Annotated in this window: 109 protein-coding genes and 2 pseudogenes; 91 read left to right on the forward strand and 20 right to left on the reverse strand. The window is 63.4% G+C overall.

Annotated features, from left to right (window positions below; genetic code table 11):
- The first annotated feature begins 175 nt into the window (after window positions 1-175).
- The 30 genes from rpsJ to rplQ all read left to right on the forward strand — a co-directional run bounded on the left by rpsJ (window position 176) and on the right by rplQ (window position 16,136).
- The gene (rpsJ, locus tag EIH27_RS01205) at window positions 176-484 is read left to right on the forward strand and encodes a 30S ribosomal protein S10 (protein ID WP_124039173.1); all 309 of its coding nucleotides are present in this window, start codon (window positions 176-178) and stop codon (window positions 482-484) included.
- An 11-nt stretch (window positions 485-495) separates the two neighbouring features.
- Window positions 496-1,161: a 50S ribosomal protein L3 gene (rplC, locus tag EIH27_RS01210; RefSeq protein ID WP_124039174.1), complete on the forward strand. Its 666-nt coding sequence runs from the start codon at window positions 496-498 to the stop codon at window positions 1,159-1,161.
- A 3-nt stretch (window positions 1,162-1,164) separates the two neighbouring features.
- A complete protein-coding gene (gene rplD, locus EIH27_RS01215; RefSeq protein ID WP_124039175.1) occupies window positions 1,165-1,809 on the forward strand; it encodes a 50S ribosomal protein L4 in 645 nt (214 codons plus the stop codon).
- On the forward strand, window positions 1,806-2,120 hold the full coding sequence (gene rplW, locus EIH27_RS01220; RefSeq protein WP_124039176.1) for a 50S ribosomal protein L23: 315 nt from the start codon (window positions 1,806-1,808) through the stop codon (window positions 2,118-2,120). The genes rplD and rplW overlap by 4 nt, the downstream gene beginning before the upstream one ends.
- Window positions 2,121-2,139: 19 nt before the next feature.
- Window positions 2,140-2,976 carry a 50S ribosomal protein L2 gene (rplB, locus tag EIH27_RS01225; protein ID WP_124039177.1) on the forward strand — a complete coding sequence of 279 codons (837 nt, stop codon included), beginning with the start codon at window positions 2,140-2,142 and terminating at the stop codon, window positions 2,974-2,976.
- A gap of 15 nt (window positions 2,977-2,991) precedes the next feature.
- Entirely contained in the window at window positions 2,992-3,273 is a 282-nt protein-coding gene (gene rpsS, locus EIH27_RS01230; RefSeq protein WP_124039178.1) for a 30S ribosomal protein S19, read from the forward strand.
- A gap of 23 nt (window positions 3,274-3,296) precedes the next feature.
- Complete coding sequence (gene rplV, locus EIH27_RS01235) at window positions 3,297-3,677, forward strand: 50S ribosomal protein L22 (protein WP_124039179.1); 381 nt, start codon at window positions 3,297-3,299, stop codon at window positions 3,675-3,677.
- Window positions 3,677-4,441: a 30S ribosomal protein S3 gene (rpsC, locus tag EIH27_RS01240; RefSeq protein ID WP_124039180.1), complete on the forward strand. Its 765-nt coding sequence runs from the start codon at window positions 3,677-3,679 to the stop codon at window positions 4,439-4,441. Before rplV ends, rpsC begins: the two co-directional genes overlap by 1 nt.
- Window positions 4,441-4,857, forward strand: coding sequence for a 50S ribosomal protein L16 (gene rplP / locus EIH27_RS01245; RefSeq protein WP_124039181.1), 417 nt, complete (start codon window positions 4,441-4,443; stop codon window positions 4,855-4,857). The genes rpsC and rplP overlap by 1 nt, the downstream gene beginning before the upstream one ends.
- Window positions 4,857-5,084: a 50S ribosomal protein L29 gene (gene rpmC, locus EIH27_RS01250; RefSeq protein WP_124039182.1), complete on the forward strand. Its 228-nt coding sequence runs from the start codon at window positions 4,857-4,859 to the stop codon at window positions 5,082-5,084. The genes rplP and rpmC overlap by 1 nt, the downstream gene beginning before the upstream one ends.
- A gap of 8 nt (window positions 5,085-5,092) precedes the next feature.
- A complete protein-coding gene (gene rpsQ, locus EIH27_RS01255; protein WP_124039183.1) occupies window positions 5,093-5,362 on the forward strand; it encodes a 30S ribosomal protein S17 in 270 nt (89 codons plus the stop codon).
- A 75-nt stretch (window positions 5,363-5,437) separates the two neighbouring features.
- Window positions 5,438-5,806, forward strand: coding sequence for a 50S ribosomal protein L14 (gene rplN, locus EIH27_RS01260; protein ID WP_124039184.1), 369 nt, complete (start codon window positions 5,438-5,440; stop codon window positions 5,804-5,806).
- Window positions 5,807-6,151: a 50S ribosomal protein L24 gene (gene rplX, locus EIH27_RS01265; protein WP_124039185.1), complete on the forward strand. Its 345-nt coding sequence runs from the start codon at window positions 5,807-5,809 to the stop codon at window positions 6,149-6,151.
- On the forward strand, window positions 6,148-6,696 hold the full coding sequence (gene rplE / locus EIH27_RS01270) for a 50S ribosomal protein L5 (protein WP_124039186.1): 549 nt from the start codon (window positions 6,148-6,150) through the stop codon (window positions 6,694-6,696). Before rplX ends, rplE begins: the two co-directional genes overlap by 4 nt.
- Before the next feature lie 3 nt (window positions 6,697-6,699).
- Window positions 6,700-6,885 carry a type Z 30S ribosomal protein S14 gene (locus tag EIH27_RS01275; protein ID WP_124039187.1) on the forward strand — a complete coding sequence of 62 codons (186 nt, stop codon included), beginning with the start codon at window positions 6,700-6,702 and terminating at the stop codon, window positions 6,883-6,885.
- Between the two features lie 57 nt (window positions 6,886-6,942).
- On the forward strand, window positions 6,943-7,341 hold the full coding sequence (rpsH, locus tag EIH27_RS01280; RefSeq protein ID WP_124039188.1) for a 30S ribosomal protein S8: 399 nt from the start codon (window positions 6,943-6,945) through the stop codon (window positions 7,339-7,341).
- A gap of 14 nt (window positions 7,342-7,355) precedes the next feature.
- Entirely contained in the window at window positions 7,356-7,892 is a 537-nt protein-coding gene (rplF, locus tag EIH27_RS01285) for a 50S ribosomal protein L6 (RefSeq protein ID WP_124039189.1), read from the forward strand.
- A gap of 2 nt (window positions 7,893-7,894) precedes the next feature.
- Window positions 7,895-8,266 carry a 50S ribosomal protein L18 gene (gene rplR / locus EIH27_RS01290; protein WP_124039190.1) on the forward strand — a complete coding sequence of 124 codons (372 nt, stop codon included), beginning with the start codon at window positions 7,895-7,897 and terminating at the stop codon, window positions 8,264-8,266.
- A 23-nt stretch (window positions 8,267-8,289) separates the two neighbouring features.
- Entirely contained in the window at window positions 8,290-9,039 is a 750-nt protein-coding gene (gene rpsE, locus EIH27_RS01295) for a 30S ribosomal protein S5 (RefSeq protein WP_124039191.1), read from the forward strand.
- Complete coding sequence (gene rpmD / locus EIH27_RS01300; RefSeq protein WP_124039192.1) at window positions 9,039-9,221, forward strand: 50S ribosomal protein L30; 183 nt, start codon at window positions 9,039-9,041, stop codon at window positions 9,219-9,221. The genes rpsE and rpmD overlap by 1 nt, the downstream gene beginning before the upstream one ends.
- The gene (gene rplO / locus EIH27_RS01305; RefSeq protein ID WP_124039193.1) at window positions 9,221-9,688 is read left to right on the forward strand and encodes a 50S ribosomal protein L15; all 468 of its coding nucleotides are present in this window, start codon (window positions 9,221-9,223) and stop codon (window positions 9,686-9,688) included. Before rpmD ends, rplO begins: the two co-directional genes overlap by 1 nt.
- A 210-nt stretch (window positions 9,689-9,898) precedes the next feature.
- Window positions 9,899-11,197, forward strand: coding sequence for a preprotein translocase subunit SecY (gene secY, locus EIH27_RS01310; RefSeq protein WP_124039194.1), 1,299 nt, complete (start codon window positions 9,899-9,901; stop codon window positions 11,195-11,197).
- A gap of 439 nt (window positions 11,198-11,636) precedes the next feature.
- Complete coding sequence (locus tag EIH27_RS01315; protein WP_124039195.1) at window positions 11,637-12,221, forward strand: adenylate kinase; 585 nt, start codon at window positions 11,637-11,639, stop codon at window positions 12,219-12,221.
- A complete protein-coding gene (gene map, locus EIH27_RS01320) occupies window positions 12,193-13,050 on the forward strand; it encodes a type I methionyl aminopeptidase (protein WP_124039196.1) in 858 nt (285 codons plus the stop codon). The genes EIH27_RS01315 and map overlap by 29 nt, the downstream gene beginning before the upstream one ends.
- Window positions 13,051-13,191: 141 nt before the next feature.
- Window positions 13,192-13,413, forward strand: a complete 222-nt coding sequence (gene infA, locus EIH27_RS01325) for a translation initiation factor IF-1 (protein WP_124039197.1) — start codon at window positions 13,192-13,194, stop codon at window positions 13,411-13,413.
- Between the two features lie 49 nt (window positions 13,414-13,462).
- On the forward strand, window positions 13,463-13,579 hold the full coding sequence (gene rpmJ / locus EIH27_RS01330) for a 50S ribosomal protein L36 (RefSeq protein WP_124039198.1): 117 nt from the start codon (window positions 13,463-13,465) through the stop codon (window positions 13,577-13,579).
- A 115-nt stretch (window positions 13,580-13,694) separates the two neighbouring features.
- Complete coding sequence (gene rpsM / locus EIH27_RS01335) at window positions 13,695-14,069, forward strand: 30S ribosomal protein S13 (RefSeq protein ID WP_124039199.1); 375 nt, start codon at window positions 13,695-13,697, stop codon at window positions 14,067-14,069.
- A gap of 34 nt (window positions 14,070-14,103) precedes the next feature.
- Complete coding sequence (gene rpsK / locus EIH27_RS01340; RefSeq protein ID WP_124039200.1) at window positions 14,104-14,508, forward strand: 30S ribosomal protein S11; 405 nt, start codon at window positions 14,104-14,106, stop codon at window positions 14,506-14,508.
- Window positions 14,509-14,612: 104 nt separating this feature from the next.
- Window positions 14,613-15,608: a DNA-directed RNA polymerase subunit alpha gene (locus tag EIH27_RS01345; RefSeq protein WP_124039201.1), complete on the forward strand. Its 996-nt coding sequence runs from the start codon at window positions 14,613-14,615 to the stop codon at window positions 15,606-15,608.
- A gap of 15 nt (window positions 15,609-15,623) precedes the next feature.
- Window positions 15,624-16,136, forward strand: a complete 513-nt coding sequence (rplQ, locus tag EIH27_RS01350) for a 50S ribosomal protein L17 (RefSeq protein ID WP_124039202.1) — start codon at window positions 15,624-15,626, stop codon at window positions 16,134-16,136.
- A 112-nt stretch (window positions 16,137-16,248) separates the two neighbouring features.
- On the opposite strand, the gene EIH27_RS01355 is transcribed toward rplQ, so the two are convergent.
- Complete coding sequence (locus EIH27_RS01355) at window positions 16,249-17,031, reverse strand: ROK family protein (protein ID WP_124039203.1); 783 nt, start codon at window positions 17,029-17,031, stop codon at window positions 16,249-16,251.
- Here EIH27_RS01355 and truA point away from each other — a divergent pair.
- The 4 genes from truA to glmM all read left to right on the forward strand — a co-directional run bounded on the left by truA (window position 17,030) and on the right by glmM (window position 21,165).
- Complete coding sequence (gene truA / locus EIH27_RS01360; RefSeq protein ID WP_124039204.1) at window positions 17,030-17,902, forward strand: tRNA pseudouridine(38-40) synthase TruA; 873 nt, start codon at window positions 17,030-17,032, stop codon at window positions 17,900-17,902. The genes EIH27_RS01355 and truA overlap by 2 nt on opposite strands.
- A 402-nt stretch (window positions 17,903-18,304) precedes the next feature.
- Window positions 18,305-18,748: a 50S ribosomal protein L13 gene (rplM, locus tag EIH27_RS01365; protein ID WP_124040088.1), complete on the forward strand. Its 444-nt coding sequence runs from the start codon at window positions 18,305-18,307 to the stop codon at window positions 18,746-18,748.
- Between the two features lie 25 nt (window positions 18,749-18,773).
- Complete coding sequence (rpsI, locus tag EIH27_RS01370; RefSeq protein WP_124039205.1) at window positions 18,774-19,262, forward strand: 30S ribosomal protein S9; 489 nt, start codon at window positions 18,774-18,776, stop codon at window positions 19,260-19,262.
- 559 nt (window positions 19,263-19,821) lie between these two features.
- A complete protein-coding gene (gene glmM, locus EIH27_RS01375) occupies window positions 19,822-21,165 on the forward strand; it encodes a phosphoglucosamine mutase (RefSeq protein WP_124039206.1) in 1,344 nt (447 codons plus the stop codon).
- 166 nt (window positions 21,166-21,331) lie between these two features.
- Here glmM and EIH27_RS01380 read toward each other — a convergent pair whose 3' ends face one another.
- Window positions 21,332-22,468, reverse strand: coding sequence for a type I pantothenate kinase (locus EIH27_RS01380; protein ID WP_124039207.1), 1,137 nt, complete (start codon window positions 22,466-22,468; stop codon window positions 21,332-21,334).
- Between the two features lie 431 nt (window positions 22,469-22,899).
- Between EIH27_RS01380 and EIH27_RS01385 the strand changes: the two genes are divergently transcribed.
- From EIH27_RS01385 to tsaD, 12 genes are all read left to right on the forward strand, one after another.
- Window positions 22,900-23,466 carry a hypothetical protein gene (locus tag EIH27_RS01385; protein WP_124039208.1) on the forward strand — a complete coding sequence of 189 codons (567 nt, stop codon included), beginning with the start codon at window positions 22,900-22,902 and terminating at the stop codon, window positions 23,464-23,466.
- A 189-nt stretch (window positions 23,467-23,655) separates the two neighbouring features.
- Window positions 23,656-25,779 (forward strand): RHS repeat domain-containing protein, encoded by a 2,124-nt coding sequence (locus EIH27_RS01390; protein ID WP_124039209.1) that lies wholly within the window; start codon window positions 23,656-23,658, stop codon window positions 25,777-25,779.
- 30 nt (window positions 25,780-25,809) lie between these two features.
- Window positions 25,810-26,364, forward strand: coding sequence for a hypothetical protein (locus EIH27_RS01395; protein ID WP_124039210.1), 555 nt, complete (start codon window positions 25,810-25,812; stop codon window positions 26,362-26,364).
- A 9-nt stretch (window positions 26,365-26,373) separates the two neighbouring features.
- A complete protein-coding gene (locus tag EIH27_RS01400; RefSeq protein ID WP_124039211.1) occupies window positions 26,374-26,925 on the forward strand; it encodes a hypothetical protein in 552 nt (183 codons plus the stop codon).
- 251 nt (window positions 26,926-27,176) lie between these two features.
- Complete coding sequence (gene glmS / locus EIH27_RS01405) at window positions 27,177-29,039, forward strand: glutamine--fructose-6-phosphate transaminase (isomerizing) (RefSeq protein WP_124039212.1); 1,863 nt, start codon at window positions 27,177-27,179, stop codon at window positions 29,037-29,039.
- Window positions 29,040-29,125: 86 nt separating this feature from the next.
- Window positions 29,126-30,631, forward strand: coding sequence for an NAD(P)H-hydrate epimerase (locus EIH27_RS01410; protein WP_124039213.1), 1,506 nt, complete (start codon window positions 29,126-29,128; stop codon window positions 30,629-30,631).
- Window positions 30,628-31,779: an alanine racemase gene (gene alr / locus EIH27_RS01415; RefSeq protein ID WP_124039214.1), complete on the forward strand. Its 1,152-nt coding sequence runs from the start codon at window positions 30,628-30,630 to the stop codon at window positions 31,777-31,779. The genes EIH27_RS01410 and alr (EIH27_RS01415) overlap by 4 nt, the downstream gene beginning before the upstream one ends.
- A 134-nt stretch (window positions 31,780-31,913) precedes the next feature.
- The gene (gene alr, locus EIH27_RS01420; protein ID WP_241152927.1) at window positions 31,914-33,047 is read left to right on the forward strand and encodes an alanine racemase; all 1,134 of its coding nucleotides are present in this window, start codon (window positions 31,914-31,916) and stop codon (window positions 33,045-33,047) included.
- Between the two features lie 126 nt (window positions 33,048-33,173).
- A complete protein-coding gene (gene tsaE, locus EIH27_RS01425; protein ID WP_124039216.1) occupies window positions 33,174-33,680 on the forward strand; it encodes a tRNA (adenosine(37)-N6)-threonylcarbamoyltransferase complex ATPase subunit type 1 TsaE in 507 nt (168 codons plus the stop codon).
- The gene (gene tsaB / locus EIH27_RS01430) at window positions 33,677-34,333 is read left to right on the forward strand and encodes a tRNA (adenosine(37)-N6)-threonylcarbamoyltransferase complex dimerization subunit type 1 TsaB (RefSeq protein WP_124039217.1); all 657 of its coding nucleotides are present in this window, start codon (window positions 33,677-33,679) and stop codon (window positions 34,331-34,333) included. Before tsaE ends, tsaB begins: the two co-directional genes overlap by 4 nt.
- Before the next feature lie 9 nt (window positions 34,334-34,342).
- A complete protein-coding gene (locus tag EIH27_RS07940) occupies window positions 34,343-34,846 on the forward strand; it encodes a GNAT family N-acetyltransferase (protein WP_124039218.1) in 504 nt (167 codons plus the stop codon).
- Between the two features lie 4 nt (window positions 34,847-34,850).
- Entirely contained in the window at window positions 34,851-35,894 is a 1,044-nt protein-coding gene (gene tsaD / locus EIH27_RS01440; RefSeq protein ID WP_241152928.1) for a tRNA (adenosine(37)-N6)-threonylcarbamoyltransferase complex transferase subunit TsaD, read from the forward strand.
- 89 nt (window positions 35,895-35,983) lie between these two features.
- On the opposite strand, the gene EIH27_RS01445 is transcribed toward tsaD, so the two are convergent.
- Window positions 35,984-36,490, reverse strand: a complete 507-nt coding sequence (locus EIH27_RS01445; protein WP_124039220.1) for a THUMP-like domain-containing protein — start codon at window positions 36,488-36,490, stop codon at window positions 35,984-35,986.
- A gap of 30 nt (window positions 36,491-36,520) precedes the next feature.
- On the reverse strand, window positions 36,521-37,165 hold the full coding sequence (locus EIH27_RS01450; RefSeq protein WP_124039221.1) for a class I SAM-dependent methyltransferase: 645 nt from the start codon (window positions 37,163-37,165) through the stop codon (window positions 36,521-36,523).
- Between the two features lie 304 nt (window positions 37,166-37,469).
- Between EIH27_RS01450 and groES the strand changes: the two genes are divergently transcribed.
- The 5 genes and pseudogenes from groES (at window position 37,470) to guaB (ending at window position 45,109) form a co-directional block, all read left to right on the forward strand.
- Window positions 37,470-37,766, forward strand: a complete 297-nt coding sequence (groES, locus tag EIH27_RS01455; RefSeq protein ID WP_124039222.1) for a co-chaperone GroES — start codon at window positions 37,470-37,472, stop codon at window positions 37,764-37,766.
- A gap of 277 nt (window positions 37,767-38,043) precedes the next feature.
- Entirely contained in the window at window positions 38,044-39,018 is a 975-nt protein-coding gene (locus tag EIH27_RS01460) for a nucleoside hydrolase (protein ID WP_124039223.1), read from the forward strand.
- An 82-nt stretch (window positions 39,019-39,100) separates the two neighbouring features.
- The gene (locus tag EIH27_RS01465) at window positions 39,101-40,549 is read left to right on the forward strand and encodes an MFS transporter (RefSeq protein ID WP_124039224.1); all 1,449 of its coding nucleotides are present in this window, start codon (window positions 39,101-39,103) and stop codon (window positions 40,547-40,549) included.
- A 241-nt stretch (window positions 40,550-40,790) separates the two neighbouring features.
- Window positions 40,791-43,442 (forward strand): bifunctional metallophosphatase/5'-nucleotidase, encoded by a 2,652-nt coding sequence (locus EIH27_RS01470; RefSeq protein WP_124039225.1) that lies wholly within the window; start codon window positions 40,791-40,793, stop codon window positions 43,440-43,442.
- A 157-nt stretch (window positions 43,443-43,599) separates the two neighbouring features.
- Window positions 43,600-45,109: pseudogene (gene guaB, locus EIH27_RS01475) on the forward strand (IMP dehydrogenase).
- A 105-nt stretch (window positions 45,110-45,214) separates the two neighbouring features.
- Here guaB and EIH27_RS01480 read toward each other — a convergent pair.
- Window positions 45,215-45,898: an exonuclease domain-containing protein gene (locus tag EIH27_RS01480; RefSeq protein ID WP_124039226.1), complete on the reverse strand. Its 684-nt coding sequence runs from the start codon at window positions 45,896-45,898 to the stop codon at window positions 45,215-45,217.
- A 163-nt stretch (window positions 45,899-46,061) separates the two neighbouring features.
- The gene (locus EIH27_RS01485) at window positions 46,062-47,354 is read right to left on the reverse strand and encodes a hypothetical protein (protein WP_206424850.1); all 1,293 of its coding nucleotides are present in this window, start codon (window positions 47,352-47,354) and stop codon (window positions 46,062-46,064) included.
- 221 nt (window positions 47,355-47,575) lie between these two features.
- Here EIH27_RS01485 and EIH27_RS01490 point away from each other — a divergent pair, with 221 nt between their 5' ends.
- Complete coding sequence (locus tag EIH27_RS01490) at window positions 47,576-48,697, forward strand: GuaB3 family IMP dehydrogenase-related protein (RefSeq protein ID WP_124039227.1); 1,122 nt, start codon at window positions 47,576-47,578, stop codon at window positions 48,695-48,697.
- Window positions 48,698-48,740: 43 nt separating this feature from the next.
- Here the strand turns inward: EIH27_RS01490 and EIH27_RS01495 are convergent, their stop codons facing one another.
- The 3 genes from EIH27_RS01495 to EIH27_RS01505 all read right to left on the reverse strand — a co-directional run bounded on the left by EIH27_RS01495 (window position 48,741) and on the right by EIH27_RS01505 (window position 52,444).
- Window positions 48,741-49,640, reverse strand: coding sequence for a polysaccharide deacetylase family protein (locus EIH27_RS01495; RefSeq protein ID WP_124039228.1), 900 nt, complete (start codon window positions 49,638-49,640; stop codon window positions 48,741-48,743).
- Between the two features lie 73 nt (window positions 49,641-49,713).
- A complete protein-coding gene (locus tag EIH27_RS01500) occupies window positions 49,714-50,142 on the reverse strand; it encodes a GNAT family N-acetyltransferase (protein ID WP_124039229.1) in 429 nt (142 codons plus the stop codon).
- A gap of 13 nt (window positions 50,143-50,155) precedes the next feature.
- Window positions 50,156-52,444: an NAD(+) synthase gene (locus EIH27_RS01505; protein ID WP_124039230.1), complete on the reverse strand. Its 2,289-nt coding sequence runs from the start codon at window positions 52,442-52,444 to the stop codon at window positions 50,156-50,158.
- Between the two features lie 151 nt (window positions 52,445-52,595).
- On the opposite strand from EIH27_RS01505, the gene EIH27_RS01510 reads away from it, so the two are divergent.
- Window positions 52,596-53,357, forward strand: coding sequence for an electron transfer flavoprotein subunit beta/FixA family protein (locus tag EIH27_RS01510; protein ID WP_124039231.1), 762 nt, complete (start codon window positions 52,596-52,598; stop codon window positions 53,355-53,357).
- Window positions 53,354-54,352 carry an electron transfer flavoprotein subunit alpha/FixB family protein gene (locus EIH27_RS01515; RefSeq protein WP_124039232.1) on the forward strand — a complete coding sequence of 333 codons (999 nt, stop codon included), beginning with the start codon at window positions 53,354-53,356 and terminating at the stop codon, window positions 54,350-54,352. The genes EIH27_RS01510 and EIH27_RS01515 overlap by 4 nt, the downstream gene beginning before the upstream one ends.
- A gap of 102 nt (window positions 54,353-54,454) precedes the next feature.
- On the opposite strand, the gene EIH27_RS01520 is transcribed toward EIH27_RS01515, so the two are convergent.
- Window positions 54,455-55,633, reverse strand: coding sequence for an acetate/propionate family kinase (locus EIH27_RS01520; RefSeq protein ID WP_124039233.1), 1,179 nt, complete (start codon window positions 55,631-55,633; stop codon window positions 54,455-54,457).
- Between the two features lie 86 nt (window positions 55,634-55,719).
- A complete protein-coding gene (pta, locus tag EIH27_RS01525) occupies window positions 55,720-57,342 on the reverse strand; it encodes a phosphate acetyltransferase (protein WP_241152929.1) in 1,623 nt (540 codons plus the stop codon).
- Between the two features lie 216 nt (window positions 57,343-57,558).
- On the opposite strand from pta, the gene guaA reads away from it, so the two are divergent.
- From guaA to EIH27_RS01570, 9 genes are all read left to right on the forward strand, one after another.
- Window positions 57,559-59,121 (forward strand): glutamine-hydrolyzing GMP synthase, encoded by a 1,563-nt coding sequence (guaA, locus tag EIH27_RS01530; protein ID WP_124039234.1) that lies wholly within the window; start codon window positions 57,559-57,561, stop codon window positions 59,119-59,121.
- 125 nt (window positions 59,122-59,246) lie between these two features.
- Entirely contained in the window at window positions 59,247-61,328 is a 2,082-nt protein-coding gene (locus EIH27_RS01535) for a bifunctional metallophosphatase/5'-nucleotidase (RefSeq protein ID WP_164461571.1), read from the forward strand.
- 225 nt (window positions 61,329-61,553) lie between these two features.
- Complete coding sequence (gene pflB, locus EIH27_RS01540) at window positions 61,554-63,653, forward strand: formate C-acetyltransferase (protein ID WP_124039236.1); 2,100 nt, start codon at window positions 61,554-61,556, stop codon at window positions 63,651-63,653.
- An 86-nt stretch (window positions 63,654-63,739) separates the two neighbouring features.
- Complete coding sequence (grcA2, locus tag EIH27_RS01545) at window positions 63,740-63,988, forward strand: autonomous glycyl radical cofactor GrcA2 (protein ID WP_124039237.1); 249 nt, start codon at window positions 63,740-63,742, stop codon at window positions 63,986-63,988.
- Window positions 63,988-64,866 (forward strand): pyruvate formate-lyase-activating protein, encoded by an 879-nt coding sequence (gene pflA, locus EIH27_RS01550; RefSeq protein ID WP_241152930.1) that lies wholly within the window; start codon window positions 63,988-63,990, stop codon window positions 64,864-64,866. Before grcA2 ends, pflA begins: the two co-directional genes overlap by 1 nt.
- Window positions 64,867-65,017: 151 nt before the next feature.
- Window positions 65,018-67,495: an ATP-dependent helicase gene (locus EIH27_RS01555; protein ID WP_124039238.1), complete on the forward strand. Its 2,478-nt coding sequence runs from the start codon at window positions 65,018-65,020 to the stop codon at window positions 67,493-67,495.
- Entirely contained in the window at window positions 67,496-68,524 is a 1,029-nt protein-coding gene (locus tag EIH27_RS01560; RefSeq protein WP_124039239.1) for a pseudouridine synthase, read from the forward strand.
- Entirely contained in the window at window positions 68,521-69,876 is a 1,356-nt protein-coding gene (locus tag EIH27_RS01565) for a cell division protein PerM (RefSeq protein WP_124039240.1), read from the forward strand. Before EIH27_RS01560 ends, EIH27_RS01565 begins: the two co-directional genes overlap by 4 nt.
- Before the next feature lie 83 nt (window positions 69,877-69,959).
- Window positions 69,960-71,210, forward strand: a complete 1,251-nt coding sequence (locus tag EIH27_RS01570; RefSeq protein ID WP_124039241.1) for an alpha/beta hydrolase — start codon at window positions 69,960-69,962, stop codon at window positions 71,208-71,210.
- On the opposite strand, the gene EIH27_RS01575 is transcribed toward EIH27_RS01570, so the two are convergent.
- Entirely contained in the window at window positions 71,152-72,456 is a 1,305-nt protein-coding gene (locus tag EIH27_RS01575) for an FAD-dependent oxidoreductase (RefSeq protein WP_124039242.1), read from the reverse strand. The genes EIH27_RS01570 and EIH27_RS01575 overlap by 59 nt on opposite strands.
- A gap of 111 nt (window positions 72,457-72,567) precedes the next feature.
- On the opposite strand from EIH27_RS01575, the gene EIH27_RS01580 reads away from it, so the two are divergent.
- From EIH27_RS01580 to EIH27_RS01625, 10 genes are all read left to right on the forward strand, one after another.
- Window positions 72,568-72,837: a hypothetical protein gene (locus EIH27_RS01580; RefSeq protein WP_124039243.1), complete on the forward strand. Its 270-nt coding sequence runs from the start codon at window positions 72,568-72,570 to the stop codon at window positions 72,835-72,837.
- Between the two features lie 84 nt (window positions 72,838-72,921).
- Window positions 72,922-74,571, forward strand: coding sequence for a glucose-6-phosphate isomerase (gene pgi, locus EIH27_RS01585; RefSeq protein ID WP_124039244.1), 1,650 nt, complete (start codon window positions 72,922-72,924; stop codon window positions 74,569-74,571).
- Window positions 74,572-74,916: 345 nt separating this feature from the next.
- Complete coding sequence (locus EIH27_RS01590; protein ID WP_124039245.1) at window positions 74,917-76,407, forward strand: amino acid permease; 1,491 nt, start codon at window positions 74,917-74,919, stop codon at window positions 76,405-76,407.
- Window positions 76,408-76,514: 107 nt separating this feature from the next.
- Window positions 76,515-77,957 (forward strand): amino acid permease, encoded by a 1,443-nt coding sequence (locus EIH27_RS01595; protein WP_124039246.1) that lies wholly within the window; start codon window positions 76,515-76,517, stop codon window positions 77,955-77,957.
- A 231-nt stretch (window positions 77,958-78,188) separates the two neighbouring features.
- Window positions 78,189-79,610, forward strand: coding sequence for a serine hydroxymethyltransferase (gene glyA / locus EIH27_RS01600; RefSeq protein ID WP_420892132.1), 1,422 nt, complete (start codon window positions 78,189-78,191; stop codon window positions 79,608-79,610).
- Window positions 79,611-79,618: 8 nt separating this feature from the next.
- On the forward strand, window positions 79,619-80,488 hold the full coding sequence (locus EIH27_RS01605) for a bifunctional methylenetetrahydrofolate dehydrogenase/methenyltetrahydrofolate cyclohydrolase (RefSeq protein WP_124040092.1): 870 nt from the start codon (window positions 79,619-79,621) through the stop codon (window positions 80,486-80,488).
- A 20-nt stretch (window positions 80,489-80,508) separates the two neighbouring features.
- Complete coding sequence (locus EIH27_RS01610) at window positions 80,509-81,327, forward strand: exodeoxyribonuclease III (protein ID WP_124039248.1); 819 nt, start codon at window positions 80,509-80,511, stop codon at window positions 81,325-81,327.
- 32 nt (window positions 81,328-81,359) lie between these two features.
- Entirely contained in the window at window positions 81,360-82,457 is a 1,098-nt protein-coding gene (locus tag EIH27_RS01615; protein ID WP_124039249.1) for a mannose-1-phosphate guanylyltransferase, read from the forward strand.
- Between the two features lie 26 nt (window positions 82,458-82,483).
- Window positions 82,484-83,248 carry an LOG family protein gene (locus EIH27_RS01620; RefSeq protein ID WP_124039250.1) on the forward strand — a complete coding sequence of 255 codons (765 nt, stop codon included), beginning with the start codon at window positions 82,484-82,486 and terminating at the stop codon, window positions 83,246-83,248.
- Window positions 83,249-83,423: 175 nt separating this feature from the next.
- Window positions 83,424-83,591 carry a DUF3117 domain-containing protein gene (locus tag EIH27_RS01625; RefSeq protein WP_124039251.1) on the forward strand — a complete coding sequence of 56 codons (168 nt, stop codon included), beginning with the start codon at window positions 83,424-83,426 and terminating at the stop codon, window positions 83,589-83,591.
- Between the two features lie 79 nt (window positions 83,592-83,670).
- Here EIH27_RS01625 and EIH27_RS01630 read toward each other — a convergent pair whose 3' ends face one another.
- A complete protein-coding gene (locus EIH27_RS01630) occupies window positions 83,671-84,288 on the reverse strand; it encodes an O-methyltransferase (protein WP_124039252.1) in 618 nt (205 codons plus the stop codon).
- 57 nt (window positions 84,289-84,345) lie between these two features.
- Window positions 84,346-85,431, reverse strand: coding sequence for an Mrp/NBP35 family ATP-binding protein (locus EIH27_RS01635; protein ID WP_124039253.1), 1,086 nt, complete (start codon window positions 85,429-85,431; stop codon window positions 84,346-84,348).
- A gap of 322 nt (window positions 85,432-85,753) precedes the next feature.
- Here EIH27_RS01635 and EIH27_RS01640 point away from each other — a divergent pair, with 322 nt between their 5' ends.
- The gene (locus EIH27_RS01640) at window positions 85,754-87,667 is read left to right on the forward strand and encodes an acyltransferase family protein (RefSeq protein WP_124039254.1); all 1,914 of its coding nucleotides are present in this window, start codon (window positions 85,754-85,756) and stop codon (window positions 87,665-87,667) included.
- 5 nt (window positions 87,668-87,672) lie between these two features.
- Here EIH27_RS01640 and EIH27_RS01645 read toward each other — a convergent pair whose 3' ends face one another.
- The 3 genes from EIH27_RS01645 to EIH27_RS01655 all read right to left on the reverse strand — a co-directional run bounded on the left by EIH27_RS01645 (window position 87,673) and on the right by EIH27_RS01655 (window position 91,184).
- Window positions 87,673-88,248, reverse strand: coding sequence for a DUF1003 domain-containing protein (locus EIH27_RS01645; protein ID WP_124039255.1), 576 nt, complete (start codon window positions 88,246-88,248; stop codon window positions 87,673-87,675).
- Window positions 88,249-89,595 carry a magnesium transporter MgtE N-terminal domain-containing protein gene (locus tag EIH27_RS01650; RefSeq protein ID WP_124039256.1) on the reverse strand — a complete coding sequence of 449 codons (1,347 nt, stop codon included), beginning with the start codon at window positions 89,593-89,595 and terminating at the stop codon, window positions 88,249-88,251.
- Window positions 89,596-89,687: 92 nt separating this feature from the next.
- The gene (locus tag EIH27_RS01655; protein ID WP_124039257.1) at window positions 89,688-91,184 is read right to left on the reverse strand and encodes an aminopeptidase P family protein; all 1,497 of its coding nucleotides are present in this window, start codon (window positions 91,182-91,184) and stop codon (window positions 89,688-89,690) included.
- A gap of 220 nt (window positions 91,185-91,404) precedes the next feature.
- On the opposite strand from EIH27_RS01655, the gene EIH27_RS01660 reads away from it, so the two are divergent.
- The 3 genes and pseudogenes from EIH27_RS01660 (at window position 91,405) to EIH27_RS01670 (ending at window position 94,014) form a co-directional block, all read left to right on the forward strand.
- On the forward strand, window positions 91,405-92,247 hold the full coding sequence (locus EIH27_RS01660; protein ID WP_124039258.1) for a PHP domain-containing protein: 843 nt from the start codon (window positions 91,405-91,407) through the stop codon (window positions 92,245-92,247).
- Complete coding sequence (locus EIH27_RS01665) at window positions 92,244-92,873, forward strand: MarC family protein (RefSeq protein WP_124039259.1); 630 nt, start codon at window positions 92,244-92,246, stop codon at window positions 92,871-92,873. Before EIH27_RS01660 ends, EIH27_RS01665 begins: the two co-directional genes overlap by 4 nt.
- A 398-nt stretch (window positions 92,874-93,271) precedes the next feature.
- Window positions 93,272-94,014 (forward strand): annotated as a pseudogene (locus EIH27_RS01670) (MIP/aquaporin family protein).
- A gap of 54 nt (window positions 94,015-94,068) precedes the next feature.
- On the opposite strand, the gene EIH27_RS08110 reads toward EIH27_RS01670, so the two are convergent.
- Both EIH27_RS08110 and EIH27_RS01680 read right to left on the reverse strand, forming a co-directional pair.
- Window positions 94,069-96,159: a DEAD/DEAH box helicase gene (locus tag EIH27_RS08110; protein WP_124039260.1), complete on the reverse strand. Its 2,091-nt coding sequence runs from the start codon at window positions 96,157-96,159 to the stop codon at window positions 94,069-94,071.
- A 51-nt stretch (window positions 96,160-96,210) separates the two neighbouring features.
- Window positions 96,211-96,432 carry a DUF3107 domain-containing protein gene (locus EIH27_RS01680; RefSeq protein ID WP_124039261.1) on the reverse strand — a complete coding sequence of 74 codons (222 nt, stop codon included), beginning with the start codon at window positions 96,430-96,432 and terminating at the stop codon, window positions 96,211-96,213.
- Between the two features lie 377 nt (window positions 96,433-96,809).
- On the opposite strand from EIH27_RS01680, the gene EIH27_RS01685 reads away from it, so the two are divergent.
- On the forward strand, window positions 96,810-100,103 hold the full coding sequence (locus EIH27_RS01685; RefSeq protein ID WP_124039262.1) for a PD-(D/E)XK nuclease family protein: 3,294 nt from the start codon (window positions 96,810-96,812) through the stop codon (window positions 100,101-100,103).
- Complete coding sequence (locus EIH27_RS01690) at window positions 100,100-103,534, forward strand: ATP-dependent DNA helicase (protein WP_124039263.1); 3,435 nt, start codon at window positions 100,100-100,102, stop codon at window positions 103,532-103,534. Before EIH27_RS01685 ends, EIH27_RS01690 begins: the two co-directional genes overlap by 4 nt.
- 4 nt (window positions 103,535-103,538) lie before the next feature.
- Here EIH27_RS01690 and EIH27_RS01695 read toward each other — a convergent pair whose 3' ends face one another.
- A complete protein-coding gene (locus EIH27_RS01695; protein ID WP_124039264.1) occupies window positions 103,539-104,741 on the reverse strand; it encodes a phosphotransferase in 1,203 nt (400 codons plus the stop codon).
- Window positions 104,742-105,077: 336 nt separating this feature from the next.
- Here EIH27_RS01695 and EIH27_RS01700 point away from each other — a divergent pair, with 336 nt between their 5' ends.
- From EIH27_RS01700 to smpB, 12 genes are all read left to right on the forward strand, one after another.
- Window positions 105,078-106,397, forward strand: a complete 1,320-nt coding sequence (locus tag EIH27_RS01700) for a TadA family conjugal transfer-associated ATPase (RefSeq protein WP_124039265.1) — start codon at window positions 105,078-105,080, stop codon at window positions 106,395-106,397.
- Window positions 106,385-107,578 (forward strand): type II secretion system F family protein, encoded by a 1,194-nt coding sequence (locus EIH27_RS01705; RefSeq protein WP_124039266.1) that lies wholly within the window; start codon window positions 106,385-106,387, stop codon window positions 107,576-107,578. The genes EIH27_RS01700 and EIH27_RS01705 overlap by 13 nt, the downstream gene beginning before the upstream one ends.
- Complete coding sequence (locus tag EIH27_RS01710; protein ID WP_124039267.1) at window positions 107,566-108,423, forward strand: type II secretion system F family protein; 858 nt, start codon at window positions 107,566-107,568, stop codon at window positions 108,421-108,423. Before EIH27_RS01705 ends, EIH27_RS01710 begins: the two co-directional genes overlap by 13 nt.
- Window positions 108,424-108,485: 62 nt before the next feature.
- Window positions 108,486-108,752 carry a hypothetical protein gene (locus EIH27_RS01715; protein ID WP_420892142.1) on the forward strand — a complete coding sequence of 89 codons (267 nt, stop codon included), beginning with the start codon at window positions 108,486-108,488 and terminating at the stop codon, window positions 108,750-108,752.
- Window positions 108,753-108,970: 218 nt separating this feature from the next.
- Window positions 108,971-109,348, forward strand: coding sequence for a TadE/TadG family type IV pilus assembly protein (locus EIH27_RS07820; protein ID WP_164461572.1), 378 nt, complete (start codon window positions 108,971-108,973; stop codon window positions 109,346-109,348).
- Window positions 109,314-109,745, forward strand: coding sequence for a TadE/TadG family type IV pilus assembly protein (locus EIH27_RS01725; RefSeq protein WP_124039270.1), 432 nt, complete (start codon window positions 109,314-109,316; stop codon window positions 109,743-109,745). Before EIH27_RS07820 ends, EIH27_RS01725 begins: the two co-directional genes overlap by 35 nt.
- A complete protein-coding gene (locus EIH27_RS01730) occupies window positions 109,742-110,149 on the forward strand; it encodes a pilus assembly protein TadG-related protein (protein ID WP_124039271.1) in 408 nt (135 codons plus the stop codon). Before EIH27_RS01725 ends, EIH27_RS01730 begins: the two co-directional genes overlap by 4 nt.
- Before the next feature lie 9 nt (window positions 110,150-110,158).
- Window positions 110,159-111,295 carry a peptide chain release factor 2 gene (gene prfB, locus EIH27_RS01735; protein ID WP_124039272.1) on the forward strand — a complete coding sequence of 379 codons (1,137 nt, stop codon included), beginning with the start codon at window positions 110,159-110,161 and terminating at the stop codon, window positions 111,293-111,295.
- 135 nt (window positions 111,296-111,430) lie between these two features.
- The gene (gene ftsE / locus EIH27_RS01740; RefSeq protein ID WP_124039273.1) at window positions 111,431-112,123 is read left to right on the forward strand and encodes a cell division ATP-binding protein FtsE; all 693 of its coding nucleotides are present in this window, start codon (window positions 111,431-111,433) and stop codon (window positions 112,121-112,123) included.
- Complete coding sequence (gene ftsX, locus EIH27_RS01745) at window positions 112,124-113,038, forward strand: permease-like cell division protein FtsX (protein ID WP_124039274.1); 915 nt, start codon at window positions 112,124-112,126, stop codon at window positions 113,036-113,038. It abuts the gene before it with no gap.
- Window positions 113,039-113,121: 83 nt separating this feature from the next.
- A complete protein-coding gene (locus tag EIH27_RS01750) occupies window positions 113,122-114,462 on the forward strand; it encodes a M23 family metallopeptidase (protein ID WP_124039275.1) in 1,341 nt (446 codons plus the stop codon).
- Between the two features lie 176 nt (window positions 114,463-114,638).
- Complete coding sequence (gene smpB / locus EIH27_RS01755; RefSeq protein ID WP_124039276.1) at window positions 114,639-115,166, forward strand: SsrA-binding protein SmpB; 528 nt, start codon at window positions 114,639-114,641, stop codon at window positions 115,164-115,166.
- Window positions 115,167-115,343: the final 177 nt, after the last annotated feature.

Below are 115,343 nucleotides of genomic sequence, written 5' to 3' on the forward strand. Positions count from 1 at the left end.
TGGGAGTACTGGCAGAATAGACGGGTTGCTCGCGGAAGCGAGTGGAAGCTTTCCGGAAATCCGGAACTGAGATAAATGGTTATCCGTAACCTCACATAGGGCTTGATTGCGCGTCGAATCGCGACACGCCCGAGTGCGGGGACCGGGCAACTCCAAGCAGAGAGGTAGGCGCGCCATGGCGGGACAGAAAATCCGCATCCGGCTGAAGTCATATGACCACGAGGTCATTGATAGCGCGGCCAAGAAGCTCGTGGACGAGGTCACTCGTACGGGCGCCTCGGTGGTGGGTCCTGTGCCGCTGCCGACCGAGAAGAACGTGTTCGTGGTTATTCGCTCTCCTCACAAGTACAAGGATTCTCGCGAGCACTTCGAGATGCGCACGCACAAGCGGCTCATCGACATCGTGGATCCCACGCTGAAGACGATCGATAGCCTTCGTCGGCTCGATCTTCCGGCTGAAGTGAACGTCGAAATCAAGCTCTGAGGTAGAACGCAATGAAGAATCAGGCCATCGCGGCGAGGCCGGTTAAGGCGCTCGTCGGAACGAAGCTGGGGATGACCCAGCTGTGGGATGAGGCAGGTGCTCTCCTCCCGATCACCGTGGTGCGTGTGGGCAAGAATGTTGTTACCCAGGTGCGTACGCCGGAAACGGACGGGTACTCCGCCGTTCAGATCGCGTGCGGTGATGAAAAGAAGAAGAACGTCACCAAGCCGATGCAGGGCCACTTCGCCAAGGCTGGTGTGACGCCCCGCGTGAAGCTGGTTGAGGTTCGTACCCCTGATGCCGGCGATTATCAGCTGGGGCAGGAACTCACGGCGGAAACGTTCTCTGCCGGACAGATCGTGGACGTTACGGGAATCTCGCGCGGCAAGGGCTTCGCGGGTGTGATGAAGCGCCATGGTTTCCAGGGTGTCTCCGCCTCCCACGGCGCTCACCGCAACCACCGTAAGCCGGGCTCCATCGGTGCCTGCGCTACGCCGTCGCGCGTTTTCCGCGGCACGCGGATGGCCGGCCGTATGGGCTCGGATCGCGTGACCGTACAGAACCTCTCCGTCCACGCCGTTGACGCGGATAAGGGACTGGTGCTGGTAGTGGGTCCGATTCCGGGTGCCAAGGGCTCCCAGGTAGTGATCCGCACCTCCGTGAAGAAGGGGGCATAACCCATGGCAGATCTCACGATTGATGTTCTGGACGCCAGCGGGAAGGCCACGGGAACGGCAACGCTTCCGGCCTCGCTCTTTGACCTGGAGCCGAACATTTCGCTGCTACACCAGGTTGTTAACGCTCAGCTCGCCGCTGCTCGGCAGGGCACCCACGCCACGAAGACGCGCGGCATGGTAAGCGGCGGCGGCAAGAAGCCGTTCCGCCAGAAGGGCACCGGCCGGGCTCGGCAGGGCTCCATTCGCGAGCCGCAGATGGTCGGTGGCGGTACCGTTCACGGTCCGCAGCCGCGCAGCTACGCGCAGCGCACGCCGAAGAAGATGGTGGCGGCGGCTCTGCTGCAGTCCCTCTCCGATCGCGCGCACGGCGGCCGCATTCACTGCGTCACCGAGTTCGTGGACGGTGCTAAGCCCTCCACGAAGTCCGCTCGGAACCTGCTTGCGGCGATGAACGCGGGTAAGGCTCTCGTGGTGCTGAGCCGCGAGCAGGAAACCTCGCTGCTCTCGGTACGCAACCTGCCGGCGGTTCACCCGCTGTTTGTTGACCAGATCAACACCTATGACGTCCTCAACTCTGACGACGTCGTCTTCACCGAAACGGCTCTGCAGGAGTTCGTGGACGCGAAGTCCAAGAAGGAGGAGAAGTGAGCGACACGGCAAGCTTCTGGAACAAGAATCCGCGTGACGTGATCCTCTCCCCGATTGCGTCTGAGAAGTCCGCGCTGGCTGAGGAACAGAACAAGTACACGTTCCTGGTGGATCCGCGGGCCAATAAGACGGAGATCCGTCAGGCCGTTGAAAAGATCTTCGGCGTCAAGGTGGCCTCCGTGAACACGATGAACCGCAAGGGTAAGACGCGTCGTACGCGTGATGGCATCGGCCGTCGCAAGAACACGAAGCGCGCCATTGTGACCCTTCGTGAGGGCTCCATCGACATCTATGGCGAGAACATCGGCTAGGGCGAAAGGATAGAGAATCATGGCAATTCGTAACCTCAAGCCCACGACGGCGGGCCAGCGTGGCGCCTCGGTTTCCGATTTCGCGGAAATTACGCGCACCACGCCGGAAAAGTCCCTCCTGCGTCCGCTCCACAAGACGGGTGGGCGTAACAACCAGGGCCGCATCACCATGCGTCACAAGGGTGGCGGGCACAAGCGTCGCTACCGCGTGATCGATTTCCGCCGCTGGGATAAGGATGGCGTGCCCGCCAAGGTGGCCACCATCGAATATGATCCCAACCGCACGTCGCGCATCGCGCTGCTGCACTACGCGGATGGCGAGAAGCGCTACATCCTGGCGCCCAAGGGTCTCCAGGTAGGCGACGTCATTGAGAATGGCGCGAACTCGGACATCAAGCCGGGCAACAACCTGCCGCTGCGCAATGTGCCGCTGGGCACCACGCTCCACGCGGTGGAGTTGCGTCCGCTGGGTGGCGCCAAGATTGCGCGTTCGGCCGGCGTCTCCGTTCAGCTGGTGGCGCGCGAGGGCGCATATGCTCAGCTGCGTATGCCCTCCGGCGAGATTCGGAATGTGGATGTTCGCTGCCGCGCAACGGTTGGCGAGGTTGGCAATGCCGAGCAGTCCAACATCAACTGGGGCAAGGCTGGGCGTCTGCGCTGGAAGGGCGTACGTCCGCACGTCCGCGGCGTCGTGATGAACCCGGTTGACCACCCGCACGGTGGTGGTGAAGGCAAGACGTCCGGTGGCCGCCATCCGGTGAGCCCCTGGGGTCAGAAGGAAGGGCGTACGCGCCACCCGAAGAAGGCTAGCGACAAGCTCATCGTGCGCCGTCGCAAGACTGGCAAGAAGCACTAAGGAGGGTTTGCCAAGATGCCACGTAGTATCAAGAAGGGTCCGTTCGTCGATCAGTATCTGCTCAAGAAGGTTGACGAGCAGAACGAGAAGAATCAGAAGAACGTCATCAAGACCTGGTCTCGGCGCTCCATGATTGTGCCGGACTTCATCGGTCACACGTTTGCCGTTCACGACGGCCGTAAGCACGTCCCGGTGTACATCACTGAGGCCATGGTGGGACACAAGCTCGGGGAGTTCGCTCCTACGCGCACGTTCCGCGGTCACAGCAAGGACGATCAGAAGACACGTCGGCGGTAGGCCGCGCGAAGGAGTTAGGCACTATGGAAGCAAAGGCGCAAGCACGGTTCGTGCGTGTGACGCCGATGAAGGCGCGCCGGGTTGTGGACGTGATCCGCGGCCAGCGCGTTATCGACGCCATCGACACGCTGACCTATGCACCGCAGGGGGCCGCCAAGCCGGTTCTCAAGGTTGTCGAGTCCGCTCTCGCCAACGCGCGTTTCGCCGCCGATGAGGCAGGGGAGCGCTTCGAAGAGGGCGATTACTACATTCAGGCCGCGTACGCGGACGAGGGCCCCACGATGAAGCGGATTCAGCCGCGTGCACAGGGGCGTGCCAACCGCATCCTCAAGCGCACCAGCCACATCACGGTTGTTGTGGGCGATACGAAGCCCGCAAAGAAGAGCAAGAGGAGGGCCCGCTAGTGGGACAGAAGGTTAACCCGATCGGGTTCCGTCTGGGAGTCACCACGGAACACCGCTCCAAGTGGTTCGCTGATTCCACGAAGAAGGGTCAGCGCTACTCGGATTATGTTATTGAGGATGTTCACATCCGCGAGATGATCGCCAAGAACCTTGAGAGGGCTGGCATTTCCCGCGTGAACATCGAGCGTCGCACGGAGCGCGTGGTGGTGGATATCCACACGGCGCGTCCCGGCATCGTTATCGGTCGCCGTGGCACCGAGGCGGACCGCCTCCGCGGCGACCTGGAGAAGCTGACGGGCAAGTCCGTGCAGCTCAACATTCTCGAAGTGAAGAACCCGGAAGCCGATGCGCAGCTCATCGCGCAGGGTATTGCTGAACAGCTCGCCTCGCGCGTGTCGTTCCGTCGTGCCATGCGCAAGGGCATCCAGTCCGCCGAGCGGGCCGGTGTCCAGGGCATTCGCGTGCAGGTGTCCGGCCGTCTGGGCGGTGCGGAAATGTCCCGCTCGGAGTTCTACCGCGAAGGCCGCGTGCCGCTGCACACGCTTCGCGCGAACATCGACTACGGCTTCTATGAGGCTCGTACCTCCTTCGGCCGCATCGGCGTGAAGGTGTGGGTGTACCGCGGCAATGTGACCGACGCCGAATACTTCCGTCAGCAGGCGGAGGCGCCGCGGCGTGGTGGTCGCGGTGGACGTGGTGGACGCCGGGGCGGCTCGCGTGGCCGTCAGGGTGCTCCGGAGAACAAGGGATCGGAGGCGAAGTAATGCTTATTCCTCGTCGTACTAAGTGGCGCAAGCAGCATCGCCCGGGTCGCTCGGGCATGTCCAAGGGCGGCACGCAGCTGGCCTTCGGTGAATTCGGTGTACAGGCTCTCGAGCCGGCGTACGTGACGAACCGCCAGATTGAGGCGGCGCGTATCGCCATGACTCGTCACATTAAGCGTGGCGGCAAGATCTGGATCAACATTTTCCCGGATCGACCGCTCACGAAGAAGGCACTGGGTGTTCGTATGGGTTCCGGTAAGGGCCCGGTGGAGACCTGGGTAGCCAATGTCAAGCCCGGCCGTGTTCTCTTTGAGATGGGCGGCGTTGACGAGCAGCTGGCGCGTGAGGCTATGTCTCGTGCACAGAGCAAGCTGCCGATGAAGACCCGTTTTATTTCCCGTGAGGAGGTTGAGTGATGGCAAAGTTGACCACCACTGAACTGGACGCGATGACGGACGCCGAACTCACTGAGAAGCTCGGTGAGAAGAAGCAGGAGCTCTTCAACCTCCGCTTCTCGGCCGTCACCCACCGGCTGGAGGACACCGGTTCCCTGAAGGACGTGCGTCGCGATATCGCCCGCATCTACACCATCAAGCGCGAGCGGGAGCTCGGCATTCGCACCGCTCCGAGCAGCGAGAAGTGAGGCAGACGATGAGTGAAAACGTTCAGGAACGCAATCACCGTAAGACGAACACTGGCTACGTGGTGTCCGACAAGATGGACAAGACGGTTGTCGTGGAACTCCGCGATCGCGTCACCCACGGCGTTTACGGTAAGGTAGTCAATCGCACCAAGCGCGTGAAGGCTCACGACGAAACCAATTCGGTTTACGTCGGCGATCTCGTGCGCATCATGGAAACCCGGCCGCTCAGTGCCTCGAAGCACTTCCGTGTGGTTGAGGTTATCGAAAAGGCCCAGTAAGCCAGCGTACGAAGCCCATTCGTTCGGCAAGGCTCGCTTGAGCGAGAACCAGCACGACATAGGAGAAGAGAAGTAATGATCCAGCAAGAGACGCGGCTACGCGTCGCTGACAACACGGGTGCGAAGGAACTCCTTTGCATCCGCGTCCTCGGCGGCTCAGCTCGACGTTACGCCGGGATCGGTGACACGATTGTGGCCACCGTTAAGGACGCCATTCCCGGCGGCAACGTGAAGAAGGGCGAGGTTGTCAAGGCGGTTGTTGTCCGTGCGAAGAAGGAAACGCGCCGTAAGGACGGCTCCTACATTCGTTTTGATGAGAACGCCGCCGTTGTTATCGACAACAACGGCGAGCCTCGCGGCACTCGCATTTTCGGTCCGGTGGGCCGCGAACTCCGCGAGAAGAAGTTCATGCGCATTCTGTCCCTGGCACCGGAGGTGATCTAGTTGGCGAAGATCAAGAAGGGTGACCTGGTTCAGGTAATCGCGGGCCGCGATAAGGGCCTGCAGGGCCACGTGCTCAAGGTGATTCCCGCGGCTGACCGCGTGATCGTTGAGGGCGTAGGCCGCGTGAAGAAGCACGTGCGCGCGGGGCAGAATGCCCAGGGTGCAGTGACCGGCGGCATCGAGACCATCGAGGCACCGATTCACGTTTCTAACGTCATGCTCGTTGCGAAGGACGGCAAGCCCGTCCGCGTGGGCCACCGTGAGGTGGAGGTTGAGCGCGACGGCAAGAAGAAGATCAAGCGTGAGCGCATTGGGCGCCGTGGCGGAAAGGAGATCGAGCTGTGAGCGAACCGCGTTTGAAGGCTAAGTACAGCGAGTCCATCCGTCCGGCGCTGCAGGAGGAGTTCAAGTATGAGAACCCCATGCAGATTCCCGGGCTCACCAAGATCGTGGTGAATATGGGTGTTGGCGACGCCGCTCGTGACGCCAAGGTACTGGACGGTGCGGTTGCGGATATGACCGCTATCACCGGTCAGAAGCCGCAGATCACGAAGGCGCGGAAGTCTATCGCTCAGTTCAAGCTGCGCGAGGGACAGCGCATCGGCTGCCACGCAACGCTTCGGGGCGATCGTATGTGGGAGTTCCTTGATCGACTCCTCGCGACGGCCCTGCCGCGCATACGCGATTTCCGTGGACTTTCGCCGAAGCAGTTCGACGGCCACGGAAACTACACGTTCGGCCTCACCGAGCAGACGGTGTTCCTGGAGATTGACCAGGACAAGATCGATCGTGTTCGCGGCATGGACATCACCGTGGTGACCACGGCGTCCACCGGTGAGGAGGGGCGCGCGCTCCTCCGTCATCTCGGATTCCCTTTCAAGGAGGCCTAGAGAATGGCGAAAACCGCCCTCAAGCAGAAGGCCGCGCGCAAGGCAAAGTTCCAGGTGCGTGAGTACACGCGCTGCAACCGTTGCGGCCGTCCCCACTCCGTCTACCGCAAGTTCGGCCTGTGCCGTGTTTGCCTGCGTGAACTTGCCCTCCGTGGCGAGCTCCCCGGAGTCACCAAGTCCAGCTGGTAAAAACTACGTCGCAGGTCTGGTAAGGAAACCGCGGCGAGGAAGGGCAAGAGCCCAAGAATGACAATGACTGATCCCATCGCAGACATGCTGACTCGTCTGCGTAACGCCAATTCGGCGTATCACGAATCGGTGTCCATGCCGTACTCGAAGATCAAGGCGTCCATCGCTGAGATCCTGAAGCGCGAAGGCTACATCACCGATTTTCAGGTGGAGGATGCGCGCGTTGGGAAGACCCTGACGCTCACGCTGAAGTACGGCTCCGGCCGCTCTCGCGCCCTCGCAGGTGTGAAGCGCGTTTCGAAGCCGGGTCTGCGTGTGTACGCGAAGTCCACGAAACTTCCTCAGGTCCTCGGCGGACTGGGTGTGGCGATTCTGTCCACTTCCTCCGGTCTTCTCACCGATCGTGAGGCCAAGGACAAGGGCGTGGGCGGCGAAGTCCTCGCGTACGTCTGGTAGGGAGGAGAGAAGATATGTCTCGAATTGGCAGGCTTCCTATTACGATTCCCTCCGGCGTGGAAGTATCCGTTAATGGCCAGGATGTGACCGTTAAGGGCCCGAAGGGTCAACTGTCTCGCACCATCGCGCAGCCGATCACGGTTGCCGTCGACGGCGATAAGATCACGCTTTCCCGCCCGAATGACGAGCGCGAATCGCGTTCGCTTCACGGACTTAGCCGCACGCTCGTCAACAATATGGTGATTGGCGTGACGCAGGGTTACGCGAAGAACCTGGAGATTGTTGGCACCGGTTACCGTGTGCAGGCGAAGGGCACCGCGCTGGAGTTCTCCCTCGGATATTCGCACACCATCACGGTGGAGGCGCCCGAAGGAATTACCTTCTCCGTGGATGGCAACACCAAGCTGACTGTCAGCGGTATTGACAACCAGCTGGTGGGGGAGACGGCGGCACGTATTCGCCGGCTCCGCGCCCCCGAGCCCTATAAGGGCAAGGGCATCAAGTATGCGGATGAGCAGATTCGCCGCAAGGCCGGAAAGGCAGGTAAGTAACGATGACCGTCACCGTAAGGGGTAAGGGTAAGTTCATCGCGCGCACCCGCCGTCACTTCCGCCTGCGTAAGAGGCTCTCGGGTACGGCTGAGCGGCCGCGGCTTTCCGTGTGGCGCTCCAACCGCAATATCCAGGCTCAGGTTATCGACGACGTCACCGGCCACACGCTGGTTGCGGCCTCGACGCTCGAGCCGGAACTGCGTGAGCAGGAGGGCACGAAGACGGAGAAGGCTCGCATGGTTGGCGAACTCGTCGGCAAGCGGGCCAAGGACGCCGGAATCGACGCCGTGGTCTTTGACCGCGGTGGCAACAAGTATCACGGTCGAGTGGCTGCGGTGGCCGATGGCGCCCGCGCTGCTGGACTCTCTCTCTGATCGGCTAGGAAAGGCAGAGGAATATGGCTGACGAAGAACAGCGCCAGAACCCGGCCCCGGAAGGCCGGCAGGAGAACAACAACGAATCGCGCGGCAATGACCGCTCGGATCAGCACGGTGGACGCGAGGGCGGACGCGGACGCGGGGAGCGCCGCGGCGGACGTCGTCGTAACAACAACCGCCACGAGGATCCGTACATGGAGCGCGTGGTGACCATTAACCGTGTGGCAAAGACCGTCAAGGGCGGCCGCCGCATGACGTTCACGGCCCTTGTGGTGGTGGGCGATGGTAATGGCACCGTGGGTGTGGGATACGGCAAGGCGAAGGAAGTGCCGGCCGCCATCTCCAAGGGCAACGAGGAAGCAAAGAAGAACTTCTTCCACGTACCGCGCCTGGGCACCACCATCCCGCACATTGTGCAGGGTGAGGATGCGGCCGGCACGGTGCTGCTGCGCCCGGCCTCGCAGGGAACCGGTGTAATTGCGGGTGGCGCCGTGCGTGCCATCATGGAGTGCGCCGGCATCAGCGACGTGCTCACGAAGTCGCTGGGTAGCTCCAACGCGATCAACATCGTGCACGCCACGGTGGATGCCCTCAAGCAGCTCGAGCAGCCGGAGGCTGTGGCGGCTCGTCGCGGGCTTCCGCTGGAGCGCGTAGCGCCGGAGCCGATGCTCCGCAAGCGCGCCGAGGCCGAGCAGAAGGCACGCGAGATCGCTGAGGCGCAGGCCCAGAAGGAAGAGAACGAAGCCGCCACGGCGGGAGTGGGTGCGTAATGGCAAAACTCAAGATCACTCAGATCAAGGGTGTTGTTGGCACCCCTAAGCGTCAGCGGGCTACGGTGCTGGGCATTGGTCTGCACCGCATCGGGGATTCCGTGGTGCGTGAGGATACGCCGGATGTGCGCGGCATGATCCGCGCCGTCGCCCACCTCGTGGAAGTTGAGGAGGTTGACTAATGGCAGAAGAGCACTCGATCATCAAGCTGCATGATCTCCGTCCCGCAGACGGCTCGAACAAGGCACGTATTCGCGTGGGCCGTGGTGAAGGTTCCAAGGGTAAGACCTCGGGCCGTGGTACCAAGGGCACGAAGGCGCGCTACCAGGTGCGTCCGGGCTTTGAGGGCGGTCAGATGCCGCTCCACATGCGCCTTCCGAAGCTGCGTGGTTTCAAGAACCCGCTGCGCAAGGAGTACCAGGTGGTGAACGTCGGTCTACTGGCTGAGCTGTTCCCCGAGGGCGGCGATGTCACGGTGGCAGATCTGGTTGCCAAGGGCGCCGTTCGCGATCACAGCCTGGTCAAGGTTCTGGGCGAGGGCGAAATCAACGTTGCGGTTAACGTGACGGTTGATAAGTTCTCCGGCTTGGCCAAGTCCAAGATTGAGGCGGCCGGCGGTACCGTGGCCCTTCTTCACGCGGAGGCCTAGCTCAAGGCGAGCCCCGCGGCTATTCCGCGGCGCTAGACCGATGGAGCACGGTTTATGTGAGATTGCCCCCGTAGCTACGGCTACGGGGGCAATTCTTATCTCAATTTCGGCGAATCGACGCGTTCGCCGGCTATAGTGAGAGAGCATTTCTACGCATTGGGACGCGCGGGACGCCGCGTGACCTCGTACCTCTTCCGAAATGGGGGAACTTTGTTCAAGGCATTTGCCCAGGCTTTCCGGACGCCGGACCTTCGGCGGAAACTCCTGTTCACGATCGGCATCATCGTGATTTACCGGCTTGGTACGTTCATCCCCGCGCCGTTCGTATCGATGTCCAATATTCGCCAGTGCACCACGGAGATGAACGGCACGGCGGATCTAGTGGCGCTCATGAACATGTTCTCCGGCGGCGCCATGATGAACCTTTCCATCTTCGCGCTGGGCATCATGCCCTATATCACGGCGTCCATCATTATCCAGCTGCTCCGCGTGGTCATTCCTCGTTTCGAGGAGCTCCACAAGGAAGGGCAGTCGGGTACCGCTAAGCTCACCGAGTACACGCGTTATCTCACCATCGGCCTGGGCGTGCTGCAGTCGGCCGTCGTGGTGGCTACGGCCAACTACACGCTGTTCCGTGGCTGCGACGTCAACCCGATTCCAAGCGCATCGCCGTGGACGTACTTCCTCACCATTCTGGCAATGACCGCCGGTACCGGACTCATTATGTGGCTGGCGGAGCTCATCACGGATCGCGGGGTGGGCAACGGTATGTCTATCCTTATTTTCGTGGGCATCTGCGCGAACTTCCCGCACATGTTGGCGAACGTGCTCACCTCGAAGGGATGGGGCGCCGTGTTCTTCGTCGTCGTCCTGTTCCTGGCCATCACCCTCGTGGTGACTTTCGTCGAGGAATCGCAGCGGCGCGTGCCCGTCCAGTACGCGAAGCGCGTGATTGGACGGCGGACGTATGGGGGTTCGACCACGTACCTGCCGATCAAGGTGAACATGGCGAACGTGATCCCCGTGATCTTCTCGTCCTCGATTCTCATCATTCCGTCCATGATCGCCACGTTCGGTAGTGCGACGGATGGCTGGGTGGTCTGGATCCAGACGTACCTGGGTAACTCCTCGCCGTGGTATATCGCGCTCTACGCGGTTCTCACCTTCGCGTTCACGTTCTTTTACACGGACATCGCCTTCGATACGGAGGAGGTGGCGGACAACATGAAGCGTTACGGCGGCTTCATCCCAGGCGTGCGCGCCGGTAAGCCTACCGCCCAGTACCTGGCAAAGGTGTCAAACCGCCTCACGTGGGTGGGAGCGACCTACCTGACGATCGTTGCGTTGATCCCCACCATCGTGTTCAACGTCATGGGCATCCTCCAGGGTGGTTTTGGTGGCACATCGATCATGATCCTGGTGGGCGTGGGCCTCCAGACCGTCAAGGACATTAATGCCCAGCTGCAGCAGCGTCACTATGAGGGCTTCCTGCGCGGGAGTATCCACTAGCGGCCGGCAGGGCGGCCGCCCGTAGAGTCCGGCACTGTACGGGCGGACCGCGGTTAGTCGCGTATTGACGGCCCGCGGCGTGCAAGGTGGCCGCAGGCAGCGGTGCAAAGTGGGAGCTGCCTTTCCCGGCGTGTAGCCGGGAGCCGGTAATAGAAAATCCGGTGCTCTCCGCTGCCTCTCCCGGCGGATAGTCAGGAGTGGTGCATCGGTGAGGGCCGGTGCTGGTCCATCGGTGGAAGGCGGTGCAATGTACCTGCGGGCATGTGTTGCCGCCGCTAACCGCGGGCCTCGCCGGATATATAACCGGATGGCGGCGTTCCGCGGCACCAGCGCGGCGTATGGCCCGGCTCGCAGATGTGTTCCGGTTATATGCTCACCGGCATAGGCTTGCGAAATATGGCGCTCACCGCCCGATGCGGCGAGCCGGATAGGAGCACAGATGGCAACGCATCTCATCATTGTGGGCCCTCCGGGGGCCGGTAAGGGTACGCATGCGACGGTGATCGCGGAGCGCTACGGCATTCCCGCCATCTCCACCGGGGATCTTTTCCGGCAGCATGCGAAGGCGCAGGATGAACTGGGTCAGCTCGCCGCGTCCTACTCGGATCGGGGAGAGCTGGTGCCGGATGAAGTGACGGACCGGATGGTCGCCGAACGTGTAGCGGAGGATGACGCGCAGCCGGGCTTCCTGCTCGATGGCTACCCGCGCAATATGCACCAGGTGGAGGCGCTGGACGCCCTGCTCGGGGCGAACGGTGTGGACGCCGTGATCTCGCTTGAGGCGGACGACGCCGTGGTGGTCAAGCGGTTGCTCGGGCGCGCCAAGATTGAGGGTCGCGTGGATGACACCGAGAGCGTGATTCGGCATCGTATAGAGGTGTATCACGCGACCACGCAGCCGATTATCGACGCCTACCAGGCGCGCAACCTTGTGGTGAGTATTGACGGCACCGGCGCGATCGACGAGGTGCGGGGGCACATTTTCGCGGCACTGGATGCATTCCTGGGACGGGCAGGCAAGTAGCGTGGCTATTCAGCTGTGGGATCATCAAGAGATCCTCAAAATGCGCCGCGCAGCACTCATTGTGCACGCCATTCATGATGGTCTGCGCGGTGCAATTCATCCGGGAATTTCCACCGGCGAGCTGGATCGGGTTGCGCTCAACGTCCTCGAAGAGCACGGCGCGAAATCGAATTTTATTGGCTATTACGATTACCCGGCGCAAACGTGCATCTCCCGTAACGCGGTCATGGTGCATGGGATCCCCTCTGACACGGAGATTGTGGAGGCGGGGGACCTGGTGTCCATGGACTGCGGGGCGGTTTTAGACGGCTATCACGGAGATTCGGCGTTCTCTGTGGTGGTGCCGGGCGGCGATAAGACGCTGACCGAGCGCCGCCAGCGTCTGTGCGACATTACCGAGGCAGCCATGTGGGTGGGCGTAGCGGCGATGGCCACGGAATCCCACGTGGGAGATATCGGCCGTGCCATTGACGGCTTTGTCACGTCGTTCACGCCGGAGCCCGGCATTGTCGAGGATTTCACGGGCCACGGAATTGGCACCGCCATGCACATGGACCCTGATGTACTCAACTACGCCACCCGCAGCCGGGGCCCGAAACTTCGGCCCGGCATGGTGCTGTGCATCGAGCCGATTCTGACAGAGGGCAAGCAGGATAACGTGACGCTCGAGGACGGCTGGACAACGGTCACCCAGGACGGGTCCGACGCCTGCCACTGGGAGGCACAGGTTGCCCTTCATGAGGATGGTATCTGGGTGCTTTCGGAACCTGACGGCGGTGCGGCCGCGCTCGAGCCGTTCGGTATTACGCCGGTACCACTCGGGGAATAGACGCCCGGCGGGGACCGGGTGCCGGGCGGCGTCGTGACAAAAGGCACCCGACCGCGGGTTTCACCTCAAGTTTGCCGGCGATACAATTGGCCGTTGGTACGTTCATTGTGCCCATTTTTGGGCATCGGTTAAGTGAGGGTCATGGCGAAAAAAGACGGTGTCATCGAGGTAGAGGGAAGCGTTACTGAGGCGCTCCCGAACGCGATGTTCAGGGTCGAGTTGGAGAACGGGCATGAAGTGCTCGCGCATATCTCCGGCAAGATGCGTCAGCACTATATCCGGATTCTCCCCGATGATCGCGTGGTTGTAGAGCTCACGCCCTACGATCTCAACCGCGGTCGCATCGTGTACCGCTACAAGTAGAGCACCGGCTCGGAATCCGGGCCGGCACTACGAGGGAAAGAAAACAAGAATGAAGGTTAAGCCGAGCGTTAAGCGCATGTGCGAAAGCTGCAAGGTGATCCGGCGGCACGGCCGCGTCATGGTGATCTGCAGCGCGAACCCGCGCCATAAGCAGCGTCAGGGCTAGGCGCATACCCGCATTACCTGCCCTCAGGGCAACCCCCGGTACGGAGGCCGGGGCCCGCAACGAGAGAAGCGAGAAACGGTAATGCACCATACCTCCGTCATATTGAGGAGCTAAGTTGGCACGTCTCTCAGGCGTTGATCTTCCTCGCGAAAAGCGAGTAGAAGTAGCGCTTACATACATTTACGGAATCGGGCGCACGCGCGCCCAGGAAACCCTCGCGGCCACGGGCGTGAACCCGGATACCCGCGTGCGGGACCTCACCGAGGATGATCTGGTCAAGCTGAAGAACCACATCGACTCGAACTACCAGGTGGAAGGCGATCTGCGCCGTACGGTGCAGGCGGACATCCGTCGCAAGGTGGAGATTGGGTGCTATCAGGGCCTGCGGCATCGTCGCGGCCTGCCCGTCCACGGCCAGCGCACCAAGACGAATGCGCGTACCCGCAAGGGCCCGAAGCGCACGGTGGCTGGAAAGAAGAAGGCCGCTTAAGGCCGGCACGTAGTTCGAAGAAAAGAAAGAAGATATGGCTCGTCAGAATCGGGGCGCCACCCCGCGCCGGCCTCGGCGCACACAGCGTCGCAATATTGCGAACGGCCAGGCGCACATCAAGTCAACGTTCAACAACACCATCATTTCCATCACGGATCCCAGCGGTGCTGTTATCTCCCAGGCCTCGTCCGGCCAGATGGGCTTCAAGGGTTCCCGTAAGTCCACTCCGTATGCTGCCCAGCTTGCGGCGGAAAAGGCGGCCCGCGCCGCGCAGGAGCATGGACTGAAGAAGGTGGACGTGTTCGTCAAGGGCCCGGGTTCCGGGCGTGAGACGGCCATCCGTTCCCTTACGGCAGCAGGCCTTGAGGTCACCTCCATTTCGGATGTGACGCCGCAGGCATTCAACGGCGCTCGGCCCCCGAAGCGGCGCCGCGTCTAGTTGCCATCACCGCGCATCTGCGCGGATAGTGCCGCCGGGACGGACCGAGTGCCGGCGGTTAGCGCGAGGCGTCATATAGCGGGCGCCCGCGGAAAGGAAGAAAAGTGCTCATTGCGAAGCGTCCTGTGCTGACCGAGGAGAAGGTGAGCGATCTTCGCTCCCGCTTCATCCTGGAGCCCCTGGAGCCTGGATTCGGCTACACGCTGGGTAATTCCCTGCGCCGTACCCTGCTCTCCTCCATCCCCGGTGCGGCCGTCACGGCCGTGCGCATTGATGGTGTGCTCCACGAGTTCTCCACTATTCCGGGTGTGAAGGAGGACGTGGCGGCGATCATCCTCAATATCAAGGAGATCGTGCTGTCCTCCGAGAACGACGAGCCTGTCCTCATGTACCTGCGTAAGCAGGGCCCGGGCGAGGTAACCGCCGGTGACATCACGCCCCCGGCCGGTGTTGAGATTCTCAACCCCGATCTTCACATTGCCACCCTCAATGAGAAGGGCAAGCTGGAGATTGACCTGACGGTGGAGCGCGGCCGCGGCTACGTGTCCGCTGCCCTCAACAAGGGGGACAACGATGAGATCGGCCGTATTCCGATCGATTCCATCTACTCTCCCGTGGTGAAGGTGGCCTACAAGGTGGAGGCTACCCGCGTGGAACAGCGCACCGATTTCGATCGGCTGGTGCTGGATGTTGAGGTAAAGCCCTCGATCACGCCGCGTGACGCATTCGCATCTGCGGGCAAGACGCTCGTGGCACTGTTCGGCCTGGCGGCGGACCTCAATGAGGAAGCCGAAGGAATTGAACTGGGCCAGGCCCCGCAGCAGGAGCAGAATTCTTCCGATCTGCAGCGCCCCATCACCATCCTCAACCTGCCGGCACGGTCTCAGAACTGCCTGCAGCGTGAAGGTATTCATACGATTGGCGAGCTGGTGCAGCGCTCCGAAGCCGATCTCCTCGATATTCGCAACTTCGGTGCGAAGTCCATTGATGATGTCAAGGATGAGCTGGCGAAGCTCGGCCTGGCGCTCAAGGGCTCGACGGACTTTGGCGGGTACGGAGATGACTACTCGATGACGTTCAGCGACAACCCGCTCGCCTGATAGGAGATAACAACAATGCCGAAGCCCAAGAAGGGTCCGCGTCTGGGGGGCAGTGCTGCGCATCAGCGTCACATTGTTGCCAACCTGTGCAAGGATCTTATCCACCACAAGTCCGTACGTACCACGGTAACCCGCGCCAAGGTGGTTCAGCCCTACATGGAAAAGCTGATCACGAAGGCCAAGAAGGGTGACACCTATAACCGTCGTCTGGCTCTCCGCATGCTCGGGGACCGCGAGACGGCCTACATCCTCTTCGAGGAGCTTGCGCCGCTGTTTGCGGAGCGCGAGGGTGGCTACACCCGCATTGCCAAGGTGGGTAACCGCCGCGGTGACAATGCGCCCCTGGCCGTGATCTCCCTGGTTACGGAGAAGCTCTCGCCGAAGCAGGCGGTTGTACGTGAGGCCGAGAAGGCTGCGGAGCACGCTGCCGCCGCCGGGGCGACGGACGACGCCGTCGAGGTTGCCGAGGAGGCGCCCGCCGACAGCGCGGATGCCACTGAAGCGGCCACGGAGGACGCTGCTAAGTAGCTAGCGGACTAAGTAGAAAGGGCGAGAACTTCGGTTCTCGCCCTTCTTTTATAGTGTGCGATGAAGTCTCTCGTGCGGCCAGCGATAAGGTGTCCCGCGCGGGGAGCGATAATTATGCGCGGCGGGCGATAAGATCCCACGCCCGTACGCCGCCGTTCATGCCCGCCGCATTCGGAATGAATGACACGTCGGGTCCAAGTTTTTGCCGCACGGAATCGGAAATTAACGCGGCGTTCCCGCCCCCAATGTAAAGCCGATCCCACCGGATCACCGGATAGAGGGACTCGATGGCCTTGAGGACGCGCCGGGACCAGACGGCGTCGCCGAGGCGAAGACGCTCGGCCTCCCCAATAACATCGTCGAAGGTGAGGCCCCACCGCAGCGGTGCATGGCTAATCTCCAGGTGCGGCGCGAGCACGCCGGAGTCCACGATTGCGTTTCCAAGCCCGGTGCCGAGCGTGAGAACCACCTCGAGCCCCACGCCGGTCACCACGCCGGCGGCGGCCACTTCGGCGTCGTTCATGACGAGCGCGGGCACCCCGAAAATCTCGCTTAAACGTTCCTGGAGGCGGCACCCGGTCCACGCCTCATCCATGTCCGGATCAAGGCGCGTGTGCGGCCCGGCCTTCCGTGTGTAGTGCGGCGTGTACACCACCACGCCGTCTCGAATGGTGCCCGGCATGCCTACGGTGAGGCGGGTGAAGTGGAGGCCGTCGGAGAGGGTGCGGATGGTGCGCACGAGATCCGCGGGGGAGAAGGGGTAGCGGACCGGCTCACGGTGAGCGGTGCCGATTTGGAATCCGCCAGCGTCGAGCAGGGTCACCTTGATGCCGCCGCCCCCGCAATCAACGGCGAGTGTGCGGCTGGAGGCGGGCGTGTGCGAAACTGCTTGCATGGTAGAGACGGTAGCGCACACGGTTCGGGTTCGTCTGGACATCGCCTACGACGGCGCAGCATTTCACGGGTGGGCCATTCAGCCGGGACTGCGCACGGTGCAGGGGGTGCTTGAGGAGGCCCTGGCGATGATTCTGCGGCGCCCGGTTCATCTCACCGTCGCAGGCCGTACCGACGCCGGTGTGCACGCCCGCGGTCAGGTGGCGCACCTTGATGTGCCCGCGGACGTGTGGGCGGCGCTACCGGGGCGCTCGGACCGTCGGCCTGCTGAGGCACTGCAGGCGCGGCTGTTTGGCGTGCTGGGCCGGGAGAGTAGTGGGCCGCGCGGGACCAGCGACGTGGTGGTGACCCGCGTATCCGAGGTGCCCGGTACCTTCGATGCCCGTTTTTCCGCGCTGGCGCGCCGCTATTCCTATCGCATTGAGACCCGCGACTTTGACCCGGTGCGACGCGGGGACACGCTCTGGCTGCCGGTGGAGCTCGACGTGGAGGGCATGCGGGAGGCCGCGAAGTCACTGCTGGGCCTCCACGATTTCCTCTCCTACTGCAAGCCGCGCGAGGGTGCAACCACCATCCGCACGCTCCAGCGCCTCGACGTGGAGGAGGAGGGAGCCACGGTGATTATTCGGGCGCAGGCGGACGCATTCTGCCACTCGATGGTGCGCTCCCTGGTGGGTGCGCTGCTTCGTGTGGGCGAACGACGCCGTCCGGTCACGTGGCCCGCCCAGCGCCTAGCGGAGCACTCGCGTACGGGAGAGTCAGTGGTGGCGCCGCCGCATCCGCTCACTCTCGATGCGGTCATTTATCCGCCCGCCGCTGATTTTGCGGCCCGAGCTGAGCAGGCTCGGGCACGGCGTGATTGCGAATGCTAGGACTGACGGCGGGGCGAGTCTTTGCGCTCGCGCGGGCGGGCCGGGAGCTGGACACGCTCCGGAAGCGTTAGTCGCGTGCGCGGCGGGTACGAGGCTCGCGGCCGCCCGGCAAGGGGGCGGATGTGGCGGCAAGATAATCCACATTCTTCGGCCGAGCCGTCTGGCGCCGTACCGCACGCCGAATTTGGCGGTTGCATGCGAGGCGTGAGCATGCTGCCGACGTCGTCGTGCAGTCCCTCACTACACCCTGGAATCTTTGACCGTATAGGCGTGCGCGGATAGTATGAAGTGTTGTTGCATAGCTCCGCGGTGCTTATCCCACTCGCCACGGAAGCCTCCAGCACAAGATTTATCCAGCGGCGCCGCTTCGCGCGCGTCGAAAAGAAAACGAAGGGTACGCAAGTGCGCACGTATTCACCTAAGCCCGGGGACGTCGAACCCAAGTGGTACATCATTGATGGTACCGACGTTGTGCTGGGCCGCCTGGCAGCTCAGGTTGCCGCCCTGCTCCGTGGGAAGCACCGTCCGAATTTCGCTCCGAATGCTGATCTTGGCGATCACGTGATCGTGATCAACGCTGCGAAGGTCAAGCTGACCGGTAGCAAGCTCGAGCAGAAGAAGGCTTACCGTCACTCCGGTTATCCGGGCGGCCTCAAGGCCACCAGCTACACCGAGCTCATGGCCACGGCGCCGGAAAAGGCCGTGCTCAAGGCTGTGCAGGGCATGCTGCCCCACACCCGGCTCGGCCGTCAGCAGCTCACCCACCTGCGCGTGTTCGCGGGCGCTGAGCATCCGCACACGGCACAGCAGCCGGAGCGTTACGAGCTCAAGAAGATTACGCAGTAAGTTTTCCCGGAACAGGATTTAGTACATGTCAGAAACCACAGTTGACGCCACCGTCGACGAGGAATTCTCCGGCTCCTACACCACGGAAACGGAAGTCTCCCGTCCCGGTCAGGGCGTGTCCGCCACTCAGCCGGGTCAGGCACTCGGCCGCCGCAAGGAAGCAGTTGCGCGCGTCCGCCTGGTCCCCGGCACGGGCGAGTGGAAGATCAACGGCCGCGCCCTCACCGATTACTTCCCGAACAAGATTCACCAGCAGCTGGTGGAGTCCCCGTTCGTGCTCCTGGAGCTCCAGGGCCGCTTCGATGTCATCGCCAATATCCGCGGCGGCGGCATCTCCGGGCAGGCCGGCGCGCTGCGCCTCGGCATCGCCCGCGCGCTCAACAACATTGACCGTGAGGCCAACCGTCCGGCGCTGAAGAAGGCCGGATTCCTCACGCGTGATGCGCGCGCCGTGGAACGCAAGAAGGCCGGCCTCAAGAAGGCTCGCAAGGCTTCCCAGTTCTCCAAGCGTTAAGTCGCATTTTCCCGAGTGGATTGCTCGGGCTCAAATGGCACCGCTGCGGCGGTGCCATTTTTATGTCCGGATTGGGCGTTGGATGCGGCGGGTCGGCGCGGGCGGCGCGGAGAGTCAGGCACAGCCCCAATCGACCACTCCTGAGTCCGCCGCGGCCTTTGCTTTGGCTGCTGGTGTGCTGAACTGATGGTTTTCTCTTGAGTGGATGGTGAATTGCCGGTTGGAGGGCTCCTGAGGCGTCCAAACCGGAAGTTTTTCGTCACCTGAAGAGTTCTCTTACTGTTCAGCGAACCCTTCCCGCCGGGGAGGGTCGGGCACAGTCCCAATTGACCACTCTTGAGCCCGCCCAGGTATCCCGCTCGCGCGGTCCTTCGGGCTGCGGCGGCGATCAGCGCCGTTCCAGGCTCGGCCGGCTGGGCCTGGCTCGCCGCGGGGCATTCCGGCGCTTCATCAATCGGCATGTCCTTCTCGGGCCCCATCCGCAAGGCTCTCCAGGGTGTTGTTCGTGGCACCGGCCTCCCGGGTACGGTGCAATAATGAGGCGGTCTTAGGAGGAAGAATGCCCCGACTGTTTGGAACTGATGGCGTTCGCGGAGTGGCGAACAAGGAACTCACCGCTGAACTGGCGCTTCATCTGGGGGAGGCGGCGGCGCGTGTGCTGCTCGCTGCCGGTGGCGACGCGCGGCCGCGGGCTGTGGTGGGGCAGGATTCCCGTCTGTCGGGTCCCATGCTGGCGCAGGCGGTGGCGGCCGGTCTGGCTGGAGCGGGCGTGGACGTGGAGCATGCTGGCGTGATCCCCACTCCGGGCATTGCCTATCTGACGGCTGAAGCCGGATATGACCTGGGTGTGATGATCTCTGCCTCCCACAATCCTATGGAGGACAACGGCATCAAGTTCTTCGGTAAAGGCGGATTTAAGCTACCGGATACCGTCGAGGATCAAATTGAGGGCCTCCTGGGTGAGGAGTGGGAGCGCCCGACGGGCACCGGCGTCGGCTCTATTACAAACGCAGCCGGACACGCGGACCAACTTTACATTGACCACCTGCTCTCGGCTATTGACGTCCGTCTGGATGGCCTCACCGTGGTGACCGATACGGCGAATGGTGCCACGTCCAATGTGGCGCCGGAGGCGTTCCGTAGGGCAGGTGCCACGGTCATCACGATTAACAACGATCCGGCCGGCGACAACATCAATCGCGACGCCGGTTCCACGCATCCGGAGGGCCTCCAGCGGGCGGTGGTCGAGCACGGTGCGGACCTGGGTGTGGCCTTCGATGGCGACGCCGACCGCTGCCTGGCCGTCGATAGCGCGGGAAACCTGGTAGACGGGGACCAGATCATGGGGATTTTTGCCGTCGCGAAGAAGGAGGCTGGCGCGCTCTCGCATAACACCCTCGTGGTCACCGTCATGAGCAACCTGGGCCTCCTCAACGCGATGAAGGAGCGCGGCATTGCCACGGTGCAGACGGCTGTGGGGGACCGCTACGTGCTTGAGGAGATGAAGCGGGGCGGGTTCGCGCTGGGCGGTGAGCAGTCCGGTCACATCATCAATCTGGAGAAGGCCACCACCGGTGACGGCACGCTCACGGCCCTGTTGCTGGCCCAGCGGTTGGTGAAGACGGGGCAGTCGCTCGCGGAACTTGCGCGGGTCATGACGCGGCTGCCGCAGGTGCTTATCAATGTGTCCGGTGTGGATAAGGCGGCGGCATCCACGAACCAAGCGGTGCTGGATGCGGTGGCCGCGGAGGAGGCCAAGTTGGGCGACGCCGGCCGCGTGCTGCTCCGCCCCTCTGGGACGCAGCCGCTGGTGCGCGTCATGGTGGAGGCCGATACGGAGGCACACGCCCAGGAAGTCGCGGAGCGGCTGGCTGACGTGGTGAAGGAAAATCTGGCGCTATAAGTGCCTGACGGCGGGCGGCCGGCGAGCCTGGTACGACGCCGGTAGCTCACGTTAGCTGTCAGTTTCGTTTGGGACGGGCTAGGTACGACGCCGGTGCGCGTCGTTCGTGCGCGGGGCGTGCGGCTACGTGGCCCAGAGGGTTTCCTATGCCGCTCTACCGTCCCGGCTACGGCCTCCGAATAAGCAATTCCTGCACACGGTGGTGGCGGTCGCTGCGCAGCACAATGTCCGCCCGGTCCCGCGTGGGCTCCAAATTCTCCACCAGATTCGGCAGATTAATCTGCTCCCATACCATCCGGGTGGCGCGCACAAATTCCTCTTCCGGCACCGCCAAATACTGTGCATAGAAAGAATTCGGATTTTTGCGGGCCTCATCCAAATAATCGAAATTCCGGTCGAGGAACCACTGGCCGATATCGTCACGGGACGCATCCAAATAAATCGATGTGTCCACAAAATCCGCCACGTCAGCCATGATTGACGTTCCGGAACGCAAGAAATCCTCGGGGCTTTGGGACGCCGTACCCCGTTCGACGTCGTCCTCACCGATGCGAAGCGAGGTGCCGGTACCGGCGCCGTGGTTTTTCGGGGCGCCGGCGACTCCCGCGGCAGCCTGCTCACGTTGGGAGCGGGTGAGAAGCATATTGTGCAGGTCGGCGTCCGCGGGGGCGGAGGAATGCGCGTGGACGCGGAGCCCGGTTGCCCAGAGGCCGGTGGGCTGAAGAACATTGAGGCCGTCGAGAATAAGGACGTCTGGCTGGTTGACGAGCATGTGTTGATCGGGAAGAACGTCATAGGTGGCGTGATCATAGATAGGCGCCGCAACCGCCGGCTGGCCTGATTTAATACGACGGAGGAAATCGAGGAGCCCGGGGATGTTGTAGGACTCCGGAAAACCCTTACGCTCCGTGAGACCGAGGCGAGCGAGTTCCGCGTTCGAGTACAGAAAACCGTCCGTGCTCACCAGATCCACGCGAGGCGTGCCGGGGTATGCGGCGAGGAGCTTTTGGAGAAGCTCGGCGATAGTGGATTTTCCGGCGGCCACGGATCCGGTGACGGAAAAAATGATCGGTGTGGGGCGCACCTCGCGGCCAAGGAATGCGCTGAGTGCGGCGCGCCCGCGGCGTACCGCCTCCACCTTGACCTCAAGCATGGCTGCCAGCGGGCGATACACCTGGTCCACTTCCTCCGGGGCAACGGCCGAGGAAAGGATTGCGGTGGAGGCCTGCTCCGTGCTAGAGGCGTGCGTGGCGAATTGGGTCCACTCGGCGCGCGAAAACGCCATGAGATGCGGCTGAGGCATGCGTGCAGTCTAGTGCCCGACGTGCGCTATGAAAACGCGGCGCTGCATACAGGATGGCGAGATAACGGCGGCGCCCGTGAAAGCGTAGCCCGGACGGCAGTGGCCCTGAGAAAACGGTGGCAAAACGGTGACGCTAGTAAGGGCGGCGCTAACAAACGTGAGCGGAACGGTGGCGGGCGGCGTCGAGCATAGGAGCACGTAGATGGGACGAATACTCCCTACACGCAAAGTTAGGTGGCGTAAGTTCATCTAGTGGAGGGATCCACCGATGAGATGGGGCTGCGATGACCAAAACGCCACATGGAATCAAACAGGACGTATGGAACACGGATATTGCTGACGCGACGAATGCGTTCATCAGCACGATAACGACATGCTAGTGCCATCGAACTGCTTCCGGGCTGTTAATGATGGAGATCGAGGCTCGCGCGATGAGTGATACGACGTGGTTGGGTTTTGGTGTGGCGTTTGCGCTGGGTTTGTTTGGGGCGTTGTCTCAGTGGCATGGGCGTAAGGAGATCGAGACTGATGGTGAGGTGGTGCAGCGCGCCCCGAAACGTATGAAGGTCGGCGGAATCGTCGCGCTAATCGCTAGCGTATTTGGACTTGTCGGTATTGTCGGTTCCATCGCGCTTGTGACGATTGATGGTTGGAATGGGACGGATATTTTCTTTTTGATACTTTGTGGGGTTTTGGGCTCATTTTTTGCGTATATGGGATGGTGGTGTCTTTCTTATTATCGGCATCGGGCATTGATTGATGGCGTGGATGAGGCGACGGTGTGGAATGTGAGGGGCCGGAAGCACGTGTATGCCCATAAGGATGTAGTGAAGCTCGCAAGTGACCGGTCCGGGTTCTTTTTGGTGTTTTGGACGTGTGAGGGGGAGAAGTCCCGTCTAAATGGTGGCTGGATGGATTGTTCTAATCTGTTGCGGGATTGTGCCCTGTATGCGGTGAAGGTGCCGATTTCTTTGCGGGATTCGTTGACCGTCGCCTAAAACCTCAACATAATTCAGCTATCAATGCGATCTTGTAACAAGATGCCGGTCGAGCAGAACAGATAGATTGAGCGATTGAGGTGAGCAGTGTGCGGTGTTGCAGCTAGGTATGTCTCGTCTTGGTATGGTTTCCCGGATGGCCGCCCAACCACCTGGACGGACCCGACGGGCCGCACTGCCGAAGGCGCGATGCCGGTACCAGGAAGGGCACTGGGGCCCGCCACCATGCGGCGCACCACCGTCACCCGCGATTCGTTTGGCCGTATCACAGGCGTGGAGGATGACGCGGGCCAGGCGGAACTGGTGACGTATGACTCCGCCGGGCGCCTCGCCGAAACGCGCGTGGACGGGCGCACCCAGGTGGCCGTGGACTACCACGAGGGTGGCCGGCGTGTGGTGGTACGGGATTACACCCACCCGGCTGGCGCGCAAGTGACGCACGAGGTGGTGAAGGATCGCCGTGGGCTGCCGGTGGCGCGCACCACCACGGTGGATGGCAAAGAGACCCGCTGGGCGTGGACGTATGATCGAGACGGCCTGCTCACCGAGGTGAGCCTGGACGGTGACGCGTGGCGGTACGAATATGACGCGGCCGGCCGGCTTACGGCGCTGGTGGCGCCGTCGGGCGCGCGTGCGGAGGTAAGCACAGATCACGACGGGCGGGTGCGCTGCGTGGATGCCGGATTCACGATGCGCGCCTGGGATTACCGGCAGGGATTCCCGGTACGCATGGAGGTGGACGGCGCCTCGGAGGAGCGCACATATGACGCCTGGGGACGGCTCGCGGGACTCCGAAACGGGAACGGTAGTTTTGTGTTCACCTACGACGCCGCCAACCAGCTCACGGGGGTAACGGGCCCGGAGGGTGCGCGCGAATTCTCATACGACCCCGCGGGCAGACTGGTGCGTGTGGCCGCTGGGACAGCGGAATCGACCTTCGCGTACGACCGTGCTTCACGGCTGGCGGCGCGCATCACACCCGAAGGAAAGGTGGCGTACACCTTTGATACGGGTGGGCGCCGGGTGGCCACCCAGACGGCGAACGCGGTGCAGCGCATTGAGTGGGACGGGCGGGGGTGGCCCAGCCAGGTAAAACTAACTGGGGTTGGCACTACCACGGGTACCCACGAGAACAACGTGACTGTGCCCGTGTGGGTGAACGGTCTGGGCGAGCCTACGGAACTGGGCGGATCCCGCTTTGACTGGAACATAGCCGCGCCGGTACCGCAGCTGATGCGGGCACGCGGCGCGCGCGTGTGGCATCTGCCCGGCGGGGCGGTCCAGCGTGACGGTGTGCTCCCCAAGGGCGTGACGGTGGCTGGTGGCCGGCTGTCCGTGGACGGCATGGGCTGGATGGGGGCTCGGCTGGCCGATCTGGCTTCCTTCGCGTTTGTCAGCCCAGATCCCGCGGTGCCCGCACCCGGCAGCCTGTGGGAGGCGAACACATACAACCTGCTGGGTAATAATCCGCTGAATCTGGTGGATCCATGGGGTACCGCGCCGATTACCGACGCTGACCTCTCCGCGATTGACGCCTACAACGAGAACCGCAATAACGCGGGGCAGAGGTGGGCGAATATCATTGTTGGAATTGCTGCGGTTGGCGTCATGGCGGTTGGCGCGGCTATATTAGCTTTCAACCCAGCCACACTGGCTGGAATGCTAATTGTCAGCGCCGTTGGTGGAGCCACCATTGGTGTGGGTAGTTCTGTACTGAGCCAGATTGTTGGCGGTACGAATGTTAACGAACTTAACTGGAAGCATATCGGGGTCAATGCAGCGCTTGGTGCGGTTAGCGGGGTAGTGGGTGGCGTAGTGGGTAGGGCTGTGGATTTGGCTGGTGAATCCATGCTTCCCGAGATTACGCAAGCAGGACAAGGAATAACGGAGACGCTTGCAGAACAGCTCCCGCGCAATGCACTTTCATCGGGTGTCTCGGGTGCTATCAATGGCAGCGCACCCGCTTTAGAACAAGTGAGTGATGGCAAAGGTCTCAACAGTCGCCTGTTGATGAGTGGCATGGCTACTGGCGCGGTGGCGGGTCTCTATAGCGGCAGTGCCATAACAGGTGGTGGAGCAATAGCTAGCGGTGGTATTGCCCGCGCAGGGTTCTCTGAGGCCGTGAGCAACAGGGGTGGTCAGCTTATCGGTGGGGGCATTGCTGGGGCCGTTAGTGGTGGTGTGGAGTATGCCGTAACAAGCCAATTACCGGGCGCAGGTCCCTATTCGAATTCCGATTTCCTAAGTTCTCTCATTATCGGCGGCGTGGGCGGTGGCACACCAGGATATGAACCGGCATCAGCTGAAAAATAGTAGCGATTGAGAATTAGGAAAGAAGGCAGAGTGATGCGGTGGCTGTCCGTTGTATTGATTGCAGTTGCGCTCTCAGTTGGGGGCATGATCTCGTGGATTCCTCGTCAGGAAGGTAAATCTGAGGGAAGTGTTCAGCGTCCAAGCAAATCTCTCAGGAGCTTTGGAATTGTATTTTTCGTACTGGGAGTGTGGGTTTTTGTAGCGGGAACTGCTGTTATTTTTCTGAACTTTATCAACGGTGCAGTTCTTGGAATGTGGATTTTTGCGATATGCAGTACTCTCCTAGGTGCCCTTTCGATTGTTCTGGGATGGTCCTGTTTGAATTATTACCGGGTGAAGTGGGTTCGTGATGGTGTGGGTGTGTTTGAGGATGTGGATTGGCGTGGGCACCGCCGCGTGATTCGGCATGAGGATATTGTGCAGTGGGGTAAGCCGCCGTTGAGTGAGTTGGTGGCTGTGTGGGATCGGGATGGCCGGGCTGTTACGGTGAATTTGAAGTTGTTCCGTGCGCCGAATCTTATTGCTGCTGCGCAGAAGTATGGGACAAAACGGCGGGTGCCGATTCATATGGATATTGGTTTCTAGGAGATCCTCATGCGTTGGGTGTTTATTGGGTTGTTTGCGGCGGCGATGTCGGTTGGGACAGTGGTGTCCTGGGGTCCTCGTCGGGAAGAAACGGACGAGGGTGAGGTGCAACGCCCGACAAAGACACTGTTGAAGTTTGGCTGCATTCTTACCGTGTGCGGGGTATTCGTCACCGTTCTCTCGGCCGCGTTCTTTGTGATCGCCTTGGTGGAATGGGGACATCGAGATGCACAAATTGGGTTTGCGTGCTTCGCGGTGGGCGGTGTTTTCTCTGCGTGCCTTGGTTGGGCGTATTTGAATTATTACCGGGTGAAGTGGGTGCGTGATGGTGTGGGTGTGTTTGAGGATGTGGATTGGCGTGGTCGGCGTCGTGTGATTCGGCATGAGGATATTACTGAGTGGGGGTGGGCCTCCGGAAACATGTTGCTTGCGGTGTGGGGCAAGGATGGCCAGGTGGTGAATGTGAACTTGAAGCTGTTCCGGGCGCCGAACCTGATTGCTGCGACGAAGCAGCGCGGCACCCGGAAGAAGGTTCCCTTCCGCCTCAACCAGGGATTCTGACCTGGGCGACCGTAATTTTCCCGCAGGTAGTTGGTTTCCGCGCGGCACGTCACCCGCACGTCTGCCCGTGCCCAACGTGCGGTGCTGACTCACGCACCTGCCCACGTCCCACGCGCCCGGCGATAGGTCCGCACGTCCGTCCACGTCCCACGCGCATGCATGTCCGCCATAACCCGCGCGTCCACCCGTGCCAAAGGTCCGTTGTCTGTTCTGTAGCAGCGTGTTATCGCCGCCGCGTAGAATCCCCGGACGTGTGTGGAATTGTTGGATACGCAGGGCCCGCGCCCGCAAGTGACCGTCCTCTCAACGTTGTCCTGGCAGGCCTTAGCCGCCTCGAATATCGCGGCTACGATTCAGCCGGTGTGGCCGTCGCATCCGCCAGCGGCCTAGCCGTGTGCAAACGCTCCGGCCGCCTCACGAACCTAACCGCCGCACTGGAGGCTGATCCCCTCGCGCCCGGCATCAGCGCTATGGGACATACCCGCTGGGCCACCCACGGCGCGCCCTCGGACGTCAACGCTCACCCGCACCTGTCCGCCGACGGCCGCGTGGCCGTCATCCACAACGGCATCATCGAAAACTTCCTCGAACTGAAAGCCCAGCTGGCAGCCCGCGGCATCACCCAGCGCTCGGACACGGACACCGAAGTAGTAGCGCAACTCCTCGGCGTCGAACTCGCGGACGGCACCGCGGCCACGCTCACCGAAGCCATGCTCCACGTGGTAGCGCGCCTCCAAGGCTCCTTCACCCTGGTGGCGCTAGACGGCCAGGATCCCGCCACGGTGGTGGCCGCCCGCCGCAATTCTCCGCTCGTCGTCGGCCTGGGCAACGGTGAAAACTTCCTCGGCTCGGACGTCTCCGCCTTCGTGGGCGAAACGGACCGCGCCCTGGAAGTGGGCCAGGACACCGTCGTCGTCATGACGGCAACGAACGTCAAACTCCTGGACTTCGCAGGAAACCCCGCCCAGGGGCGCGAGTACACCATCACCTGGGACGCGAAAGCCGCGGCGAAGGACGGCTACGCCACATTCATGGACAAGGAGATCCACGAAGAACCCCACGCCGTCGAGGAAACGCTGCGAGGCCGGCTGGTGGACGGGCACCTGGCGCTCGACGAAATGCGCATGGACCCCGCCCTGTTCCGCTCCGTGGACAAAATCATCGTCATCGCGGCCGGCACCGCCTCCTACGCGGGACAGGTGGCGCGCTACGCCATCGAACACTGGTGCCGCATCCCCGTCGAGGTGGAACTAGCCTCCGAATTCCGCTACCGAGACCCCGTGGTCAGCGAGAAAACCCTTATGCTCGCCATCTCCCAGAGCGGAGAAACCATGGACACGCTCCAGGCTATGCGCCACGCCCACGAACAGGGCGCCAAAGTACTCTGCATCTGCAATACATACGGCTCCTCGATTGCCCGTGAATCCGACGCCGTGCTCTACACCCACGCGGGCCCCGAAATTGCCGTCGCCTCCACCAAGGCTTTCGTGGCGCAGATCGCCGCCGCCTACCTGCTGGGCCTCTACCTGGCGGAGGTGCGCGGCAATAAATACCCCGAGGAGGTTGCCGGGTACCTTGAAGAACTCTCCCGCATGCCCGGGCGCATAGAAAAGGTGCTGGAGCAGGAGGAGAGCATCCGCGCCCTCGCCCGCACCATGAAGGACAAAACATCCTTCCTCTTTCTCGGACGACACGTGGGATTCCCCGTGGCTCTTGAAGGTGCACTCAAACTCAAGGAAGTGGCCTACGTACACGCGGAGGGCTTCGCGGCCGGTGAACTCAAACACGGTCCCATCGCGCTGGTCGAGCCGGGTCTACCCGTGTTCTTCATCGTCCCCACCCCGCGCCGCCCCGAACTACACAACAAGGTGATCTCCAACGTCCAGGAGGTGCGCGCTCGCGGCGCCCGCACCATCGTCATCGCCGAGGAGGGAGATAACGCCGTCACCGACTACGCCGAGCATGTGTTCCGCGTCCCCCTCGGCACCCCCACGCTCATGATGCCCATGGTTACCGTGGTGCCGCTGCAGATTTTCGCCTCCGAAATGGCCGCGCAGAAGGGGTACGACGTCGATCACCCCCGCAACCTGGCCAAGTCCGTCACGGTGGAGTAGGGCGCGGGGTTTATCGACGCGTTTCGAGGTGCGGACAGCCCAGGCCGGCGCGGTTTCACGTGCGTAGGCTGCACGTGGAGGATCCGATGATTAAGGCTTATTCTGTTGCGCACATTCGAGACGCCGAGGCGCCGCTCCTAGCGGCCGGCGAGCCGCTCATGCAGCATGCGGCGGCTGCGCTAGCCACCGCATGCATTCGGCTGCTCAGGTGCCGCGGTGGCGTGTACGGTGCCCGCGTACTCGTGCTGGTAGGCGGTGGCAACAATGGCGGTGACGCGCTGTTCGCGGCCGCGCGGCTAGCCCGGCGCGGCTGTACCGTCCGGGTGATTTGCTGTGCGGAGGGCATGCACGCAGCCGGCTGGCGGGCCGCCAAGTGCGTGGGTGCACGGGAGGTAGCCGCGGCGGAGGCGGAGCTTGAAGCGGCCCGAGCGGACCTCATCATTGACGGCATCCTCGGCATTGGCGCCCGCGGCGGCATACGCGAACCGGCGGCCGGCATCGTCATGGCCGTGGGCCGCGGGATTTCGGGGGCGCGGGCCGCAGTTGTTGCCGTGGACGTGCCCTCTGGCGTCGACGTGGACACCGGCGGGGTTGAAGGCCCGGCATTGCCCGCCAACCTCACGGTCACCATGGGTGCGAATAAGCCCGCACTGCTGCTGGAACCCGCCCGCAGGCTGGCGGGGCACGTGATGGTAGTGCCGTTGGGCTATGAGCTCCCGGCGCCTGATCTACGCGCGGTGGAGGCGAGCGACGCCGCGGCGTTGCTGTGCGCCCCCGGGCCGGATGATTCCAAATACACGCGCGGCGTGGTGGGCGTGCGTGCCGGCACCGAGCAATACCCCGGGGCCGGGCTCATGGCCACGGCTGCGGCGCTCGCGGCCGGCCCCGGCATGGTCCGCTATCTTGGGGCGGACGCCGTTGCCGAGCTGATTATCCGCGCCCACCCGGAGGTGGTGCGCGCTAATGGACGTGTCCAGGCACACGTGGTGGGTCCGGGCGGGGCGGCTGGGGAGACGGACGTCCGGGAGGTACTCGCAAGCGGCCTGCCCGCGGTCATTGATGCGGAGGCCATTCTCGTTGCAGCCAGCATAGGGGGCCTCGCCGAGCACCACGTGCTCACGCCACACGCCGGGGAGGCCGTGGCACTCGCCGCCCACCTTGGACTTTCGCGCGAGGGCGCCCCCTGGAGCCGCGCGCTCATCGAAGCCCACCAGCTGGAAGCGGCCCGGGCGCTCGCGGCGGCCACCGGCGCCACGGTCATGCTCAAGGGAGCCGTGGACGTGGTGGCCGCGCCCACCGGTGACGCCTACGCGCAAGGGGGCGCGCCCGGATGGCGGGGTACGGCCGGCGCGGGTGACGTACTGGCGGGGCTCACGGGCGGGCTGCTAGCCCACGCGGCGGCGCTGGCCATGGAACCGGGCGGTGCCGCCCGTGTGGCCGCCACGGCCGCCTACATTCACGGTGTGGCAGCGGCGATTGCGGCTGATACGCTGTTCAATGATCCCGCCAACCGTGCCGGTCACCCCATCGGGGCCACGGATATTGCGGCGTCAATTCCCGCCGCCATCGAAGCAATAAGGAAGGCCGCATGATTTTTCCGGGACGCTTGGACATTAACGCGGTCGCCCTTAAGCAGAACGTGGCCGCCGTACGCGCCCACCTCACGGGCCAGAAGGTGATGGGCGTGGTCAAAGCAAACGCCTACGGTCACGGGCTGCTCGGCACCTCGCGCGCACTTATTGCGGCGGGCGTGGATTATTTGGGCGTGGCCCAGCTGAGCGAAGCGGAGCAACTGGCCGCCGGGCTCGCCGCTGACCCCGCCATGCGGCGCGTTCCCATTTTCGCCTGGCTATTCGGCCCGGATGCGGATCTCGAGGCGGCGAGTGCGGCCGGCATTGAGCTCTCCGTCGGTTTCCCCTGGGTGCTGGACAAATTGGAGGCGCTCCCGGCGGGTGCCGGTATTCGTGTCCACCTCGGCATGGACACCGGAATGGCGCGCGAGGGATTCGCGCCCGCTGACGTCCTACCCGCAGCCCAACGCCTTGCCGCGCTGGAAGCTCGCGGGACGGTGAGCGTCGTCGGCCTGTGGAGCCATCTCGCGGGTGCGGACCACCCCGAGGAAAACGAACTCACCCGTATCCAGGTGGAGCGTTTTGAACAGGCGCGCCGAGACGCGCGGGCGGGTGGACTACATCCGCAACTGGAGCACCTGGCGGCCTCCGCGGCCGTGTTCTGGCATCCCGCCACCCTCTACTCGATGGTGCGTGTGGGCATCGCGCTTTACGGGCAGGCGCTCGACTACACCGTGGGGACCGCCGTGGACCTTGGGTTACGGCCCGCCATGACCCTGTCTGCCCCGATTGTTGCGGACCGCTGGGTAGAGGATGGCACGGGCATCTCCTATGACCACACGGCCCATACCACCCGGCGGACCCACCTCGCCCTGGTGCCGGTGGGCTACGCGGACGGGCTGCCGCGTTCCATGGCCAATCGCGCCCAACTTCTGGTCAACGGACAGCGCTGCAGGCAGCGTGGCGCCGTATGCATGGACCAGATCATCGTGGAGGTGCCGGCCGGCGTGCGGGTAGGGGACCGCGCCTACCTGTTCGGGGACCCGGCGGTAGCCGGCGGCCCGGTGCCCTCGATCGAGGAATTCGCGGGTTTCGGCGGCTTCGACTCCTTCGAGCTGTCCGTGCGCCTCGCCGAACACATTCCCCGCCGTATCGTTCGCGTGGAGTAGCACGACGCCGGAGCGGCGCGCCCGCACCATCGGGCGTTCCTGCGTGGTCCTGGAGACTACCTACCGTGCCGCTGTGTCCATCGGTGCGCGGTCCGCGTAAAGTGTCGCGGCAGGAAGCTTTGAAAGGACCGGCAGTGACTCAGTATCCGGGTAGGGCCATCATCAGCGTGGACGCGCTGAGGGAGAATCTTGCGGCGGCGCGCACCCATCTTTCCGGCCAGCGGCTCCTCGCCGTGGTGAAGGCGGATGCCTACGGGCACGGCGTGCTCGCCGCGGCTCGGGCGTTCCTCGACGCCGGAGCGGACTACCTGGGCGTGGCCGAACTGCGCGAAGCGCTGGACCTTTCCGCGGCCCTCGGCGCCACGCGCACGGTCCCCATCTTCTCTTGGATATTTGATGACACGGTGGACTTCCGCGAGGCCGCAGCGGCGGGCATCGAAGTATCCGTCGGCGCCACATGGGTGCTGGACCGGCTGGAGGATCTGCCCGCCGGCGCCGGAATTCCGGTGCATATTGGCGTGGACACGGGGATGGCACGTGAAGGATTTGCGCCGGCCGACGTACCGGCGGCCGCATCCCGGCTCGCCGCACTGGAGGCGCGGGGCACCGTACGGGTGGTGGGCTTGTGGAGCCACCTCGCCTGTGCCGACGATCCGGCACGCCCGGAGGCGACGGCCCGGCAGGTTGAATTGTTCGAGGAGGCCCGGCGGGACGTACGCGCGGCCGGCATCCACCCGGACGTGGAGCACCTGGCGGCATCCTCCGGGGTGCTTTGGCATCCGGAAGCACTCTTCTCCATGGTGCGCCCCGGAATCATCCTTTACGGCCTCTCCCCGAATCCGGCCGTGGCCACCGCCGCCGAGCTGGGAATTCGTCCGGCCATGCGCGTCGAAGCCCCCATCATTGCCGACCGCTGGGTGAAGGATGGCACCGGTGTCTCCTACGGACACACCGCGCACGCGACAGGCCGCACCCACCTGGGGATCGTGCCGCTCGGCTACGCGGACGGCATTCCGCGGGCGGCCTCCAACCGCTGCGAGGTGAGTATTCGGGGTCAGCGCGCGCCCATTATCGGCCGCGTATGCATGGATCAGTTTGTTGTGCGCCTGCCCGAGAATGCACGTCCGGGGGAGATGGCCACCCTATTCGGCAGTGGCAGCAGCGGCGAGCCGACAGCGGATGAGTGGGCTGAACGCATCGGCACCATCGGGTACGAAATCATCACCCGCATCGGTCCCCGCGTGCCTCGCGTGTATGAGGGCGCCTAGTACGACGCCGTTCGCCGCGCTGTAGAACGGGTGGTCTACTACTCACGGTCATGGGATTGGACGCTGCGGCGTCGTCGAATAGAAGGCTGTAGCGCGTAGGATGGTGCGCGCGAAAAGGGAGCAAGAATGAAAATTATCGACGCGGATGCGATGCGCGAATTCGGCCGCATTCTGGGCACCGTGCTTCAGCGCGGCGACCTCGTGATGCTGGAGGGGCCGCTGGGCGCCGGGAAAACCACCATGGTGCGCGGTATTGCCGAGGGCATGAACGTGTCCGGTCGGGTGACCTCACCCACGTTTGTGATCGCTAATGTGCACCATGCCCGCGAGGATGGGCCGGACCTGGTCCATGTGGACGCCTACCGGCTGGCCTCGCTTGAGGAGCTAGATGCGCTGGACCTGGACACCTCACTGGAGGATGCCGCCACCGTCATCGAATGGGGCGAAGGCAAAACCGAGGTGCTCACACCGGATCGTCTCCAGATTCACATCAACCGCCCCGAGGGCTCTACCGAAGGGGAGGACGTGGTGGACCTCTACCGGGACGCTCCGCGCGAACTCGTCCTGGAGGCTACCGGCGCGCGCTCTGAGGCACTGGCCCGCGATATCGCACAGAAATGGGAGGAACGATGAACATTTTGACCATTGATACGTCCGACATTCCCGTGGTGGGCGTGATCGCTGGTAACAAGGAACTCGCGCGGGTGACGGATACGGATTCGCGCCACCACGCCGAACGGCTCACTCCCATGGTGAAGCAGGCGCTGGCCCAGGCCGGCATCGAGCGGCCGGACATGATCGTCGCCGGCACCGGCCCGGCACCGTTCACCGGCCTGCGTGCCGGGCTGGTGACGGCCCGGACGCTTGCCTTCGCGTGGGACGTGCCGCTGGTAGGTGTCAGTTCGCTGGAGATCATGGCAGCGGCGGCGCTCACGGACGGTGCATCAAGCGTGGTGGTGGCCACCGATGCACGCCGGCGCGAACTCTACGTGCTGGTGTCCACGGCGGAGAACCGTCACGGTGACCCCGAGATTGTGCCGCGGGCGGACTTCGCGGACTTCATGGCGAAGCACACGGATGCCACCCTGGTGGTCCCGCGCGAAGGTATCTGCGCCGAACTTGAGGGTGCCACGGTGGTGACGGTCACGCCGGAGCACATGGCTCGCCTGGCTCTGCGTCATCAGGAAGAGAACAAGGCTGGCGCCTCCATCGATACGGGCACCACGCCGCAGTACCTGCGCCGCCCGGATGCGGTGCCGGCCGTTTCTCAGCCCGCCGCCAAGTAGGTCCGTACTGTGAGGCTCCCGCCGGATCTCACGCGTATCACGCCCACGCCCGGCTGGGCGCCCGTCCTTGCCCGGCTGGACCGGGCCATTTTCGCGGGTGAGGCCTGGAGCGAGGCCGCCTGGCGAGACGAACTCGGTGCGGCCACATTCATCGCCTACGTGCCACTCCAGGCGGCCAGTGCACTGCCCACCCCGGTGGCCGTCGGCGGCATCAGTATCGGGCCGGACGCGAACATTCTTACCCTGGGTGTTTCCCCCGAGCGCCGGGGAAAACACCTCGGCTCTCTACTGCTGGATGATCTGCTCACTGCCGCCCGTCTGGGTGGCGCCACCACCGCCTTCTTGGAAGTGCGCGTCACCAATGCACCCGCGCTGGCGCTCTACCGGTCGCGCGGCTTCGACGTCGTCGGTACCCGTCCCCGCTACTACGGCGGTGAGGACGGCTACATCATGCGGCTGGATCTTGGGGCGGAGGCGGCGCGTGTGGAGCCGGCGCCGGGGCGTAGAATGTAGCGCCGTGACTACCGTTCTTGGAATTGAAACGTCCTGTGACGAAACCGGCGTGGCGCTGGTGCGTGATGGCGAACTGCTTGCCGACGTCACCGCCACCTCGATGGATGAGTATGCGCGTTTTGGCGGCATCATCCCCGAAATAGCCTCCCGCGCCCACCTGGAATCCATGGTGCCCACCCTCTCTGCGGCCCTAGAGAAGGCGAATGTGAGCCTCTCGGAGGTGGATGCCATTGCTGTGACGGCCGGTCCGGGCCTCATCGGCTCGCTCACCGTGGGTGTATCCGCCGCGAAGGCGCTCTCGCTGGCGCTGGGCAAGCCGATTTACGGTGCGAACCACATTCTTGGCCACCTGGCCGTGGATGAACTGGTGGACGGTCCCTTCCCCGAACACTTCGTGGGCCTCGTGGTGAGCGGCGGCCATTCCTCCATCCTCGACGTCCATGACATCACCGGGGACGTCCACGAAATGGGCGGCACCATCGATGACGCCGCCGGCGAAGCATTTGACAAAGTAGGCCGCATTCTCGGGCTCCCGTATCCGGGCGGCGTGCACATCGATCGGGTATCCCGCGAAGAAGGCGACCGCACGGCCATCCGCTTCCCGCGTGGGCTCGAAGGTGGGAAGAACAAAGCCAAGCACCCCTATGATTTCAGCTTCTCCGGTCTCAAAACGGCCGTGGCCCGCTACGTGGAGGGCCTCGAAACCCGCGGCGAGGATATTCCGGTAGCCAACATCGCCGCCGGTTTCCAGGAAGCCATCGACGACACGCTCTCCGAAAAGTCCCTCAATGCCTGCGAGGCCGTCGGTGCGGACACGCTGGTTGTGGGCGGCGGCTTCTCCGCGAACTCCCGCCTGCGCGCACTCCTTGCCGAGCGTGCCGCTAAGCGGGGTATCACCGTGCGCATCCCGCCCATTCGCTACTGCACGGACAACGGTGCCATGATTGCGGCTCTCGGCTACAAGCTGGTTACGGCCGGTGTGGCTCCCTCGCCGCTGGACATGACCGTGGATACGAACATGGACCTTGAGCAGCCGGTCATGGCCTAGGGGTTCAACAACGCCGCTGTGCCCGGCCCGGTCCCGGGTACGGTGTTTTTGTTCGACGACGCCAGCAGGCCGGCCGTTGGCCTCGCGGACTAGTGGACTCTCTCCGTGATGAGCGCCCGGTGCTCACCGAGCAGACGCGTGAGAATAACCGTGAGTGCCGGACCACCCGGGGTTATCCGCGTTTTCTTCAGGCGCCGCCGGAACGCCTCCGGCTCAATGTCGGTGCCGCGCTTTTTGATGTCAATCCGGCCGGGCGCCAGTTCCGCCAGCCGTGCATCCACGGCCTTCGGGCGTAGCGGGAGCACGTCAAGCACGCGGAACGTGGTGGCGAAGGGGGAGCGGGGCGCGGCGCTCCCGGTCAGGTAAGCGATATTCGGGCTCACCGGTGCGAGCCCGTGTGTGCGGGCGAATGGTGCCACGCCGCCCGCACGGATAAGCGCGCCTGCCGGCTCCACCACGTAGTTTCCCAGGGGCGCAGGAGCAAGCGTTTCTGCCGGTGTATTCGGGGCGGTACCCGTGTTGTACTCCGCGGTTGTGCCATCGGCGGCCACGATGGTGGCGATCCGCGTGGGTGTGCCGAGCCTCAACCAGATCACCGCCTCCACCACCGTGCCGCCGGCCTCAATTCACTCGGCCTGGCAGTCCGCGGGCAGCGCCTCGTACTGAATCCCCGGTGCCACCTTGATGCCGGCGGCGGGGAAGCGGCGCGCCGTCTCCAACGCCCGCGAGAGCGGTGGGAACCAGGATTCCGGGTCCATGATGCGCCGGCCGGTGGCCGTGCGCCGGGCAGGGTCCAGCCACACCGCGCCCGCATGCGGCTGGTGCGTGGCGGCGTCGCCGGTGAGAACGTTAGCGGCAGGGGCATTCGCTTGGGCAAACACCGCCGTGGCCGGGGCCAGCTCCACCCCGGGGGCATCGAGCCCGGCCGCCGGAAGAGGGGCGGGGGCCCCGCCAATACCGCAACCCAGATCCACCACGGATCTCGCCTGGCGTAACCGGTATGCATGATGGGCCGCGACCGTCGCACGGGTGGCCTGCTCCAGGCCCATCCGTGTGAAAAACATGCGGGCGGCCGCGGGGCCAAATTTCGTCACCGCTTGTGCACGCAGATCGCGCAGCGTCAGCAGGGCGGCGCTGCGCTCGGCGCTATACCCGGCTCGGCGCAGATAGCTCGTGGCCGCCAAGGATTCGAGCGGAGCGCTCGCGGCCTGTTCGTAGGCGGCGCGGCCGGCAGGGCTCACCAGCCATTCGGCCGTTTCAAGCGTGGTCATAGTGCCCTCCTTGCGGTACAAAGCCTGTGCGGTACCGGGCGTACCGCGGTGCACCCCGCGTGGCACCGACCGTATCAGGCCGCCGCGGCAAACGCTGCGCTTCCAACGCACTTCGCGCGGTACCGGGCGGCGTCGTACCAGCGGTAGCTTTGGCACTCGCCTTGACCGAGTGCTAAAGCCGGCATACTCTAGTCCGTGGACGTAGTTCTACTACGGCTTGTGCCCGGTTCGGGCCCGGCCCCCGCGACGGCGGGTCCCGGCGCCAGGTACTAACACACGAGTCTAGAAGAAGAGGAGGAGACACATGACGGTCTCCATTAAGCCGCTGGAGGATCGCATCGCGATCCAGCAGCTCGAAGCAGAAACCACCACGGCATCCGGGCTTGTCCTCCCGGACACCGCCAAGGAGAAGCCCCAGGAGGGCAAGGTTGTGGCCGTGGGCCCGGGCCGCGTTGATGATTCCGGCCAGCGCGTGCCGATGGACGTCAAGGTGGGTGACGTGGTCATCTACTCCAAGTACGGCGGGACGGAAATCAAGTATGGCGAGGATGAGTACATCATCCTGTCCGCTCGCGACGTGCTGGCGGTAGTGGAGAAGTAGTAGCACACTGCCACTTACGGGGATCCTTCGGGGTCCCCGTTTTTGTATGCCCGTACGCCCTGGGCCGTGAGGAGCGGTCCGGTTTTGGTGCCGCGCTGTCTTGCACGACGCCATGTTGTACGACGTTGTCTGCTCCAGTAGTGCGTACGCGACGTCGTCCGGCTCTCGCTCGCGGGCCCGGTTTGTTCGGCGCCGCACTGCCGAATGGCCGTTAGAATTGCCTCACCGTGGGGCGCGACGGACGCATCCCGGGCATGCCGAGGGAAAGCTGGTTAGCATGGCAAAGCCATTTATTCTGGATACGGATACCGCTCAGGATGACTGCGTGGCGATCCTTTTTGGCCTCCTGCATCCGGAGGCGGATCTTCGCGCCATCACGATGGTTGCGGGCAACGTGGGCTTCAACCGGCAGGTGGAGAACGCCGTGATGACACTCTCGGTGGCGGGCAAGCTCGGTGAGGTTCCGGTGTGCGCAGGCGCCACCCAACCCCTCCTGCGGCCATGGGAGTCCGCGGAGAACGTCCACGGCACGGGCGCCGGCGAGCTTGAGCTGGACAATCCGTGGGATGCCGTTTCGGACGAGTTCGGTCCGGACGCCATCATTCGTCTCACCGCCGAGAACCCGGGCGAACTGAGCATCGTGGCTATTGGTCCGCTCACAAACATCGCCCTCGCGGTGGCCAAGGATCGCTCGCTGCCCGAACGCGTCAAGGGCCTCTACATCATGGGCGGATCGAATAATGGCCGCGGTAACGCCTCCGCGAGCGGGGAGTTCAACTTCTACGTGGACCCGGAGGCTGCGGAGATTGTCCTCACCGCCGGCTTCCACAACGTCAATATCCTCACCTGGGATCCCGTTACCCTCAGGGACGTCACCTATCCGCGCGCAAAGTACAATCTCCTCACGCAGTTGGGAACGCCGCTCTCGCGCTTCTTCGGCGCCGTTTGCGACACCACGCTTGCGTTCAATGAGTCGGTGGGAGTGGATGGTTCCACGCACCCCGATTCGGCCACGGTGATGAGCCTGGTTGATCCCGCCCTTGTGCTGGAAAGCAACGAATACCGCGTGGACGTTGAAACCTCGTCCAGCTTGACGCGCGGATTCTCCGCGATGGCGTGGGGAAAGTTCAACAACCAGCCGAACGCGACCGTGATTGAGAAGTATGACAGTGAGGGGTTCTACGAACAGCTCGAGAAGCTGCTCTCAATCGAAACCACGCCCTCGGTAGCAATCCACGGCATCACCGACTAGCTGGGCCGCGCGCCGGGCTGGGTTCCGTCCGGCGCACCTGACAAATTCGCACGATGTAGGCGCGCGCTGAGTGGGGAGAGAGATGGCAGGCGAGGACAGTTTGACCGTGGAACGTACGGCTTCGGGCATTCTGATTCGGAGGCCGCGCTCGGGCAAAATGAGCGCACCTCTGGTGGCAACGGCGTTGATTCTTGTCATCGCCAGTTTCCAATTGAACTCGACCATGCTTTCCCCGGCGATCGGGGACATGGCAGCGCGCCTGCATACCTCGACGGGCGTGATTGGCTGGTCCAGTAATATCTTCCTCGCGGTCGCGGCAGCGGTGGCCATCCTCGTGCCGCCGGTTGCGGACAAGGTGGGACGGAAGAAGGCCACCATCGTCTCCGTCATCGTCATGATTATTGGGACGGTTCTCGCGCTCGCGGCCACCACGCCCATGCTCCTCATTGTTGGTCGTGCCCTCCAGGGCGCCTGCGGGGCAACCTTTGCGCTGGGGAACCTCACCCTGCGCGCGATCCTGCCGGGAAAGAAGTACGGGTTCTATCTGGGGCTCGTCGCGGCGGTGAATTCCGGCGTGGCGGGCATCGACACCCTCCTTGGCGGCCTCATCACGGACCACTGTGGGTATCGCGGCATCCTCTGGGTGATTCTTATCCTGGAAGTCCTGGCCATTGGCGCCATCTGGATCTGGGATCCGGAAACCATCGTGGTGGACGCGCAGAAAATGGACTGGGCCGGTGCCCTCACCATGACCGGTTCACTCTGGTCCGTCAACATGGTGCTCACACTCGGGTTCGGTATGGCGGGTTGGGTGAGTCCCTGGACTATCGGGTTTCTCGTCGCCGCGGTGGTCCTCGGAATCACTTTCGCACTGGTCGAGCGGCACACCGCCGCCCCGCTGGTCCCGCTTGATGTCCTGGCACGGCGCGGCACCTGGGGCCTGCTAGCCACCACCTTCTTCACGATGGCGTCCGCTTTCGCCGTGCTGCTCTTCGCGCTTCCGGCCCTCTCGCAGGATGGCGCCGACGGTTTCGGCATGAGCGCAACCGTCTCCGCCCTCATGTACCTCATGCCGTTTTCGCTGGTGGGCTGGCTGCTTGGTCCGTTGGTCGGGAAACTTGCGCCGCAGATCGGCTACCGACAGTTCCTGCGGGGCGGCCTGGCGGGAAGTCTGGTGCTAATGATCGGCTGCGTCCTCGGCTACCAGGACCGATGGGTGCTCTTTGCACTCGCGATCCTCATGGGAGCAACCTATTCGGCCGCGTGCTCCACCACGCTTAACGGCCTAGGCGTGCTCTATTCGTCCGCCGATCGTCCCGGCGTGCTGCCCGGATTGAATTCGGCCGCGTTCAACATGGGGGCGGCCGTGGGCACGGGCGTGATGTCCTCGGTGGTGGTGCGAGGCATGGCCGCGGGGAAGGGCATCGCCTCCTACCGGGGTGCGCTTATCGTCGGCGTCATTATGGGCTGTGTTGCCCTCGTGTTCTCCCTGGCGCTTCCGGGGAGCGATAACGGCGAGGAGAAGATCTAGGTGTGGGGCCGTTGAGGACGACGCCGCCCCGGGCGCGCGACGCCGTCCGGCCTCGTAGCACGTGAACGCCGGTCCCATAGTGGGTACAGATGTAACGGCGTGAGGGCATGCTTGTGTCCCGGTATCGCGCCGAGGTTCCTCCCCGCGCGGACGCTCACTTCCGGGCGGGTAGGTGTTTACTCCCGGTTCACTTTCTGTTTTTACTGTGGATAGGTACTCATCCATCACGAAAGGGATCATCATGCAGCGTTCACGCACGGGCGCCCTGGCCGGTTGCGGCCTGGCGGCCCTGCTCGCTCTTGGTTCTGTCAGCCTCACGCCGTCCGCATTTGCGGCTACCGCTGACCAGAGCGCCATCACCATCGCGGCAATCTCCGATTTCCACGGTCACATCGAGAATGCCTCCCAGCTCAAATACCAGCTGGATCAGGTGAAGGCCTCCTCGGATAACTTCATGTTCGTGGGCAACGGGGACCTGGTAGGTGGCTCCGCCTATGTCTCCTCGATTGCCAACGATTCGCCCACCATCTCCATCCTCGGCCAGATGGGCCTGCAGGTATCCGGTGCCGGCAACCACGAGTTCGACAAGGGTTACGCGGACTTCCGTGACCGCATCATTCCCGAGGCCGCAACCGCCGGCTACCATTACACGCTTGCTTCCGTGGATGGTGTGGATCCGAGCGTGCTGCCCCCGTACTACATCCTCACCACGAACGACGGCGTGTCGGTTGCTTTCGTTTCCGGCGTCACCGACGAACTGCCTACATTGGTCAGCCCCGCCGGCATTAAGGGACTCACCCCCACGCAGGATCAGGACGCGATCAATAGGGTAGCCGCACAACTCAAGGACGGGAACGCGGCGAACGGCGAGGCGGACGTCGTCGTCGCACTGGACCACTCCGATTCGGCGAACGCCGCCAAGATCGGCCCGAACGTTGACGCCGTGGTTGCCGGGCACACGCACCTGAACGCTGAGACGACGACGGCGTCGGGCGCTCCGGTGGTGGAGCCGGAATCCTACGGCACCGCCTTTGGCGAAATCACCATTACCTATGATAAGGCCACGAAGAAGGCTACGGCCACGGGCAAGGTCAACCACGTCAAGGACCAGCGGGACAAGAATGGGATGCTCCCGGATGGTAGCTACGACGCCACCATCGAGCAGGCCTACCAGGACGCCAAGGCGAACGCTGAAAAGCTGGGCGCGGCGCAGGTGGGCACCATCAAGGGTGTGGCCAACCGCGGCACCGATTCCCGCTTCCTCAATGACACGGGCGCTAACCGTGGCACAGAATCTTCGCTGGGCAATCTGGTGGCCGAGGGCTTCTACCAGTACTCCCAGTCCCTCACCAATAAGGCCGATTTCGGCATCACGAACGCCGGCGGCCTCCGCGCGGACCTCGATCCGAACGGCGATGGTGTGATCACGCTGGAGGAGTCCTACACGCAGATGCCGTTCGGCAACTCCTTCGGCACGCGCTCCGTCACCGGTGCGCAGGTGTACGAGATGCTTGAGCAGCAGTGGAAGAACGAGCCCAACGCGTCTCGTCCGATCCTGCGCCTGGGCCTCTCGAAGAACATCTACTACACGTATGATCCGGCGGCCGAGTACGGCCACCACGTAACCGGCGTGTACCTCAACGGTAAGGCCATTGATCCTAATGCCACCTACACGATCGCCTCTGCGGCCTTCCTGCTGGCCGGTGGCGACGGTTTCGATGCGCTCGCGGAGGGCACGGACTTCGTGGACACCGGCATCATTGATAACGATGCCTTCAACGCATTCCTGGCCGCCACACCAGACGTCAGGCCGGACTACTCGCAGCACTCCATCGGCATCACCGGTGCCGATACGCTGCAGCCGGGCAAAAAGGCCACCCTCAAGCTGGCCTCCCTATCCATGACGTCCACTGAGCCCCTGGGCAACGGCGTGGCCGTCTACCTCAATGGCACTCAGGTGGCCTCCACTGACCTGGATAACACCGTGACGCCGCAACTGGACGAGACCGGTACCGGTACCGTGAGCTTTACGGTTCCGGCCGACGCGCCCGAGGCATCTCAGCTACGCATCGTGACCGGCACGCTGCTAAAGAATGGAACGGTGGTGGATCCGATCACGGACGTGACAGCGAACGTGACCGTGAAGGCGGCGGCCAGTGAGGAGCCGACGGGTGAACCCACCTCAACGCCGACGACCAAGCCTGCTGCCGCCTCCTCCGCTCCGAACGCGTTTAACGCGGATGCTGATGGCAACTTCACCGTTGATAAGGTGGCGGCCTTTGGCAAGGCCAGTGATACGCCGCTGATGGGCGATTGGGATGGCGACGGTGTTGCCACTCCGGCGGTCCAGCGCGGCAACGTGTTCATGCTCAAGAACTCCTTTGCCGGTGGCAAGGCGGACGTGACGTTCGCTTTCGGCAAGGCTTCTGATGCGGCCATTGCCGGTGACTTTGATGGCGACGGGAAGGATTCCATCGCCGTGCGCCGAGGCAGTCAGGTGTTTGTGCAGAACAAGCTGGCCGGCGGCGAGGCGGCCTTCCACTTCGTGTACGGCAAGGCTTCTGATGCGGCCATTGCCGGTGACTTTGATGGCGACGGGAAGGATTCCATCGCCGTGCGCCGAGGCAGTCAGGTGTTTGTGCAGAACAAGCTGGCCGGCGGCGAGGCGGATAAGGTGTTCGTGTTTGGTCGCACCGGCGATCAGGCCGTGGCCGGTGACTTCGATGGTGACGGCAAGGACACCGTGGCGGTGGTGCGCGGCAACAAGGTGTTCCTCAACAACAAGTTGGCCGGCGGAGTGGTTGCAGGGCATACGTTTGGTGCCTCCAATGCCACGTTCTTCGCCGGTGACTTCAATGCCGACGGTGTGGATACGATCGCGTATCACAAGTAAATTCCGCGGCACCTGCGCCTAGCGCCTCGTGCTGTTGCGTAAGTGGTGGGGAAGCACGCTTCCCCACCACTTTTGTATCCGTCCGTGAATGATGCGCCGGTGTGAAGCATGAAACCAATTACCGTGGAGGCCGCGAGGCCGCGCATAGACTAGGCGAATGGTACGCGATGAAGATTTTGCCCCACTGGCATTGACATATGATGATGTTCTTCTCCTTCCGCAAGCAACCGATGTGATTCCCTCCGAGGTGGATGCCTCCTCGCGGCTCACCAAGAAAATCACTCTCCGCACCCCCGATCCTTTCCGCCGCCATGGATACCGTGACGGAAACGCGCATGGCTATTGCTATGGCGCGGCAGGGCGGAATTGGCATTATTCACCGGAACCTCTCCATTGCGGACCAGGCGCAACAGGTACGCGAAGTGAAGCGTTCGGAATCCGGCATGATCGACGATCCGGTCACCGTGGGGCCGGAGGCCACCATCACGGAGTTGGATGAGCTGTGCGGCCGCTACCGCATTTCCGGCCTGCCGGTGGTGGACAAGGATGGGCTGCTGCTCGGCATCATCACCAATCGCGATCTCACTTTCCTGCCGCGCTCCGCCTATGACACCACGCGTGTAGCGGACGCGATGACACCCATGCCGTTAGTGACGGCGTCGCGCGGTTCCTCCCGCGAAGAGGCGGCCAGGCTCATGGCCGAACACAAGATTGAAAAGCTGCCGCTGGTGGATGAGAACGGCAAGCTCACCGGCCTCATGACCGTCAAAGATTTCGTGAAGACGGAACAGTATCCACACGCGTCCAAGGATGCTCAGGGTCGGCTACTGGTGGGCGCCGGCGTGGGGTATCTGACGGACTCCTGGGACCGCGCCACCGCACTGGCCGAAGCGGGCGTGGACGTACTGGTGGTCGATTCCGCCAATGGTGAAGCCAAGCTGGCGCTGGACATGGTGCGTCGGCTCAAGTCTGATTCCGGGTTTGACGGCGTCCAAGTGATCGGCGGCAATATCGCCACGCGATCCGGCGCTCAGGCCATGATCGACGCCGGTGTGGACGCAGTCAAGGTTGGCGTGGGCCCGGGGTCCATCTGCACCACGCGCGTGGTGGCCGGCGTGGGCGTCCCGCAGATCACCGCTATTCGCGAGGCCGCGAAGGCAGCGGAACCGGCGGGCGTTCCCGTTATTGCCGACGGCGGTCTGCACTACTCTGGCGATATCGCCAAGGCCATGGTGGCTGGTGCGGACACCGTGATGCTCGGCTCGCTACTAGCCGGCACCGAGGAAACCCCGGGCACACTGGTCACCGTGCAGGGCAAGCAGTTCAAGGCGTACCGTGGTATGGGCTCGCTGGGGGCCATGAGCTCCCGCGGCAAGAAGAGCTACTCGAAGGACCGGTACTTCCAGGCGGACGTCACCTCCGATGAGAAAATCATCCCGGAGGGCATTGAAGGGCGCGTGCCTTACCGCGGGCCGGTATCCGGCACGCTCTACGAGCTCATGGGTGGCCTCCACCAGTCCATGTTCTATTCCGGTGCTCGCACCATTCCGGAGCTGAAGGAGCGTGGACGCCTGGTACAGATGACGGCGGCCGGCCTTAAGGAATCCCACCCGCACGACATTCAGATCACCGCCGAGGCGCCCAACTATCCGATGTCCGGTAATTAGTAGCAGCCGATAGGTATACGGCGCGGGCGCCTCGCAGAGCTTCCCTGGCGGCACCGCTGTCGGGGGTACCGCCAGGGGTAGGCACCCCCGATGAAGCGGCCTGGTCTAGTCCACCGTGATAGGCCAGGCCGTGGAGTAGGCGCCCGGGCGGCGACGGTGAATAAACGCCTGGAATTCGCTGTTCGCCTCCCGCTGCGCACCATCCAGTTCTTCTAGACTCATGGATGCCATCCTGGGGAACCGCTGCGCCTGGGCGCGAAGCACGCGCAGGGTGGCGAGGACGTCCGTTTCGGCGTCGTGAAAACCATCATTCTGGCCCACGCCGTAGTGGTCTACAAGGTTTTCGAGACGCCGCTTACCGCGCCGATACCGATCCACGTAGCGATCCAGCAGGTACGGATCAAGGATGGGGAACACGGTGCCGCCCAGCCGCTCGCGTAGCGTAGCCAGGCCGTGGCGTTTGAGCTCCTGCTCCAGCAGCGTGAAGTCATAGGAGGCGTTGAACGCGACGGCCGGTAGCCCCTGGCTCATGTGCGTGGTGAGCATCTGCGCTACCTCCTCCAGTACCTCCGCGGCGGGGCGGCCCTCGTGGCGCGCCTGCTCCGTGGTGATGCCGTGGATGCGCGAGGCCGCCTCGGGGATGGGGATACCCGGATCCGCCAGCCAGGAGTGGCAGGTGGTGTCAGGACCCTCCTGATACACCAGCGACGCCGTCACTATCCTGTCTCGTTTTACGTCCACACCGGTGGTCTCGGTATCAAATCCCAATAGGGGACCGTCAATCCACATGGCTGTCCTTTCAGTGGGGCCGCCCGGCCCCTCGCGGAAAGCCTAGCGGGCGCCTCCGACAAACATTCGGATAGCGTGGTAGCGCGGACGCGGGCATGGCGGCGGGCCACAAACAGCGTTGGCCCTGCCGCCTACGTTCCAGATTCCTTGAACCCGGCTGCTCCTAGTTATTCTGAACTGGAATCCCGGTGACATCCGCGTGCCCGGCAATCGCCAGGGCCTTGGTATTCGCGCCGCCCACTTCGATGGACCCCACCGTCAGCTGGTCCACCGCACCGCCCTGTGTCACCTCAAGGGCCGGTACACCCGCGCCTTCGGTGCGGAGCTTGCCCCCTACGGTAATGCTGTTCACGTGTCCGCCGTCCTTAATGGAGAGGGCAATGGCGGACAGCTGTACTTGAACGCCGCGTACCAGCGACATGCCCGTACCACCGGTGGTGGTAACGCTTCCGGCTACCTGCAGGGTGCCGACCGGTTTGGACACCTGAATGCCGATGGAACCGTCGCCGGTAGTCCGGATGTCGGTGAAGCGGCCGGTTTCCAGCGTGCCGTCATACTGGTTGAAGCCGCGGGCACCCTTCCCGGTGGTGACGATGGGCGCCTGGACATCAAGCAGTCGAATGGTGCCAAAGTTGACAAAACCGATGCCGCTCGGCCCGGTCGATGTGACGTCGGCACGAGCCTCCCACGTATCTACCTCGCCCCAGTTGTCCAGCACCATGTCATTCTGACCGTGCGTGAGCGTGGTGCCTTCGTTAACCACACGCTCCACCTTCGCGCCAGACACAACGAAGACGCCGGCTGAGATCTTATCCGGCGTGCCGGGCTGGATTCCGCCATCGGTTTCTACGTCACCGGTGCTCATAAGGTCCGCTGTGAACAGGCCGCCCGCCGCGTTGCCCTCGCGGTCCCCGAAGCCGGCCACGAATACGCCTGAACCCCGCACGGGTGTTTCCGGCGTGCCCACGCGGATCTTGCGTAGGGTTGCCGTAAAGGATGACTCCGCTGACCGCTGCCGGTTCCAGAGTGTGAAGCCACCCTGAAGCACGTCGACACCGAAACCGTGGGGTTGCGTGGCGCGCCCGCGCACATCCGCGTCCTTGACCCATACGTTCTCGGCTTCCACCCGTACCGTCATAAGCAGGTCCGTTGCCTGAATAGAGACCTGGCCCGTGGTGGTCACATTGCTGAGAACAAAGGTGCCGGCATCCGCGATATCGGTCGCGTTATAGATCGCTTCCTCGGTGGGAGGCACGGTAACCGTGAGATCCGCCAGCGTGTTGTTGCGCGTGAGACGCACACCTTTCCCGCCGAATTCCAGGGTGCCACCGTGAAGCGTGGTGCCTTCGGGAAGGGTAATGGATGGCGAACCCGTGATGGTGCCGTCAATAGCGATGTCCTGCGCTCCGGCATTCAGGGCATCCGCCAGTTCAGCTGCGGTGCGTACAGTGGTCACGTTGAGCTCCTCTCCTGGCCGTCGAAGGCGGCACACTCGGATGACGGTTGAGGAAACGGGTAGCAAACGGGCATTATTCCGGGTGGTGTGTGCCCCGAGGAAGGGCCGAGTAGTACGTAGTTGCCGGTTCCAGCCATAGGTGGCGGCGTTACGCGTCAACGTAAGTGGCCTACTACCCGGAGACGTCGTCGTCCCGCGTAGCGGTGGAATAGCCTGGTAGCGTGAGCGAAATTGAGATTGGCCGTGGCAAGCGTGCCCGGCGAGCCTTTACCCTCGACGACATCGCCGTGGTGCCCGTGCGCCGGACGCGGGATCAGCGGGACGTATCCACCGCCTGGCAGCTGGATGCATACCACCTGGACATTCCGGTGCTCTCGGCGCCGATGGACTCGGTGGCATCGCCTCAGCTGGCGATTGCGCTCGGGAAAGCGGGTGGCCTCGGAGTGCTTAATCTTGAGGGCCTCTGGACGCGGTACGCGGATCCCACTCCTATCTACGAGGAAATCGCCGCCCAGCCCGCGGATGCCGATAACGCCCTGCTCCAGCGCGTGTATGCGGAGCCGGTGAAGGAAGAACTCGTGGGGGAGCGCGTGGAGCAGCTTCGCAGCGCCGGTGTGATCGCAGCCGGCGCTGCCTCGCCGGGCCGGGCCACGCAGCTGATTGGACCGGCGCGCGAGGCCGGCCTGGACCTATTCGTCATTCGCGGCACCACCGTGTCCGCCGAGCATGTGTCGTCCACCCGTGAACCCCTAGATTTGCGCCGGTTTATCTACGACCTCGATATTCCCGTGCTGGTGGGTGGCGCCGTGAGCTACCAGAGTGCACTACACCTCATGCGGACGGGTGCGGCCGGAATTCTGGCGGGCTACGGCGGCGGCGCGGCGTCGGCAACGCGGCTCACCGTGGGCATTGCTGCCCCCATGGCCACCGTCATCGCGGATATTGCCGGGGCGCGGCGCGATTATCTCGATGAATCCGGCGGCCGCTACGTGCATGTCATTGCGGACGGTTCCGTCTCCACCGCCGGTGACGTGGTGGCCGCGCTCGCGATGGGTGCCGACGGCGTCATGCTCGGCACGGCGCTCGCCCGCGCGCAGGAGGCGCCGGGAGGCGGGTGGCATTGGGGTCACGAGGCGGTCCATGCCCAGTTGCCGCGCGGCCGCCGCGTGCGAGTGGGCACGGTCGGTTCGCTCCAGGAGATTCTGTTTGGCCCCACCACGCGGGCGACGGGCGAGGCAAACCTGATGGGTGCGCTACGCCATGCCGTCGCTGCCAATGGATTCCGGGACCTCAAGGAGTTTCAGCATGCGCAGGTGGTTATTCGGCCCTACGAAACCCACTAGCGGGGTGCCACGTCATCGCACATTGTGTTGCGAGAACACCTGCTTACCCGCCAGCGTGGTGGGTGTCGCCCATCAACTGGTTGACGGTCACAAGCGTGTAGCCCTTCTGCTGGAGGCCCGTGATGATGCCGCTCAATGCTTTGACGGTGGACGGGTGCGTTTCATGCATGAGGATGATGGAACCCGGACGCGCGGCGAGCGCACGCTGGGTGGTGATGCTCACCGAGCGGTTTTTCCAATCCTCAGTGTCCACGTTCCACTGGATAACGGTTTGGCCGGCCGCCTTCGCGCGGGCTAGTACGTCCGCGTTTTGTGCACCGTAGGGCGGGCGCATGAGCATGGGGGTGTACCCCGTGACTGCCGCGAGCACATCGACCGGCCGAACAATCTCCTCCTCGAGGGTATTGCCACTGAGTTTGGTGAGCTGTGCATGGCTCCATGAATGCGTTCCCAGGGACATGCCGAGCTTCTGGGCGCGCCGCACGGATGCCGCGTGTCCCTGAATCTCAGACCCCACCAGGAAGAATGTGGCCGGTACACCCTTTTGCTGCAGTGTGGTGAGTACCTGATCCTCGTACGGCCCCGGGCCGTCGTCAAACGTGAGAGCCACGCACTTTGCCGTGGCGCAGTTGACGTTGACGTGCTGTACCGGTGCGGTTGGTTTGGACGGTGCCGCACTCGCGGTGGCCGTGGGTGCGGCACCGGTGGCTGTAGGCGCATCTGTGGCGCGCACGGTGGAGGCATCCGGCGTTGGGGTGGGGGAGGCCGACCCTTTGCCGGGCATCGTAGCGTCCGACGTACTGGGGGCGGACGCGGTGGCCGTGCCCGGGCCGGCCGTGTCCGTCGCGGAGGTGCTGGTCGACGAGGCAGTCAAGGACGCAGCGGGAGTGCAGGCTGCCAGGAGAAGTAGGACGGATAGTGCTGCGGCGTGCTTGAAGTGCATGGCTTCCTCTCTACTGGTCTGAGGCTACTCATCGACGTGGCTACAGAGCTATGCGGTTGCTGTCCCCATTTACTTACTGGTCCGCGAAGCGATACACGTTCGTTTCGCGTGCTACGAAACCGGAGCGCTGATAGAGCCTATTTGCGGCCTCTCGGGAGGGACGCGACGTCAGGTCCACGGTGCGTGCACCAAGCTCATGGGCGTGCGTCACGGCAGCCTCCACCAGTTGCCGGCCGATTCCTTGGCCACGGGCGGCATTGGTGACCACCACGTCCTCAATCCAGGCGCGGCGGCCGGTGGGGATATTGAACACCACCAGCGAAAGCATGCCGAGCAGGCTTCCGGCGTTATCACGCGCCACGAATAGCGACAGCGCCTGCTGGTCAAGCAGCGCCGTTACCTGCTCGCGTGTGAGAGCGGGTGCGGAGGAGGACAGCTGCCGAATGAGGGCATTGATTTCCACCGTGAATGCTTCGGTGGCGTCCCGCTGAATGGTGATCATGTGAATCCTTTCTTTACTCCGACGCGCCCGGGCGCACGGCTTCCGCGGGGATGGTTGCGATGTTTGCGAGCCAGGCCTCCGGCGTGGCGTCCGAGGGCATCCGCCAGTCCCCACGCGGGGAGAGCGTACCGCCGCTCACTACCTTGGGGCCGTTGGGGAGCGTGGAACGCTTGAACTGGTTGGCGAAGAAGCGGCGGAAGAAGAGTTCCATCCAGCCTTTGATCTCGCCCAGCGTGTATTCGTGGCGTTCATTTGCCGGGAAATGCGGCGGCCAGGTATTCGCTGCCGCATCCTGCCAGGCGTGCCACTCATAGAAGGCGATCTTTGACGGACGCAGCCCGTGCCGAAGCAGGTAAAACAGCGTGAAGTCCTGGAGTTCGTAGGGGCCAATGAGCGCCTGCGTGGACTGAAGGTGCCCACTGGCGTCCGCGGGGACCAGCTCCGGAGAAATTTCCTGGCTCAGAATGTCCTCAATGACGGCGGATGCGTCCGCGCCGAAGATGTCACCCGCAGCCGTCCAACGGAGCAGATGCTGCATGAGGGTTTTCGGAATGCCTGCGTTCACGTTGTAGTGGCTCATGTGATCGCCGACGCCGAACGTGGCCCAGCCGAGCGCGAGCTCCGAGAGATCCCCCGTACCGAGCACAATCCCGCCGTGGTATCCGGCCAGCCTGAACAGGTAGTCCGTGCGCAGGCCCGCCTGCACATTCTCAAAGGTGGTGTCATATACCGGTTCACCGTGGGCGAAGGGATGGCCCATGTCCGCGAGCATTTGCTGGGCTACCGGGCGAATATCAATCTCCTTCAGGGGGATGCCCAGAGCGCGGCAAAGCCTGCCCGCGTTGTTCTTCGTGGCTGCGGAGGTGGCAAAACCTGGGAGCGTGTAGGCGAGGATGTCGCTTCGATCCCGGCCCAGGCGATCCATCGCACCGGCCGCCACGAGCAGTGCCTGGGTGGAATCCAACCCGCCCGAAACGCCGATAATGAGCCGCGGGCTGCCAATGGAGCGGAGGCGCCGCGTGAGCGCATTGACCTGAATATGGAAGGTCTCATAGCAATCCTCATCCAGGCCGGAGGCGGATACGGCCATGAACGGGAAGCGGGAGAGAGGCCGCCTAAGCTCGCGCACCGCGGGTACGGTGGCAGCCGTAGGCGGATCCAGGCGGAAGAACACCTCCCTGAACTGGTCACGTACCTGTGGGGTTTCCTCCTTCGTGCCCACCTGCTCATGGATACGATTGTCGTCAAAAGAACCTTGCCGCATACGTTCCTGGCGCAGTACCTCCAGGTCGACGTCCGCCGCGGTGATCCGGGTGCCCTCCTGGAATCGCTCCGCGGTGGCTAGACGGGTACCGGATTCATACACCACGCCCTGCCCGTCCCAGGTGAGGTCAGTGGTGGATTCGCCCTGCCCATTAGCCGCGTAAATGTATGCGGCCTTGCAGCGGGCTGACGTGGCTGCGATCAGTAGAGCGCGGTCATCCTCCCGCCCCACCGTGACGGGGGAGCCTGAAATATTGACCAGCACGGTGGCGCCGGCCAGTGCGGCACGGGACGCCGGGGTGACGGGTACCCACATGTCCTCGCAGATCTCCACGTGGAAGATGAAATTATCCATATCCGTGGCGCGGAAGATAAGGTGCGGGCCGAACGGCGCAACGGCCGGTGGCAGGCCGTACTCCAGATCCTCGCCGCTACCCGCCAGTGCCGTGCGCGCGGGCAGGGCACTGTAATCCTCAGAACAATCAGCCGCGGCGTGGATAGGCGTGTCACTACCCGGCAGGCCGTTGTCACCACAGGGCGCGGCAGCGGCGTCGGAAAAGAACGTGCCCACGCGGTCCACGTTCACCCCGGGAAGCTCCACGGACCCGCGGATCCCAATGCCGGAGGCGAAATAACGCTTCTCATAGAATTCGCGGTAATTGGGCAGGTAGGACTTGGGTACCACGCCCAAAATATTGCCGCGGTGAATCACCACCGCACAGTTGTAAAGCCGGTTAACCCGGCGAATAGGCGCACCCACAACAATGACGGGGAACAGGGCCTCGGAGGCGTGCCGGACATACTCGATCGCGGCCAGCGTTTCCTCCAGTAGCGCATCCTGAAGGAAGAGATCATCCAGCGAATAACCGGTGAGTGAAAGTTCTGGGAATGCGGTCAACGCCACGCCCTGCGCGGCGGCATCCCTCGCCACATCCACGATGCGGCGGGCATTCTCCAGCGGCTTCCCCAACGCCACGGGGAGCGTACAGGCGGCCACTCGCACCAGGCCCTGGTCATAGATCGAGTAGAAATCTTGCATGGCACTAAGTGTGCCACGCAGCTCCGACACAATCGTGAAGTCGCGGGCGACGGGCCGGCGCGGTGCGGGCGGCGTCTGAAGAACGTGGCGGAACGAGCGGACCACAGATGGTGGTGGTCCCGGTAGAATTCCCCAAGAGGTAAGGAGATCAATGACCATTGCCGTGCTCTACAAGTACACGGGTGATTCGCGTGAGCTCGCGGTCCGCGAGGACGGTGCGCCAGACTGGTCCGCGGCACGCAAGATGATCGGCGAAGATGACGCCGTGGCGCTGCAGTATGCCGCGATGGTAGGAGACCGCGCGGGCACGCATGTGGTGGCCATCACCGTCGGTGGGGACGACGCCGGCCGCCCCGCCTCGGTACGTGGTGCGCTGGTGAAGGGACCGGGTAGTGCACGTGTCATCGCGGATGATGCCGTGCTCACCTGGAATCGCACGCGCACGGCTGATCTCATTGCGCAGGTTATTGAGCGTATGGGCGAGGTCACGCTGGTGGTAACCGGCCCGGGGTCTATCGATGAGTCCGCGCGGCTCATGCCAGCCATCGTGGCGGGTTTCCTGGGGTGGCCCTGCTTTGAGAATGTGACATCAATTGAAGCAATGGCAGGTGGCTGGAGGCTCACCCAGGCCAGTGGAACCGGCAGGAACACTATTGAGGTACGCGGTCCGGTGGTGTGTGCCGTGACGTCCGCGGTAACCACCGTCAGCGCGCCGGGCGTTGATGTCCTGCGCGCCGCGGCCGCGAAACCCGTGGTGGTGGAGCGGGCCGACGCGTATGAGGTGGCCCCAATCGCTCCGCGCGAAATTGGCTGGGAGCGCAGACCTCAGGTGGAGCGCCGCCACCGTATAGTGACCGGCCCCGCTGCTGAAGTAGAACTGAGCCGTGCGCTGGCCGAGGAGGGTATTCGATGACCACGTGGGTGGTGACCGCCGGTGCCAATGCGGCGCCAATTCTTGATGCGTTACCGGCCGACGAGACCGTGCGACTGGTGCTCGTGGAGCGTGAAGAAGCGAAAAAGACGGATTATTGCTGCCGGCTAGCGAGGTTCTCGCGCGCCTCCACCACCCACGTGGTGCTGCCTGTAAACGCGCCGGAGGAGGCAGCCGGTCCGGTCGTGGTGGCGACGGTGCGTGCGGGCCGGAGCGATACGGTGCTGCTGCCGGATACCCACGTGGAGCGCGCCTTCGCGGGCGCCCTCGCCGCCGCACTGCGTTTTCCACTGGTCGCGGATGTGCGCGAAGTGCGTCAGGGCGAATTGGTGTCCGGCCGATTCAGTGGACACGCTGTGCAGCGTGTAGCCGCGCACGGCGTGGTGGGCATGGTGTCAGGCGCCATGGCCGCCGCGTGGGAAACTGGCGCGGCGGCCCCCGCAGCCCCAGCCAAGGCGGCTGGGGCGGAAGCCGGGTGTCCGGCCGACGACGCTCGGGTGAGCCGAGATGAACCGGTGCCGGCCGAGTTGTATGCAGCTCGCGTTACCGCGGCGGCGCCGAGTGATGGGCCGCGCGTTGATCTGACGCACGCGCGGCGCGTCGTGGCCGTGGGTCGCGGTGTGCGCACGGCGGCAGACCTCGCGTTGGTGCAGGATCTAGCCGATGCCCTCGGCGCCCAGATTGGTGCCACCCGGCCCATGGTTGAGGGCGACACCGCACTGTCAGGCGGAATGGCGCTGCCGCGTGAATGCTATATCGGCCTCTCCGGCGCGGTCATTGCGCCTGATCTATACGTGGCCGTGGGTATTTCCGGGCAGGCATATCACCTCGACGGCGTTATGGACGCGCGCCTCATCGTAGCCATTAACTCAGATCCCGAGGCGCCAATCTTCTCCCGGTGCGACTACGGGATCGTGGGTGATCTGCGCGAGGTGGTACCGCGGCTGACGGCAGCCATCCGTGCGCGGCAGGCGTAGGACACCGGTACACATCCACAGGAGGCCGGGCGGAGAAACTCTCCGCCCGGCCTCCTTATTGGCTGGTCGGGGAGGCCGCGCCTTCCCGACCACTAGATTTCGCTACACCAGCGTCATGGCCTGGCGTGCGATCTCCACTTCCTCATTGGTCGGGATCACGAACACCTTGACGCGAGAATCCGGCGTCGAAATTTCGCGCTCGGAGCTTGCGTGGGCGGCATTCTTTTCCTCATCAATCGCAACCCCAAACGGCTTGAGGTATTCAATGACGTCGGCGCGCACCACGTCGTCGTGCTCACCTACACCCGCCGTGAACGTGATGGCATCCAGTCCACCCAGCATCACCGTGTACGCGGCGATGTACTTGGCGATGCGGCGCGTGTACATCCGGAGCGCCACGCGGGCGTTCTCATCACCGTTTTCCACGAGCTCATGCACGGCGCGCAGATCGGATTCCCCGGTGAGGCCCAGCAGGCCGGACTGCTTGTTGAACAGCTTGTCCACCTCATCCACGCTCATGCCACCCACGCGCTCCAGGTGGAACACGGCGGCCGGATCAATGTTGCCGGTACGTGTGCCCATCATGAGGCCCTCAAGCGGGGTGAGGCCCATTGAGGTGTCAATAGCGTGCCCGGAATCCACCGCGCTAGCCGAGGCGCCGTTACCGATATGGAGGACGATCTGCTTGAGATCATCGCGGCCCATGATCTCGGCGACGCGCTGGGAGATGTACTTGTGGGAGGTGCCGTGGGCGCCGTAGCGGCGAATGTTGTACTTGTCCGCCACCTCGCGGTTGAGGGCGTAGCGCGCTGCCTCCTCGGGGAGGGACTGGAAGAACGCGGTATCGAACACCACCACGTGCGGAGTGTCCGGGAACAGTTCCCGGGCGGCACGGATGCCGGTGAGCGCCGGTCCGTTGTGAAGCGGTGCGAGCGGGGTGAGGTCCTCGATCTTCTTTTCCACTTCGTCGGTCACCAGAGCCGGACCATCAAAATACTTGCCACCCTGCACTACGCGGTGCCCCACGGCCGCCACGTTCGAGGTCTCCAGGTTCGGCCCGAACTGCCCGAAGAACTCGATGAGCTTCTCCATGCCTACCTTGTGGTCGGGGATGGCGCCCGTGAACTCGTGCTTCTCGCCGTTCACCTCATGCTTGAGGTGCCCGTTCTCGCCTTGACCGATGCGCTCCACCAGGCCCACGGCCAGGGCTTCGCCGCTCTCGGGGTCCACCAGCTGGTACTTGATGGAGGAGGAGCCAGAGTTGATAACTAGAACTGTCACTATGTCGCTTCTTTCTGATTACTAATTGAGATACAAGGGCCGAGGCACTGACGCTACCGCGCCGTGCCTCGGCCTATTGAGCCTGGCTAGGCCTGCTGGGCCTGAATCGCCGTGATGGCTACCGTGTTGATGATGTCCTCCACGAGCGCGCCGCGGGAGAGGTCATTGACCGGCTTGTTGAGGCCCTGGAGAAGTGGCCCAATGGCTACGGCTCCAGAGGAACGCTGCACGGCCTTGTAGCCGATGTTGCCCGCATTCAAGGTTGGGAAGATGAATACGTTGGCGCGGCCGGCCACGGGGCTACCCGGAAGCTTCTTATCCGCAACCGCCGGGGACACGGCGGCGTCGAACTGAATCGGGCCCTCGATTGCCAGGTCGGGGTTCTGCTCCTTGGCGAGGCGCGTGGCCTCCACCACGGCGTCGACATCCGGTCCCTTACCAGAGGTACCGGTGGAGTAGGAGAGCATGGCCACCTTGGGATCCACGCCGAAGGCACGCGCCGTTTCAGCGGAGGAGCGCGCAATATCCGCCAGGTCCTCGGGGGTGGGGTTGGTGTTGACGGCGCAATCGGCGAACACCCATACGCGATCCTCAAGCAGCATGAGGAAGGAACCGGACACGGCGCGCGTGCCGGGCTTCGTCTTGATGGTCTGGAAGGACGGCACGATCGTGTTGGCGGTGGTGTGGTTTGCGCCGGACACCATGCCGTCGGCCTCGCCCATGTACACCATCATGGTGCCGAAGTAGGAGGGGTCCTTGAGCTTCTCCACGGCCTGCTCGTAGGTGACGCCCTTCTTGGCGCGCAGTTCGGCGAACTTCGTGGCGTACCGCTGCACGCGTTCCGGATCATCAAGGGCGACGATCTGGGCGGCGTCGATATTGATATTCAGTTCCTTCGCGCGGGCGCGGACACTCGCCTCGTCGCCCACCAGCACGATGTTGGCCACATCCCTGGCCAGGAGCTCGGCCGTGGCGTACAGGATGCGATCATCCTCGGCCTCGGGCATGACGATGGTCTTCTTATCCTGATGAGCGCGGGCGATGAGACCGGCCTGGAACGCGAGCGGCGTGACCACGGTAGAGCCGTGCTCCACGGCGGCAATCAGCGTGCGCGCATCCTGGCCGTCAAAGGCCGCCTGCGTTCCCTCGGGAACAAGCACCGTGGGGGTGGAGCCGAGGTCCAGGCTGAGGTTGGCGGCGGCGTCGGCAACGATGAGCGCGGTGACCGGGGCGTGAGCGGACTCGATTTCGCGAATAGCCGCCTGCGTGCGGAGGCGCACCTGAGTCGGCGTACGGAGCGCACCGGATACGACGGCTGCCACGGAGGTACCCAGGTTGGCTGCGGCACGGCCGGTGCGGGCCAGCACCCCGGGGATCTCGGGATCGTTGTCCAGCACGCCCAGGATTAGTACGGCATCAAAGGACTCGGCGTACTTCACGTAGCGGGTGATGAGCTGGTTCATGGCCGCGGTCTCGTCGTCAATGTAGGAGGTGCGGGTGACACCCCAGGCGTTTTCGAGATCCTCGCTGCGGCCCGCCTGCTCCAGCAGAGTGGTGAAAGCCGTATCGTTTGCCACCGGACCATTGGTGAACGCACGGAACACACCCACCTTCTGGTAGGTAGATTGCAGCACGCTCAGGTAAGCGGAAGCCACCGCTTGCGTTCCCGCGTTGCCTTCAACGGCGGTGAAGTAGATGCTCTTTGGCACTTTACGAATCCTTTCAACTGGCGTAAATCAAGAGATTTGCCTCTTCGTATTCTGGCACACCTCAGCCTCTATCACCGAAAGCAGTGGGCGGAGCATACGGCGTCGCCGGGTAGTGAGAGTTTTCACGACGCCGCCGGTGTCCGGAGCGCCCGGCGGCGTGGCGGTGGTATCGACCGCAATTCGCACGCCGTGGCCGGACCCCGGTAAGGTACAAGCGTGAGTAACGAGCAATCCAATCCCGTTCTGGTGGTCGATTTCGGTGCCCAGTACGCCCAGCTCATTGCGCGGCGCGTGCGCGAGGCCAACGTGTACTCGGAGGTGGTGCCGCATTCCATGAGCGTTGCGGACATGCGCGCCAAGAATCCCTCCGCCATCATCCTTTCCGGTGGCCCGGCGTCTGTATACTCCGACGGCGCCCCGTCCATCGATCCCGCCGTGTTCGACGCCGGTGTGCCCGTGCTGGGTATTTGCTACGGCTTCCAGCTCATGGCGCAGGGTCTGGGCGGCACGGTGGGCCGCACGGGCACCTCAGAATACGGCTCCACGGCGGCACGCGACGATTCGTCCTCCGTGCTGCTGGATGGTATTCCGGCGGACCACCGCGTGTGGATGAGTCACGGCGACGCCGTTCAGGACGCGCCCGCAGGTTTCACGGTCACCGCCTCCACGAAGGAAACCCCCGTGGCTGCCTTTGAGGATGACGCCCGTCATCTCTACGGCGTGCAGTGGCACCCGGAGGTAAAGCACTCGGACTACGGGCAAAAGGTTATTGAGAACTTCCTCTACCGCGGCGCCGGGATCAAGCCGGAGTGGAATCCCGGGTCCATTATTGACGATCAGGTTGCCAAGATCCGCGCCCAGGTGGGGGATGCAAAGGTTATCTGCGCACTCTCCGGCGGAGTGGATTCCTCCGTGGCCGCCGCACTTGTGCACCGGGCCATTGGCGATCAGCTCACCTGCTTCTTTATTGATCACGGTCTGCTCCGCGAGGGCGAGCGCGAATCGGTGGAGAAGGAATACGCAGAAACAATGGGTATCAAGGTATACACCATTGACGAATCGGGCCGCTTCCTCGGGGATCTTGCCGGCGTGACGGATCCCGAAACTAAGCGCAAGATCATCGGCCGCGACTTCATCCGCGCCTTTGAAAAGGCCGCTCGCGACATGGTGAGCGTGGCGGGCGGGGACGTGAAGTTCCTGGTGCAGGGCACGCTGTACCCGGACGTGGTGGAATCCGGCGGCGGGGACGGCACCTCCACCATCAAGAGTCACCACAACGTGGGCGGGCTTCCCGATGACATGCAGTTCCAGCTGGTGGAGCCGCTCCGGGACCTGTTCAAAGATGAGGTGCGGGCCGTTGGCCGCGAACTTGGTGTACCGGAATCCATTATTCGTCGTCAGCCATTCCCCGGGCCGGGCCTGGCTATCCGCATTGTGGGTGAGGTGACCCGGGAGGATCTGGCAACGCTGCGTGCAGCCGATGCGATTGCTCGCGAGGAGTTCACCGCGGCGGGCCTCGATGACCAGATCTGGCAGGCACCCGTGGTGCTCCTGGCCGGCGTCCGCTCGGTGGGCGTGCAGGGGGATCACCGCACGTACGGTCACCCGATCGTGCTGCGGCCTATTAGCTCCGAGGATGCGATGACCGCGGATTGGGTGCGGGTGCCCTACGACGTGCTCGCACGGATTTCTACCCGCATCACCAATTCGGTGCCGGGCGTGAACCGCGTGGTACTGGACGTGACCAGCAAGCCGCCGGCCACCATCGAATGGGAGTAAATCTCAGGCAGTAAGTACAAGGGGCGGCGCGGGTTTTCCCGCGCCGTTTTTTGTACTCGCGCGTAGTCACCATTCATTTACCTGCGCGGGGCATGCTGGGGTCACTATCCACGCAAGGAGACACCATGCGAATCAAATCCGGGCTGGCTTTTACCCTTCTCTCGGCTCTGGTACTGGCGCCGGCGTCCGCGCTCGCGACCACCGCGCCCGCCGAGGATGCGTCTGCGACCACCGCGCCTACGGCGTCGTGCGCGCCGCTCGGGGACCTCACCGTCCTCGCAACCACGGACAACCACGGCACCTATACAAACTATGACTACTACTCCGGGCAGGCCTTTGGCGGCGCCGGAGAGCAAAACAAGGCGCGCGGTCTGGAACTTCTCTCGGGCTACGTGGCCACCGCCCGGAGCGAGCGCGGGGCGGACGGCGTCGTCCTTCTTGATAATGGTGACAACAATCAGGGCAACCCACTGGAGTCCTACTACCACGCTCATCGCGCGGCGGGCACGGTGGACCCGGGCGCCGCGGTACTTAACCGCATGGGTTATGATGCCGCGAACGTGGGTAACCACGAATTTAACTACGGCCTTGATGACCTCGCGCAGTACCGGGGAAACCTGGATATGCCGCTGCTGGGCAGCAATGTCATTGAGAGGGCAAGCGGTAAGCCCTACCTCACGCCCTACACCATTCTTCACAAACAGGTGGGCGGCAAGGACGTCAAGGTGGGCGTGATCGGCGTCGTGACGCCGGGCATCTCCATCTGGGACGCGGATAAGGTAAAGAGTCTCGCATTCGAGAATCCGGTACTCGCCGTGCAAAAGTATGTTCCCGAGGTGCGGGCGGCCGGTGCGGATGTGGTCATCGTTGCCGCGCACACGGGACTGGACCCGAACGGGTACACCTGGACGGACGGCTCTGATTTTCAGACGGACCTAGCCACCTCCATCGCCCAGCAAACCAGTGGCGTAGACCTCGTGATTGCCGGTCACTCGCACTCCACCCGTGACGCCAGCAATGTATTCACGAACAAGGACGGCGAGCATGTGCTCGTCACGCAGCCGGGTTACCACGGACGTTTCCTCTCCGACGTGCGGATCCCGCTCGCTCAGACGGCGGACGGCATTGACGTGGTGAATACACAGGATTGCGCGCCGGCGGCCACTCCCGTGTATGCCTCCGATTATGTGGGTGCTGAGGATCCGGGCGTGCTCAAGGCTATCCAGCCCTGGCACAATGAGACGCTCACCTGGGTTGACACCGTGGTGGCACAGGCCACCGAAACCATGTCTGGTGCCACGTCGCCCTGGGAGGACACGGCGATCCTGGACTTCGTGGGCACCGTGGAAACCGAGGCCGTGACAAACGGTCTCAAGGGCACGCAGTACGAGGGGCTGCCGGTACTCGCCCAGACGTCGCCGTTTTCCCGTTCCGCCGTGTTTCCGCAGGGTAACGTCACCATCGCCAATATGGCCGGGCTCTATACCTTCGATAACACGCTGCTGGGCGTCAAGCTGACGGGTGCGCAGGTAAAGGACTACCTCGAGTACGCCGCGCAGTACTACAAGCAGGTGCCGGCGAATTCTGCGTTTAGTGGTGAGGACGTGACGAACGCGCCCACGGACTACTACCAGAATGGCATGCCGGATTACGGCCTCGATCTGCTTACCGGCGTCAACTATGAGGTGAATATTTCCAAGCCCGTGGGGGAGCGCATCCAGAACCTGACTGTGAATGGCACGCCCGTTAAGGACGACGACGCCTTTGTGCTGGCCATCAACAACTACCGCCAGTCCGGTGGTGTTGGCTATCCACACGTCACGGATGCGCCAATCGTATTTGACCAGCAGCAGGCCATTCGTGATCTCCTTATCCAGTGGGCAGAGAAGCGCGGCACGATTGATCCAAGCAAGTTTGCTGTGACGAACTGGAAACTCACTACCTCCGATGCGTCCCCTAGCTCCACAGCCGCCCCGACGCAGCCGTCTAGTTCCACGCCGACGGGGGAGAGTGTCCTCGACATCACGACGCCGAGTGCCTCCGCCACTCGCGTTGCCAGTGCGGCGGGAAACACGCCGGGGCCGTCAGCCGGGCGGCTTGCCTGGACCGGTTCCAATACGGTGGGGTTGGTGAGTGTTGCCGCGCTACTGCTCGGGGTGGGCGTGGGTATCGCCCGGGCGCGCCGTCGTAGCTGGCTAGCTGGCTAGCTAGCTGGGCGTGAAACGGGCGCATGCGCTAACGGGCTAAAGCATGCATAATACGCGGCTATTCGAAGAAATGTTTCCTACCCGTCCCGTACTGGAAGCGCTAGCTCTAACCTGGTGGGATGTCGCACAACAGTTTGGTCTGATGCTGGGACCTCTTGCCCACCCGAACCGAGTGGTTTTTCGAGACCATGAAGGTGTTCATAGAAGCTCAGTAAGAAGGAAGCAATGGAGCGCACTGACACCCAGACGACAGTCGACGAGGCGTGGGCTGGATTCGCCCCCGGAAATTGGCAGGATGAAATTGATGTCCGTGATTTCATCCAGAAGAACTACACCCCTTACCTTGGCGACGAGTCCTTCCTCTCGGGGCCTACTGACAAGACCAAGCGGCTGTGGGACTACCTGGAGGATAACTACCTCTCGGTAGAGCGCAAGCGCCGCGTCTACGATGTGGACACCAAGACCCCGTCGGACATTGACGCCTTCCCGGCCGGATACATTTCCGATGATGATGACGTCATTGTTGGCCTCCAGACGGACACTCCGCTCAAGCGCGCCATGATGCCGAACGGCGGCTGGCGCATGGTGGAGCAGGCCATCAAGGAAGCGGGCAAGGAGCCGGATCCGGAGATCAAGAAGATCTTCACCCGCTACCGCAAGACGCACAACGACGCCGTGTTTGACATCTACACGCCCCGCATTCGCGCCGCGCGTCACTCCCACATCATTACGGGCCTGCCGGATGCCTACGGCCGTGGCCGCATCATCGGTGACTACCGCCGCGTAGCCCTCTACGGTGTGGATTACCTCATTGAAGAGAAGAAGATCGCTCGCGATTCCGTGGTTGGCCAGCCGTTCTCTGAGCACTGGGCCCGTTACCGCGAAGAGCACTCGGAGCAGATCAAGGCTCTCAAGAAGCTCAAGAAGCTCGGTGAGCTTTATGGCTTCGATATTTCTAAGCCCGCCAAGACGGCTAAGGAAGCTGTCCAGTGGACCTACTTCGGCTACCTTGCCTCTGTGAAGAGCCAGGATGGCGCCGCCATGTCCATTGGCCGCCTGTCCGCCTTCTTCGACATCTACTTCGAGCGTGACCTCGCCGCCGGCCTTATCACTGAGGCTGAGGCGCAGGAAATGATCGACAACATTGTGATGAAGCTGCGCATCGTGCGCTTCCTCCGCACCATTGATTACGATCAGATCTTCTCTGGCGATCCGTACTGGGCCACCTGGTCCGACGCCGGTTTCGGTGATGACGGCCGCCCGATGGTCACCAAGACCTCCTTCCGTCTCCTCCAGACGCTGCGTAACCTCGGTCCGGCTCCGGAACCGAACATCACCATTTTCTGGAATGAGAACCTGCCCGAGGGCTACAAGAAGTTCTGCGCGGCGATCTCCATTGAAACCTCGGCCATCCAGTATGAGTCCGATGAGCAGATTCGTGGCCAGTGGGGCGACGACGCGGCGATCGCGTGCTGCGTGTCCCCGATGCGCGTGGGCAAGCAGATGCAGTTCTTCGGCGCTCGCGTGAATGCGGCCAAGGGCCTCCTTTACGCCATCAACGGTGGCCGTGACGAGATCACCGGCCAGCAGGTCACCGAGCCCGGCGAGTACACGCCGATCGAGGGCGATGGTCCGCTCGACTTCGACGAAGTGTGGGACAAGTACGAGCACATGCTCGATTGGGTGGCGGGCACCTACGTTGAGGCGCTCAACATCATCCACTACTGCCACGACAAGTATGCCTACGAGGCCGTTGAAATGGCGCTCCACGATTCGGATATCGTGCGCACCATGGGCTGCGGCATCGCCGGCCTGTCCATCGTGGCTGATTCGCTCTCCGCGATTAAGTACGCCAAGGTGTATCCGATCCGTGATGAGTCCGGGCTGATCGTGGACTACCGCACCGAGGGTGAGTTCCCGATCTACGGTAACGACGACGATCGTGCTGACGACATCGCAGCCACCGTGGTGCACACCATCATGGACAAGATCCGTCAGCTGCCGATGTACCGCGATGCAATCCCGACGCAGTCCGTGCTCACCATCACCTCCAACGTGGTGTACGGCAAGGCTACGGGCGCGTTCCCGTGCGGCCACAAGGCTCACACTCCGTTTGCGCCGGGCGCTAACCCGGAGAACGGCATGGATACGCACGGAATGGTTGCCTCCATGCTTTCCGTGGGCAAGCTGGATTACAAGGACGCGCTGGACGGCATCTCGCTGACCAACACGATTACCCCGTCCGGCCTGGGCCGCAACAAGGATGAGCAGGTCGCCAACCTGGTGGGTATCCTGGATTCCGGCTTCATTCCGGAAGAGGACTAATGCTCCGGCCGGTCGCAACAAATTGGGGTGACCGGCCGTCTCAAGCCGCTAGAATTTAGTTGTTCACCGAGAAGTTAGGACAGAAAATGGCAAAGACATTCGATCAGCGCCTGGCAGAGACCAAGGCCGAGCGTGAGGACCACGGTGGGGTCAAGGGCCTCTACCACGCCAACATCAACGTGCTGGATCGCTCCATGCTTGAGGACGCCATGGAGAACCCGGAAAAGTACCCGAACCTCACGGTTCGCGTGTCCGGCTACGCCGTGAACTTCGTCAAGCTGACCCGCGAGCAGCAGCTTGACGTTCTTTCCCGTACGTTCCACCACTCTGCGTAGTGACTAGCAGTATTCAACTCGCACCCGCCGGCGTCCAAGATTTTGAGGCGCCGGCGGGCCGCGTGAGCGGTGAAGGCACCGCCGGCCTTGACGTACTGGATGATGTGACACGTCGGGAGCGGCTGGCCAAGATGCGCACGGGTGAACTTGGCTCGGTGCACTCTTGGGAATTGGTCACGGCCGTGGATGGCCCGGGAACGCGTATGACCGTGTTCTTCAACGGGTGCCCGCTGCGGTGCCAGTACTGCCATAACCCCGACACGTTCCTGATGCGCAACGGCGAGCCGGTGCTCGCGGATTCGCTTCTTCACCGTATGAAGCGCTACCGGCGGCTGTTTAAGACCACGGGCGGCGGGATTACGCTCAGCGGTGGCGAGTGCCTGATGCAACCGAAGTTCCTGGCACGGATTCTGCGCGGGGCGAAGGCCATGGGTATTCATACCGCTCTCGACACCTCCGGTTTCCTGGGTAAAAACCTCGATGAGGAAATGCTCGCGAACACGGACATGGTGCTCCTGGACGTCAAGTCCGGTTCGGAGGAAAAGTACCGCGAAGTAACGGGCCGCGCGCTTCAGCCCACCATCGATTTTGGGGACAGGCTATGCGAGGCCGGTGTTGAGGTGTGGATCCGCTTCGTGCTGGTTCCCGGTCTCACGGATGATTCGGAGAACATTCATAACGTGGCGAAGATTGTTACGCGCTGGCGCAGCAATGTCACCCGTATGGAAGTGCTCCCGTTCCACCAGATGGCGCGGGATAAGTGGGATTCGCTAGGGCTGGAATACAAGCTCCGGGATGTGAAGCCACCGTCGAACGAGGCGGTGGAGCAAGCCCGTGATATTTTCCGTAGCTACGATTTGCCCACGCCTAGCTTCTAGGCTAGACGGGCGATTCGGCTGGGAGAGGGCCTCGCTTCGGCGGGGCCCTCAATGTTTTAGCCGGTCTGGGCCCGCGCTGTGGTTGATTGGTGGCCTTCACCGCACGCGGCCGGTGAGACGATACGGACGCACGCGATAGGGTGGACGGGCTATGACAAGCGATGCGATGAAAGAAACGCTGGAGCGCCTTCGCCAGCGAGTCCGTGAAAATGCGGCTAAAGCTCAGGCCACACTACCTTCGCCGCGGCCGGTTGCACGCCCCGGTACTAACCCGGAGGCAGCCGCACGGATACTGGACGGATTGAACCCGCAGCAGCGTGACGCCGTCGTCCATGATGGTGGCCCACTACTGGTGGTGGCCGGAGCCGGGTCTGGAAAAACCCGCGTTCTCACCTCACGAATCGCCTACCTCATCGCGACCGGACGGGCGCGGCCGGCAGAAATTCTGGCCATCACGTTCACCAATAAGGCCGCTAAGGAGATGCGGGACCGACTGGGCGGGATGCTCGGCGGCCTCTCGCGCGCCATGTGGATCTCCACCTTCCACTCGGCATGTCTGCGGATTCTGCGGGCAGAACACGGGGCGCTTGGGATTCGCTCCACCTTTACCATCTATGATGCGCAGGACTCGCAGCGCCTCATGAGCATGGTGTGCCGGGAGGATGGTATTGACGTGCGTGCCTTCCCGGCGAAGACGCTCTCGCGCCAGGTTTCGGACCTCAAGAATGACCTGGTCACCCCGGACCAGCAGGCAGAGCGGGCGACGGACCCGGCGGGCAGGGCGCTGGCCCAGGCCTACGAGGGTTACCAGCGGCGGCTACAGCAGGCCAACGCGATGGACTTTGATGATCTCATCATGCGCACCGTGCAACTACTTCAGGATCACCCGGATATCGCCGCGCGCTACCGAACGCGTTTCCGCCACATTCTGGTGGACGAGTACCAGGACACGAACCACGCCCAGTACGTGCTCATCAAGACGCTCACGGGGGAGGGGCCGGATCGCTCGGACCTCACCGTGGTCGGTGACGCGGACCAGTCCATCTATGCTTTTCGCGGTGCCACCATCCGCAACATTGAGGACTTTGAGGAGGATTTTAAGGATTCCACCTCGATCCTCCTGGAGCAGAACTACCGCTCCACCCAGTCCATCCTCACGGCCGCAAACGCCGTTATTGCCCACAATCAGCATCGCCGTGCCAAGAACCTGTGGACGGATCGTGGGACGGGGGAGAAACTGGTGGGCTACGTGGCGGATTCGGAAGCCGATGAAGCCAGTTTTGTCACCACGGAAATTGACCGGCTGCGCGATGAACACGGCTACCAGTACGGGGACTTCGCCGTGTTCTACCGGACTAATGCACAGTCCCGCGCGCTGGAGGAGATGTTCGTGCGCGCGGGTATCCCGTATCGGGTGATCGGCGGCACGCGTTTCTATGAGCGCCGTGAGATTAAGGATGCGCTGGCCTACCTGCACGCGATCATTAACCCGGATGACACGGTGTCGCTTCGTCGCATTCTCAACGTGCCGCGCCGCGGAATCGGCGCGAAGAGTGAGGAGGCGCTGGCACTTCACGCAACGCGCTGGAATGTGTCCTTCGGGGAGGCACTGGCCGATGTGGCTCATCCGGGGGAGCGCGGCGAGGTACCCGGACTCACCAAGCGGGCACGCGCGTCCATGGCGGCCCTGTCTGACATTATTGCGGCCTCCCGCGCTGAGGCGGAGGCGGGCGCGGCGCCGGCGGACGTGTTGGATAAGATCCTTGACGAATCGGGCTACCTGGCCGAACTGCAGGATTCGAAGGATCCGCAGGATGAATCGCGGGTGGAAAACCTGGCCGAGCTGCACTCCGTGGCCACGGACTACAGGGTGGAGGAACCGGAGGGTACCGTGGCCACCTGGCTGGACCGCATCTCCCTGGTATCAGATTCCGACAAGCTGCCGGACGGCGCCGCGGGAGAAGGCGAAACCACCCTCATGACGGTTCACACGGCCAAGGGGCTGGAGTTCCCGGTGGTGTTCGTCACCGGCCTGGAGGACGGCACCTTCCCGCACATGCGCTCCCTTGGCGATCAGCGTGAACTGGCCGAGGAACGCCGCCTTGCCTACGTGGCGCTCACCCGAGCTCGCGAGCGGCTCTACGTCACCCGCGCTGCAACGCGATCCTCCTGGGGCGCACCGCAGGAGTTACCGGCCTCCCGATTCCTCACAGAAATTCCGCCGGAGGTGATTGTGTGGCGGCGTGAATTCTCCAGCCAGGACCAACTGCGGGCCGGAGGATATCGGGGTTCTTCCTATTCGCGCCGTTTTGATAAGGGGCACGGGTATGGACACGGTGGCGGAAGCTTCGAGGATGATGCGTTCGACGGCGCCCCCGTGCTCGGTTCGGGCAAGCAGTTCCACGGCGGCAAGCTCGGGGTGAGCCAGCCGACCGATCCGCCTGCCTCCGCCTCCACCGAGGAAGCGGGCATCAAGGTGGGGGATACCGTGCGTCACAAGAGTTTCGGGGTGGGCCGCGTGGTGAACTTCGAGGGCGCGGGCAAATCGGCCGTGGCGAAGGTGGCCTTCGCGAACGGCCAAACTAAACGGCTCATGCTGCGGTTCGCCCCGCTCACCAAGGTGGAGTAGGTGCGGCGGAGCGGACCCAAGCGGCGCGGCATTAACGCCAGCCCATTCACGGTGAGTGACTGGAGAGAGGAACTGGGATTCGCACCCGGGGCGGCGGTGGTACCGCGGACCATTGCACTCGCGGAGGCACTGCGGGCCCGGTTCGACGCCGCTGCCGTTGCGGGCGGGCTCGCGCGCGGCGACGTCGTGGACGAGAACGGTGTTCCCCTGAGTGGAGAGACGCGTGTGGTACCGGGACAACGCGTATATATTTTCCGGCCGGTGCCGGACGAGCCGGCCGAGCCGATCATGCTTGACGTACTGGCACGCGGGGACGGATGGATGGCCATCGATAAGCCGCACGGCCTGGCCACGATTCCACGCGGAAATCACGTGGCCCGCTCCGTCACGGTGGCGGCGCGGCGACAGTTCCACAATGACGAGATCCAGGCCGCCCACCGGTTGGATGTTCTCACGGCGGGCGCACTGCTTCTGGTGACGCGGCCGGCCATGCGTGGGGCACTCCAGCGCCTCTTTCAGGAGCGGCGCGTGGACAAGTGCTATGAGGCGCTGGCGCGACTTCCGGAACACGGGTGGGAGGCGCTCGCGGGCGGCGTCGTCCTAGACCTGAAAATGACTAAGCGCGCTGGGTCCCTGCGGGCCACCGTGGAGCCGGGGGTGGCGAATTCTCGCACGCGCATCCGCCTGGTGGAGGTACGCGGGCACACCGGGCGCTTCGAGGTGGTACCGGAAACGGGCCGAACACACCAGATTCGCCTGGCCATGGCGTACATGGGCCTGCCAATTGTGGGTGATCCGCTGTACGGTGGGCGCTCGGACGTGACTGGCGGAGCAGAGACAGGCGTGATGGGCGGAGCAGCGGCAGACGCGGGCAGCAAAGATCCTCCACCGGGCCGTGATATTGCGGGAGAATGTCCCCTGCAATTGGTGGCACGCAGTATGGGGTTCGCGCAGCCGGGTGACGGCCGGCGGATTCGCATCGAGAGCCGAATGAGACTGGATTGGGAAGCTGGGAGGGGAGCGGTATGAACAGGTCGCGGCATCGGTGGGCGGTAGCACTGGCCGTGGTGCAGCCGTTCCTACTCAGCTGGTTGGTGGTGGTTGTGCTCACCCTGCTCTCCTATACGCTCACCGCCTCCTCCACCCAGTTGGGAACGGCCACATGGCAGGATGCGGCTCGCGTGGGCGGCTCGGCGTGGCTATTGGGCGTGGGTGCGCCCATTCGCGGCGAAAACGTCGAGGTGTCACTCATCCCGCTTCTGCTCAGCGCGGCGGTGCTGTGGGCCACCGTGCGGTTTGTGCGCCGGGTAGGGATTAAAGACCGGTGGGATTGGGCGGTGGCTGCCGGGGCGGGCGGTCTCACCGCATTGCTTATTCGAGCATTGTCCCTCCCCGGTTCCTCGGTGCTGGGCGCGGCCGTGGGCGGTGGTGTGCTTGCCGTCGTGGCCGGTGCCTGCGCGCTCGGCAGCTGGGTGGTGCCGCCACGTTTTGCCGCCTATGTAGCCGAGGGATGGCGAATAGCGCGCGTTATCTTGGCGGCGCTGGCCGTGATGGGCACGGTTGTGCTGGTGATTGCGTGTGTGACGGGGTGGGGCCGTATTACGGGCATTTACCGCGCCTACCTCACCGACGGCGCGGGGACCGTGTTTCTCACCGTGCTCCAGATGTGTTTCCTGCCGGCGGGCCTGGTGTGGGCGCTCGCCTACATGAGCGGCGCGGGATTCGCGGTGGGTGAGGGTGCCACATTCTCCGCCCTCGGCTCCACCGGCGCACCGCTTCCCGCCATCCCGTTCTTTGGTGCCCTGCCCAGCCCGACCACGCATGCCGGTTGGCTGGTGGTACTGCTGGTTGCGGCGGGCCTGCAGTGGGGCGCCTGGGAGGCGCGGCGTGGCGTGCGCATCACAGACACATGGCCGGGACTCAGTGGCGCACTCATCATTGAAACCCTCGTGGTGGCCGCGGCCGGCGCACTAACTCGCGGCGGCATAGGTACGGGCCGCATGATGCAGATGGGTGCCTATGGCCCGCTGCTCGCCGGGGCGGTGCTACTAGAAACATTCGTCCCTATGCTCGCCGTGGTGGGCGGTATTGAGGCGTGGGAGTGGTGGTGGGCGCGCGTGCGCAGTGAGCCCGCCACGGCACCTTCCCCTGATGACGCCGTAGCGAGCGCTTCCGCCGCGCTTGCGGTTCCGGGTGGTTCCGGTGTTTCGCCGGATGCCGAGAACGCGGATGGCGAAAACACGGATGCCGAGCCCGCGGGGACTGTCGAGGCCGGGACGGCAGAAATGCCCGCAGCCGACGACGTTGTGGAAGACGGCACGAAAACGGATACCGATAATACGGCGGAGCGAGCCGATAGCGCCGCGGGCGGGGAGGACTAGCGGTGTTCGGGCCCACCTCACCGCTACTCGCATGGTTGTGCGCGGCGGGAGCGCTCGCGCTTGCATGTGTCGGTGCGCATAACATGTCGTTGCGTCGGCCACTGGTGCGCGCCTGCAGTACCGTCCTGTGTCTACTGCTAGCCGGCATGCTCGTGGCGGCGGCGGGCGGCATTGCCGTCAACCGCTCGCTCGGCTACATGCCTACCTGGCAGTCCGTGGTATCCACTATCACCGGTACCGAAAACGGACCCGTGCGCGCCGTCGTCGAAAAAACCGCGCCCGCCTACACGGGGAGCGCCGCACCCATTCCGCAGCCCGAGGGCGCCGCCTGGCATACGCACTTCACCAAAGAACACAACGTACTTCTCACCACCTTTACCGGGCCTGAGTCCGGGATCACGCAGCAGGTGCGCGTGTGGCTGCCCGCGGACTACACGCCGTCGCGCATGTACAAGGTGATTGTGATGCTCCACGGCTTCCCGGGGAATCCGTCGCGGATGGCACGCACCATGGATTTCGATCACGTGGTGCCGCGGAGCGCGCCGGGCACCATCGTGGTTATTCCCTCCCAGTTCCCGGATGCGGCCTCCCCGGACTGCCTTGATGTGGCCGGCCGGCCCGCCGTATCCACCTGGATTACCGACGACGTGGTGGGAATGGTGCGGGCCAATTTCTCCACCTCGGCGAACCGGGAGGATTGGGCGATCGGCGGCGCCTCCTACGGCGGATGGTGCGCGGGAGAGCTGGCACTCGCCCGTCCGGATAGGTTTGGTTCAGCCATTATGTTCTCCGGCTATAACCAGCCCGAAACGGGCTCCCTCACGCGTAGCACCGAGCTGCGCAAGGCATACACGATTACCAAGCTCATGCGGGAATCCTCCTGGCCGCAGCGTTTCTACATCGCCGCTACCGCCCACGATCGAGACGCATACGCGCTGGTCACCGCCGCCGAAAATATTAATAATCCGGCCGTTGCTGTCACCACGCACGTGGATAGCCAGGGTGCCCACAACTGGAGTGTGTGGGCAAAGCAGGCGCCAGCCGCATTCACCTGGTGGAGTACCCACGCGGGACCAAGCAAAAACGGCGGTCACCCGTCACACTCACAGGGAGCGCTGCTCATGTGTGCGGCGGCCGTACTACTCGCGGCCGCTGTGCTGGGCGCCTCCGCGTGGCGCGGGGTCCGCTGGCGGCGAGGTACGCGCGCGCTCGCGGCCGCGGTGGGAGTAGTGGTGGTGGTGCTCGCCGTGCTCGGCGCGGTTAACACCGTGACGCTCACGGTACTGGGGTTTGAGGATATCCCGGCTCTGTTAGGACTGGTGGCGCCGGCGTAGCGCGATCCGACCGGGGCGTGGGCGTCTGGGTCAGGTCCGCCAGCGGCCGGCGCATCGCCCGCCGCGCCCTACTGAGCGCGTGCGGCGCGTCGACGGTCAATACCCCGGTCACCTGTCCGTTCCGCCGCCACCGGAGCACGAGGGCGTCGTCCTGTGGAGCATCGCGCTCCGGCGCCACGCCTTCCGGGGCCTCACCGATGAAGCCGAGTGAATGACCAAACTGATCGGAGAACACCTCCGGCGCATTGACGAATGCGGGCGGCTCGGTGCCCGTGATATCCGCACCCACTCGCTGCGCATCGGCGAGGGCCTGGGTCCAGTGGCCACCGGACCGCCACCCGCCGCTGTCTGCCACGGCCGCGGCATCACCGGCAGCGTACAGGCCCGGTACCGGTTTTCCGGCGGCAAGGACGCGGCCACACCAATCCACGGCAAGTGCGCCATGCGGGGAACGATCCACGCCCGCTGGCATAAACTCCAGCGCCGGCTCGGCGCCTACCGCTTGAATCACCACGTGATCCGCCGGTGCTCCGGGAAATACGGTGCCCAGATGAAGCGTGATGTGCCGCTCGTCCATCCACCCTCGCCACAGATCATCCACCGCGCCGTGGAATGCCCGTCCCAGCACGTGAGGACTGCGCTCCCACACGGTGACATGCGCACCCCGGCGGGAGATCGAGTCACTCAGCTCCGTTCCGATCCACCCGGCACCCACGATGTCCACGCGGGTGCCCGCATGAATCCGGCTGCGCAGGTGCTCCGCCATGGCCAGCGTATAGAGCGGCGCGGCGCCGGGTACCGTGAGGCGCGGCCGGCTCCCGGTGGCCACCACCAGGGTGTCCACGTGCTCGGTGCCTGCCCCGGCGGTGGAAATCGGGGCAAAGGCGTCCCGATCCGTCCCGCTGAGCGTTTTCCGCTCAGCAACGTGTACATCCCAGCCGCCGGCGGCTCGGATGTCCGGTTGAGACGGGGCCGCATGGTGATGCGCTGCCAAATCCGCTGCCGGAGTCACCGCGGCCACGACGGCCGCGTGCACGGTTACGTGGAGCTGTGCTAGGTCGCCCAGACCCTGCTCGGCTAGAGGCTGGTGGTAAGCATCGAATAGATGCTTGGAGAGCGGCGGGCGATCATACGGGGTGGTGCCCTCACCGTCCCACGCCACAATCCGGCCCGTAAAACCGCGTTCGCGCAATTCGGCGGCCACCCGCAATCCGGCGATGCCGGTCCCAATAATCCCCACTGTCACGTGTTACCTCGATTCCATCGTGATGAGCATAGGCGGAAACGCGCCGAGAAACAGTGCCGCTACGTAGCCCGGCATTCGTCCACCACACCGTTCGGCGGTTAGGGTGGACGCATGGATAATCGTGAGGGCTACGGCGCCTGGCTCGTTGGTGCGGGCGTATGGGTGGCGGGTGCTGTGGCACTGGGCGTTTTCGCTGGCGCCCGAGTGGCCGTTTTCGCGCTGGCGGCACTACTGGTGATTGGGGCCGTGCTGCGTGCTGTCCCCGGGTGGGATGTGGTACCGCCCGTCCGACGCCGTTTCGTGGACGTAGCGTGCTATCTCGCGCTCTCGCTAGCCCTGGTACTTTTTGCTCGCTGGGCGGCCGCTCCACCCGTCATGTAGGTCATGCTTGTGCGCCAATCCTCCCTCCTGTGACGTGCTGCACGCGGTTAGACTTTCTCTGCCGGCTTTACTTGAGGAGGAAAAATGCCCGTTGATGCTACCCACACCGCCGCCTGGCGCGAACTCCAGACGCTCCACGATGGGTTGAATGTTGATTTCCGCTCCTGGTTTGCCCAGGATCCCACCCGTGCGCAGCGCTTCAGCTTCCAGGCGGGGGACCTATTTGTCGACCTCTCCAAGGATTACCTTACCGACGAGGTACGCGCCGCGCTGCTGAGGCTCGCCGAACAGGTGGGCGTGGGCGAACGCCGGGACGCGATGTTCCGTGGTGAGCACATCAACGTGACTGAGGACCGTGCGGTTCTACACACCGCGCTACGGCGCCCCGCAACCGACCAGCTCGAGGTGGACGGCGTCGACGTTGTCGCGGAAGTTCACGAAACCCTCGAGCGGATGTACGCGTTCGCGCGCAGGGTGCGCTCCGGCGAATGGACCGGCGTGACGGGCAAGCCGATTCGCACCGTGATCAACATCGGCATCGGCGGCTCCGACCTGGGACCGAACATGGCCTACGAGGCGCTCAAGGCCTACGTCAAGGATGGCCTGGAGGGGCGCTTCATCTCTAACATCGATCCCACGGACCTGGGGGAGACCCTCGCGGACGTGGACCCCGAAACCGTCCTATTCATCGTCACCTCCAAGACGTTCACCACGCTCGAAACCCTCACGAATGCGCGGGCGGCGCGGTCCTGGCTACTCGGCCAGCTGGCGGCGCGCGGCATCGAGACGGCGGACGCGGTGGCCAAGCACTTCGTGGCCGTGTCCACCAACCTGGAGAAGGTGGCCGAATTTGGCATCGATCCGGCCAACGCTTTCGGTTTCTGGGACTGGGTGGGCGGCCGCTACTCCGTGGACTCGGCGGTGGGTCTCAGCCTCATCCTCACCATCGGTCCGGCGAACTTCGCGGAGTTCCTGGCCGGCTTCCACGCCATTGACGAGCACTTCGCCACCGCGGCGCCCGAGGAGAACGTGCCGCTGCTCATGGGCTTGCTTAACGTGTGGTACTCGAATTTCTTCGACGCCGGTACCCACGCGGTGCTGCCGTACTCGCAGTACCTGCACCGTTTCCCCGCCTACTTGCAGCAGCTCACCATGGAATCCAACGGTAAGCGGGTGCGCTGGGATGGCACGCCGGTCACCTCCTCAACCGGTGAGGTGTTCTGGGGCGAACCGGGCACCAACGGCCAGCACGCCTTCTACCAGCTGATTCACCAGGGCACGCGCACGGTGCCCGCGGACTTCATCGCTTTCGCCAATCCCACGTTTGCGCTGGAGGATAACGGGCAGGATCAGCACGAACTGTTCCTGGGCAACTTCTTCGCCCAGACCAAGGCGCTGGCCTTCGGCAAGACGGCCGAGGAGGTGCGCGCGGAGGGGACGCCTGAAGCGATCGTGTCCGCCCGCGTGTTCCCCGGCAATAAGCCCACCACGTCCATCATGGCGCCGGCTCTCACCCCGCGGGTGCTCGGGGAACTGATCGCGCTCTACGAGCACATTGTGTTCACCGAGGGCGCCGTGTGGGGCATCGACTCCTTCGACCAGTGGGGAGTGGAGCTCGGCAAGCAGATGGCCCTCGACCTCAATCCGGCCGTCTCTGGTGATCAGGCCGCCATTGACGCGCAGGATCCCTCCACGAAGCAACTGGTGGAGTACTACCGCTCGCATCGACAGTAGCGGCCCAGCGCTGCACGACGTCGAAGCGGTCGCGTCACGTAACGGAGGCGTGGCCGCGGTGTTGTAGGACAGTGTGGCGGGTTGACGGCGCCGGGATGACTCCTGGCGCCGTTCGGGCACATGGCGGCGCGAACCGGTTATTCGCACGTGTGAAAAGAGATACACGGGGTGCGCTTTCGTCCGCCCGAAACCAAGCGGAGTCGCGAAAACTAGCGGAAGCTGCCGGCGTCGTTCGTGAGAAGGGTATATCTCACCTACCGGACCCCGTACCGCGGTGTCGGAGGTGGGACCTAAAGTGTGGGCCACCGGCTGTATTCGCCGGTCCAAGCCACGAAAGGAGGCGCCATGTCTGAAGCAACAGCCATTCAACGAAGAGGAGGTGGCGCGCTCAAGCGTGGCTTGCATGCACGTCACGTCACCATGATTGCCATCGGCGGGGCCATCGGCACCGGCCTATTTCTCGCATCCGGGCAAACCATCGCCACGGCCGGACCAGGTGGTGCACTGGTTGCCTACGGGCTCATGGGCATTATGGTGTTCTTCCTCATGCAATCGCTGGGGGAGATGGCAGCGTATATTCCGGCGTCCGGCTCATTCCAGGAGTACGGGCGCCGTTTCGTGTCCCACAGCTTTGGCTTCGCCATGGGATGGAACTACTGGTACAACTTCGCCGTCACCGTGGCATCCGAGCTGGCGGCCGCGGCGCTGGTAATGACGTACTGGTTACCGAATACGCCCGGCTGGGTGTGGTCCCTGCTGTTCCTCGTGCTGCTGGTTGGGCTCAACGTACTCTCCGTCAAGGGATACGGCGAATCGGAATTCTGGTTTGCGCTCATTAAGGTAGCCACCATCATCATTTTCCTCGTGGTGGGCATCCTCATGATCGTGGGGATCATGGGTCATGCGCCCGGAGGGCAACACTGGGGAGAGGGCGAGGCGCCCTTCGTTAGCGGCGTGCCCGGTATTCTTGCCGTATTTATGGTGGCTGGATTCTCCTTCCAGGGCACCGAAATTCTGGGTGTAACGGCGGCGGAAACAAAGGAACCGGAGAAGAATATTCCGCGTGCCACCCGCACTATTTTTTGGCGCATCCTGCTGTTCTATATCGGGGCGATCGCGGTTATTGGCACCTTGATTTCCTACCGGGACCCGAAGCTGCTGCGCTCGGATGTGACGGATGTGGCCGTCTCCCCGTTCACACTGGTCTTTGACCACGCTGGCGTGGCCCTGGCTGCCGGCGTTATGAACGCCGTCATTCTCACCTCCGTGCTATCGGCCGGTAACTCCGGACTTTACGTGTCCAGCCGTATGCTGCAGGCCCTCGCGGAGAAGGGGGATGCCCCCGCATTTCTCGCGCGGATTAATCGGCGCGGCATTCCGGTGGCTGCGCTCATTGCCACGGTTCTCATGGCGCTCGTATGCCTGGGCCTCTCTCACCTGGGAAGCGGCCAGGCGTACTACTGGCTGGTGTCCGCCTCCGGCCTGGCCGGATTTATCACGTGGATCGGTATTGCCTGGTGCCACTTTAAGTTCCGCCGGGCATTCCTAGCGCAGGGGCATACTCTTGACGAATTACCATTCCGCGCCATGTTCTACCCGGCCGGACCGCTGATCGCGCTGGCCATGTGCATATTCGTGGTGATCGGTCAGGGCTACTTCATTGTGACCGGCGGAGGCGGCGCGATGGACCTGGTGGCCAGCTATATCGGACTGCCGCTGTTCCTCATTCTCTGGATCGTCCACAAGATCGTCACCAAGTCCCCGGTCATCGGCCCCACGGATGCTGATTTGACCCGCGTTCACGGCACCGCCCCGGTGGATCTGCTGCCGGATTAAAGCGAGCCGGTGGGTGGGGTACCCACCCGTTTTGCCAGCTGGGTGGGTGGCCATCGCTGCCCGCCCAGCCGCATGTAGAGGCACGAGGAACCATTGGAAGGAGGGCCATGAGTAGCGGCCTCAAACGAAACCTGCGGGCACGCCATGTATCAATGATGGCTCTCGGCGGCGCCATTGGCACCGGACTATTTCTCGCCTCCGGCGAGGCGGTGAGCCAGGCGGGCCCCGGTGGCTCCCTTGCCGCCTACGCGCTCATGGGCGTACTGGTGCTGGCGGTGATGCAATCCCTAGCGGAGATGGCCGCGGCAATTCCCGTATCCGGCTCCTTCCAGGAGTACGCGCGCAGGTTTACATCCGAGGCTTTTGGATTCGCCACCGGATGGAACTACTGGTTTAACGAGGTGGTGACCGTGGCGGCGGAGTTATCCGCGGCGGCCATTGTGATGCAGTACTGGTTCCCGGACTCCAGCGCCTGGCTGTGGGCTGGGCTCTTCCTCCTGCTGCTGGTGGCGCTCAACGCACTCACCGTGGGCTGGTACGGCGAATCTGAGTTCTGGTTTGCTCTCATCAAAGTGGTGGCCGTCCTCGTATTCCTGACTATCGGAGTGGCCATGATCGTGGGGATCCTCGGTGACTCGCCGGGCGGGCGGAACTGGAACGTCGGGGAGGCACCATTCGTCGGCGGTGCCGGCGGGGTTGCCGCGGTATTCATGGTGGCCGGTTTCGCATTCCAGGGCGTGGAATCCATGGGTGTGGCCGCCGGGGAAATGGAGGATCCCACCCGGTCCATCCCGCGCGCCACGCACGCGATCTTCTGGCGCATTCTGCTGTTTTACGTGGGCGCGATTGCCGTAATTGGTACGGTCCTACCGTATACGGATCCCAATCTCCTGAATTCGGATGTTACCGACGTTGCCGTATCACCATTCACGCTGGTCCTCGATCACGCGGGGGTGCTGGCCGCAGCCGCGGTCATGAACGCCATTATTCTGGCCTCGGTGCTGTCGTCCGGAAACTCTGTGCTCTACGTGTCGGTGCGCATGCTTCGTGCCCTGGCCGCGACAGGTTCGGCACCGCGCGGCCTCGCCGTCGTTTCCAAGCGGGGCGTGCCGGTGCGTTCACTACTCGCGTGTGTGCTGGTGGCAGCGGCCCTCTTCGCGCTCTCCATGTGGGGCAACGGTTCCGCCTATCTCTGGCTTGTCACCGCCTCCTCGATGTCCGGATTCCTTTCCTGGATGAGCATCTCCTGGAGTCACATTCGCTTCCGCCGCGCCATGCGGGCCCAGCACCATTCGCTTAGCGCTTTGCCATACCGCGCGCCGCTCTATCCGGTCGCGCCGGTGCTCTCGCTGGCGCTGTGCGCCTACGTGGTGGTTGGACAGGCGGTGGATGCCGCGCTCTCCGGTGCGGGCCTCGGATACGTTGTCGCTATCCTGTTTAGCCCGGCTCTCTTCCTCCTCCTCTGGTGGGGGCACCGGGCGGTGACCGGCTCTCGTCGCGTACGCCTTGAGGAGGCCGACCTGTCCGCACCCCAGGATATTGAGGTATAAACAACGCGGGCCTGAGGGCGGCCGGTATCCCGCCCACGCGGAGCGTGAATACGGAGTCGTGACGGCAGCGATGGCCTGATGACAGTGATTTCGTAACCACCTCGACGGCCCGCCGACACCGGCGTCGTCACCACTGCGACGTCGTCATGGTGCCGGGACCATAGATACCTTGATGCCACCCGAGCGGGCGGCAGGATAGACAAGATTACCGCGTGCTCACCCTCGACAGGTATGGTGGCGCCCGTGGATAATCACATGAACGCGCCGTTAGCGGCGGTAGATCCGGAGGTTGCGCGCATACTCGAAGGCGAACTGGGCCGGCAACGTAATGGGCTGGAAATGATTGCCTCGGAAAACTTTGTACCGCGGGCGGTGATGCAGGCTCAGGGGTCCGTACTCACAAACAAGTACGCCGAAGGTTACCCGGGCCGGCGCTACTACGGTGGGTGCGAATGGGTGGATCGCGTGGAGCGACTGGCCATTGAACGTGCGAAGGCCCTGTATGGGGCAACGTACGCGAATGTACAGCCGCACTCGGGCGCTCAGGCAAATGAGGCCATCTATGGCGCGTTCATGAAGCCGGGGGAGACCGTGATGGGCCTTGCGCTGGATCAGGGCGGGCACCTCACCCACGGCATGAAACTCAACTATTCGGGCCGCATCTTCAACGCGGTTGCCTACGGATTGAACCGGCAAACCTACCGCATCGATATGGATGAGGTGGCAAAAATGGCCCGGCTATACCATCCAAAAATGATTATTGCCGGCTGGTCCGCCTACCCGCGGCACCTTGATTTTGCGGCATTTCGGCAGATTGCGGATGAGGTGGGGGCGGTTCTTTGGACGGACATGGCCCATTTCGCCGGGCTGGTGGCCGCGGGACTTCACCCGAATCCGGTGTCGTACTCGGACGTGGTGACCACCACCATTCACAAGACGCTGGGCGGCCCGCGCTCGGGCATGATCCTGTCGCGGGATGCGGACAAGTACGCCAAAGTGCTCAATCGCGCCGTATTCCCGGGACTCCAGGGCGGTCCGCTCGAGCATGTCATCGCCGCGAAGGCCGTAGCGTTGGGGCTGGCCAGCGGTGAAGATTTCAGGGAGCGTCAGCAGCGCACGCTGGAGGGCGCACAGATCCTCGCGCAGCGTCTGCTGGAGCCGGACGTTAAGGAAGCCGGCATCACGCTGGTGACCGGCGGCACGGATGTGCACCTTGTGCTGGTGGACCTGCGCCACGCGGACCTTAACGGGCGCGAGGCGGAAAACCTGCTGGCGTCCATCGGTATTACGGTCAACCGCAATGCGGTGCCGTGGGATCCGCGGCCGGCCATGGTGACGTCCGGGTTGCGTATCGGCACCCCGGCGCTGGCCACGCGCGGTTTTGGCGAGGCGGAGTTCGAGGAGGTGGCGGACATTATTGCCACCGCGCTGGTGGCCGGACAGCAGGCGGATGTGGATGCGCTCTCCGCGCGGGTCCGCGCGCTCACTGAGGCCTTCCCGCTCTATGAAGGATTGGACCAGACAGGCGCGCGAGAGGTTACGACGGCCGGCTCGAGTGCCGCGGATTTCAGCGCGGTGACGACGCCGATGCCGGCCCCCGGTGCGATAGCCGGGGCGAGTGAGGGATCGGCTCGTACCAAGGAGGAGAACTAGTGGCGCGCATGCTGGATGGTCGGGTAGCTGCGGCCCAGATTAAAGCGGAGCTGCGCCAGCGAGTGGCGCGGCTCAAGGAGCACGGCATGACGCCGGGACTGGGCACAATTCTGGTGGGCGACGATCTTCCCTCGCACAAGTATGTGGATCTCAAGCATAGGGACTGCGCGGAGGTAGGTATTGCCTCAATCCGGCGCGATCTGCCGGCGTCGGCCTCCGAGGCGGAGGTACGCGGCGTGATCCGAGAGCTAAATGAGGACCCCGCGTGTACCGGCTACATTCTTCAGCTTCCTCTCCCGGACGGCATGGCCGAGGCCTCCATCATTGAGGATATTGATCCCGCGAAGGATGCGGATGGGCTCCACCCCATGAACCTTGGCCGTCTGGCCCTCACGGCCAATCAGCCAATCGGCACGCCGGTCGGGTGCACGCCCGCGGGGATTCTGGAGCTTCTGAGACGTCACGGCATATCCCTCCGTGGCAAACGCGTGGCGGTAGTAGGCCAGGGGGTGACGGCAGGGCGTCCACTCGGCCTGCTGCTCAGCCGAAAAGAAGTGGGTGCCACCGTCACGCTGTGCCGCTCCACCACCGAGAACCTTCACCGTATTTTGATGGAATCGGATGTCATCGTGGCCGCTGTGGGACGTGCGCACCTGGTGGGCCCGGAAGATGTTCCGGAGGGCGCGGTTCTGGTGGATGTTGGGGTAACGCGCACGCGGGATGCCAACGGAAAATGGCATACCATCGGGGATATTGACCCGGCCTCCTGGGAGAAAGCCTCCTGGGCAACGCCAAATCCCGGGGGCGTGGGGCCCATGACTCGCGTCATGCTGCTGGACAACGTGGTGCGGATGGCCGAGCGGCGCCTGGCTGCATAGCAGGTGGCAGGGAGGAACAAATGAAAATAACAACCGTGAACGTGAACGGCATTCGTGCCGCCGTGCGTAAAGGTATGCGGGACTGGGTGGCCGCCGAGGCGCCGGACGTCATTCTCATGCAGGAGGTGCGCGCCGACCCAGAGATAGTGACAACGGTGCTCCCGAATTCCGCGTACACGGTGCTGGTGGAAGCCTCCAAGCTCAAGGGCCGTGCCGGCGTGGCCGTGGCCGTGCGCCACGGGCTTGACATCGGCGAGGTACGGCGCGGGCTGCCGGAGGATGACATTCCTGTGGACACCGGCCGGTGGCTTGAGGTGGACCTGCCGGGGCTCACGGTGATTAGTGCCTATCTGCACTCCGGGGTTGCCTCTAAGCCGGAAAAGATGGACGCCAAGTACGCGCACCTGGACCGGGTGTCCGCGCGCCTCGCGGAACTGGATACCGCGGCTCCCATCCTCGTGTGCGGGGACTTCAACGTGGTGCGAGACGAACGCGGCATCGCCAACTGGCGTTCTAATCACAATCGCACCTCCGGCGTGCTCGATCAGGAAATCGCCTACCTGGACCGGTGGTTTGAGGCGGGTTGGAGTGACGTGCAACGTGAGCTTGAGGACCGCGCGGGCGGCGTCGTCGAAACCGATGGCGTGAAGAAGGACGTCTACACGTGGTGGTCCCAGCGCGGGAAGGCGTTTGATAACAACGTTGGCTGGCGCATCGACTACCAGATGGCAACCGCACCGCTTGCCGCCCGGGCAGAGACGTTCGCGGTGGGGCGCGCGGATGCGTGGGATAGGCGCTGGTCTGACCATGCGCCACTCACTGTTACTTACGATTTGTAGTAATAATGGCGCCCGCAGGTAGGAGGAACACTTTGAGTTTTCACGCGATTATCCCGGCCGGAGGCATCGGTTCGCGGTTGTGGCCGCTTTCGCGCGCCGCACGGCCGAAGTTTCTACTGGACCTTGAGGGTAACGGGCACTCCATGCTGCAGAACACGGTGGAGCGGCTGGCGCCCTACGCGGACTCCGTCACCGTGGTGACCGGCGCCGCGCACGCCGAGGGCGTACGTGACCAGCTGGCCGATGTGGCACCCGGGATAGATAAGCACGTGGTCGTGGAGCCGGTGCCCCGGGGCACGCTGCCGGCCATCGTGCTTGCTGCGCTACTCATTCAGCGCCGCTACGGGGACGCGGTGGTCGGTTCGTTTGCCGCCGATCACGTGATTCGCGATACCGCGGCGTTCGGGCGTGCACTAGGCGCCGCCGAGGCCGCCGCGCGCGAGGGCATGCTCGCCACCATCGGGATTACCCCCGACCGTCCCTCCACCGGCTTCGGCTATATCCATCTGGATGGACCCGCTCCCGCGAACGGCGCGTGGGGGAGGGCCGCCGCATTCGTGGAAAAGCCTGATTCGGCCACCGCACAGCGCTACCTGGACTCCGGGGACTACCTGTGGAACGCCGGCATGTTTGTTTTCCGGGTATCCGCGCTTACCGAGTCCTACACGGAGATCGCGGACACGGTCAGTCACCTGCGTGAGGTGGTGGGCGGCGGTACGCAGGACTTCGCCTGGAGTACGACGGCGAGGGCCGGCTGGGAGGCCACCCCCGTCTCTGTTATCGACACGGCGCTGGCCGAACCGCTGGCTGCACGCGGTCTGGTGGCCGTGGCGCCGGCGGACATGGGGTGGTCCGATGTGGGCGATTTTGCCTCGGCCGGTGATCTGCTGGACACGGATGAGCGCACGGCCCAGGTGGCGCCGGGTGGTAAGCCGCAGACCGTCCTGGCGCTCGATTCTGATGGTGCGTTGGTGTATGCCTCGGGTAAACCCGTGGTGCTCGTGGGCGTACCGGATGCCGTGGTGGTGGATAGCGGGGACGTATTATTGGTCACCCGCAGGGCGGCCGCGCAGCAGGTAAAAGGCGCCGTGGACGCGCTCCGTGCCATGGGAATGAACGATTTGCGCTAGGCGCGGCAGGCTGGAGAGGAGAACATATGCGAGACGAATATTGGCGCGGTGCACAGGTCCGGCGCGGGAAACTCATTCCATCCACCACGGCGGACACCAAGCTACTTCGTGAGACGGGACCGGAGGCTGCCTGGACTAAGACGGACCCGTGGCGCGTACTGCGAATTCAATCCGAGTTCGTGGAGGGATTTGGCGCCATGGCGGAGATGCCGCCGTGTATCTCCGTTTTTGGGTCCGCGCGGCTGCGCGAGGATTCACCGTACTATGCGGTGGCGCGGGAGATCGCGCGGCGTCTAGCGGAGGCCGGATGGGGCGTCATCACCGGTGGCGGCCCGGGCATGATGGAGGCCGCAAACCGCGGCGCCAAGGACGCCGACGGGCTCTCCGTGGGCCTTGGCATTGAGCTTCCGCATGAACAGGGCCTCAACGAGTGGGTGGACTTCGGCCTCAACTTCCGCTATTTCTTTGTGCGAAAGATGATGTTCCTCAAGTACGCCTCCGGATTTGTGGTGATGCCCGGCGGATTCGGCACGCTGGACGAACTCTTCGAGGCCATCACGCTGCGCCAGACGGGTAAGGTGCACCAGTTCCCCCTGGTATTGGTGGGACGTGAGTACTGGGACGGGCTCGTGGACTGGATTCGGGGCCGGCTTGTTGCTGAAAAGGTCATTGCCCCCACGGATCCTGATCTGATCGGCGTGGTGGATACGGCCGATGAAGCGGTGGCCTACATGCTGAATAATCTGCCACCCCTACAGGTGGACGACGCCGGGACGTCCGGCGCCAACTAGCCGCGCGTTCTGCAAGCGAGGTTTGCGACCAGCAGGGAAACTCGCGCGGGGTGGAACAGTCACCTGCGGGTAAGACGCGCCGGCTATTTTGGGGATATTCGCCGGCCTCTGGCTACCAATTCGGTAAGATAGGAGAGGTCGATCGCATAAAGCGTCGAAGGAAAGGACGGAAAATATGGCAGCCATGAAGCCACGCACAGGTGATGGTCCCCTGGAAGTGGAGCGCGAGCCACGTACTATCGTTGTCCGGATGCCGGTAGACGGAGGTGGGCGTCTGGTTATCGAGCTGAATGACGAAGAGGCCACCCATCTTAAGGAGGCACTGGCCGCTATCGAGCGCTAGTGAAAATAAGCTGCTGGGCCGCCGCGGGCGGCCCAGTTTTTATATCCGCATAGTTTTTATGTTCGCGCGAAGTGCGGGCCTACGGGACGACGACGAGCACGCCGTCGCCGATGGGAACCAGCGTCGAGGTGATCTCCTCCGCCTCAACATCGCGTAGCAGATTGCGCATGGCCACCACGTTCTCCTCGCGGCGCGCCGGATCCGGAACGTGCCCACCCTGGAACGCGTGTGCCACAATCGCTAGCCCGCCACGGCGAAGGAGCCGTAGTGCCTCCTCAAGGTCCGCGCGCGCCTGAAGCGGATCACCGTCTATAAGGACCAGATCATAGGAGCCGGAGGCCAGGCGCGGCAGGATATCCGTGGATGTACCCTCGATAATACGGGTGCGGTTGGAACGAACACCGGCGCTATGAAACGCGGAGCGCGCCCGCATCTGTGCCTCGTGGTTCGTATCGATGGTGGTGAGCACCAGGCCATCGGTGCCCAGGAGATGGAGGCCCGAGACGCCGGTACCGGTGCCGATCTCAACGGCCGTGCGTGCGCCGATGAGTCGAGCGAGGACGGCGAGAAAATGCGCCGCTGCGGGGGACATGGCGTCCACTCCCAGTTCGCGGGCCGCCTGACGCGCATCCCGCGTTACGTGGTCCTCGCCGGTGCGCTCTTCCGCGTAGGCCCACTCCTGAGTGTGATCGGCCATTGGTCCTCCTCTACTATGCTCGTCCCATCGTAGTGGCTTGACGAGACGGCGTTGTACCTATGCGCGGACTTTCGGGGTCTCCAGGCCGTCCGCGATGCTCCGGAGCATGTCACGCGCCGGGGAGGCCTCAGTTCGCAATACGTACGGCGTACCGGCGTCCGAGGACTCGCCAATGGGTGCCTCAAGCGGCACTTCGCCGAGCAGAGGCACCCGGTACCCCAGGTCCGTGCTGAGCGCCTTGGCCACGCGGGCGCCGCCACCGGTGCCGAAAATGGCGGAATGTGTGCCGTCCGGCATCACCATGTAGCTCATGTTTTCTACCACGCCCACTACGCGCTGGCCGGTCTGACCGCCCAGTGACCCCGCGCGTTCGGCAACCGCGGCGTCCGAGGCTTGCGGCGTCGTCACCACAAGGATCTCCGAGCGTGGAATCAACTGAGCCACGGACATCGCCACGTCGCCCGTTCCCGGCGGAAGATCAAGAAGCAGGAAGTCGAGGTCATCCCAGAATACGTCGGAGAAAAACTGCTGGATTGCCCGGTGCAGCATCGGGCCGCGCCACATAACCGGTGCATTGTCTTGAATAAACATGCCGATGGAAATTGTTTTCACGCCGTGACCAATGGGCGGAACAATCATGGAGTCGATTGCTACGGGCTGCTGGGTAATGCCCATCATGCGTGGAATGGAGAAACCATAAATGTCGGCATCCACCAGCCCCACCCGGTATCCACGCCGCGCCAACTCGGTGGCAAGATTTGCGGAGATGGTGGATTTTCCCACGCCGCCCTTACCGGAGGCCACCGCCAGCACACGGGTGGGTGAATCGGGATCCGTGAACGGATTGCCGGGCTCCTCTCCACCGCGGAGCTGCTTGCGTAGCGTTTCGCGCTGCGCGTCATCCATCGCGCCGAGTGACACACTCACGCTCTCCACTCCGTCGAGCGCTAGAAGCGCCTCTGTGACGGCAGATTCGAGAGTACCCCCGAGCGGGCAGGCCGGCGTGGTGAGAAGAACGCGCACGTCCACGTGGTCATCATTTACCGCCACGTTATCTACCATGTTGAGCTCGGTGATGGGCCGCCGAAGTTCAGGATCAATGACCTTACCCAGCTGTTGTATGACGTTGTCCGAGGTGACCATGGGGCAACTCTAGCGGCCCGCGGCACAGATGTGCCCGGGTGTGCGAGTGCCCGCGGGTTATGGATGGTGGAGGCGATGGGGATTCTGGGACGTGCGCGGGCGCTCGCGGGTGCGTCGATATCCGGGGACCTCGACGTCGGCGGGGCACTTACCACTCCTGATCCAGCCGTGCACCATGATGAAACGAAACGCACAATGTTGCTGAATCGTTGCCCAATTGATACCGAATTGGAGCCGATGACAGGTCCGGGGACGTGCGGGGGTGATGCACACTAGTTCGGTGCTCGGGCCGTGAGGCCGCGTCAACGGAAAGCGAAGAGGAATGAGCGTAACGCAACGCCAAACCCAACGGATTGGTGGACTCGATGGTATGCGCGCCGTCGCGGCGATGTTGGTGCTGCTGTATCACCTGGATGCGGTGCACTTCTCGGCCGGATTCATCGGCGTGGACATCTTCTTCGTCATCTCCGGTTTTCTCATTACCTCACTTTTGGTGCGCTCACGGCAGAAAAATGGCCGGATGGACCTGCGTACGTTCTGGCGCAAGCGGGTGCGGCGGCTGGTGCCGGCGGTGGTGATGACCACCGTGTGCGGGCTGGCACTGGCGCGGCTTGTGGGCGGCGACGCGCTGGTTGGCATGGGCTGGCAGGGACTGGGCAGTATCACCGGTACCTACAACTGGTTCGAGATCGCCAATTCTGCTTCTTATTTTGACCAGCAGTCCCCGCAACTACTCACGAACATGTGGTCCCTTGCGGTGGAGCAGCAGTTCTACCTGTTCTGGCCGCTGCTGCTGGCAGGTATTTTGCTGCTCCCGCGGCGCTGGCGGCCGGGCGCAGCGCTCGGTCTGGCCGGTGCATCCGCGATTGCCTCACAGCTCGCGTCCATGGCTGCCGAGGACGTGACGCGTGCCTACGTGGGCACAGATACGCACGCCTACGGATTGATGATCGGCGCCGCGGTGGCACTGGCCTTCCCGCATGCGCTAGAAGGCGAAGGACCGCGGCTGACCGTACGGGGTCACCGCGCACTGGGGGTGGGAAGCTGGTTGGCGCTCACCGCCATCATCCTGCTCGCCGTGCTGATGCCCGACAACGACTTCATGTACCCCTGGGGTACCGTTCTGGCCTCCCTGCTGGGCGGCGTGGTAGTGCTGGGATTCCTTGGCGGGGAAGGAGCCGGAGCTCCAACGCTCATGGGGCTGCTCAACTCCCGTGTCATGGTGTGGCTGGGAGAGCGCTCCTATGGAATCTACCTGTGGCACTGGCCGCTGCGCGTCCTCTTCTTCTACGCGTTCCACCCCTCACCCTGGGTGAATGCCATGCTGGTGACGGCACTGTCCGTACTACTCGCCCACCTCTCCTACACCTACGTGGAGACGCCGATTCGGCGTGAAGGGCTCACGGCGTGGGTGCGGCGGATCTATCTGGCACACCGGGATAATCGTGGGGCGCTCGCGATGCGAGTGGGCGCCGCAGCGGTGGTCCTGGCACTGGCGCTGACCGCCGTAGGAACCTCACACGCGGAAAGCTCGGCCCAGGAATACATTGAGCAGGGGCGCGCGGCGCTGGGCACACCGGCCACCCCGCCGGCGGCGAGCGGCCGGCCGGCGGAGCAGCCAGCGGGTAACAATAAAGCGCCAGCCGCCGGGAATACGGCGGGTAATGCAGCCGTCTCACCCGTTGAGTCCGCGGCCCCCGGCGGAGCGGCATCCGTCGCACCGAGTGGTGCGGCAACGGCTGCTCCCCACCCGAAGGACTCCACCCAGGTCACCATCATTGGCGATTCGGTGGCATTGGCCGCGGCACCGGCCCTCCGGCGGGCATTCCCGGGCGCCCTGATCGACGCCGAGGTGTCCCGCTCGGTGCGGGTGGCACCGGATCTCATGGCCACATATGCGCGGCAGGGCAAACTAGGCACCTACGTGGTCATTGCCTTAGCAACGAACGCAACCATTCGGGAGCGGGACTGGAACGCTATTGACCGGGTGGCCGGGCCGGACCGCCGGATTGTGTTCGTTACCGGATACGGGCCGGCGGACAAGACGTGGATTTCCGCGGCGAACACGGAGATCCAGGCGTTGGCGCAGGCGCACCCGGATCGAGTCCGGGTGGCCGATTGGGCCTCCATCGCCGCCGCCCACCAGGACGAGTTGGCCGGTGATCACGTCCACCCGGATGGCCGCCTTGCACCCGCCTACGCTCAGGCGGTGAAGGACGCGGTCGATTCGTTCTAGGGCGGCTAGTTAGCCAGCGTGCGGGGCTCACCGCGAGCCTCGCGCAACTCCGCTTCGAGCTCGGAGATGCGCTGCTCGCGTTCGGCAATTGCCTCGTCACGGTCACGATTAATCTCGTCGAGCAGATCGCGTAGCTCGGAGCGAACGTAATCGCGCGTGGCTACCTCGCCGAGCGCCATGCGCATACCGGCAATCTCACGGGTGAGATACTCGGTATCCGTGAGATTGCGCGCGCTCTGTTGCCGATCATTTTCGGCCTGCACGCGGTCGCGGGCATCCTGACGGTTCTGTGCGAGCAGGATGAGGGGGGCCGAGTAGGACGCCTGTAGGGACAGCATGAGCGTGAGAGCGGTGAACCCCAGGTCCGCGGAATCAAAACGTAGATGCGCCGGTGCGAGCGAATTCCAGCCGATCCAGATAGCCACGAAAATGGTGAGCCAGAGGAGGAAGGTAGGGGTACCGGAGAACCGGGCGATGGTTTCAGCGAAGCGTCCGCCTCGGTCCGTATCCTTCTTACGTCGACGGCGAAGGAGGGGGAGTCCGCTACGGCGATCCAGCGGCTTATCGAGTTCCGATGCCATTTAATCCTCCTTCTCATGCGTGGCCGGTTCGGCGTGGGGAGTGCCGGTACTGCCGGTCGAGTCATGGCTTTCTTCCTCACCGTCCGTATGCCATTCTTCGCCTTCGTTCCACTGCTCGCCCTCGGTCTCGTCGTCATCACGCCAGTCCTCAGGCAGAATGTGATCCAGGACGTCGTCAACGGACACGGCGCCCACCAGCAGGCCGTTATCCACCACCGGCAGCGCGGTGAGATTGTAGGTAGCCAATTCGCGGGTGACCGCTGATAGCGAGGCATCCGGTTCAATACCCTCAACATCCGCGTCGATGATGGAGCCAAGCATGGTGGAGGGTGGTTCTCGCAGGGCGCGCTGAAGATGAACGGCACCGATATAGCGGCCCGTGGGCGTTTCCATGGGCGGTCGCGTAACAAAGAAGATGGTGGCCAGAGCCGGGGGAAGATCCGGCCGCTGAGCCGAGGCAAGGGCCTTGGCTACCGAATCATCGGGGGAGAGGATGAGCGGACTGGTTGTCATGAGGCCACCGGCCGTGCGCTCGTCATAGCTCATGAGGCGGCGCACATCCTCCGCCTTATTTTCCCCCATGTAATCCAGCAACCGTGCGGCGGTGGATGGTTTTAAATCGGCAATCAAATCCGCCGCGTCATCCGGCTGCATCACGTCAATTACCTCCGCGGCCCGGTGGAGATTGAGCCCTGCAATAACCGTGAGGCGGTCGTCGTCGGACAACTCCTCGATAATGTCAGCCAGTCGCTCATCCGTCAGCGAGCGGGCGACGGCCACCATGCGGTCGCCGGGCAGGTCATGGAGGATATCGGCCACGTCTGCGGCCTTGAGCCCCTGGATCTGGGCGGCCAGCGTGGCGGTGCCCTGGTACTTTGCCGGGGAGGCGAGTCCGGTTACCTCGGAGATGCTAAAAATATTGCTTTCGCCGCGGCGCGGGCCGCTTCCGCGCACGTACACCTGGGTGAGTGCCCACTCCTTGGGGCGCACCCGTTCAATGGCGGCGTCCACCACCGTGGCGGCGTCGCCTGTAGCCTTGATGGTTACCTCTCTATCGAGAAGCTGACCCACCACCAGGTGTTCCACGTTGCGCTTGGCGAATCGACGCACATTGACCACGCCCGTGGTAATCACCTGCCCGTCCCGGATAGCCGTGACGCGCGTGAACGGGAGAAACACGCGCCGGCGGGCCATGTCGATGACCAGGCCCACGGCCATTGGGGCGCCCTGGAGGCGGAATACCACCACCACATCATGGACGAAACCCACCTTGTCACCTATGGGGTCGAAAACTTCGGTGCCTACTAGCCGGGCAACAAATACGCGTGACTGAGTATCGGATGACAAGGCGCCCCCTTTACGCTTCGTACTACGGCGTTGATTTTATGCCGTGACGGTGGTGGAGCGCCTGTGGTGCTCGGCGCCCCTAGTATCGGAATCTACTTGTTCCAGATTCCGGCCATCCAGCTCTCGATATCATCCACCTCGCGGGGAATGAATTCGGAGAGACGCTCGGCGCCGTTCTGTGTGCGAAGGATGTCATCCTCAATGCGCACGCCGATGCCGCGGAAGCGTTCGGGCACCTTGAGATCGTCAGCGCGGAAGTAGAGGCCGGGCTCGATCGTGAAGATCATGCCGGGTTCCAGGAAGGCATCCACGTACATTTCGCGGCGGGCGGCCGCGCAATCGTGGACGTCCAATCCGAGGTGATGCGAGGTGCCGTGAGGCATCCAACGCCGGTGGAACTGCCCGGTGGGGGCCAGCGATTCCTCCGCGGTACCGGGGAGCATGCCCCAGTTTTCCAGTGCCTTGGCCAGCACCTCCATGGCGGCCGAGTGGAGATCCCGGAAGCGCGCGCCGGCCTGTCCGGCCACCTCAAGGGCACGATTGGCGGCGTCGAGCACCACCTGATACACCTCGCGCTGGGCGTCGGTGAACTTGCCATTCACCGGGAGCGTACGCGTGATATCGGCGGTGTACAGCGAGTCCAGTTCCACGCCGGCATCCACCAGGATGAGGTCGCCGTCCTTGACCGGGCCATCATTCGTCATCCAGTGCAGCGTGTTTGCGTGATTGCCGGAGGCCGCGATGGTTTCGTATCCGAGGCCATTTCCCTGCTCGCGCGCATTGGCCGCAAATGCTCCCTCAACTACGCGTTCGCCGCGGGGGGGGGCCTGCGTTGCGCGCGGCAACTCCGCGATGATCTGCTCGAAGCCGTCGTAGGTAGCCCTGATGGCCTTGCGCATTTCCTGAACTTCCCAGGAATCCTTACGCAGGCGGAGCTCGGCAAGCTTCTCCGCCAGTTTGAGATCCCGGGCCTCCGCGCCGTCGTCAATACCGGCGGCCTGGCGCAACTCCGATACCAGTGCCTCAATTTCTGCGTCAGACTGCGGTAGTACGCGCAACTGCACCTGACCGAGATCCTTCGAGAGTGCGTCGCGAAGGTTATCGATATGGTCCGTTTTAATGCCGGTGAGCGTGTGCACGTCCTCGAGGGATGGCCGTGCGCCCACCCAGAATTCGCCGTGCTTGGCATCCGCGTAGAACTCCTCGGAGGAGCGTGAGGAACGCGGGAAGAAGTAGAGGGTGACATCATGGCCGCCTTCGGGTTTCGGGTTGAACACCAGCACCGCGCCGGGTTCCTTTTCCTCACCCAGTCCGGACATGTGCGAGAACGCCGAATGTGCGCGGAAACGGTAGTCATTGTCATTGTTGCGCACGCGTGGTTCGCCGGCGGGAATGACCAGCCGTTCACCGGGGAACAGCTTGGAGAGGGCCTCATGACGTGCAGGCAGAAAATCCGCAACGGCGGACCGCTGTGGGCCGGCCGGGCGCGGGCCCCAGTCACTGCCCATAAACGCCCGGAACGCGTCATTATGCGGTTGCTGGGAACGATTGTCGCCGCGAGACTTCAATTCATCAGATGCTTTCGTCATGTAACCAGTATCGCACCGTGGTGCGACATTCATGTCCCGTCCGACGCCGGAGCGTCCGGTGAGGGACAACACCGGCACTGGGGTGGGGACGACGTCGTTCGCGTGGGTGGGCTTACGCGGGCATCGACGTCGGACGCCGGAATAGACGTGACCGGCAGACACGATCGGGACGCGCGTAACGGTGGTACTGCCGGGCATATCAGACCACTAGGATTAATCCATGCGCGTTGACACCCACACTCATTCCACGGCCTCAGATTCCACGGTCAGCCCGACTGCACTCATGGACGAAGCGCGGGCGGCGGGGCTGGACGGTATCGGACTGACCGATCATGACACGATGGCCGGCTGGGATGAGGCCGCCGCGATGGTGGCACAAACGGGTGTTGCACTCATTCGCGGGGTGGAGTTTTCCACGCGATACCACGGTATTACGGTGCACATGCTCGGCTATCTTTTTGATCCGTCGGACGCCCGTATACGCGAGCACATCGCGAAAATGCGGACGGCTCGCGTGGACCGTGCCCGTACCATGGTGGAGCGAATTAGCGCCGATTTTCCCCTCACCTGGGCGGATGTGGAGGAGCAGATTGGGGATGCACAGGTGGTGGGGCGGCCCCACATTGCGGACGCCATGGTGGCCAAAGGTTTCGCGGCGGACCGTTCGGAAGCCTTCGAGCGTTTTCTCAAACCGGGCGGGCCCTACTTCATTCACTACTATGCGCCGGAGACAACGGACGTGATTGGCTGGATCAATGAGGCGCACGGAAAAGCTGTTTTTGCTCATCCCGCGGCGCCGCAGCGCAGCCGCATGGTGCCCTTCGCCGCGCTGGACGAATTCGCCGCGGCGGGACTATTCGGGGTGGAGATTGATCATCCGGAAAATGATGGTCGCTATATTCCGGAGCTTACGGCACGCGCGCAGCGGCTGGGTTTAGCCAGATTCGGGGCGAGCGATTATCATGGGGCGGGTAAGCCTAACCGGCTCGGTGAATATGTCACCGCTCCCGAGATCTTGGAGGACCTGGTCGCCGGTACGTACCTGGAGGTCCTTCACGAGTGAGTGTATTTGACGGCGTCTTTTTCCTCTCCTCTTTTACCACTCTCATTGTCATTTCTGATCCGCTCGGCAATCTCCCCGTGTTCATTGGGCTGACCGCCCGTTTCACCGCCAGGGAGCGCAACCGGGTGGCCTTCAATGCTGTGCTCACGTCCGTGCTGGTATTGCTTTTCTTCGGCCTGTTTGGGAGCGCGCTGCTGCGGTTGCTGGATCTTTCTACCGAATCCATGCAGATTTCGGGTGGGATTCTGCTGCTCATTGTGTCTCTTCAACTCATGCTGGGTATGGGGGAGAACAGTTCTGATGAGGAGGGGGAATCTTCCACGCGTGCGAACGTGGCGATTGTTCCGTTGGGGATTCCGCTGCTTGCAGGCCCGGGTACCGTTGTGGCCATTATGGTCGCCGCCAATCAGGCGCGTGAGAGTGCGGGCGCCGTGGTGGCTTTGATTGCGGCCTTTGTGCTGGTCCACCTCATTGAGTGGGTTGTGTTCCGATTCGCCAATCCCATTCATCGCGTGATCGGAGACCCGGGTACCGTGCTGCTCACCCGATTGGCGGGCATGATCCTGGCGGCCATCTCCGTGCAAATGGTGATTGACGGAATCGTGTCGGTGGTTCAACACGCGTAAGTGTGCCGGTTATCCGGGGCTTTAGTCGGTTGTTCGTTGGGCGGCTGCTCGTTGGGCGACTGTTCGCCGTTTTGCCCGCAGACGCGTCCGGGCTCGGTTCTGTGTGTGGACCGCCCTCAACGTGCGTAACAGCGTCCGTGAGATCGTGTCACTGGGCAGGGCACTTTCACAGAAACTGATGCACGTTTGTGCAGTATTTAAGTATTTTTGGGCGGATGAGTTTTCATCGCACGGCGTCATCTGGCGGTAGGGAGCCGATCAAAGCAGAGAGGGTGCACCAACCCAAGTGGGCGTTTGGGCGCGACAGTGGTGATTATCGCAACGATGTCGGTACAGTGTTGGAGTCCGCGCGGGCCTCAAAAATGGGGCCCATGGTCCTTATGCTTCAAAGGAGATGCATGTACGCGACTATTTGGGTCCAGGAGGCCCTGGGTACGGCCATCCTCATCCTGCTGGGTGACGGTGTGGTGGCAAATAATCTACTTGTGCGGTCGAAGGGCCGTGGCGGCGGGTGGCTGATGGTGACCATTGGCTGGGGCCTCGCTGTGATGATGGGTGTGTACGTGGCTACGGTACCGGCGCCCATCTCAACCCCGCCGTGACACTCGGCCTAGCCGCCGCGGGTGGGCCGCTCTACGGTGGCAACCCGGATCTGGGCTACGCGGCTATCCCGGCTACTGCCGGCACCATTACGTCCTACATTTTGGCGCAAATGGTGGGGGCCATTATCGGCGCCGTGTTTGTGTGGCTGACCTACAAGAAGCACTATGACCTGGAGAAGGATTCGGCGGCAATTCTGGGTACCTTCTCCACCGGTCCCGAGATTCGTTCCTACGGCTGGAACTTCCTCACCGAGCTCATTGGCACCTTCGTGCTGGTGTTTGTGATCCTCGAATTCGGGCATACGCCCTCGGGCCTCGGGCCGCTCGCGGTTGCGCTCCTTATCGTTGTCATAGGTGCATCTCTGGGCGGGCCCACGGGCTACGCAATTAACCCCGCGCGTGACCTGGGGCCGCGTATCGCTCACGCATTCCTGCCAATTCCCCACAAGGGATCATCCGACTGGGGCTATGCCTGGGTACCCGTGTTCGGTCCGCTGGCGGGTGGCATCCTGGCCGGCCTGCTGTATGCGGTTCTATAAGTAGTTCTGTGGGGCGGTGATCACACCGCCCCACTCTTTTGTTGAACCGCTAGATTACTTGCGCACCTGGCCTATGACACGCCCGCGCGAGCCACGCCGAGTGCCGGACTGATTGGACCGGCCTACCTTGCGGGCAACAGGTTCGCGGCGCACTGACTTACGCCCTGTCCGTGTGCTCGACTGCGTGCGAGCGGCGTGCGCCGTTCTAGTGCCGGTGCGCTCCTGATGCTTGGATGTTTGCGTGCGCTTCTCGGGTGCGCGCCGAGAAGCGGTCCTCGACGTGCGCACGGCTGTGTTGCGTGTCCTGTCATGACCGCGGCTCACGCTGCGCGTGTTGGTACCACGCGTATGTGCATCGTGCGAAGAGGCGGTGTGCGTCGCTTCTGTGCGCGACGGCGCAGTTGTGCGCGGGCTGCGCGTGGGAGCACTGGCGCTTCTAGCACGCGACGGCCTGGACACCGTTTGTGATGTCACACGTGTGGTGACCGCTTCCTTGCGTTCGGGAGTGGAGGCACTCCGCCCATAGCGGGTTTCCACGGGCGCGGTATTTGTGAGCACACGGCGTCGGCGCACGTGCTGTTCCGACTGTGCCGTGCTGCGCGAACGACGGCGCGAAGCTACCTCCCGTTGGTTTGCGGAGGCATCGTGGCGATGCGATGACGTGTTACGTGCTGGACCGTCTGCGCCCGTGCGTACGCGGCGTCGTGAGGTGCCACGTGAATCCTCATCCGGAGACGCCAGGCGACGACGCTGATGCCTGCTGCCGCCCCGTTGCACGGAGGAACGGGGTGTCTCCCGTGCCTGAGTGGTCCGGCTCGATGTATGCCCGGAGCGGGAAAGGCGGCCCGTGACATCGTGCGGAATATTGAGGTCCGCGTAAAGATGGTCGGACGTGTGGTATGTCTCGGGCGGATCCGGGATACCAAGGTTGAGTGCCTGATTAATGAGGCCCCAGCGAGGTAGATCCTCCCAATCCACGAAGGTGACCGCGGTGCCGGAGTGACCGGCGCGTCCCGTGCGGCCGATTCGGTGGATGTAATGCCGCTCGTCCTCAGGCATCTGGTAATTAATAACGTGGGTGACATCATCGACGTCAATACCGCGGGCCGCCACATCGGTGGCAACGAGAACATCAATTTTCCCGTCTCGGAATGCACGTAGGGCACGTTCGCGTTGGCTTTGACCAAGATCACCGTGGAGCGCGCCGGCGGCGAAACCGCGTTCGACGAGTTCTTCCTCCACACGTGCCGCCGTGCGTTTTGTACGCGTGAAGATAATGGTGCGGCCGCGCCCGCGCGCCTGAAGGATACGGGCCACCACTTCCGTTTTGTTCATCGGGTGGCAGCGATACACCACCTGAAGTGTGTTCTTGACGGTGGCGCCATCATCGTTCGGATCCTGCACGCGGATATGGGTGGGCTTACTCATGTGGCGACGGGCCATATTAATGACCGCGCCGGGCATGGTGGCGGAGAACAACATGGTTTGCCGCCGGGCGGGTGCATAGGACAGAAGTTTTTCCACGTCGGGTAGGAAACCAAGGTCCAGCATTTCATCGGCCTCATCCAGCACGACGGTGTGGGCCTGATCAAGGCGAAGTTTATGGGAGCCGATGAAATCAAGAATGCGTCCGGGAGTGCCAACAATAATTTCGACGCCGCGGCGGAGTGCATCCTCCTGCGGTTCGTAGGCGCGCCCTCCATAGATGTCCGCAATGCGGATGGTGCGGTTAGCCGCTGCGCGCCGCATTTCCGTGGCTACCTGCTGGGCCAGTTCACGCGTGGGGAGTACCACCAGTCCCTGCGGGGCGCCCTGATCTCGAGTGGAGAGATCCTCCCAGCCGTCCTCGCCCGGGCCCACCACTTTCTCAATCATGGGAATGGCGAAGCCCAGGGTTTTCCCGGTCCCTGTTTTCGCCTGGCCAATAATGTCACGGCCCTTGAGTGCTACCGGCAGTGTGAGTGCCTGAATGGGGAACGGTGCGGTGATCCCGTGTGCGTCGAGCGCTGAGGTGATGGCCTCCGATACGCCAAAGTCTGCGAACGTTTTCCCTTCTGCGGAGCTGGCATCGCCCGTGATGTCTGCTCGAACCTCAGCTGTTTGAGGTGCCGAGGCGTGTGAGGAGTCAACAACTCCTGTTGCCATACCTATCCTTCCTGTGCTGCAATGCGGCGTTCCTGTGCGCTACGAGGCGGCTTACAGCCCGAAGCCCACGCGATGCTGCTTAGCATTCGAGACCTCTACATAGGCGATGGCGCTGGCGGGCACGATCACCTCGCGGTCCTTTGTATCCTCAAGGCGCAGCGGATGATCATTAGCGAGTGCTTCTTCTACCTTGCCGTAAACAGCATCCGGCGTTTCGTTGGACTCTAGATTAATCTCGCGGGTGCTGAACTTGACTCCGATGGAAATCTCCATTGTGGCCCCTCCCTTCATGCGGGCGCTTTGCCCAAGTGCGCGGCTTTTCCGCGAATCCTTTGACATCCTAACCGGGCGGTCCGACACGTTTTCCGTTTCACCCACGGGCGGACTGTGGTGCGGCTGACGTTTGAGCACTATTTCGGGTATTTGACGGTGGGGGTGTGCGGGGTACCGGGAGTAAAGCGGCGCGGTGTCGCGACGACGTCGTGGCGAGCGGTCCTGCGTGCGAGGAAAGCGGGGAGTGGGCACAGCTTGTGCAGACAACGCTCATGAGTGGTCCTGCTTGTGATGAAGGCGGGCCAGCAAGGTAGGGCGGGTGGCGAAACGTGTCGGAGCTGGCCCGTATCCTGGCAGTAGTTTCGAAAGGGGAAGCCATGGATGAGTCACAGCGCGCGGCGCTTGAGGCGGTGAAGCGGGGCGGCGTCAGTATTATTGGCGCGCCCGGCAGCGGAAAAACGGCCGTGCTGATGGAGATTGTGGCACGGCTGGCGCGGGGGCAGGTGGCTTTTCTTACTCAGGATCGTCGGGCGGCGGACAAAGCGCGGCAGGCGCTTACGCGGCGCCTCGGCGGGCGTGGAGAAAACCTCAGTATCCAAACGGTGGCGGCCTTCAGCTATGGGTTGGTGGCCACCTTCGCGGCGGCCGTGAACCGTCCAGCCCCGGAGCTGCTGTCCGGGCCCGATGAGGATGCCTTGCTGCGGGAGATTCTCGCGGATCCCGCCGCTCCGGTGAGTTATCCGGATTTTGCTGCCTCCCCGGAGATCCGTGCGTTGCCCGGTTTTCGGAGTCAGCTGCGAAACCTTATTACGCGTTCAGCGGAATTGGGGATCGGGGCTGAGGAACTTATACGGCTTGGCCGCACGCATCCGGAACTGGGCGTCACGGCACAGCTGTGGATCACGGGCGGACAGTTGCGGGACGTGTACTCGGATTTAGTGGCTCTTGAAGACGCCACCGTGGGAAGTTCGGACCGCCTGGACCATGCCCAGCTCCTCGCCACGGCGGCATCGGTATTGCAGGACTGGGAGGAGCGCACGGCCCGGGTAGGGCAGGGGGCTGCGCCCGTGCCGCGCTGGGATTGGGTGCTGGTGGATGATCTCCAAAATGCTCCGCGCTCGCTCCTGCCATTACTGCGCGTACTACAGAAAGATGGTGCGCGAATCATTACGGCTGGTAATCCGGACCAGGCCGTGCAGGGATTTCGTGGTGGGGTAGCCGCGCTTCCTGGGGAAGTGACGCGTCCTGCGCCGGTGGGGCTCGGTCTTGAACCGGCCTACCTGAGCGTGCGGCACCGGGGCGGAGCGGCGCTCTCGGCGGTCGTACGTGAGTTGGAAGCGCGTCTGCCCGTTAGCGGTGCCGTGGGACATCAGCGGTCAGCAGATATTGCCGAAGGCGGCGGTGAGCATGCCGGGGGCGTAAAGCCGGCTGGGGTAGCGCTGGACGGGAGGGCCTATGCAGCGGGCAAAACACACGGGCTGGCTGCTGCCGTAACGAACCGCCCGGGCCCGGCTCCAGCACAGGAGAGCGTAGAGGTTGCGCTATTTGCTAATCCTGAGGAGGAGTTGGCATGGATTGCGGCAACGCTGCGGCGTTCGCATCTTCGTGGCACCCCCTATGCGTCCATGGCCGTCATTTCTCGCTCGGCTACCTCTCACGCCCATATCCGGGAAGCGCTGGTGCGGCGCGGCATCCCGGTGGCGCGTATCGCATCGCAGCTTCCGCTTCGGGCAAACAGTATGGTTGCGGCTTTGCTAGCCACGATCAATGTGGCTCTCAGTGAAGAACATGAGCCTGCTGCGATCACAGCCATGCTTACCAGTCCGCTCATTGGCATGGATCCGCTTGAAGTGAAGCGCCTCGGGCGGCAGGCCCGCGCCCGGGCACTCGCCGCTCAGGAGGAGAACGACAGAACCGCGCTGCCCGATGCCGAGGAGCTACTTGCCACGGCCGTTCTTGAGGGAGATACGGCATGGCATCCTGAGTTGGTCCGGGTGGGACGCATTGTTGAATCCGTGCGGCAAACTGCGCGGGAATCGAATAGCCAGGCGGAGCAGGTGCTCTGGGCTGCCTGGCAGGGGGCCGGTGTAGCCGAAAAGTTGCAGCGGCGGGCGATGGGAAGCGGGCCGGAAGCGGATACGGCCGGGCGTCATTTGGATGCGGTCATTCAGCTATTTCGCGTGGCCCAGCGCTTGGCAGATCGAGACCCAAACGTCACTTTTGTGCAGTTACGTGAGCTTATTGCGGAACAGGATCTACCCGAGGATACGGTAGCTCGGCTGGGTGCCGAAGGTGACGCCGTGCAACTGGCTACGCCTGCATCGTGTCAGGGCACCGAATGGGATGTGGTGGTCCTCCAAGGCCTACAGGACGGCGTATGGCCAAATCCGCGGGTACGCGATCCGCTGGCAGGCACGGGAATGCTCATGGCGCTGGTTACCGGGCGCTGTGATGAGGCCGAACTTGTTTCCGCTGCCGGCCGGGGCGCTGCCGCACGCGAAGTAATAAGTGACGAGTTGCGGCAGTTCCTGCACGCGGCGTCACGCGCGGCCCGCCGCCTTATTCTGACCGCGGTTGATGGTGAGGGCGCCACGCCCTCACGCTTCCTCGGCCTGGTAGTCGGTGGCGCCGGTGGCAGCGATGCCGTTCAGCATCCGCGGGCGGTGGTGGATCTTGCCACGCCGACGGCCCTGGTATCCCAGATTCGGCGTTCGCTTAGCCTTCCAGGGCCGCACCCAGCGGAACTGGCCGCGGCCCTGGAAATTTTGCGGGGGGCACAAATTGCGGAGGCTGATCCCACCCTCTGGCTGGATGGACTAAGGCCGTCCACTGTGCAGGGCCGTCCACGTGAAGCGGGCGTGCCGCCACTTTCATTCAGTCCTTCCCAGGCAGAAAAAATGGTGACCAGGCCGGTGGCAGCCTTTACGCAATTTATCGGCGCGGAGGATACACGCGATTCGGAGCCACTTGACCGCGGGAATGCCATCCACGGGATCGCGCAGTGGTACGGGGAGCGTCAGCTGACACACGCCACACCGTCAGCAGAGGAATTTGTGGCACGGGTGCGCGCTACCTTCCCCGAGGATGCACGCTATGTAGCAGGGATGTCGGCGCAGAAAAGCCGCGACATGGCGGCGCTGCTCTACAGCATTCTTGCCAACCCGGCGGATCGGTTGCGAGGCGTTGAAACATCACTGACTGGAACGCTTCAAGCTAGTGCAGAGCCCCTCACGGCGAGGGCGCGGGCGGATCGGATTGTGGAGCGTGCGGATGGTGCGCATATTCTCGATTTCAAGACGGGGCATGTGGACGCCGATGTGCAGAACAACCCCCAGCTGCTCTTTTATCAGCTCCTGTATGAATTGGCCACGGGCAAACCGGCGGCGGGAGCGGAGCTCGTAGAGCTGGGTAATGTGGCAGCGTCTCCGCGCTCCCAGGCGGGCGTACCTACGCCGGAGCCCGCGGCAGGTATGACATTTGGTGTCCCAAAGCAGCGAAGCCGAGGCGCGCTCTCAGAGAGCGATCGGGAGCGCGCCGTCGCCATCATGGACATCATCGTGCACCTGTTGCGAAGCGGATGGATTCCCGCCCTGCCCGTGCTGGATCACGGTAACAAGTTCCGTAGCGGAGACATTGATCTTGATGCACCGAAGGAGTGGATCTTCTCATGAGTTATGAGTCTGTGATGGCCACACTGGCAGGACGTGGCGGCTTCATGCCCACTGAGGAGCAGCGTGCCGTCATCATTTCGGATGCTCCGGCTATCCTGGTGCGCGCTGGTGCCGGTTCGGGTAAAACCGCCACCATGACGCAGCGCGTGGCCTATCACGTTGCAGAAGGGCACGTGGCGCCGGAGGAGGTGCTGGGCCTCACCTTTACGGAGAAGGCTGCCGGAGAACTATCTGATCGCGTGGGCCGGGCGCTGGACATGCTCGGCATAGGGGGTGATTTGCACCGGCCCACCATTTCCACGTATAACGCTTTCGCGGCCGGCATTGTGCGAGATTACGGCATTATCGTCGGGGCAAATCCCACCGCTCGGCTCATTACTGACGGTGAGCGCCATCAGCTCATGGAGCACGTTGTGGAGAATCTACCCCGCACCGCGCAATTCGCCGCGTTGGAACAATGGGCACCCTCCACAACGGTGGATCGGGCATTGAATTTGGTAGCTGTCATTGTGGATAACGGCGTAAGTATCGATGAGCTCAGATCATTCCAGGATGCGGAGCTCGCGGCGCTGGAGCGCCTGGCAGCCGGTCCGGCGGTGCGGAAAAATAAGGATGGCGAAGAGGCCGCACAGGGATGGAAAGTGCTGGTTAAGGATGCGATTCGTGGCACGGATATGGCGGCCGGACGTGCCCTCGTGGAAGTGGTGCGTTCCTATTTGGACGCAAAGCGAGACGAGGGCGTGATGGAGTTCGCCGACCAGGTACTCATTGCCTCCCGGGTGATTGAGCGCTCACCGGCCGTGGCGGCCGATATTCGTTCTCGCTATCGGTTAGTACTGCTCGATGAGTACCAGGACACTTCCCCATCGCAGGCCCAGATGCTCATGGGGGCGCTAGCGCAAGACCCGGCGGGAGTCCCCGATGCTATGGCGAACTGGCGATCCATCTGTGCCGTGGGTGATCGGAATCAGGCTATCTATGGGTGGCGCGGTGCCGGTGCCGGTGCCCTGGATGATTTTCGGACCGGTGCCGCACGAATTTTCGGCATGAGCGCAGTTGAAGAACTGACTCTTTCCACATCGTTCCGTAACGATCAAGCGGTCCTTGCCGCCGGTAATGCGGTGGCCGAACGGACCGACGCGGTGGTGCTGCGTCCGCGTCCTGGCGCCGGGCCCGGCCGAGTTCTTGACCTCACCACCGTGTTGGCTGACGAATCCTACACAGCACTGGCACGGCTGGCTGGCCGCGTCTACGCGGACGCAGAAGACACGCGGGCGCATCAGCAACGCGATCATGAAATATGGGAGCTAGGCGGGCGGGAGGGGCCGGAGCCGGCAGTGAGAGGCGGCGCCGAAATCGCCATCCTCATCCGGAAGCGCACTCACCTTGCGCGCATCGTGGCGGCCCTGGAAGCGGAGCCCTCTACACGCGATTATTTCGAGGTGAGCGGTGGTCAGCCGCTGCTGGACCAGCCCGAGATCGTTACCATTCTGGCCGGCCTCGGCGTGGCCGTGGATCCGAACCGAAACGATCTTCTTATGCGTCTCCTGGTGGCCTGGAATATCGGGGTCGCGGATATGCGTGGGCTGCGTGAATGGTCCAGGCAGTATGCGAAGAAAGAATTGGCGCAGATGCGCGGGGGCAAATGGCTCGATGCGCGCGATGAAACTAACCTGATTGAGGCGCTCGGGGCCATCTCGGAGAGCCCAGCAGAGCTGTTCTCCCCGGAGGGCAGGCGCCGCCTTCACTATCTCGCGGATATTCTGGTGCAGTTACGTGCCCTCCTCGATGTGCCATTCGCGGAAGCGGTGGCGTCGGCCGCGCGTATCCTGGGCCAGGACCTAGCTGCGGCAACTCGGACCACGGGATCGCAGCGCGTACAAACCTCCATTGCCATGCTCATTTCGATGGCTCGGGATTATCAGCTTTCCCATCCATCCGCGACGCTCGCGGATCTTCTTGCCTGGCTGGAGGCGGTGGATGAGAGCGAACGTGGCGGAAAAGAGGGCGCTGCCGGTGATGATGCGCTGGCCGAAACTGACGTGAGTACAGAGGTAAACCCGGGCACTATACAAATTATGACGGTTCATGCAGCCAAAGGACTGGAATGGGAGGATCTGGTAATAGTTCCGGACCTGACCACCCGGGGATTCGCGGCCACTCGAAAGGAATACTGGCCGAAGAAACCCGGTGTGCTGCCGTATCCGCTGCGGGCGGATGCCGAGCATCTATCCTCGTTCCGATTTGCCGATCAGGCGGATCCGGCCTCAGCGAGCGTGGCCGCGCTCTCCTTTGTTGAGGAGACAGATGATGAGGCAGCGGCCGAAGAACGCCGCGTGGCATACGTCGCATTCACTCGGCCTCGCCGTGCACTGGCTTTGGTTTCCTATCTGTATGACAGTCCGGACAAGGCACGGGCAGGGCTTGCCGCCATGAAAAGTGGCGCATCAAAGCAGGTTCGCTTGGATCCCTCGCCGTACCTCACCATGGTGCGAGAAGCGGCGGCACGTGATGGATGGGAGGTCGTGTCCGGCGCTGCTGTTCTGGGCGAGCATCCGGCGGGCATCCACTGGGTGGATGCTTCCGGGCCCACGGAGGCTGACATTGAGGATGCAGTTCAGCCATTTCCGGTTATCGATCCTGATTCTGTCGTGGACCCGTTCACGGTGCCCGGAGTACGGCGGTGGCCGCAGGATGTGAAGCGTTCCCTTCCCATGGAACGGGCATTGACAGTGGCCACGCCCGCGGAGCTGTTCGACCGCGCTCGGGATCTCGCAGAGACGGAGATGGCGGCGAGGCTTGCTCCGCCTGCCGTTGATATGCCCTACTACACGGCCACGGACCTAGTGCATTTGGCGGAGCAGGGAAAGGCCTACCGGCGGCAGCTACTACGCCCGATTCCGCGTGAACCCAGCCGTGCGGCGCGGGTGGGCACAATGCTCCACGCGCGGATCGCGCAGTCGTTTGGTGCCTCGCTCATGCTCGACGGTGCGGAAATAAAGGATGAAGAATCGGCACCGCTCGCCAATGAAACACTGCTGTACGCCAATTTCCTCGCGTCGCCGTGGGCTCACGCTCGTCCGCTTGCCATCGAGCAGAGCCTCGAATTGACCGTGGAGGGCCATATTCTGCGCTGTACCCTCGACGCCGTATTTGATACCGGCTCGGATCCAACGCGGCCGGCGGTCACTATCGTCGATTGGAAAACTGGGTCTCGGCCCACCGGTGCGCGGTTGCGTGCGCGTCAACTCCAACTGGAGGTGTACCGATTAGCGTGGGCGGGTACCTCCGAGACACCGCTTGAGAACATCGGTGCCTCATTCGTGTACCTCGCAGGTGATCGGGCGGAGGAGGTGAGTGTGAAGCGCCGTGACCGTGCGGCCATTGAGGCGGATATCCTGGATTGGATGCGCGGAGCTAGCGGCCGTTAAGGAGCTAGCGGCCGCTGAGAAAATCGGGGGCTTCACCGCGTACGTCGCCGTCGGTACCACCCGTATTCGTTCCGGCCGTGTCTTTATCTACCCGGTCGGGACCGGCAGGATGGGGCGCGGCATCGGGAGCGGATGAGGCATTCGGATCTACTACCTCACCGTCTACGACGGGTACCACCGCCGGACCGGAGACTTCGGCGTCGTCGAGAATGCTGACGGGCGTGGCCGACGACTCCTTGATTGGTGAACCCACGGGCATTTCGGGCGTATCAACGGGTACGACGGGCGTAATAGGGGTGGTCTCGTCCTCGCGCACGTGATCCGCGAGGTCGCCCAGCATCTGGATGCCATCATTCCGGATGGCGTCGTTTCCGGTGGTAACACCGTGCATAAGCCAGCGGAGCACGGACAGTTCGGAGGCGAAAAGGATGCGGCGAAAATCGCCCTCGGAGAGATCGATGCTGCGCGTGTTTTCGTAGGAGGCCACGATCGCGTCCCATGCGGCGGGCTCCAGGTAAAGAAGCGGGGCCAGATCTCGAGCCGGATCGCCCACATGTGCCTCCCCAAAGCCCAGCACCGTTGCGATGGTGCCGTGGGACCAGAGGAAGTTCTCACCGGCCACATCCCCGTGTACGACGACGGGCGTGAACTGCCAGAGGGCGTCGTCGGCAAGGAGGCGCTCCCAGCGGCGGCGCAAAATTGCGGGCACATCGCCCGTGGCGGCACCGTTACTTACTTCGGCTGCTGTGCGCTCCCGCAGCTCCTTCACCGTGTAGGAGGGTAGGCCAGCCTCCTCGATGGTGTCCGGTGGTAGCAGGTGAATGGCGGCCAGTGCGCGGCCAAACTCACGAGCCTGTGCCTCGGTCAGCTCCTCAAGCGGAGCGGCCTTGCCAAATGGTTCCGGGTACACCACGGCCCGGCCCGCACCCTCCACATCCGCAGAGCCGGCGGGGCGCATGATGTCGAACGGGAGGTTCCCGGCCCGCAGCTGGGTGAGTAGTGCGGGCGCCAGGGCCGCTTCCGCCTCGAGAATGGTGGCAGCACCGGCGTTGCGCGGTACTTTGACCATCCAGTGCCGGCCCCGGGAATCGAGCACGCACCCGGACACAAAATCCTCCGTGCGCACAAACGGTGGGCGCGTGGCGACCACGTCGACGTCTAGCGCATCGACGGCGACAGCAGCGAGATAGAGCGGGGTACGAATCACCCCTCCAACCTACCTAATTCTTGGCGAGGCAGTGGTTTCGCCATCGTCATAGGGCGCTCGCGTCCGGTGCCTATTCGTCTCGATGTCCGATCCGTGGATGATCATGCCCTGCCTGGCCGGGTGGATGCTGGCCTGGGTGGGCGGCGAGGAGGCTGTCGGCCGGGGCGAAGTGTACCTCCACGGCATATACGGGAGATGTCCGGGCCCCGAAATCTGTGCATATCTTTCGGCTTTTGTGTGCCGACAGGGATCGATACGGGGCTTTTCCACAGGCTGTGGGCGAGGCCTGCGGAGGAGGCGACCGCCACCGTAGCCTCAACCACGGAGGTGAGAGTCATGGCATCGGTACGCGAATTGGTTGAGCAGAACGTGCGTGCGAGCGTCCGCGGCCGTGCGATAGATGTCACGGCGCCGGGCGCGCTTGACCGTCTTATTGCGGGGGCAATCGCGGACTATGAAGCCGATTCGATTCGGCTCGGTACGGCTCCTGTTGACGACGCCGAAGCGCTCGCTCGTTCCGTCCACGCGTCGGTTGCGGGCTACGGGGTGCTGCAACCGCTATTTGATGATCCGGAGGTAGAGGAGATCTGGATCAATGAGCCCACGAAGGTATTCGTATCACGTGGAGGCAGGGCTGAACTGACCAACGTGCTACTCACGGACGGGGAGGTGGAGGACCTGGTGGAGCGCATGCTCCGGGTATCTGGCCGCCGCCTGGATCGCTCCACTCCGTTTGTGGATGCCTCACTGGCGGGAGGCGAGCGCCTTCATGTGGTGATTCCCGATATCACGCGCACACATTGGGCGGTGAATATTCGCAAGTATCTGGTGAAGGCGCGCGGCCTTGATGAACTGGTGAGAGCTGGCACGCTCACCAGCGAGGCAGCAGACTTTCTTGCTACTTCCGTCCGGGCCGGTTTGAACATTCTGGTGTCCGGCGCCACCGGTGCGGGAAAGACCACGCTCCTGCGGGCACTGCTTGGCTCCTCGCTGGCCACGGACCGCATTGTCACCTGTGAGGAAGTATTCGAACTGTGCCTGGAGGGGCGGGATGTCGTGGCGCTTCAAACCCGCCCGCCATCGATCGAAGGGCGCGGCGAGGTTACCCTCCGTATGCTGGTGCGGGAAACACTGCGTATGCGGCCCGATCGGTTGGTCATCGGCGAGGTACGTGGGGCCGAGGCACTTGATCTTCTTATTGCACTCAATGCTGGTGTTCCGGGCGCCTGTACCATCCACGCGAACTCCGCGAGAGATGCCATATCAAAGCTCGCCACTCTGCCGTTGCTGGCCGGCACCAATGTCTCGTCGAGTTTTGTCACGCCCACGGTGGCTGCCTCCGTTGATCTGGTGGTGCATATGGATCGCACCTCGCGGGGCAGGCGTCAGGTAGCGGAGATTCTTGGCGTGTCGGGGCGGATTGAGGCTGGGCGCATCGAAGCTGCGCCTATTTTTATCCGTGAGAACGGCGCCCTACGGCGTCACATTGGGGAGCTTCCGCGGCCCGAAAAGTTCGCTCGCGCCGGTATATCGCCAGGAGCTCTCAGATCCTCAAGCACTGGCACATCGGCTTTCAGGGGCGCTTCCTCCGGTTTGGTGGACCCGGCCGCGGAGAGCGGCCGCACCTCGAAAGGCGGCGGGCAATGGGATTCCTGATCGGTGGTGGTGTGGGCCTGGGGCTGGTGCTGATCATCGGTGTCCTCACCGGTTGGTTAGGTGAGCCAAGCTCAAGGTGGCCTGTCCGGCGCGCCTGGCTGCATTCCCATAGGCGCGCCATCGCAGAGCTTGTGGGCGCGGCACTTGCCGGGACCATGGCGGCGGCTTTCCTCACGCACAATGGAATATTTACGGGCGTGTGCGCGCTGGGTGCCAGTCTCCTACCCGGGGCCGTGCGGCGCGGGCAGGCACAGAAGCGGCGGGAGCGAAGCCGCGAACAGTGGCCGGACGTACTGGACACGGTCGTTTCTGGTTTGCGCTCCGGCCTGGGCGTGGGGGAGGCTTTGGCTGCCGCCGGGCAGATACGTTACGGCTCCCACAGTCACACCGGGACACGCGGGCAGTTAGGTTCGCGTAGCCACCAGGGGCTCACGCCTGCCTTCGCGGATTTTGCGCAGGAGCTCACGGCTACAGGCAATCTCAACTGTGCGCTTGATCAGCTGAAAGACGCACTATCGGATCCTCTTGCGGACAAAATTGTGGAGGCCATTCGGATGGCAGCCCGTCTAGGCGGGCATGACCTAGCTCGAATCCTTGCCTCATTAGCCAGCAGCGTGCGCGCTGAGAACCGAGCGCGTGGTGAGTTGCTTGCCCGTCAATCCTGGACCGTCAATGGTGCGCGGATTGCCGCTCTAGCGCCGTGGCTGGTGCTGGCCCTGCTCTCCACGCGTCCGGGCACCATCGAGGCCTATCGCTCCGGTATGGGCACCATGGTTTTGCTGAGCGGGCTTCTGGCTACGGTGGTGGCCTACGTACTTATGCTGCGCCTTGGGCGCCTGCCGGAAGTGGCGCGTTCCCTCGCTCGGCCGCGTAAACGGACGGAGCAGGTGAACTCCTCACCAGCATCTAAACGCGCACTAGCACCCGGTATCCCGACAGATCGCGATGTCGCAGCGGTGGTGCGGGGCGCCAATTCCCTTCCCAAACCATCGCCGCGGCGCGGGGGTATTTTCCGGTCTGGTGGGCTCCTTCGGTCTGGTGGTCTCCTACGGTTTGGGGGTCGCTGCTGGCCTGGCGGTCTCCTTTTTGGTGGTCGTCGCCGGCCCGGCAGTGAGGGCAGCCCGTCCCCGCGCAGTGGCCCCACAGCAAGACCGCTCGGAGGTGAACCATGGGCGCTCTAGTTGGCGGATGCCTGGCCCTTGGCGCGGTGCTACTCGGGATATGGCTGGCAAATCCGCGTCCTTCAATCGCCAGGCGCGTTCTCCCGTACATGGATGAGGGCTGGAGTCCACGATCCAGGCACGGGTGGGTACGTCGGGTGGTCGCCTTCCTCGGTGCACTGGGCTCCACCACGGCGTCGGTACGGGCGCGTGTCACCTTGCTGGGCAGCACGGTGGCAGATTTCCGCGCCAAGCAACTGCGATGGGCGCTGCTCAGCGGACTGCTCGGGGCCCTGCTAGTGCTGGTTAGTCTGCCGCGGGGCTTCAGCCTCGGCGTGGCACTTCTGCTGCCTGCTGCCGGGATGCTCGGTGGTGCAATAGCGGCGGATTCTTGGCTCACCCGGGCAGCATCGGCGCATCGCTCTCGCGTGGTCCAGGAGCTGCCGGACGCCGTGGATCTGCTTGCCCTCGGGGTAGGCGCAGGTGCCAGCATCCTGGGCTCTCTTGAACAGGTGGCTAACGTGGGCAGCGGTGTACTCGGCGAGGATTTGCGCCGGTTGGTAGCTGACGTCAACTCTGGTACGCCCCTGCGGGAAGCGCTGGAGTCCTTTGCACGACGCGTTGATGTGACGCCCGTGGACCGACTCGTGGAGGCTCTCATCACCGCGCTTGACCGCGGCACGCCGCTCGTCACGGTGCTGGAGGACCAGGCGGCAGATTCCCGAGATCTTGCCCGGCGTGAGTTGCTAGAGCGCGGCGGGAAGCAGGAGGTCGCCATGATGGTTCCGGTCATCTTTATCGTGCTTCCCATCACCGTCGTGTTCACGTTTTACCCGGCACTGATGCAACTGACTTTCCTCACATGATTCGCACGAATCAACAATTCATTTCCACAGAAAGGTCACTCATGTTCGTCTTCACGTCTTGGCTGCGCACTCTTATTAGCGCCCCCACTCGTTTTCGTACCCGTCTCGCCGCCCGGAGCGTTTGGGCCACAGGGCTCACCTCCGCGAGCGCCAGCATGGTCCCGGCCGATTACATGGATAGTGGATCGGAGCGCGGAGATGTGCCGGGATGGGTGCTGGTCACACTCATGACGGTTGGATTGGTCATTGCCATCTGGGCGGTAGCCGGCCCGGCACTGGTTGATCTGTTCAACACCGCCATTGATCGCATCACGAGTTTCGCGGGTTAGGCATGTCCGCCAGGCAAGAAGTAAAGCTGCGCCGAGGGCACTCGGTGTCGCGTTGGTACGACGGCGGGCCGTGGTGGTGCCACTGTCGGTTGCCGCGGCGCCTCGGTGGGTTGCGCTGTCGGCGGGTCGATTCGGTCCCGCGCCGCCGTAAGTCTGGGCTGCGTCAGGATTCGTTGTCGCCGGCAGTAGTTGAACCCACGTTGTTGCGTAAAGCAGCCATGCCATCGCGCGAAAAGGGAAGCGCGATCGTGGAATTTGTTCTGGTGGTGCCGCTGGTAATCCTTGTGGTTATCCTCTGTTTTGCCATGGCCGGCGCGGTGGCAGCGCACACGGCCGTTAATGATGCCGCGCTCACGGGCGCGCGTTCTTTTGCTATGACGGGCAGCGTCCACGCTGCGCAGGATGCTGCCACCACGGAGGTAAGCCGCTCGCTACCCGGTGCGGCGGTCACAACGGCTTTGCGCCGTAGTTCGTGCGGGGCTGTGACGTGCGCGGAGATGCAGCTGACGGCTCGCGTCACGCTGATGGGCGGATATACGCGTGAGGTGAAGGGGGTTGCCCATGTTCCCGCGGAAACGGACATCCAGGGAGAATAACTCGGAGAACGGCAATGCTGTGGTGGAGTTCATTGGCGTGCTGATTGTGCTGTTCGTGCCACTCATGATTGCGGTGGTGGACATGGCCGTGGTGTTGGATGCAAGGGCGGCGGCCACCTCGGCGGCGAGGGATGCCGGTCGCGTGTACGTGCGTGCCGCATCAGACGCGCAGGGGAGAGATTCTGCTCGCCTGACTGCGCACCTGGTGCTCAGCGATCGCGGTATCGGGAGTGGGCCGGTGACGTTCACCTGCCGCACTCGGCCGTGCCTGAGTCCCGGGAATCGTGTCATGGTTACCGTTGAGGCGCACGCGCCGCTCCCGTACCTGGGCCGCACGGTGGCCGTGACCGGGCACGTCATATATACCGTTGATCTTTACCGTGAGGTTCGGCCATGACCCGTCGCGCGCACGCTGCCACTCACCCTGCATCGGAGCGCGGAAACATCACCGTGTTCGGACTGGGCGTGTGGCTGATTGCGGTAGCTATGCTGCTCGGCATGATCATGCTTGGCACCGTTTACCTTGAGCGGCGCACGCTTCAGGCGGAGGCGGATTCTGTGGCCCTTGCGGTGGCGCAGCAGGTGGATGACGCCGCCTACTACGGAGGAGGCGCCCTCGCTCCGTCGTCGGCCGCGGTAGGCGAGCTCTCTCGAACGCTGGCTACGCACGCCGTCGTCGCGCCGGTGGGCGTCGAGAACGGAAGCGTGGTGGTCAGTCTGCGCGGTAATGCGCGCGTCCCGTTCCTTCACGTGGACGTGCCGGTGCGCGTGACCAGCCGGGCGCATTTGGACGTGCGGTAGCCTGGCGGGGTGGCAAGCGAGTATGAGGATCAGATTGACCGCCTTCGGTTCACGTTTAACGAGGTGACGAAGGTGGTGGACCCGCATGCCCTGCGGGAGAAGGTAGCAGACCTCACGCGGCAGTCGGCGGATCCGGAGTTGTGGAGTGATCAGGCGCACGCGCAGGAGGTGAACTCGGCGCTCGCGCGGGCACAGTCGCAACTCAAGCGGCTGACGGCGATGCATGGGCGCCTGGAGGATCTGGGTGCGCTGCTGGAAATGGCGGAGGAGACGCGTGAGGAGGATCCTGACACCTCTCGCGAACTCATCGCACAATTTGAAAGCGAGGCGGCCGGCGCCGACGAAACACTCCAGGCGCTCCACGTCCAAACGCTGCTTTCCGGAAAATACGACGAACGCTCCGCGGTGGTCACCATCCGTTCGGGGGCCGGCGGCGTCGACGCAGCAGATTTCGCTCAGATGCTCCAACGCATGTACCTGCGGTGGGTGGAGCGCCATCATGACGAGTTTTCGGCTACCGTTCTTGACACGTCGTACGCGGAGGAGGCGGGCATTAAGTCCACCACGTTCCAGGTGGACGGCGCCTACGCCTACGGCAACCTTTCGGTCGAGGCCGGCACGCACCGCCTGGTGCGCATTTCACCGTTTGATAACCAGTCCCGGCGCCAAACATCGTTTGCCGCGGTGGAGGTCATTCCGCTTATCGAGCAGACCGACCACATCGACGTCCCGGAATCCGATATTCGCATTGACGTGTTTCGTTCCTCCGGCCCCGGCGGCCAGTCCGTCAATACCACGGATTCAGCCGTGCGCATCACCCACCTGCCCACCGGCATCGTCGTATCCATGCAGGACGAAAAATCGCAGATTCAAAACCGTGCCGCGGCCATGCGCGTGCTGCAATCCCGTCTCCTGGCGCTCAAGCAGGAAGAAGAGGCGCGCGAGAAAAAGGAACTAGCGGGGGATATTAAGGCGTCGTGGGGCGACCAGATGCGCTCCTACGTGCTCCAGCCCTACCAGATGGTCAAGGACCTGCGCACCGGATTTGAATCCGGGAACACCACCGCCGTGTTCGACGGCGAAATCGATGGCTTCATCAACGCCGGCATTCGGTGGCGAGCCACGGGGGAACGGGCGGTGAACTAATAGCGGCGCCGGTACGACGTCGTCCGGTCCAGCGGGCACGTTCCAGCGTTCCCGTGCTCACGTGTGCGGCGCGGCACCTGGCATTCACGTATGAATCTCGTAGGGTAGCGGGGTACGTTCAACGAGCGGGGATACATGATCACATTCGACAATGTCACCAAGCTGTACCAGAAGGGTGCGAAACCAGCACTGGACTCGGTGAGCCTGACGATTGACCGCGGGGAATTTGTGTTTCTGGTGGGTCCGTCCGGGTCCGGGAAAACCACGGTGCTTTCGCTGATCCTCGCGGAGGAGAGGCCTACGAGCGGCCACGTGGAGGTGCTGGGGAAGAACCTGAAGAACGTGTCTCAGCGGCGCGTGCCATACCTGCGTCGCCAAATCGGCACCGTGTTTCAGGATTTCCGCCTCCTCATGAACAAGAACGTGTATGAGAACGTGGCGCTCGCGCTCCAGGTGATCGGCGCACCGCGGCACCGTATACGCACGGATGTGCCGGAGGTGCTCAAAATGGTGGGCCTGGACGGCAAGGAGCGGCGCGGTATGCATGAGCTCTCGGGCGGTGAGCAGCAGCGTGTCGCCATCGCCCGCGCCATGGTCAACCGGCCTCAGATTCTCCTGGCCGACGAGCCGACCGGAAACCTGGACGGCAAGACGGGCCTGTCCATCATGCGCCTGCTGAGTCACATCAATCAGACGGGTACCACCGTGGTGATGGCGACGCATGACGCGAGCATTGTGAACCAGATGCGTAAGCGCGTGGTGGAGCTGTCCAATGGCGTGGTGGTGCGTGACCAGGCGAAGGGCGTGTACGGAGGGGGAGCGGCCTAGATGCGATTCCAATTTGTTCTTTCCCAGACTTTCCAGGGGTTGTGGCGCAACAAGGCGATGGCCGCGGCGGTGGCCCTGGTCACCTTCGTGTGCCTCTACTTCATCGGCGCGGCGGCGTTGCTTCAGGCGCAAATCGGTAACCTCAAGGACGAGTGGTACGACAAGGTGGAGGTATCCGCCTTCATGTGCCCCTCGAATTCTTCTTCTGCCCAATGCGCGGGTGGCGAGGCCACCCAGGAGCAGATTGACGCGATCTCCGGCTATCTCAAGTCCGATGAGATGCAGCAGTACATTCAGTCCGTCTCTTTCGAAACCAAGGAGGAGGCGCTCAAGAACTACCAGGAGCAGATGAAGGACACGGCCTGGGCGCAGGATCTCACCGCGGACCAGATGCAGGTGTCCTTCCGTATTAAGCTCAAGGATCCCAGCCAGTACCAGATTGTGGCCGATGCCCTGTCCGGGCGCCCGGGCGTTGAAACGGTCAATGATCAGCGCGAGGTACTTCAGCCCATCTTCTCCATCATGCAGCGCTTTACCCTGCTATCCGGGGTGCTGGCGGGCATCATGGTGATTACGGCTCTGCTGCTCATTCCCACCACGATCCGGCTCTCCGCCATGTCCCGCCGCACGGAAACGGGCATCATGCGATTTGTGGGCGCCTCCAACGCGTTCATCGAGTGGCCGTTTATCCTAGAGGGCGTCATTGCCTCGCTGGTTGGCTCGGTGCTGGCCGTTGCGGGGTTGTGGGTGACGGTCCGCTACTTCATCGAGGATTGGTTCGCTTCCGCGGTCAAGTGGTTGCCGATCGTGTCCACCGGGAATGTGTGGCGTATTACGCCGGCGCTGGTGGTGGGTGCGATTCTGGTGTCCGCCTTGGCGTCGTGGATTGCACTGCGGCGGTACGCGCGCGTGTAAGGACGACGCCGGTGCGTCCGCGTGGGCGCTAGAAGGGTTCGGTGGTCGAGTAAGCGGCGAGTGCCGTGGCGAGAGGGGGAGTTGTGAGCTGGAAGAAAGGCATTGCTGGGATGGCGGCCACCCTATTGGGGTTGGCGTCTGTAACTGTCCCGGCGGCTGCAGACAGCCGCGACGATCTGGTCAATAAGCAGAACCAGCAGGAAGAAACGCTCGATGCGCTTCGTGACTCGCTTGGGAATGTGGACCAGAAGCTTTCCGACGCACTCGATCAATTGGCGGCCACCCAGGCGAAGCTGCCGGCAGCCCAGGACGCGGTAGATAAGGCGAACGCCGCGTTGGCCTCTGCCCAGCGGCAATCGGAACTGGTTTCCGCCCGGCTCACGGCCGCCCAGGGCGAACTGGAGCAGATTCGCGGGGATATTGCTGCCGCGGATTCTCAGATCTCGGATAGCAAGGCGCAACTGGGTGCCGTCGCCCGTGCTCAGTATCGCGGGGATACGGGCCCGGGAATGGCGGAGATTCTGCTTGGATCGGCCTCCACCGATGAGTTCCTCAGCGCCTATTCGGCCTCACGAACGCTGGCACGGACAGAATCCACCACGTTCACAGAGGTGTCGCGCGCCCGGGCCACCAGCCAGAATCGGCAGTCCCGGCAGGAGGCCGTGGAACAGGAGGTGTCCGCCCTGAAGAAGGAGGCGGACGCGGCCGTGGCGGATGAGGCAGCGAAGAAGAAGACCGCGGAAGATAAAAAGAAGGATCTGGAGGGACTCACCTCCTCGATCCAGAAGACCTCTTCCTCGCTCGAGTCCCAGAAGAGCCAGATTAACGCCTCGATTGATACCACCGTGGCCAGCCAGAATGAGACGAAGGCGCAGATTCAGAAGATCGATGCCGAGAATGCGAAGGCGGCGGCTGCGGCAGCGGCGGCTAAGAGGAGCGGTAGCGGCTCCTCAAAATCCGGTAGGTCCAGCGGGTCGAACTCCGGTGGTAGCGCCTCGAACTCCAGTGGCTACTGGATGATTACGCCGATTCCCGGGCCGCTGGTGGTCACCTCGCCGTTCGGTATGCGTGTGTACCCGTTCGACGGGCGTGTGTGGATGCATAACGGGGTGGACCTGCGTTCCCAGTGCGGCCAGGCGCAGCGAGCGGTGGCGAGCGGCACCGTGGTGTCCACCATTCCGGCGGCCGGTAATTCCACCCACGGCAACCAGGTGTATGTGAACCTGGGGAACGTGAACGGGCATTCGTGGGTGGTGGTGTATAACCACCTGTCCGGGTTTGCTGTGCATGCGGGCCAAAAGGTGAGCCAGGGACAGACGATTGGCTATACGGGTGCCACCGGTAAGGTAACCGGGTGCCACATCCACTTTGAGGTGTGGCGCGACGGCAGCGTCATTAACCCGATGAGCTTGCCGGGGTTCTAGGGATCGGCGGGTGCGGAGCACCGTGACCCTGGTAACCGTCGGGGAAAATCTAGGGTCAGACGGGCGCCGGGCGCTGGGCTGACGGCACGCCTTCCAGGCCCCGTGAGAGAGACCCGGTGTGCGCGCGTCGCCCGGCCGGGTAGGATAGGACGGCATTGGCCGGGAGGAGGAAATCCATGGCGAAGAAGAAGGCCGGGAAGTCCGGCTCCCTCAAGGCGGTGGATCCCGCCGCGAAGCAGGTGATCGCGCGCAATAAAAAGGCGCGGCACGACTACTTTATTGAGGACACGTATGAGGCCGGGCTCTCGCTCTCCGGCACCGAGGTGAAGGCGCTGCGCATGGGGCGCGCCTCGCTGGTGGATGCGTGGGTGGAGGTGGATGAACGGCACCAAGCCTGGCTGCAGGGCATGAACGTGCCGATCTACGCGATGGGTTCGTGGACCAACCACGCGCCCACGCGCAAGCGGCGCCTACTGCTCCACAAGCGTGAGATCCTCAAGCTGGAGCAGGCCTCTGAAGCGAAGGGCTACACAATTGTGCCCCTCGAGCTGTACTTCGTCCGCGGCATCGTCAAGGTGGAAATTGCACTGGCCCGCGGCAAGCAGGAGTGGGATAAGCGCGAGACGCTGCGGCGGCGTGAAGCCGACCGTGAAGCTCAGCGCGCGCTCTCGGCGGTTCGTCGGCGTGAGGGTGCCTTCGGGTAACGTGCCCGGGGCAACTCGCCACCGGCGTACCACGCACCCGCCCTGTACGGGAGTTTGAAACCATCCGGTGACCGCGTCGTCGTACCTACTACGTACGTTTACGGGGAAGGATGGTAACGACGTCGTTGTAACCACGAAGCACCGGGGCTTACGGGAGAGCCTGGGGAACGACGTCGT

Origin of the sequence: Neoactinobaculum massilliense (genome assembly GCF_900604955.1) — a bacterium.
Lineage (GTDB): Bacteria > Actinomycetota > Actinomycetes > Actinomycetales > Actinomycetaceae > Neoactinobaculum > Neoactinobaculum massilliense.

Bases quoted from the DNA above. Each gene is read 5' to 3' on its own strand.
- rpsJ (WP_124039173.1), top strand. From the start codon at position 176: ATGGCGGGACAGAAAATCCGCATCCGGCTGAAGTCATATGACCACGAG.
- rplC (WP_124039174.1), top strand. From the start codon at position 496: ATGAAGAATCAGGCCATCGCGGCGAGGCCGGTTAAGGCGCTCGTCGGA.
- rplD (WP_124039175.1), top strand. From the start codon at position 1,165: ATGGCAGATCTCACGATTGATGTTCTGGACGCCAGCGGGAAGGCCACG.
- rplB (WP_124039177.1), top strand. From the start codon at position 2,140: ATGGCAATTCGTAACCTCAAGCCCACGACGGCGGGCCAGCGTGGCGCC.
- rpsS (WP_124039178.1), top strand. From the start codon at position 2,992: ATGCCACGTAGTATCAAGAAGGGTCCGTTCGTCGATCAGTATCTGCTC.
- rplV (WP_124039179.1), top strand. From the start codon at position 3,297: ATGGAAGCAAAGGCGCAAGCACGGTTCGTGCGTGTGACGCCGATGAAG.
- rplP (WP_124039181.1), top strand. From the start codon at position 4,441: ATGCTTATTCCTCGTCGTACTAAGTGGCGCAAGCAGCATCGCCCGGGT.
- rpmC (WP_124039182.1), top strand. From the start codon at position 4,857: ATGGCAAAGTTGACCACCACTGAACTGGACGCGATGACGGACGCCGAA.
- rpsQ (WP_124039183.1), top strand. From the start codon at position 5,093: ATGAGTGAAAACGTTCAGGAACGCAATCACCGTAAGACGAACACTGGC.
- rplN (WP_124039184.1), top strand. From the start codon at position 5,438: ATGATCCAGCAAGAGACGCGGCTACGCGTCGCTGACAACACGGGTGCG.
- EIH27_RS01275 (WP_124039187.1), top strand. From the start codon at position 6,700: ATGGCGAAAACCGCCCTCAAGCAGAAGGCCGCGCGCAAGGCAAAGTTC.
- rpsH (WP_124039188.1), top strand. From the start codon at position 6,943: ATGACAATGACTGATCCCATCGCAGACATGCTGACTCGTCTGCGTAAC.
- rplF (WP_124039189.1), top strand. From the start codon at position 7,356: ATGTCTCGAATTGGCAGGCTTCCTATTACGATTCCCTCCGGCGTGGAA.
- rplR (WP_124039190.1), top strand. From the start codon at position 7,895: ATGACCGTCACCGTAAGGGGTAAGGGTAAGTTCATCGCGCGCACCCGC.
- rpsE (WP_124039191.1), top strand. From the start codon at position 8,290: ATGGCTGACGAAGAACAGCGCCAGAACCCGGCCCCGGAAGGCCGGCAG.
- rpmD (WP_124039192.1), top strand. From the start codon at position 9,039: ATGGCAAAACTCAAGATCACTCAGATCAAGGGTGTTGTTGGCACCCCT.
- rplO (WP_124039193.1), top strand. From the start codon at position 9,221: ATGGCAGAAGAGCACTCGATCATCAAGCTGCATGATCTCCGTCCCGCA.
- EIH27_RS01315 (WP_124039195.1), top strand. From the start codon at position 11,637: ATGGCAACGCATCTCATCATTGTGGGCCCTCCGGGGGCCGGTAAGGGT.
- map (WP_124039196.1), top strand. From the start codon at position 12,193: ATGCATTCCTGGGACGGGCAGGCAAGTAGCGTGGCTATTCAGCTGTGG.
- infA (WP_124039197.1), top strand. From the start codon at position 13,192: ATGGCGAAAAAAGACGGTGTCATCGAGGTAGAGGGAAGCGTTACTGAG.
- rpmJ (WP_124039198.1), top strand. From the start codon at position 13,463: ATGAAGGTTAAGCCGAGCGTTAAGCGCATGTGCGAAAGCTGCAAGGTG.
- rpsK (WP_124039200.1), top strand. From the start codon at position 14,104: ATGGCTCGTCAGAATCGGGGCGCCACCCCGCGCCGGCCTCGGCGCACA.
- rplQ (WP_124039202.1), top strand. From the start codon at position 15,624: ATGCCGAAGCCCAAGAAGGGTCCGCGTCTGGGGGGCAGTGCTGCGCAT.
- truA (WP_124039204.1), top strand. From the start codon at position 17,030: ATGGTAGAGACGGTAGCGCACACGGTTCGGGTTCGTCTGGACATCGCC.
- EIH27_RS01355 (WP_124039203.1), bottom strand. From the start codon at position 17,031: ATGCAAGCAGTTTCGCACACGCCCGCCTCCAGCCGCACACTCGCCGTT.
- rpsI (WP_124039205.1), top strand. From the start codon at position 18,774: ATGTCAGAAACCACAGTTGACGCCACCGTCGACGAGGAATTCTCCGGC.
- glmM (WP_124039206.1), top strand. From the start codon at position 19,822: ATGCCCCGACTGTTTGGAACTGATGGCGTTCGCGGAGTGGCGAACAAG.
- EIH27_RS01380 (WP_124039207.1), bottom strand. From the start codon at position 22,468: ATGCCTCAGCCGCATCTCATGGCGTTTTCGCGCGCCGAGTGGACCCAA.
- EIH27_RS01385 (WP_124039208.1), top strand. From the start codon at position 22,900: ATGAGTGATACGACGTGGTTGGGTTTTGGTGTGGCGTTTGCGCTGGGT.
- EIH27_RS01390 (WP_124039209.1), top strand. From the start codon at position 23,656: ATGCCGGTACCAGGAAGGGCACTGGGGCCCGCCACCATGCGGCGCACC.
- EIH27_RS01400 (WP_124039211.1), top strand. From the start codon at position 26,374: ATGCGTTGGGTGTTTATTGGGTTGTTTGCGGCGGCGATGTCGGTTGGG.
- EIH27_RS01410 (WP_124039213.1), top strand. From the start codon at position 29,126: ATGATTAAGGCTTATTCTGTTGCGCACATTCGAGACGCCGAGGCGCCG.
- alr (WP_124039214.1), top strand. From the start codon at position 30,628: ATGATTTTTCCGGGACGCTTGGACATTAACGCGGTCGCCCTTAAGCAG.
- tsaE (WP_124039216.1), top strand. From the start codon at position 33,174: ATGAAAATTATCGACGCGGATGCGATGCGCGAATTCGGCCGCATTCTG.
- tsaB (WP_124039217.1), top strand. From the start codon at position 33,677: ATGAACATTTTGACCATTGATACGTCCGACATTCCCGTGGTGGGCGTG.
- EIH27_RS01450 (WP_124039221.1), bottom strand. From the start codon at position 37,165: ATGACCACGCTTGAAACGGCCGAATGGCTGGTGAGCCCTGCCGGCCGC.
- groES (WP_124039222.1), top strand. From the start codon at position 37,470: ATGACGGTCTCCATTAAGCCGCTGGAGGATCGCATCGCGATCCAGCAG.
- EIH27_RS01460 (WP_124039223.1), top strand. From the start codon at position 38,044: ATGGCAAAGCCATTTATTCTGGATACGGATACCGCTCAGGATGACTGC.
- EIH27_RS01465 (WP_124039224.1), top strand. From the start codon at position 39,101: ATGGCAGGCGAGGACAGTTTGACCGTGGAACGTACGGCTTCGGGCATT.
- EIH27_RS01470 (WP_124039225.1), top strand. From the start codon at position 40,791: ATGCAGCGTTCACGCACGGGCGCCCTGGCCGGTTGCGGCCTGGCGGCC.
- EIH27_RS01480 (WP_124039226.1), bottom strand. From the start codon at position 45,898: ATGTGGATTGACGGTCCCCTATTGGGATTTGATACCGAGACCACCGGT.
- EIH27_RS01495 (WP_124039228.1), bottom strand. From the start codon at position 49,640: ATGCACTTCAAGCACGCCGCAGCACTATCCGTCCTACTTCTCCTGGCA.
- EIH27_RS01500 (WP_124039229.1), bottom strand. From the start codon at position 50,142: ATGATCACCATTCAGCGGGACGCCACCGAAGCATTCACGGTGGAAATC.
- EIH27_RS01505 (WP_124039230.1), bottom strand. From the start codon at position 52,444: ATGCAAGATTTCTACTCGATCTATGACCAGGGCCTGGTGCGAGTGGCC.
- EIH27_RS01510 (WP_124039231.1), top strand. From the start codon at position 52,596: ATGACCATTGCCGTGCTCTACAAGTACACGGGTGATTCGCGTGAGCTC.
- EIH27_RS01515 (WP_124039232.1), top strand. From the start codon at position 53,354: ATGACCACGTGGGTGGTGACCGCCGGTGCCAATGCGGCGCCAATTCTT.
- EIH27_RS01535 (WP_164461571.1), top strand. From the start codon at position 59,247: ATGCGAATCAAATCCGGGCTGGCTTTTACCCTTCTCTCGGCTCTGGTA.
- pflB (WP_124039236.1), top strand. From the start codon at position 61,554: ATGGAGCGCACTGACACCCAGACGACAGTCGACGAGGCGTGGGCTGGA.
- grcA2 (WP_124039237.1), top strand. From the start codon at position 63,740: ATGGCAAAGACATTCGATCAGCGCCTGGCAGAGACCAAGGCCGAGCGT.
- EIH27_RS01555 (WP_124039238.1), top strand. From the start codon at position 65,018: ATGACAAGCGATGCGATGAAAGAAACGCTGGAGCGCCTTCGCCAGCGA.
- EIH27_RS01565 (WP_124039240.1), top strand. From the start codon at position 68,521: ATGAACAGGTCGCGGCATCGGTGGGCGGTAGCACTGGCCGTGGTGCAG.
- EIH27_RS01570 (WP_124039241.1), top strand. From the start codon at position 69,960: ATGTCGTTGCGTCGGCCACTGGTGCGCGCCTGCAGTACCGTCCTGTGT.
- EIH27_RS01580 (WP_124039243.1), top strand. From the start codon at position 72,568: ATGGATAATCGTGAGGGCTACGGCGCCTGGCTCGTTGGTGCGGGCGTA.
- pgi (WP_124039244.1), top strand. From the start codon at position 72,922: ATGCCCGTTGATGCTACCCACACCGCCGCCTGGCGCGAACTCCAGACG.
- EIH27_RS01590 (WP_124039245.1), top strand. From the start codon at position 74,917: ATGTCTGAAGCAACAGCCATTCAACGAAGAGGAGGTGGCGCGCTCAAG.
- EIH27_RS01595 (WP_124039246.1), top strand. From the start codon at position 76,515: ATGAGTAGCGGCCTCAAACGAAACCTGCGGGCACGCCATGTATCAATG.
- glyA (WP_420892132.1), top strand. From the start codon at position 78,189: ATGGTGGCGCCCGTGGATAATCACATGAACGCGCCGTTAGCGGCGGTA.
- EIH27_RS01605 (WP_124040092.1), top strand. From the start codon at position 79,619: ATGCTGGATGGTCGGGTAGCTGCGGCCCAGATTAAAGCGGAGCTGCGC.
- EIH27_RS01610 (WP_124039248.1), top strand. From the start codon at position 80,509: ATGAAAATAACAACCGTGAACGTGAACGGCATTCGTGCCGCCGTGCGT.
- EIH27_RS01620 (WP_124039250.1), top strand. From the start codon at position 82,484: ATGCGAGACGAATATTGGCGCGGTGCACAGGTCCGGCGCGGGAAACTC.
- EIH27_RS01625 (WP_124039251.1), top strand. From the start codon at position 83,424: ATGGCAGCCATGAAGCCACGCACAGGTGATGGTCCCCTGGAAGTGGAG.
- EIH27_RS01630 (WP_124039252.1), bottom strand. From the start codon at position 84,288: ATGGCCGATCACACTCAGGAGTGGGCCTACGCGGAAGAGCGCACCGGC.
- EIH27_RS01635 (WP_124039253.1), bottom strand. From the start codon at position 85,431: ATGGTCACCTCGGACAACGTCATACAACAGCTGGGTAAGGTCATTGAT.
- EIH27_RS01640 (WP_124039254.1), top strand. From the start codon at position 85,754: ATGAGCGTAACGCAACGCCAAACCCAACGGATTGGTGGACTCGATGGT.
- EIH27_RS01645 (WP_124039255.1), bottom strand. From the start codon at position 88,248: ATGGCATCGGAACTCGATAAGCCGCTGGATCGCCGTAGCGGACTCCCC.
- EIH27_RS01655 (WP_124039257.1), bottom strand. From the start codon at position 91,184: ATGACGAAAGCATCTGATGAATTGAAGTCTCGCGGCGACAATCGTTCC.
- EIH27_RS01660 (WP_124039258.1), top strand. From the start codon at position 91,405: ATGCGCGTTGACACCCACACTCATTCCACGGCCTCAGATTCCACGGTC.
- EIH27_RS08110 (WP_124039260.1), bottom strand. From the start codon at position 96,159: ATGGCAACAGGAGTTGTTGACTCCTCACACGCCTCGGCACCTCAAACA.
- EIH27_RS01680 (WP_124039261.1), bottom strand. From the start codon at position 96,432: ATGGAGATTTCCATCGGAGTCAAGTTCAGCACCCGCGAGATTAATCTA.
- EIH27_RS01685 (WP_124039262.1), top strand. From the start codon at position 96,810: ATGGATGAGTCACAGCGCGCGGCGCTTGAGGCGGTGAAGCGGGGCGGC.
- EIH27_RS01690 (WP_124039263.1), top strand. From the start codon at position 100,100: ATGAGTTATGAGTCTGTGATGGCCACACTGGCAGGACGTGGCGGCTTC.
- EIH27_RS01700 (WP_124039265.1), top strand. From the start codon at position 105,078: ATGGCATCGGTACGCGAATTGGTTGAGCAGAACGTGCGTGCGAGCGTC.
- EIH27_RS01705 (WP_124039266.1), top strand. From the start codon at position 106,385: ATGGGATTCCTGATCGGTGGTGGTGTGGGCCTGGGGCTGGTGCTGATC.
- EIH27_RS01710 (WP_124039267.1), top strand. From the start codon at position 107,566: ATGGGCGCTCTAGTTGGCGGATGCCTGGCCCTTGGCGCGGTGCTACTC.
- EIH27_RS07820 (WP_164461572.1), top strand. From the start codon at position 108,971: ATGCCATCGCGCGAAAAGGGAAGCGCGATCGTGGAATTTGTTCTGGTG.
- EIH27_RS01725 (WP_124039270.1), top strand. From the start codon at position 109,314: ATGTTCCCGCGGAAACGGACATCCAGGGAGAATAACTCGGAGAACGGC.
- EIH27_RS01730 (WP_124039271.1), top strand. From the start codon at position 109,742: ATGACCCGTCGCGCGCACGCTGCCACTCACCCTGCATCGGAGCGCGGA.
- ftsE (WP_124039273.1), top strand. From the start codon at position 111,431: ATGATCACATTCGACAATGTCACCAAGCTGTACCAGAAGGGTGCGAAA.
- ftsX (WP_124039274.1), top strand. From the start codon at position 112,124: ATGCGATTCCAATTTGTTCTTTCCCAGACTTTCCAGGGGTTGTGGCGC.
- smpB (WP_124039276.1), top strand. From the start codon at position 114,639: ATGGCGAAGAAGAAGGCCGGGAAGTCCGGCTCCCTCAAGGCGGTGGAT.